This is a genomic window from Carboxylicivirga sediminis (genome assembly GCF_018156225.1).
GTDB lineage: Bacteria > Bacteroidota > Bacteroidia > Bacteroidales > Marinilabiliaceae > Carboxylicivirga > Carboxylicivirga sediminis.
Genome location: NZ_JAGTAR010000015.1, coordinates 1 through 115,343, shown reverse-complemented (window position 1 = coordinate 115,343; position 115,343 = coordinate 1). Strand labels below are relative to the sequence as shown.

Annotated in this window: 86 protein-coding genes and 3 tRNA genes (1 of these 89 running past the window's edge); 55 read left to right on the top strand and 34 right to left on the bottom strand. The window is 37.4% G+C overall.

Going from position 1 to position 115,343, the window contains the following annotated elements:
- The 4 genes from KDU71_RS11195 to KDU71_RS11180 all read right to left on the bottom strand — a co-directional run.
- A protein-coding gene (locus tag KDU71_RS11195) for a geranylgeranylglycerol-phosphate geranylgeranyltransferase (RefSeq protein WP_212190852.1) crosses the window boundary here: on the bottom strand, positions 1 to 388 show its 5' end (the start). It extends 554 nt beyond the left edge of the window; the window shows 388 of its 942 coding nt (coding positions 1–388); it begins with the start codon at positions 386 to 388; its stop codon lies beyond the left edge, outside the window.
- 15 nt (positions 389 to 403) lie between these two features.
- Entirely contained in the window at positions 404 to 919 is a 516-nt protein-coding gene (locus KDU71_RS11190) for a KdsC family phosphatase (protein WP_212190850.1), read from the bottom strand.
- 98 nt (positions 920 to 1,017) lie between these two features.
- Positions 1,018 to 1,470: a nuclear transport factor 2 family protein gene (locus KDU71_RS11185; protein WP_212190848.1), complete on the bottom strand. Its 453-nt coding sequence runs from the start codon at positions 1,468 to 1,470 to the stop codon at positions 1,018 to 1,020.
- A 14-nt stretch (positions 1,471 to 1,484) separates the two neighbouring features.
- Positions 1,485 to 2,720 carry a porin gene (locus tag KDU71_RS11180; RefSeq protein WP_212190846.1) on the bottom strand — a complete coding sequence of 412 codons (1,236 nt, stop codon included), beginning with the start codon at positions 2,718 to 2,720 and terminating at the stop codon, positions 1,485 to 1,487.
- A gap of 439 nt (positions 2,721 to 3,159) precedes the next feature.
- On the opposite strand from KDU71_RS11180, the gene KDU71_RS11175 reads away from it, so the two are divergent.
- The 3 genes from KDU71_RS11175 to KDU71_RS11165 all read left to right on the top strand — a co-directional run bounded on the left by KDU71_RS11175 (position 3,160) and on the right by KDU71_RS11165 (position 6,158).
- Positions 3,160 to 3,774 carry a YigZ family protein gene (locus tag KDU71_RS11175; RefSeq protein ID WP_212190843.1) on the top strand — a complete coding sequence of 205 codons (615 nt, stop codon included), beginning with the start codon at positions 3,160 to 3,162 and terminating at the stop codon, positions 3,772 to 3,774.
- Between the two features lie 14 nt (positions 3,775 to 3,788).
- Positions 3,789 to 4,724 (top strand): carbohydrate kinase family protein, encoded by a 936-nt coding sequence (locus KDU71_RS11170; RefSeq protein WP_212190842.1) that lies wholly within the window; start codon positions 3,789 to 3,791, stop codon positions 4,722 to 4,724.
- A gap of 78 nt (positions 4,725 to 4,802) precedes the next feature.
- Entirely contained in the window at positions 4,803 to 6,158 is a 1,356-nt protein-coding gene (locus KDU71_RS11165) for a 4Fe-4S dicluster domain-containing protein (protein ID WP_212190840.1), read from the top strand.
- Here the strand turns inward: KDU71_RS11165 and KDU71_RS11160 are convergent.
- Positions 6,151 to 6,702, bottom strand: coding sequence for a WcaF family extracellular polysaccharide biosynthesis acetyltransferase (locus KDU71_RS11160; protein ID WP_212190838.1), 552 nt, complete (start codon positions 6,700 to 6,702; stop codon positions 6,151 to 6,153). The genes KDU71_RS11165 and KDU71_RS11160 overlap by 8 nt on opposite strands.
- Positions 6,703 to 7,301: 599 nt before the next feature.
- Here KDU71_RS11160 and KDU71_RS11155 point away from each other — a divergent pair.
- Together KDU71_RS11155 and KDU71_RS11150 are read left to right on the top strand one after the other, a co-directional pair.
- Positions 7,302 to 7,904 carry a DUF6088 family protein gene (locus tag KDU71_RS11155; protein WP_212190836.1) on the top strand — a complete coding sequence of 201 codons (603 nt, stop codon included), beginning with the start codon at positions 7,302 to 7,304 and terminating at the stop codon, positions 7,902 to 7,904.
- Positions 7,901 to 8,917 carry a nucleotidyl transferase AbiEii/AbiGii toxin family protein gene (locus KDU71_RS11150; RefSeq protein ID WP_212190834.1) on the top strand — a complete coding sequence of 339 codons (1,017 nt, stop codon included), beginning with the start codon at positions 7,901 to 7,903 and terminating at the stop codon, positions 8,915 to 8,917. The genes KDU71_RS11155 and KDU71_RS11150 overlap by 4 nt, the downstream gene beginning before the upstream one ends.
- Positions 8,918 to 9,035: 118 nt before the next feature.
- Here KDU71_RS11150 and KDU71_RS23425 read toward each other — a convergent pair whose 3' ends face one another.
- Positions 9,036 to 9,272 (bottom strand): DUF4248 domain-containing protein, encoded by a 237-nt coding sequence (locus KDU71_RS23425; RefSeq protein ID WP_212190832.1) that lies wholly within the window; start codon positions 9,270 to 9,272, stop codon positions 9,036 to 9,038.
- Positions 9,273 to 10,430: 1,158 nt separating this feature from the next.
- Between KDU71_RS23425 and KDU71_RS11140 the strand changes: the two genes are divergently transcribed.
- The 3 genes from KDU71_RS11140 (at position 10,431) to KDU71_RS11130 (ending at position 13,302) form a co-directional block, all read left to right on the top strand.
- Complete coding sequence (locus tag KDU71_RS11140; RefSeq protein ID WP_138529957.1) at positions 10,431 to 10,712, top strand: helix-turn-helix domain-containing protein; 282 nt, start codon at positions 10,431 to 10,433, stop codon at positions 10,710 to 10,712.
- Positions 10,713 to 10,726: 14 nt separating this feature from the next.
- A complete protein-coding gene (locus KDU71_RS11135) occupies positions 10,727 to 12,082 on the top strand; it encodes a DUF3987 domain-containing protein (protein ID WP_212190830.1) in 1,356 nt (451 codons plus the stop codon).
- A gap of 227 nt (positions 12,083 to 12,309) precedes the next feature.
- Positions 12,310 to 13,302 (top strand): DUF6371 domain-containing protein, encoded by a 993-nt coding sequence (locus KDU71_RS11130; protein ID WP_212190829.1) that lies wholly within the window; start codon positions 12,310 to 12,312, stop codon positions 13,300 to 13,302.
- A gap of 74 nt (positions 13,303 to 13,376) precedes the next feature.
- Here KDU71_RS11130 and KDU71_RS11125 read toward each other — a convergent pair whose 3' ends face one another.
- Positions 13,377 to 17,444 (bottom strand): hybrid sensor histidine kinase/response regulator transcription factor, encoded by a 4,068-nt coding sequence (locus tag KDU71_RS11125; protein WP_212190827.1) that lies wholly within the window; start codon positions 17,442 to 17,444, stop codon positions 13,377 to 13,379.
- Between the two features lie 413 nt (positions 17,445 to 17,857).
- Here KDU71_RS11125 and KDU71_RS11120 point away from each other — a divergent pair, with 413 nt between their 5' ends.
- The 10 genes from KDU71_RS11120 (at position 17,858) to KDU71_RS11075 (ending at position 37,863) form a co-directional block, all read left to right on the top strand.
- Entirely contained in the window at positions 17,858 to 20,968 is a 3,111-nt protein-coding gene (locus KDU71_RS11120) for a SusC/RagA family TonB-linked outer membrane protein (protein ID WP_212190824.1), read from the top strand.
- 4 nt (positions 20,969 to 20,972) lie between these two features.
- Positions 20,973 to 22,475, top strand: coding sequence for a RagB/SusD family nutrient uptake outer membrane protein (locus KDU71_RS11115; protein ID WP_212190822.1), 1,503 nt, complete (start codon positions 20,973 to 20,975; stop codon positions 22,473 to 22,475).
- A gap of 1 nt (position 22,476) precedes the next feature.
- A complete protein-coding gene (locus tag KDU71_RS11110; RefSeq protein ID WP_212190820.1) occupies positions 22,477 to 24,894 on the top strand; it encodes a glycoside hydrolase family 2 protein in 2,418 nt (805 codons plus the stop codon).
- A 106-nt stretch (positions 24,895 to 25,000) separates the two neighbouring features.
- Positions 25,001 to 26,521, top strand: coding sequence for a sulfatase family protein (locus KDU71_RS11105; protein ID WP_212190818.1), 1,521 nt, complete (start codon positions 25,001 to 25,003; stop codon positions 26,519 to 26,521).
- Positions 26,514 to 27,935: an arylsulfatase gene (locus KDU71_RS11100; RefSeq protein ID WP_212190816.1), complete on the top strand. Its 1,422-nt coding sequence runs from the start codon at positions 26,514 to 26,516 to the stop codon at positions 27,933 to 27,935. Before KDU71_RS11105 ends, KDU71_RS11100 begins: the two co-directional genes overlap by 8 nt.
- Before the next feature lie 59 nt (positions 27,936 to 27,994).
- Positions 27,995 to 29,287: a LamG domain-containing protein gene (locus KDU71_RS11095; protein ID WP_212190814.1), complete on the top strand. Its 1,293-nt coding sequence runs from the start codon at positions 27,995 to 27,997 to the stop codon at positions 29,285 to 29,287.
- A gap of 160 nt (positions 29,288 to 29,447) precedes the next feature.
- A complete protein-coding gene (locus KDU71_RS11090) occupies positions 29,448 to 31,445 on the top strand; it encodes a hypothetical protein (protein ID WP_212190812.1) in 1,998 nt (665 codons plus the stop codon).
- A gap of 5 nt (positions 31,446 to 31,450) precedes the next feature.
- A complete protein-coding gene (locus KDU71_RS11085) occupies positions 31,451 to 33,052 on the top strand; it encodes a hypothetical protein (RefSeq protein ID WP_212190810.1) in 1,602 nt (533 codons plus the stop codon).
- Between the two features lie 194 nt (positions 33,053 to 33,246).
- On the top strand, positions 33,247 to 36,360 hold the full coding sequence (locus tag KDU71_RS11080; protein WP_212190808.1) for a T9SS type A sorting domain-containing protein: 3,114 nt from the start codon (positions 33,247 to 33,249) through the stop codon (positions 36,358 to 36,360).
- A gap of 69 nt (positions 36,361 to 36,429) precedes the next feature.
- A complete protein-coding gene (locus KDU71_RS11075) occupies positions 36,430 to 37,863 on the top strand; it encodes a sulfatase family protein (protein ID WP_212190799.1) in 1,434 nt (477 codons plus the stop codon).
- A 193-nt stretch (positions 37,864 to 38,056) separates the two neighbouring features.
- Here the strand turns inward: KDU71_RS11075 and KDU71_RS11070 are convergent, their stop codons facing one another.
- Positions 38,057 to 39,271: a site-specific integrase gene (locus KDU71_RS11070; RefSeq protein WP_212190797.1), complete on the bottom strand. Its 1,215-nt coding sequence runs from the start codon at positions 39,269 to 39,271 to the stop codon at positions 38,057 to 38,059.
- 417 nt (positions 39,272 to 39,688) lie between these two features.
- Here KDU71_RS11070 and KDU71_RS11065 point away from each other — a divergent pair, with 417 nt between their 5' ends.
- From KDU71_RS11065 to KDU71_RS10985, 17 genes are all read left to right on the top strand, one after another.
- A complete protein-coding gene (locus tag KDU71_RS11065; protein ID WP_212190795.1) occupies positions 39,689 to 40,966 on the top strand; it encodes a site-specific integrase in 1,278 nt (425 codons plus the stop codon).
- A gap of 11 nt (positions 40,967 to 40,977) precedes the next feature.
- Positions 40,978 to 41,886 (top strand): hypothetical protein, encoded by a 909-nt coding sequence (locus tag KDU71_RS11060; RefSeq protein WP_212190783.1) that lies wholly within the window; start codon positions 40,978 to 40,980, stop codon positions 41,884 to 41,886.
- A 203-nt stretch (positions 41,887 to 42,089) separates the two neighbouring features.
- The gene (locus tag KDU71_RS11055) at positions 42,090 to 42,377 is read left to right on the top strand and encodes a DUF3853 family protein (RefSeq protein ID WP_212190781.1); all 288 of its coding nucleotides are present in this window, start codon (positions 42,090 to 42,092) and stop codon (positions 42,375 to 42,377) included.
- 155 nt (positions 42,378 to 42,532) lie between these two features.
- Entirely contained in the window at positions 42,533 to 43,303 is a 771-nt protein-coding gene (locus KDU71_RS11050; RefSeq protein WP_212190779.1) for a helix-turn-helix domain-containing protein, read from the top strand.
- A 31-nt stretch (positions 43,304 to 43,334) separates the two neighbouring features.
- Positions 43,335 to 43,760, top strand: coding sequence for a hypothetical protein (locus tag KDU71_RS11045; protein ID WP_212190777.1), 426 nt, complete (start codon positions 43,335 to 43,337; stop codon positions 43,758 to 43,760).
- A gap of 307 nt (positions 43,761 to 44,067) precedes the next feature.
- Positions 44,068 to 44,388, top strand: coding sequence for a hypothetical protein (locus KDU71_RS11040; RefSeq protein WP_212190775.1), 321 nt, complete (start codon positions 44,068 to 44,070; stop codon positions 44,386 to 44,388).
- A 588-nt stretch (positions 44,389 to 44,976) separates the two neighbouring features.
- On the top strand, positions 44,977 to 47,691 hold the full coding sequence (locus KDU71_RS11035) for a LuxR C-terminal-related transcriptional regulator (protein WP_212190774.1): 2,715 nt from the start codon (positions 44,977 to 44,979) through the stop codon (positions 47,689 to 47,691).
- Positions 47,692 to 47,882: 191 nt separating this feature from the next.
- Positions 47,883 to 49,349: a metal-dependent hydrolase family protein gene (locus tag KDU71_RS11030; protein WP_212190772.1), complete on the top strand. Its 1,467-nt coding sequence runs from the start codon at positions 47,883 to 47,885 to the stop codon at positions 49,347 to 49,349.
- Between the two features lie 72 nt (positions 49,350 to 49,421).
- Entirely contained in the window at positions 49,422 to 50,303 is an 882-nt protein-coding gene (locus tag KDU71_RS11025) for a hypothetical protein (RefSeq protein WP_212190770.1), read from the top strand.
- A gap of 33 nt (positions 50,304 to 50,336) precedes the next feature.
- Positions 50,337 to 51,563 carry a DcaP family trimeric outer membrane transporter gene (locus KDU71_RS11020; protein ID WP_212190769.1) on the top strand — a complete coding sequence of 409 codons (1,227 nt, stop codon included), beginning with the start codon at positions 50,337 to 50,339 and terminating at the stop codon, positions 51,561 to 51,563.
- Between the two features lie 41 nt (positions 51,564 to 51,604).
- Positions 51,605 to 52,390, top strand: a complete 786-nt coding sequence (locus tag KDU71_RS11015; RefSeq protein WP_212190767.1) for a hypothetical protein — start codon at positions 51,605 to 51,607, stop codon at positions 52,388 to 52,390.
- Between the two features lie 163 nt (positions 52,391 to 52,553).
- On the top strand, positions 52,554 to 53,267 hold the full coding sequence (locus tag KDU71_RS11010; RefSeq protein WP_212190766.1) for an ABC transporter ATP-binding protein: 714 nt from the start codon (positions 52,554 to 52,556) through the stop codon (positions 53,265 to 53,267).
- Positions 53,267 to 54,553: an ABC transporter permease gene (locus KDU71_RS11005; RefSeq protein WP_212190764.1), complete on the top strand. Its 1,287-nt coding sequence runs from the start codon at positions 53,267 to 53,269 to the stop codon at positions 54,551 to 54,553. The genes KDU71_RS11010 and KDU71_RS11005 overlap by 1 nt, the downstream gene beginning before the upstream one ends.
- A gap of 7 nt (positions 54,554 to 54,560) precedes the next feature.
- Positions 54,561 to 55,205 carry a DUF3299 domain-containing protein gene (locus KDU71_RS11000; RefSeq protein WP_212190762.1) on the top strand — a complete coding sequence of 215 codons (645 nt, stop codon included), beginning with the start codon at positions 54,561 to 54,563 and terminating at the stop codon, positions 55,203 to 55,205.
- Between the two features lie 183 nt (positions 55,206 to 55,388).
- The gene (locus tag KDU71_RS10995; protein ID WP_212190760.1) at positions 55,389 to 55,835 is read left to right on the top strand and encodes a hypothetical protein; all 447 of its coding nucleotides are present in this window, start codon (positions 55,389 to 55,391) and stop codon (positions 55,833 to 55,835) included.
- A gap of 129 nt (positions 55,836 to 55,964) precedes the next feature.
- Entirely contained in the window at positions 55,965 to 56,144 is a 180-nt protein-coding gene (locus tag KDU71_RS10990; protein WP_212190759.1) for a hypothetical protein, read from the top strand.
- Positions 56,145 to 56,155: 11 nt separating this feature from the next.
- On the top strand, positions 56,156 to 57,226 hold the full coding sequence (locus tag KDU71_RS10985; RefSeq protein ID WP_212190758.1) for a PCMD domain-containing protein: 1,071 nt from the start codon (positions 56,156 to 56,158) through the stop codon (positions 57,224 to 57,226).
- 107 nt (positions 57,227 to 57,333) lie between these two features.
- Here KDU71_RS10985 and KDU71_RS10980 read toward each other — a convergent pair whose 3' ends face one another.
- From KDU71_RS10980 to KDU71_RS10950, 7 genes are all read right to left on the bottom strand, one after another.
- Complete coding sequence (locus KDU71_RS10980) at positions 57,334 to 58,098, bottom strand: IS5 family transposase (protein ID WP_317195165.1); 765 nt, start codon at positions 58,096 to 58,098, stop codon at positions 57,334 to 57,336.
- 489 nt (positions 58,099 to 58,587) lie between these two features.
- Positions 58,588 to 58,908: a PH domain-containing protein gene (locus tag KDU71_RS10975; RefSeq protein WP_212190757.1), complete on the bottom strand. Its 321-nt coding sequence runs from the start codon at positions 58,906 to 58,908 to the stop codon at positions 58,588 to 58,590.
- 111 nt (positions 58,909 to 59,019) lie between these two features.
- A complete protein-coding gene (locus KDU71_RS10970; RefSeq protein WP_212190756.1) occupies positions 59,020 to 66,525 on the bottom strand; it encodes a S8 family serine peptidase in 7,506 nt (2,501 codons plus the stop codon).
- 31 nt (positions 66,526 to 66,556) lie between these two features.
- Positions 66,557 to 67,993: an FISUMP domain-containing protein gene (locus KDU71_RS10965; RefSeq protein ID WP_212190755.1), complete on the bottom strand. Its 1,437-nt coding sequence runs from the start codon at positions 67,991 to 67,993 to the stop codon at positions 66,557 to 66,559.
- Between the two features lie 118 nt (positions 67,994 to 68,111).
- Positions 68,112 to 69,539, bottom strand: a complete 1,428-nt coding sequence (locus KDU71_RS10960) for a RagB/SusD family nutrient uptake outer membrane protein (RefSeq protein WP_212190754.1) — start codon at positions 69,537 to 69,539, stop codon at positions 68,112 to 68,114.
- A 17-nt stretch (positions 69,540 to 69,556) separates the two neighbouring features.
- A complete protein-coding gene (locus KDU71_RS10955; RefSeq protein ID WP_212190753.1) occupies positions 69,557 to 72,652 on the bottom strand; it encodes a SusC/RagA family TonB-linked outer membrane protein in 3,096 nt (1,031 codons plus the stop codon).
- Between the two features lie 129 nt (positions 72,653 to 72,781).
- On the bottom strand, positions 72,782 to 74,341 hold the full coding sequence (locus KDU71_RS10950; RefSeq protein WP_212190752.1) for a coiled-coil domain-containing protein: 1,560 nt from the start codon (positions 74,339 to 74,341) through the stop codon (positions 72,782 to 72,784).
- 85 nt (positions 74,342 to 74,426) lie between these two features.
- On the opposite strand from KDU71_RS10950, the gene KDU71_RS23205 reads away from it, so the two are divergent.
- A complete protein-coding gene (locus KDU71_RS23205; protein WP_262898260.1) occupies positions 74,427 to 74,555 on the top strand; it encodes a hypothetical protein in 129 nt (42 codons plus the stop codon).
- 167 nt (positions 74,556 to 74,722) lie between these two features.
- Here the strand turns inward: KDU71_RS23205 and KDU71_RS10945 are convergent, their stop codons facing one another.
- Entirely contained in the window at positions 74,723 to 75,862 is a 1,140-nt protein-coding gene (locus KDU71_RS10945) for a helix-turn-helix domain-containing protein (RefSeq protein WP_212190750.1), read from the bottom strand.
- Between the two features lie 585 nt (positions 75,863 to 76,447).
- Between KDU71_RS10945 and KDU71_RS10940 the strand changes: the two genes are divergently transcribed.
- Complete coding sequence (locus tag KDU71_RS10940; protein WP_212190748.1) at positions 76,448 to 76,738, top strand: hypothetical protein; 291 nt, start codon at positions 76,448 to 76,450, stop codon at positions 76,736 to 76,738.
- Between the two features lie 199 nt (positions 76,739 to 76,937).
- Here KDU71_RS10940 and KDU71_RS10935 read toward each other — a convergent pair.
- Positions 76,938 to 77,022 (bottom strand) — tRNA-Ser (locus tag KDU71_RS10935).
- A gap of 248 nt (positions 77,023 to 77,270) precedes the next feature.
- Between KDU71_RS10935 and KDU71_RS10930 the strand changes: the two genes are divergently transcribed.
- From KDU71_RS10930 to KDU71_RS10920, 3 genes are all read left to right on the top strand, one after another.
- On the top strand, positions 77,271 to 77,543 hold the full coding sequence (locus tag KDU71_RS10930) for an HU family DNA-binding protein (protein ID WP_212190746.1): 273 nt from the start codon (positions 77,271 to 77,273) through the stop codon (positions 77,541 to 77,543).
- Positions 77,544 to 77,625: 82 nt separating this feature from the next.
- On the top strand, positions 77,626 to 78,306 hold the full coding sequence (locus tag KDU71_RS10925) for a TrmH family RNA methyltransferase (protein ID WP_212190744.1): 681 nt from the start codon (positions 77,626 to 77,628) through the stop codon (positions 78,304 to 78,306).
- Between the two features lie 71 nt (positions 78,307 to 78,377).
- Complete coding sequence (locus tag KDU71_RS10920) at positions 78,378 to 79,091, top strand: LytR/AlgR family response regulator transcription factor (protein WP_212190742.1); 714 nt, start codon at positions 78,378 to 78,380, stop codon at positions 79,089 to 79,091.
- A gap of 52 nt (positions 79,092 to 79,143) precedes the next feature.
- On the opposite strand, the gene KDU71_RS10915 is transcribed toward KDU71_RS10920, so the two are convergent.
- A complete protein-coding gene (locus KDU71_RS10915) occupies positions 79,144 to 79,797 on the bottom strand; it encodes a DUF4956 domain-containing protein (protein WP_212190740.1) in 654 nt (217 codons plus the stop codon).
- A 203-nt stretch (positions 79,798 to 80,000) separates the two neighbouring features.
- Here KDU71_RS10915 and KDU71_RS10910 point away from each other — a divergent pair, with 203 nt between their 5' ends.
- Both KDU71_RS10910 and KDU71_RS10905 read left to right on the top strand, forming a co-directional pair.
- Positions 80,001 to 81,272, top strand: coding sequence for an MFS transporter (locus tag KDU71_RS10910; RefSeq protein WP_212190738.1), 1,272 nt, complete (start codon positions 80,001 to 80,003; stop codon positions 81,270 to 81,272).
- 11 nt (positions 81,273 to 81,283) lie between these two features.
- Positions 81,284 to 82,246: a glycoside hydrolase family 130 protein gene (locus tag KDU71_RS10905; protein WP_244828409.1), complete on the top strand. Its 963-nt coding sequence runs from the start codon at positions 81,284 to 81,286 to the stop codon at positions 82,244 to 82,246.
- Between the two features lie 74 nt (positions 82,247 to 82,320).
- Here KDU71_RS10905 and KDU71_RS10900 read toward each other — a convergent pair whose 3' ends face one another.
- From KDU71_RS10900 to KDU71_RS10845, 12 genes are all read right to left on the bottom strand, one after another.
- Positions 82,321 to 83,160 (bottom strand): helix-turn-helix domain-containing protein, encoded by an 840-nt coding sequence (locus tag KDU71_RS10900; protein ID WP_212190736.1) that lies wholly within the window; start codon positions 83,158 to 83,160, stop codon positions 82,321 to 82,323.
- A gap of 106 nt (positions 83,161 to 83,266) precedes the next feature.
- Positions 83,267 to 85,129, bottom strand: a complete 1,863-nt coding sequence (locus KDU71_RS10895) for a LamG domain-containing protein (protein WP_212190734.1) — start codon at positions 85,127 to 85,129, stop codon at positions 83,267 to 83,269.
- 15 nt (positions 85,130 to 85,144) lie between these two features.
- Complete coding sequence (locus KDU71_RS10890) at positions 85,145 to 86,713, bottom strand: SusD/RagB family nutrient-binding outer membrane lipoprotein (RefSeq protein ID WP_212190732.1); 1,569 nt, start codon at positions 86,711 to 86,713, stop codon at positions 85,145 to 85,147.
- 20 nt (positions 86,714 to 86,733) lie between these two features.
- Positions 86,734 to 90,126, bottom strand: a complete 3,393-nt coding sequence (locus tag KDU71_RS10885) for a SusC/RagA family TonB-linked outer membrane protein (RefSeq protein ID WP_212190730.1) — start codon at positions 90,124 to 90,126, stop codon at positions 86,734 to 86,736.
- 175 nt (positions 90,127 to 90,301) lie between these two features.
- A complete protein-coding gene (locus KDU71_RS10880) occupies positions 90,302 to 91,297 on the bottom strand; it encodes a FecR family protein (RefSeq protein ID WP_212190728.1) in 996 nt (331 codons plus the stop codon).
- A gap of 84 nt (positions 91,298 to 91,381) precedes the next feature.
- On the bottom strand, positions 91,382 to 91,936 hold the full coding sequence (locus KDU71_RS10875; protein WP_212190726.1) for an RNA polymerase sigma-70 factor: 555 nt from the start codon (positions 91,934 to 91,936) through the stop codon (positions 91,382 to 91,384).
- 154 nt (positions 91,937 to 92,090) lie between these two features.
- A complete protein-coding gene (locus KDU71_RS10870) occupies positions 92,091 to 93,533 on the bottom strand; it encodes a glycoside hydrolase family 47 protein (protein ID WP_212190724.1) in 1,443 nt (480 codons plus the stop codon).
- A 185-nt stretch (positions 93,534 to 93,718) separates the two neighbouring features.
- Positions 93,719 to 94,558 (bottom strand): AraC family transcriptional regulator, encoded by an 840-nt coding sequence (locus KDU71_RS10865; RefSeq protein WP_212190722.1) that lies wholly within the window; start codon positions 94,556 to 94,558, stop codon positions 93,719 to 93,721.
- Between the two features lie 249 nt (positions 94,559 to 94,807).
- Positions 94,808 to 96,826, bottom strand: a complete 2,019-nt coding sequence (locus KDU71_RS10860; RefSeq protein WP_244828400.1) for a glycoside hydrolase family 97 protein — start codon at positions 96,824 to 96,826, stop codon at positions 94,808 to 94,810.
- A gap of 279 nt (positions 96,827 to 97,105) precedes the next feature.
- Entirely contained in the window at positions 97,106 to 98,722 is a 1,617-nt protein-coding gene (locus tag KDU71_RS10855; protein WP_212190720.1) for a DUF6377 domain-containing protein, read from the bottom strand.
- A gap of 97 nt (positions 98,723 to 98,819) precedes the next feature.
- Positions 98,820 to 99,092: a cysteine-rich small domain-containing protein gene (locus tag KDU71_RS10850; protein ID WP_212190718.1), complete on the bottom strand. Its 273-nt coding sequence runs from the start codon at positions 99,090 to 99,092 to the stop codon at positions 98,820 to 98,822.
- Positions 99,093 to 99,226: 134 nt separating this feature from the next.
- On the bottom strand, positions 99,227 to 100,666 hold the full coding sequence (locus tag KDU71_RS10845; RefSeq protein ID WP_212190717.1) for a glycoside hydrolase family 16 protein: 1,440 nt from the start codon (positions 100,664 to 100,666) through the stop codon (positions 99,227 to 99,229).
- Positions 100,667 to 101,185: 519 nt separating this feature from the next.
- Here KDU71_RS10845 and KDU71_RS10840 point away from each other — a divergent pair.
- A complete protein-coding gene (locus tag KDU71_RS10840) occupies positions 101,186 to 101,965 on the top strand; it encodes a polyphosphate polymerase domain-containing protein (RefSeq protein WP_212190716.1) in 780 nt (259 codons plus the stop codon).
- Positions 101,966 to 101,979: 14 nt separating this feature from the next.
- On the top strand, positions 101,980 to 103,026 hold the full coding sequence (locus KDU71_RS10835) for a hypothetical protein (RefSeq protein WP_212190715.1): 1,047 nt from the start codon (positions 101,980 to 101,982) through the stop codon (positions 103,024 to 103,026).
- A gap of 10 nt (positions 103,027 to 103,036) precedes the next feature.
- On the opposite strand, the gene KDU71_RS10830 is transcribed toward KDU71_RS10835, so the two are convergent.
- Positions 103,037 to 104,155 carry a glycerate kinase gene (locus tag KDU71_RS10830; protein ID WP_212190714.1) on the bottom strand — a complete coding sequence of 373 codons (1,119 nt, stop codon included), beginning with the start codon at positions 104,153 to 104,155 and terminating at the stop codon, positions 103,037 to 103,039.
- A 233-nt stretch (positions 104,156 to 104,388) separates the two neighbouring features.
- Here KDU71_RS10830 and KDU71_RS10825 point away from each other — a divergent pair.
- Together KDU71_RS10825 and KDU71_RS10820 are read left to right on the top strand one after the other, a co-directional pair.
- Positions 104,389 to 104,461, top strand: a tRNA-Gly gene (locus KDU71_RS10825).
- Positions 104,462 to 104,834: 373 nt separating this feature from the next.
- Positions 104,835 to 104,917 (top strand) — tRNA-Leu (locus tag KDU71_RS10820).
- 54 nt (positions 104,918 to 104,971) lie between these two features.
- Here KDU71_RS10820 and KDU71_RS10815 read toward each other — a convergent pair.
- Positions 104,972 to 107,215: a nitric-oxide reductase large subunit gene (locus KDU71_RS10815; RefSeq protein ID WP_212190713.1), complete on the bottom strand. Its 2,244-nt coding sequence runs from the start codon at positions 107,213 to 107,215 to the stop codon at positions 104,972 to 104,974.
- 30 nt (positions 107,216 to 107,245) lie between these two features.
- Between KDU71_RS10815 and ric the strand changes: the two genes are divergently transcribed.
- Genes ric through KDU71_RS10770 form a run of 9 tightly spaced genes read left to right on the top strand, consistent with a single transcriptional unit; the run spans position 107,246 to position 114,185 of the window.
- A complete protein-coding gene (gene ric / locus KDU71_RS10810; RefSeq protein WP_244828390.1) occupies positions 107,246 to 108,049 on the top strand; it encodes an iron-sulfur cluster repair di-iron protein in 804 nt (267 codons plus the stop codon).
- 6 nt (positions 108,050 to 108,055) lie between these two features.
- Complete coding sequence (locus KDU71_RS10805; protein WP_212190712.1) at positions 108,056 to 108,496, top strand: RrF2 family transcriptional regulator; 441 nt, start codon at positions 108,056 to 108,058, stop codon at positions 108,494 to 108,496.
- Between the two features lie 3 nt (positions 108,497 to 108,499).
- Entirely contained in the window at positions 108,500 to 109,009 is a 510-nt protein-coding gene (locus tag KDU71_RS10800; protein WP_212190711.1) for a hemerythrin domain-containing protein, read from the top strand.
- Between the two features lie 19 nt (positions 109,010 to 109,028).
- On the top strand, positions 109,029 to 109,292 hold the full coding sequence (locus KDU71_RS10795; protein ID WP_212190703.1) for a DUF2024 family protein: 264 nt from the start codon (positions 109,029 to 109,031) through the stop codon (positions 109,290 to 109,292).
- Positions 109,293 to 109,294: 2 nt separating this feature from the next.
- Positions 109,295 to 110,839 (top strand): PepSY-associated TM helix domain-containing protein, encoded by a 1,545-nt coding sequence (locus tag KDU71_RS10790; protein ID WP_212190702.1) that lies wholly within the window; start codon positions 109,295 to 109,297, stop codon positions 110,837 to 110,839.
- 37 nt (positions 110,840 to 110,876) lie between these two features.
- Positions 110,877 to 111,215 carry a cupin domain-containing protein gene (locus tag KDU71_RS10785; protein WP_212190701.1) on the top strand — a complete coding sequence of 113 codons (339 nt, stop codon included), beginning with the start codon at positions 110,877 to 110,879 and terminating at the stop codon, positions 111,213 to 111,215.
- An 11-nt stretch (positions 111,216 to 111,226) separates the two neighbouring features.
- A complete protein-coding gene (locus KDU71_RS10780; RefSeq protein ID WP_212190700.1) occupies positions 111,227 to 112,471 on the top strand; it encodes a DUF438 domain-containing protein in 1,245 nt (414 codons plus the stop codon).
- Between the two features lies 1 nt (position 112,472).
- Positions 112,473 to 112,991: a DUF1858 domain-containing protein gene (locus tag KDU71_RS10775; RefSeq protein WP_212190699.1), complete on the top strand. Its 519-nt coding sequence runs from the start codon at positions 112,473 to 112,475 to the stop codon at positions 112,989 to 112,991.
- 3 nt (positions 112,992 to 112,994) lie between these two features.
- A complete protein-coding gene (locus KDU71_RS10770) occupies positions 112,995 to 114,185 on the top strand; it encodes a DUF438 domain-containing protein (protein WP_212190698.1) in 1,191 nt (396 codons plus the stop codon).
- Positions 114,186 to 114,429: 244 nt separating this feature from the next.
- On the opposite strand, the gene KDU71_RS10765 is transcribed toward KDU71_RS10770, so the two are convergent.
- Both KDU71_RS10765 and KDU71_RS10760 read right to left on the bottom strand, forming a co-directional pair.
- Positions 114,430 to 114,990, bottom strand: coding sequence for a glycoside hydrolase family 108 protein (locus KDU71_RS10765; RefSeq protein WP_212190697.1), 561 nt, complete (start codon positions 114,988 to 114,990; stop codon positions 114,430 to 114,432).
- Positions 114,987 to 115,343 (bottom strand): hypothetical protein (locus tag KDU71_RS10760; RefSeq protein ID WP_212190695.1); only part of this gene is annotated, 357 nt, incomplete at its 5' end. The genes KDU71_RS10760 and KDU71_RS10765, both read right to left, overlap by 4 nt.

Sequence of the window (115,343 nt, the reverse complement as noted above, 5' to 3'; positions counted from 1 at the left end):
ACCATAGTATGACCGGAGTACTGATAAACATGAGGGCATAAATTTCTTTGCGGGATACATAAGCTATAAACAAGCCTATTAGTATACCGCTAATGGTCAGCAGCACATGCAGAAAAAGGGCCATCCGGCGGGTGATATACTTACCCACCAGCACCTTACCAGGCTTATTAATTCGGTCAATACGAATGTCGAAATAATCATTAATGATATAGCCCGATGCTGCCAGCAGCAAAGTAGCCAGCACCACCAAAGCAAATCGAAAATGGGATAAAACCGGATGCAAGTCAAACTGTTCGAGAATAGGCTGAATTAATCCATAGCGCAATGCATATTGCATTCCGCCAATCATCAAAAGGTTTTTAAGGCGTATCAGTTTTAGTATATACATTGTCCGATTGCTAGGTTACCAAATATAATCCAAAGCCCACTTTCCGTGTGCCCTTAATACCTGCTCCATCACATCGCGCACGGCACCTTCCCCTCCTTTTTTATCTGATATATATTTGCATAATGACTTAATTTCTTCGACGGCATCTGATGGGCATACAGGCACACCCACGCGTTTCATCACCGGATAATCGGGTAAATCATCGCCCATATACATCACCTCATCGGCATTCACACCAGTTTCTTCCAGCCACTCTTCAAAACAGGGCAATTTCTTCGAAATTCCAAGGTAAATATGCTTCACTCCCAACCCCTCGTACCTTTTCTGCACTGCATGGGTATTACCTCCCGATATGATGGCCACCGGATATCCCAATTTTACAGTCAGCTGCAAGGCAAAACCATCCTTAATATTAGCTGTACGCATAGGCTCTCCCGAAGGATGCATGGGTATCATCTGGGACGACAAAACACCATCTACATCGAAGACAAACGCCTTCACTTTCATTAAATCTTCCTTGAAATTACTCATTCTGTTTTCACTTTTAGTGCGAAGATAAGAAAAAGGCCCTTCAAATTAATTATGAAGAGCCCTCGATCCGACTATATTACTTACAATTCTTACATGATTCAGGTATGATCAAGTATAATTTTCCACTGATCATCAATATATTTCCACACCAGCGAAAAGTTACCTTCGGCATCCCCCATCTGACGCTTAAGGTGGAAACTTCCGATAACTATAACACAATCATCGGCCAATTGTTTAAATCGTTTAAACGTATAGGTTAAAGTCCCACGGTGTGCGGCTGTTGGATAGCCTTTCTGGTATCTTTCCAAGGTATTTTGCCAGCCGTAAGTGATACTATTCAGTCCCATAAAACAAAGTGAATCTGATTGCCAATACACCTGCATATAGCGCTCAAAGTCACCATCATTCCATCCCTGACGCGAATCTTCCATCTGCTGCAAAATCGTCTGTTTGACTTCATCATCTACAGTACTATAGACATCTTGTTGCGGTTTGCTTCCACAAGCCAACAGACTTATGCTTACAAGCAATAGGAAAAATAACTGTTTCATAGATTTGTTTTAGTTTAAAAATTAACCTGTAACTGAATCCTGATTAGCTGACCAGCCTGACGATTAACCGGATTGGCCATGTCTTCGTAGCGACGATCAGAGATGGTGTACATAGCCACTGCCTCAAAGGCTTTAATTGGTTGCCACTCAACGCCAATCTCCAATTCTTTAACGGTATAGCTTCGGGCATCCAACTCAAACTTCTTACCTCCATCGTAATACATTCCCTTAACAAAGGGGAAAATCTCTTGCTTATTATGCTGAATGCGATACATAACCTGGGCATAACCACCATGCAACTTTTCTTTACCTACTGAGCCTATTTCATTGACAGCATCATAAGCAAACTCTGGTCCCACACCAAAATTATATTCGGCCTGAAAACCAAATGGCTGAGGGTAATAAACAATGGTACCTGCAATACGCTGGTCGGCAAACGTTTTGTCCATAGCTGATTCTGAGCTTAAACTACCGTCATCGTTTCTTACAACAACGCCATCTGTAACCGATGTCATTTTGTAGTTACCTGTATATCCCTGCACACCAAACTCCATATACTGTCCGGAGCTTAACTCAATTGGATAGGTAAATCGAGCAGCTATATGAGGGATTTTTTTCTCATCAGGAACCAAACTATTACCGCGTTGCCCATTATAAACCATGACGTAAGCCATCCCATAATCACCAGATCCTTTAAGCCCTTTGCTTTTAAGCGTTTTAAAACGTTCGCGTATTGCTTGCGGTGCATAATGAATACCGATTCCCATATCACGCTCATCTCTGACAGCGCTGTTGAGCGGATCATTTCGATCAAGTGCCAGCCTGTCCTGCGACGATTGCAGGTTTTCAAAACCAAAAGGAATTTTACTTTGTCCACCTCTCATTCTCCATTCTCCTGCCGGATCCAGAAAATAGTCGAAATAAGCATCGCGCAACTGGCCAAGGTTTTTACCATCTGAAGCAAAGTCGGCCTGAAAATAGAAATATAAACGAGGATGTACCTGCCCACTCACCTTTAAACGCATTCGGCGAATTGAGAATCCGTCATATCCACCATAAGTACGATCACCCTGAGGATTCTCCATATCAGGATTAGTCTTGTATAAATCATTGTAACGGAGCTGCATATACCCGTTAACTTTTAACTTATCATACCAATTTGATAAGCTGACCGGATTAGCATCCTTCTCTTGCGCACCGGCCACAAATCCCACCAAAAGCAGTGCAATTAAAATAGTTTTAGTTGTCATGTTTCTATAATCTCTGTTTAGCAAATGAGACTAATGAAATTTAGTCAATTAATAATTACACATAAATTTGGGGTTGCAAATGTATACATTCATAAATAATAGCTTTACCCACTTTTACGAAAGTACTAAAACTTAACAATTAATTAATGTTGCAAATCATCAATAACATTCACCCTTAAAAAGTTATCTGGCATCATTAATCATCCCCTATAAACCAGACCATTACAACAAGTAACTACACCCAATACATTAGCCTGGCTTTTACGTGATTAAGTCATCTTATGAATAAGACTTCAGAACAACTCACAACTACATGCTAATCATCAGACTAATACAGTTGGCATTTTGTTCCTATGGCATATTAGAATATAAAGTTTAAATCAACCACAGGAATTTATTAATTTCACTCACTCAAAATTTACAGAACGATTGCAAAGCAATGACATTACCCGATAAATATAAAACAATTGAAAACGCATCGGAAGGCATCTACAAAGAAAAAGGGAGTAAATTTATTACCTATGCCTATCCCGTATCTGATGAAGACGAAGTGAAAGAACACATTGCCGAGTTAAAGAAACAATATTACGATGCCCGCCACCACTGCTATGCCTGGCAATTAGGCGTTGACGGCAAGCACTTCAGGGCCAATGATGATGGTGAGCCATCGGGAACAGCAGGCAAGCCCATTCTGGGGCAAATCCGCTCTCATGATTTAACCAACATTCTGATTGTTGTTATCCGCTATTTTGGGGGTACAAAACTAGGCACCAGCGGACTAATTCGCGCTTATAAAGAAGGAAGTATTGATGCCATTAACAATGCCACTATTATTGAAAAAACAATCAATGACTATTACAGAATTAATTTCGATTACGGCGTAATGAATGATGTGATGAAGGTTATAAAGGATGAAAACCCGAATATTCATCAACAAGATTTTAACCTGCGTTGTGCCATTGAGTTGAGTTGTCGTCAGTCTGAAACTAAAGCATTAATTAATAAATTTGAAAAGATTGAATCTGTAAGCATCGACTTCATCAAAACCGTTTAAACCAAACTCCTACTATGAAAAAGTACGACATCATCGTTACCGGCGACTGCAATATAGACCTTATCTTCAACAACTTTAACAAACTTCCACACTTTGGAGAAGAAGTAATAGCCCATGATTTTGATATCGTTTTAGGAAGCTCGGCAGGTATAACCGCTGCACACCTTGCTGCACTGGGTGTTAATGTGGCGTATATCGGTTCCATTGGCGCCGATAGTTTTGGACAGCAGTTTAAGGAGTTGCTTGGTTCATATGGGGTTTGCACCAACTATATGATTGAAAAGAAAGCTTATAAAACAGGCTGCACGGTAGTAATGAGTAAGGATGAAGATCGGGCAAACCTAACTCATGCAGGTGCAATGGCACAACTATCACCTCAGGATATCCCCTTTAATCTGATAGCTTCAACGCCTTATTTTCACATGTCGAACCCGTATGTACTGCCACACTTCAGAGATGTATTGCCCCAGTTTTTTAAAGCTATAAAAAAGCATCAGGTACATACATCGTTAGACCCACAGTGGGATGTAGAAGAGAAGTGGGATACTGACCTCAGGCAGCTGCTTCCATATGTTGATGTTTTCTTACCTAATGAGACCGAGTTACAATTGCTGCTCAAAGGCAATAACACTGAGGTAAAATCATTACTGCAACAATGCACGACTCAGATTATCAGCACGTGTGGCAGCCATGGTGTTCAGCATATCGATTCACAGTCAAAGCGCTCCTACCCTGCTTATCAGAACGCTCATCCAATAGATTGCATTGGTGCAGGAGATGCTTTTACTGCAGGATTTTTATCTGGCATTATTGAGAATAAAAGCAGCGATAAAGCCATAGAAATGGGATGTAAAAGCGGCGCCCTGTCAACTACAGTTGCAGGAGGTAGCGTGCCTTATACGTCTCGTCAGGATTTTGAAAAGCTTTTCAGGCAGTTTATAAACCCTTAGCAGCAGGCTAACATTGATGCAAATCAGTTTTTTAATTGGCCATTAGATGTATTTTGCATGCTCATTTAAACATTGACCATGCCACACTTTAAACTATTTATGACACTTACGGGTGCAGCACTTGCCGCGCTAATGGTATTAATGTTCATTACCTCATTATTTGAAAAGCGCAACAACGCCGCTGTTAAAGCTGCCATTTTAATACTGGTTTGCGGAGCTATCACAATGCTTCCTTACCTCCTTGACGATACATATAAGGGATTGATTATTGCTTTTGATTCAATGGTTATCCTTGCCGGACTATACCTGTTTATCCCAAGCTCATTTTTTAAGACAGACAATGAACCTATTGCCTCAGGACAAATAGATGAAAGAACCATCATGTTCTCACGAAATGAACTAAAGCCCAACACTCAACATTACCAACAATACTACCAGATGCACCCCGAACACCTGGAAAATGATGAGCAATTCAGACAGCTGCCAGGTTTATTAAGCCCACAAGCAACATTTTACAACCCCCTTTCGTTTAGGGCAACCGACGCTCTCTTTCATATTGTTGATGGATTACACCAGTATGTTGAAGGCCAAGCCAAAGACACGTCCCACTCCGTTACCCCAGATAAATATGGTCAGTTTATAAAACAATGGGCCCGTAAGTCAGGGGCTGTATCAATTGGTTTCACCTCTTTAAAGGATTATCATTGGTACTCGGTTGGCGGACGAGGTGAACGCTATGGCAAAAAAATAGACAAACAACACCATACGGCCATCGCTTTCACTGTTGAGATGGATCACGAAATGGTAGCTGCTTCTCCCAGAAGTTCAATTATCATGGAATCGGCTAATCAATATCTGCAAGCAGGTATTATTGCCACGCAAATAGCCATGTTTATACGCAATTGCGGATTTAATGCACGTGCTCATATTGATGGTAACTACCAGGTGGTGGCCCCTTTGGTAGCACGCGATGCCAACCTGGGAGAAATTGGGCGGATGGGATTATTAATGACGCCTGAGCATGGCCCAAGAGTGCGTATAGGTGTGATTACAACAGATATGCCTTTACCTGTTGAAAACCGAAAGTACGATAGCAGTTATGAGGACTTCTGTAACAAATGCCTCAAGTGTGCCATAAATTGCCCGGCATCCGCTATATCGGATATCAACAAAGACATCATTAATGGTGTAGAACGATGGCAAATAAACTCAGAAAAATGCTTTAAATACTGGTGTAGTGCCGGCACCGATTGTGGTCGTTGCATGAGTACTTGTCCCTATTCGCACCCAAGCAATATCCTGCACAATATGGTTAGGTGGAGCATCCGACATTTTCCAAACTTTCGTTACTGGGCAGTACAGATGGATGACTTCTTTTATGGTCGCAAATCAACGCCTGCGAAATTACCTAAATGGTTGCAAACATCTAACTAATGATGCGCACCTTTACTTTTTCAGCCGGATTGCCTCTGTAGATAACATATGGCTCCATTGATGATGAAGCCACACTATTTACACTTAAAACGGAATGATTACCACAGGTAATGCCACCTGTTACCACACTTCTGGCGCCTAACCACACGCCATCTTCAATTAAAACCGGTGCCACCATTAAATCGAAGGCGGAACGTTTGTAATTATGGTTACCTATCAGAATCAAGGCTTCCTGAGATAAACAACAGTTTCTCCCGATAACAACCTTATCCAGATTATCAATCCACACACGCTCTCCTATCCAGGTGTTATCGCCAATCTCCAGCTTCCAGGGATATTTAATATTCACTCCAGGTTTAATTACGACCCCTTTTCCTAATTTGGCTCCAAACAAACGAAGCAATCGCACTTTTAAGCCTGATAATGGGTTACATGGATTAATAAAAAAAAGAGCATTAACCATAAACCAGATGGTTCTTTTCAAATAACCAGCTCCCTCATCAAACCAGTCATTATTGTATTTAGATAAGTCAGTACTTGTCATCAAATTGTATAATTGCAATGTTGAAAGTACAATCTTTATTATATGGTGGCAAATTTTAAAGGTACTGTTTTACGCAAGATAAATGCTGTTGATAGAACGGATAACAATATTCACCTAATAACCAGATTAGATAGTGTCTGATAATAAATAAACACAAAGCCCTGTAAGTTAATGCTTACAGGGCTTTACTTTGAACTACTTCCGCTTTCAGCGGAGAGAGAGGGAACTGAAAATTTACTTTAAGTACCCTATTCTCAATATTTTACGAATTCAATTTTTTAAGTCCTCTGTAAGTCCACCAAAAAAGGCCAAAAATTGCCCGTTTTAAATGCGTTTTATTGAACTCATTTCCCCCAAAAGTAGCAAAAAGGAATCGAACCTAAAAATGGATTTTTGTTAAGTATTTTGCGCAAAAAACTCGACATCTGAATGAGTGAAGATTTATCAAGAGTAAATATTGGCAAAATATACACTCGTTTTGTTTTGAGAAGTAAATATTACCCTCGTTACTATAGGTCTTAGAAAGTTTGATCTAAAATCCAATCAAAATGATTTTTGTCACAAATATTTACTAAATTTGTGACAAGATATTTATGTAAGTGATAGATACAGAAAGTAATATAAACAGATGTATTAGGTCAAAACCTAGAGGGGTGTTATTGTTTCCTGATGATTTTAACAAACTCGGAACACCTACTGCGATTCGTAAAGCATTACAACGACTTAGGGAGAAAGGACTTATAAAGCAAATAGCACAAGGGATTTATGTACGCCCAAAAATAAGTGAACTGATCGGCGAAGTAATGCCAACAGCCGAGGAGGTTGCTCAAGGTATAGCAAAGCGAGACAAAATAATGCTGGTTCCTACTGGTACATACGCACTAAATGCTTTAGGATTAAGTACACAAGTGCCTATGAACCTTGTTTTTCTTACAGATGGAGCTCCACGAACAATAAAAGTTGGCAAACGCACTATAAAACTTAAACGTACAACTCCCAAAAACCTTTTAGCCAAAGGAAAGATAAGTGCTTTGGTTATTCAAGCATTGCGTGAGCTTGGAAAGGATAAGTCCACTGAATCAGAAATACAAAAAATAGTGACCTTATTAAAAAAAGAAGATAAAAAGAAACTTATGCATGATATAGATTTAGCCCCTGTTTGGATTAAGAATATTATGCAACAAGCAATTGAGCAAGAATGACTGGTATAACGTTTTATAAAATTAAACCGGAAGAACGGAATTCAATATTTGAGGCAATAGGCAATAATATAGGCATTCCGGCATCGGCAGTAGAGAAAGATTGGTGGGTAGTACAAACCCTAGCTTTAATTCAGGAGTTGGAGGCAGCTCCACATATCGTGTTTAAAGGCGGTACTTCACTGAGTAAAGCATGGAGAATTATTGAACGTTTTTCGGAAGATATTGACCTTGCACTTGACAAAAGCTTTCTTGGCATTGAAGAATGCACCACCGTAAAACAGGTGAAAAAGTTAAGGTCTGCTACTCGAAAGTACATTTATGATAGCTTTATCCCTGAATTGCAGAATAAGTTTAACGAGGTTGGATTTACTGATATAAAAGTAGAATTATACGAAGAAGAAGGAGAAAACCTTGAGCCTGTTCAAATTTTAGTCAAATACGAAACATGTACCTCTTCCTCCTCTTACACAAAACCTGAAGTGAAAATTGAGATTGGAAGCCGTTCTTTGCGTGAACCGTTTACAAATTGTGTATTCTCATCGTTGGTTGGTGAACACTACAAGGGTAAACCATTTGCTGATGACCCAATAAGTGTAGGTTGCGTAAACCCTGAACGTACTTTTTTGGAAAAACTGTTCCTACTACACGAAGAATTTCAAAAGCCGGAGAATGAAATTAGGGTTGACCGATTGAGCAGGCATTTATATGATGTTGAAATGCTGATGCGAACAAAGTATGCTGAAATTGCATTAGCAAACAATGAGTTGTATAACGAAATAATAGAGCATAGAAAGGTTTATACCAAGATAAGCAATATTGATTACAGTGGGCATCAACCTAAATCATTGAATCCACTTCCACCTGATGCCGTTATTAATAGCTGGAGAAGGGACTACCAACGGATGCAGGAAGAAATGATTTATGGGACATCGTTATTATTTGACGAACTCATTGAACGTATTAAGTTACTAAAAGAAAGAATCAATAACTCCAAAGAAGAAAGAAACAAATAATTGACCAATTGCTTATATAGCAGGATTTTAAATTGTAGTTCAAGCCAAGAACTTGATCGAATTATCAATAAAGGGAACTGGTTTTCCTTTATTGAAGAAATTTTCTTTAAGATGGATCCTATAGCCCCTCAAACTCATCCTGATTAATACAAAAATGTTCCAGGATCACTTCCAGTTCTTTATGGGTAAAATAGTGAGCCCGTTTATTTCTGGTTAATGCATGAAGTTTCGAGTTTAATTTCGGCGATAGATTTATTTCCTTCCGCAGTAATTGCATGGCAGAAGTTACATTTGAACTTTGTGGGTATAATTTTTTAGCTAAATCTTGCTTTAGTATTGTTCGGGGTAATCTCATTGTATTGCGCTTAATATTATTCTACTTTATTTTGATGGTTGTAAAATTATATTATAAATTTTTGCGATAAGTGAGGGCAGAATCAAGTTTACTTGATTTATGCCGAGCGGAGCAAAAATCATGAAAGTAATCACAAAACTAGCGACTTACAGCTAGGCCAATTTCGGACACAGCTATGCCAATTGACGACAATTTGAATTTTTTATCGTTTCATGTGCGACAGCCCCTACCATCTCCAATAAAGTACTCAAAATACACTCTTAAAAACGAAGCACTTTTTTTAATGTAACACTGGAGTTGTTTTCATATTGGTGGTGATTTACATCAAGCACTATTGATAATGAGCAAAGCATACAAAAAGCAATCTCAATTTTTGAAAGCATTCAAAAAGCACACTGAATATTGTCTTCAAAATTATGCAAAGCACTCAAAAGCAAGCGCAATATACTCTAGATATGGTCTGTAAATACTCTGAAAATACTCTCAAGCATGAAAAAGCACTTAAAAGCTATCTGTATATTGGTGCATACAGTGCTTTTGAGCTTGTTTTGCATGGTTTTTCGTGTGTTTTACCATGATTTCCCTTAAGAAGTCCCTATAACAACTCAAATTCTTCCTGGCTTATACAATAATGTTCCAGAATAGCTTCCAACTCTTTGTGAGTGTAATAATGAGCTCGTTTATTTCTCGTCAACTTTCCCGAGCAATTGCATCGCTGCATTGATATTTGAACTCTGAGGGTATAGTTTAACGGCCAAATCTTGTTTTAATATCGTTCGTCTAAATGTCATTTTAGTGGTTGTTTATTGCATTATTTTGGTCAGTAATAAGGAAATAGAAAGCAATGACAAAAGGATTGAAGCATAAGGAAATAAATAGCAATAAAAGTCAAAACATTTGATTTTTAGATGGTATTAAAAAGCAGTAAATAGGAAAATGTCGAGAATTATTGCTTTGAAGTAATTTACTCTGTACTCAATAATATTTACTTGCGCTCAATTAAGAACCGATAAAACGATAAAATACGATACAAAACATTTTTTTACTTGCTATTACTCTCCTTTACTTTCCGTTACTATCTTTTACTGGAAAGTGACTTCACAGTATTGCTTAGGTTTGACGAAATAAAATTTAATAACACATTTAAATCGTATAAAAATGAGCAAGACAGTTGTAATTGTAGATGAGCATCTATTTAATAAGTTAATGGGTAAGATTGACCATATTAACGATAAGATTGATAGTATCAATGTGGCCAAGAATGATGGTTTTAAAGATCGTTGGTATGTTACAGAAGAAGTATGCAAATTATTAAATGTTAGCAGACGAACGTTACAGACTATGCGTGATAATAAAGTGATTGCCTACAAAAAGACTGGTCGTAAAATCTATTACAAAGCTTCGGAGATTGAAGCATACCTGGAGAGTATTAATGGGTAATTTTTTGTAAGCGTATGAAATCAATTGAAAACGATAAAACAGAATTGGGAAAGGCACACCTTACATATGGAAAACTATCATTAGAAGAAGCCAATGTCAGACTAAAGCAGGAAGGTGAGTCTGAATTTCCTTTAAGCATATTTCCAAGGTTTATCCAGAACACCATTCTTGAACTGTATGATAATGGAAATTACAATATAGATTATACCGCCGTTAGTATACTGACAGCATTGGCAGGGATAATAGGAAACTCATATCATCTGCGAAAACATATCGAGTGGATAGAAAACCCATCAATGTGGGTTGTGCTGGTTGGTAAGTCTGGACAGAATAAAAGTGCTCCATTAAAAACAGCTTTTAAAGCCGTTAAGAACCAACAAAAACAATTTGATAAAGAATACGAGGCAGCTGTAGCTAACTTTGATCCGGATGCAGGTGACAAAAAGCCGATAAAGCGAAAGCTCTATTCCACTGACCCAACATTCGAAGCCTTAATCAATATGCACAAGCAAAACCCCAATGGAATGATATTGATGCCTGATGAGTTTAAGAGCTTTATATTGAATTTGATTGGTTACAGCGGAACCTCAAAGCAAAGTCAGTTTTTATCCATTTGGGATGGTGCGCCTATTTCACTAGATCGTAAAGAAGTTGAAAGCTCTTCGTTGAGTATGCCTTGTGTTTCCATTATTGGAAGTATTCAGGATGATGTGATTGCATCCTTTAAGGCAAAGGATATCAAAGACGGGTTCTTTGAGCGAATTTTATTTGCCATTCCATTAAAAATGGAAAAGAAATATATCCAAAGAAAAAATCCAGATGATTATATGGTGGAGAAATTCCATACCAGAATGAAAGCTTTGATGGATAAAGTCTATGAGAACATGGGTACAATAGAGTTATCATTATCAGAAACGGCAGAGGTCTTATTTATTGATGAAGTCAATAAACATGTAAAGCCATCCAATAAGGATGCAACCATTTCTGGAATCCTGTCGAAGTTGGATAGGTATATATTACGGTTTGCCCTGATTCTTGAAGTCTCCAATAGCTTTTTTGAAGGGCAACCGATTAAGCATATTACCATGGACTCGATGAAGAAAGCCATTATGCTAAAGGATTACTTTTATGTCAATGCTTTAAAACTCAATAATATGGTTTTGAATGTGTATGAGGACAACTCCAAGGAGGGTAAAGTTCTACAAGTCATTAAAAAGATTGGGAAAAAGGAATTTACCAACAAAGAGTTTATTCAAATGGCAGACCATATGGGTATTGCTAAAGAATCATATGCCTACCAATTGCTCAGTAATACCAAGTTGGCACATAAGGTGCAAAAGGGAGTGTATGAAACAGAAATTTTAAACTAGAGAACTGTAGAGTTTGTGGAGTTGTGGAGTTTGATTGATTCACAGTACTTTATGTGTGGAGTTTGAGTGTAGTAAGTGTGGAGTATGGAGCAGCATAAATAGTTCAATAATTATTTTAGATTTGATAAGATTGTGGAGTGAGTGGAGTAGTATGGACTAGTAAGTGCTTGAAAAACAACAATCCTCCACTACTCCACAAACTCCACTAAAACAAAAAACTCTCCTTTATGCCAGATATTCGCTATTCATTGGAAAAATACAAAGGGCGCTCAACCAGGTATCATTGTCCGCAATGTCACCAACGGACTTTTACCCGGTATATTGATAATCACACCAACAAACATTTATCTGATTATACAGGTAGGTGTAACCGTGTGGAAAAATGCGGTTATCATTTCACGCCCAAAATGTACTTTGAGAAAAATGGATACGAACCGGATGATTATATTAAACCGACTCTTAAGCCAAAACCAATCATCAAACCTCCTTCATGTATTGACAAAGAGTTAATGTTATCTTCCCTTACGAACTATCACCAAAATAACTTTGCTATTGGCTTGAGTAAATACTTTCCTGAGCACTTGGTTTTAGAAGTATTACAGAAATATTACGTTGGTACAGCCAAAGGGAATAAAACCATATTTTGGCAAGTCAATCGATTGGGACAAGTGCGAACAGGTAAGGTAATGCAGTACAATTCAGCTACACTAAAACGAGTTGGTTATATCAATTGGGTGCACCATGTCACTAAGCAAAAGGACTTCAATCTAAAACAAGTATTCTTTGGCGCTCACCTACTTATTGATAAAACAAGACCCGTTGCCATTGCTGAAGGTGAAAAGAATGCCATATTCGGAGCATTGTATTATCCACAATACAATTGGGTTGCTGTTGGCTCTATTGAAATGCTGAATGTGCAAAAGCTAAATACGCTCAAAGGTTACCAGGTCACTTTATTTCCAGATAAAGGGAAAGCATTTGATAAGTGGAGCAAAATTTCAGAAAGTGCTTGCTTTGATGTTCATGTAAATACTGTTCTGGAAAATACAGCTTTAAATGAAGGTGATGATATCGCTGACTTGGTTATCTCTATCAAAAAGGAACAATATCTGGCAGGTCCAGAAGGTCTAATTGATAAGTTTAAAAGGAAAAATAAGTACCTGGGTTTATTGATGGATGAATTTGATTTGAAGCTGACTTCTCTATCAGGTCATGCTTAAAATAATTGTATCTATCTTTTCTTGAAAATGTATGACTATATTACAAATGGTAATAATTTTAATACAGAGAATAGCTATGACCTATTTTTTTTATATTCAGTGGGTGTACAATTATATTTCTCTTTAAAGCACTTGGTAAAGTAGGCTGGAGTAGCAAACCCGCAAGAGTATGCTATCTCAGAAATATTAGCGCCATTCTTGTCCAGATACTGTTTTGCGCGTTTAAGTCTCATTTCCTTAATTAATTCAATTGGTGTTTGATCGGTTAATGCTTTAATTTTCCTATAAAGTTGTTTGCTGCTGATTTTCAGTTCACTTGCTAGATTATCAACACTTAAGTCGAAATTAGCAATGTTTTCTTCAATTATAGCCAGTGTCGATCTCAGAAATTTCTCATCAAGTGACTCAATTTTAATTTCATTTGGCCCGATGATCAGGTTTTCTGAATACTTCTTTTTTAGTTTTTCTCTATTTACTATTAAATTATCTATTGTAACTTTTAAATGTGTGAAATCAAATGGTTTAGTTATGTATGCATCAGCACCCTCAGACAATCCTTGTATTTTCTGGTCTATCGAGGATTTTGCAGTCAGCATAATGAATGGTATGTGAGAATATAAAACATCCTCCTTAACCATCTGGCAAAATTCATTACCTCCCATAATTGGCATCATTAAGTCTGAAATTATTAATGAAACCTCCGTATCTTTTACTTTTTTCAGTGCTTCTTTACCATCAGCTGCCTCAATAAAATTGTAAAAAGGGTGTAAATGCTTGATGATATACTTCCTGATCTCATCATTATCTTCTGCGATAAGGATAGTGTTCTTTTCCTTTTGTCCTTCAACTGAATCACCATCATTAATATTTTGTGATGATGAATTATGAACTATATCAATTTCCGGATATTCATTTTTCTCAGTAGATGTGAATGCAAAATCAGTATTTGAATCAAAATGACTTTTCCCTTTTAATAATTTCACCTTGAAACAGGAGCCTTTTCCAGCTTCGCTTTCAACCGCAACACTGCCATGATGCAATTCTGCAATATCTTTCACTAAATTTAATCCAATGCCAGTCCCTGATTGGTTTCGGTTATGGTCATCCTGATAAAAACGTTCAAAGATATGCTTTTGGTTTTCTTTACTAATGCCCTTGCCGGAATCACTAACTGATACTATTATGTATTTTGCTTTTTCCTCAATAGATAGCTTAATACTACCGTGTCTTTGGGTGAATTTTAATGCATTCGAAAGAAGATTATTTAATAGCATTTCCATTTTTTGTTGGTCAAACCACAATTGAATTTTAGTTTCAGAAGTGATTAATCGTGTATCAAGTTCTTTATCCTTAAAGCTGAATTCAAAAGCCTTAAAGATACTTTGAGCAAAATCAACAAAATTATACTGATTAACTGCCAGTCTCATTTTTCCAGCATCTATCTTTCTAAATAGCATCAATTGATCAATGAGATTTTTTAATTTTATAGCATTCTTATGAGCTATATTTACAGATTCAATATATTCTTCTGGGTGGATAGGTTTAGTTCTTAGGATATTTTCAAGGGGAAGGAGAATCAGAGTTAAAGGGGTTTTAAACTCATGTGAAATATTCGTAAAGAATTGGAGTTTAATCTTATTAATTAATTTAATATGACTTTTTTCCTTGTCAGCTATAATTAGTTTAATACCCATATAGGTGAATGAGAATATTAATATGGCATATAGTACAAAAGCCCAAGGACTGGCATACCAATATGGTGCCACTTTAAATTTGATTATTTTCTCATCAGGCATCCAAATATCATCATTATTGGTAGCCTTAAGAATGAATGTGTAATTTCCTTTTCTAAGGTTCGAATATCGAGCGTAATTTTTATCACCAGTGGTATAATTCCATTCTGTATCAAATCCTTCTAGTTTATAACTGTAATTATTTTCATAGAGGCCGGAGAAGTGCATGGAAGCAAAGTTAATTACAATGTTTCTGTCAGATTCCTTAAGATGTATCAGGTCTTCAAAATGAATGGGTTTGCTAATTGTCTTCTGGTTATTTAAATCTTTACCAGGAAGAATCATCTCGTTATTTACTTCAATTGAACTAATTTGAATTGGTGCAATGAAATTATTGGAAGTAAATTGCTGAGGGTAAAATGATACTACCCCATTTATAGCTCCAAATAGTAGCTGTCCATTTTCAGTTAATAAAGACGAACGTTTGTTAAATACACCTATTGGCAAGGTCCGTTCGATTTCAAAACTTTGGTAGGTATCGTGAGAGTAGTTGGCAAATCTGTAAAGTTTTGTATAATCTGATAGCCATAATGATCCTTCCGGAGTTAATATCCCATTTATTACTTTGGAATTTGAGATGCCTGGTATAATAATTTCTCGGAAATGTCCCTTTTCAAATAAGCATATTCCTTTAGATGTGCAGAATAATAAACTCTTGTTAGGTAGTTTAATTATATCATAGCAAGTATTTGACAGGAGGTTGCCTTTAGTCGTTTTAACGGTATAAACCTCATATTCATTAGTATTTATATTAATCCTAAAAACTCCATTTCCATTGGTGCTGACCCATAAATAATTTTGATCTTCCAATAATGTTTGAATTTTATCTGATGGTATGGAGAATCCAGAATGATTACTATAATGGGCAACACTGTCTTCTTTTAATTCACCGTTAATGCTTCTTGAACGAAATATTCTATTGATACCATGACCACTTGTTCCAATCCAAATACTATTATCCTCAGTTTCAATTACTGTGTTGGTAAAGTTTGTAGACAATCCAAGTTTAGAGGTGTTTTCCGAGAAGATATCGAATGTATTCCTTTTTTCATTAATTTTGAATACCCCCTGAACTGTTGCAGCCCAAAGACTACCTTCCCTATCGATATGAAGATCATTGGTTTTTGAATCAGTAGGATAACTATTGAATTTCCCGGTCTTTTTATTTACAAAAGCTATTCCATTACCACTGCCAAACCAAATATTTTTATCTGACTCTGCGAAACATGCAATATCATAATCAGTAAAATCAAGATTGGTATTATTTATCCTATTGAAGCTAAATTGTGCTTTGTTGATGTCAAAAATATTTATCCCATTGTTAGTGCCAATCCACATTGTACCCGAGGCATCAATATATGTGCATTTTATCACATTATTAGATATGCTTCTGATATTATTAGGTTGATAAAAAAAGTGCTCAAATGTTCTTTCAAATGGAGAAAATAAATTAAAACCAAAATCTGTTCCTAAAGGAATTTTACCATTAATATAAGGCCCAATGGATTTAATGGTATTATTTGATGGCGATTTATACTTATCCTTGGTAACATAGAATGTTTGGAATTCCTTTGAAGATATGTCAATTTTGAATAAACCCTTATTGGTGCCGGCAAAAATATGATTAGGTAATATGCTATACGTTTTTAAATCTAATACGAGATCATTAGGTGCTTGATTATCCAACTTATTAGTTAATTTAAGTTTAGTAAACGATTCGGTTACCGGGGAGAATATATTTAAACCATCATACGTGCCTACCCAAATATTCCCTTTTGAGTCTTCTGCTATTGCACGAACAATATTATGGCTTAATGAGGTCTCTACATTAGGTTGATGGTAATAATTTTTGAATGATTGATCTCCCGGATTAAATACAGATAAGCCATTTTTCGTCCCAATCCAAACTTGGTCATTTTTATTAATAAACAAAGCTCTGACTTCGTTATTGCATAAAGAGTTGTTGTTATTTGGCTTATTTACATATGCTTTTGTTTTGTAAGTGTTTAAATCAATGAGCAACAGGCCATTATTGGTGGCTGCCCATAATGAATTATTTTTGTCGACAATAAGAGCTGATATAGCCGATTCAATACCTAAACCTATATTATTGGTATAAAACGGTTGTTCGAATGTGTATCCATCATACCGGAATAATCCGTTTGAAGTTCCAACCCACATAAATCCATCATGATCCTGGGCAAAAGAAAGAACACTATTAGTAGGCAATCCCTCCTTTAATCCTATATGCTCAAATCTAATATCTATAGAATTGGAATAAGTGAGTTGAAATGAAGTTAAAAATAACCAAAGAACCCATACTCCTTTTCTGGAATTTGTAATTTTCATTAAGGCTTAAATTTTAATATCTCTAAAAATAAGGGAAAATGTCGACTTAAAAATCGCAATGTCTTATTATTTATTTTAATTGTCTGATTTGTTGTATTGCAAAGTGACGTTGTATGTATTGCGCTGTTTATTAGGTAGTATTGAGCGAAGATTGCTTCTATTGTCTTAAAAATTGTTGAATTATGTCTTTTTGTTATATGCATTTATTTTGATAGACCTTACTATTGTATCATGAAATTAAAAGTACGTTTTCAGGTTATGACGCTTTCCTTATTTATTGCATCAATAATTATAGTATTACTATTAATTATTATTTAGTTGGTTTATTGAATCATCAAAAAAACCGAAGGTCTGGACGCCCCCGGTTTTAATTTTAAATATTGGAAAATATTCAGGTTAATTAATTCAAAAGTATGAAAAAAAAACATGTGATAAGGTGCTTATCGAGAATAGCAGCATCCGAATTGAATTTAAAAAGGAAGCTTATTTTTTTATTCCTGATATTGTTGTTAGGGGTTACCTCTACACAGAATAGTTATTCGCAAGATGCAGGTTCCAGGAAAAAGAAGACCATTAGTGGAAGCATAAAGGATGAAACAGGCGAGACTCTTCCGGGTGTAAATGTGTTAATAAAAGGAACAACAAATGGTACGATTTCCGATATGAATGGCAACTATATTATATCCGATGTGCCTGTTGGTTCCGTCTTGAAATTCTCATTTATAGGGATGGCTAACCAGGAGGTGGTAGTAGGTAGGGAATTGACCATTGACGTGCAGATGATGCCTGCTGCCATTGGCCTGGATGAAGTAGTAGCTGTTGGTTATGGTACTCAGAAAAAGAGGGATGTTACAGGAGCGGTTGCATCTGTATCAAGTGAAGATATACCTAAGGGATTAAATAAAGATGTGGGAAGCACTTTATCTGGAATGACTGCAGGTGTTAATGTTATACAATCAGGAGGTGCAGATCCAAATGCTTTGCCTAAGATCAGGATTCGAGGAAGTAATAGTATCAATTTATCAAGTGAACCTTTATACGTGGTAGATGGAATTCCCATTGACCCGGAGATGAACAATACGATAGACCCCTCGATAATTGAACGTATTGATATTTTAAAAGATGCAAGTGCTGCAGCAATTTATGGAATAAGGGGAGCTAATGGTGTAATACTAATTAAAACAAAAGATGCGGCAGAAACAGAAGGGCTTATTGCATATAATTCTAAGTTCGGTATTCAAAAATTAATCAGACCATTTGAGTATGCCCCGGCATCTGAGTTGGCAAAGATTGAAAATGAAGTTGCAGAAGCCGAAGGGAATGATCCTATTTATTCAGATGAGGAAATTGCAAATATGGGTGATGGCTATGATTATATAGATGAAACATTCCGTACGGCTTTTTATCAGGATCATAACCTTAATTTTATAAAAGGGAATAAAAAAAACCAGGTATTTGTTTCATTAGGCTATACTAATCAAGAAGGAATATTGAAAAATACTGATTTTGAAAGGTACACTTTTAGTGTTAAAACAAGTAGTCAATTATCTAAAAATTTTTCTATCAGTAATAATATAAAAACAGCTTTCATCGATGCTAATTATACTAATTACTCTCCTGGGTCTAGTAGTGAAAGTGTAATGTATAATATATTACAGGTTAATCCCTTAATTCCTTTTTATAACGAGGATGGTACATATGGTGAGCCTCCGGTTGGTGTAGCTGGTACAAATCCATTACCATATCTATATGATGTAGAAAAAAACAATAAAGTTTATAATGTTCTTTTAAGTACACAATTAAATTATAAACTGACAAAAAAAATAGATGTTAAGCTTACTGGTAGTTATATATATAATAATGATTTAAAGAATAGATTCTTCCCAAGCACTACTAAAGAAGGTGCAATAGACGCAAATGGATTGTCAGGGATGGCCAAAAAAAGTAGTGCAAGATCTTCAAAATTATTAGGCGACTTTTTAGTGACTTACAATAATAAATGGAACAAACACAAACTAGTAACCTTAGCTGGTGTATCAGCAGAAAAGAACAGAAAAGAGTTGTTTGACATAACAGCTAAAGGTTTTGCAACCGAAGACGTTTCGTTTAACAATCTCGGTATGGCTAGTTCATTTACCAATCCTGCTAGTTCTGTGATAAGTCCTTCAACATTAGGTTATTTAGCACGTGCAGAGTATAGCTTTGGACTAAAATATAACCTGACAGCTTCGATGCGTTATGATGGGGCAAGCGTTCTACCAAAGGATAATAGATGGGGTTTTTTCCCTTCTGCAGGTGCTTCTTGGTGGTTAAGTGAAGAAGGGTTTGTCGGAAACCTTAAAGATAAATTAGGTATTAAAATAAGACTGGGTTATGGGTTAACAGGTAATATTAATGGTATTGCCGAAGGAGCTTCTTTGGTAAAAATGGATGGAGTTTATACGAAATATACTTTTGATGGAAACAACCTAATTACCGGACTAGCACCTGGGAATATTGCGAACACAGACTTACAGTGGGAAAAGACAAAACAAAGCAATGTTGGGTTAGATTTAATATTAACCAATACGCCATGGTCTTTGAGTTTTGATTATTATAATAAGCAGACAACCAATCTAATTTTTAACATGCCCATAAATCAATATTATGGTCATAAAACGATTATAGTAAGTGATGGTGTCGTCTCAAACGAAGGGTTTGAAATAAATTTATCGGGGAAAATTAAATTAGCCAATCATTTGAGTCTCGAAATGAATGGTAACTTCAGTTATAACGATAATAAAGTAGATGTCTTGCCTAATGAAAATACGATGTTATTAACAGGCTATAATGTAGGTATTGGACAAGGTACGATTGATTATAACAGATGGATGGTTGGTCAACCAATTAGTACGTTCTATGGCTATAAAGCCGACCGAATTATTCAAGAAAATGATGAGCAAACATTGCAGCCTAATAGTGAACCCGGAGATTATCTATTCAAGGATCTTAATGAAGATGGAGTAATAGATGAACAAGACAAAACTATTTTAGGTCATGGACTTCCAAAATACAGAGCTGCTTTAAATTTAAATTTATCCTATAAAAGATGGTATTTAGGTGCCCAATTTACCGGTAGCTTTGATGTGGATAGGTTCAATGTGAATAGAGCAAAAAATGAATCTCGATTCTGGGATACTGCTTTAGACAGGTGGACCCCAATTAATACGGATACTCCAATTGCAAAAAGTGGCTCATGGAAAACAACTCAGTACGGTAGTTTTGCCAGCGACTATTTTGTTGAAGATGCTAGTTATGTACGATTACAAAATCTAACATTGGGTTATGACTTAAATTTAAATCGAAGTGAATTCTTAAAAAGTTGTAACATATCTGTAACAGCACAAAACTTATTTACTATAACCAATTACAGCGGGTTTGATCCGGAGAGTAGCACCGGCAATACGAATACTAACCTAGGACTGGATCAGAATGGATCTCCTCAGAGTCGTAATTATCTATTAACCCTTAATTTAAAATTTTAATAAGATGAAATTTATAAAAAAATATATAATTCTGTTCTTATCGCTTGCTACAATTACATCTGCTTGTGATGGATTTCTGGAGGAAGAGTTATTAAGTACTCCTGTAAGTAAAAAATTCACTACACAACAGGAACTAAACTCATCATTAACAGGTTTGTACTCTAGCCTGTTGGGCATGGAAAAAGGGGGCTATTATCAGCGATGGTATCTTTTTTTGCAAGAGGTGCCAACCGATATCTCTCAGGGAAGTGGTGTAACAAAAATATTTAACGAGTTTACCTACACACCAGAAGAATCTGTTTTTCAAGATATATATGGCGATATATACAATACCGTTAACAGGGCAAATGTTATGCTTGAGAAAATGCCTGAACCACTTAATGATGAATATTTCATTAAAGTAAAAGGGGAAATTAAATTTTTACGTGCATTGGCTTATTACGATTTAACTTCATTATTTGAAAGCGTGGTATTGATTACTAACTCGCATTATGACCCAGAAAAAAAATATGAATTATCAAGTTGGGAAGATATTAACAAATTTATTACTGATGAATTAAATGAGGCCATAAATCTATTAGATGTGGATGCGCCAGAGCAGCGACCAGGAGCTGTAACAAAAGGTGCGGCATTAGGCCTGTTATTAAAAACACACTTAAGAACCAAGCAATGGAATGAGGTGGTTAGTGTGGCTGAAAAAATAAGGCAATTAAATAAATATGACTTGTTGCCCGAGTACAATGACCTTTGGGATCCAACCAATCCATTAAATCATGAAGTTTTGTTCAATGTAATGATATCAGATGATGCTTTTGATAAAAATTTAGGTTCAGCAAATTCAGGATCGACTGATTTGGCAATTTTTCAATATGATTTTGCTTCAGATTATTTTGGATCAGGCAAGATATTCTCGATGGAACTAAAATTCTATTATTCATTTGATCAGGAGAATGATAAACGATGGCTTGATGTTATGCGCCATCAATGGATAAACAGAGATGGTGAAATAATTAAACCAGTGGCTGCAAATGGTAAACCTCAGCCAGGGTTTAAGGGGCCTGGACCGAAAGGAAAATCACTTCTATTCTTCCATAATAAATATCCACATGGAGATGCTGGCAAAGGCATTGATTTACGAAATGATATGTTTCAAAAAGTCAACTTACCCGTGCTACGATATGCTGATGTTTTACTAAGTGAGGCAGAGGCTCTAAATGAGATTAATGCAGGTGATACTGAATCTTTTGCTAAAGTCAATGCCATTCGTCAACGAGCTGGTCTTGAAGCTTTACCTTCTGATTTAACTCAAGATCAATTAAGAGAAGCCATATTGCAGGAAAGAGCATGGGAGTTCTTTAATGAAGGAAAGAGAAAAGAAGACTTAATCAGACACGATAAATTCGTCGAAAAAATAGAAAATAGTGGTGAAAAACCGATTGTTGTAGATGATACAAATCGATACTATCCTTTACCAAAAAATGAATTAGAATTAAATCCGGAGTTGTAAGATGAGAAGAATAATATTAATTTTTAGTCTGCTTACCCAGTTAGTTTGGCACGTAGCTATAGTTGCTCAAAATAGAGAGAACATTAATTTTAATAACGATTGGTTGTTCCGATTAGGGGATATAACTGACTTTGAAAAAACAAATTACGATGATACCTCCTGGAGGCAAATTGACATCCCTCATGATTGGTCTATTGAAGGTAATTATTCAGAAAAAAATCCTTCAGGCACACATGGTGCCTTTTTGCCAACAGGTATAGCTTGTTATCGAAAGCATTTCGAATATAGCCCCAAATGGGATTCAAAGAAAGTAACCGTAATATTTGACGCCATTTATTGTAACAGTACAATATATATAAATGGTCAAAAATTAGGTTTTCATCCCAATGGCTATTTACCTATTCGTTATACACTTAATCAATATTTGAAACCAGGAGAGAATGTTATTGCCGTAAAAGTAGATCATTCAAAAACGCCCAGCGGAAGATGGTACACAGGTAGTGGGATTTATAGAGCTGCAAGGTTGCAAATAACAGAACCTGTTCACCTTGATGAAACGAGTTTGTTCGTAACAACCAAAGATAACCGGGAAGTTACAGTAAAGTATGAGCTTACTGGAGTAAATGACAAAGAGGCCTCTGCTTATTCAATGATTGTGCGCATATACAATCAGGATAATAGAGAAGTTGCTAAAAAGCGTTTGACTCACAAGGAAATTACGAATGAAACTACCATAAAGCTTAAGAATCCAAATACCTGGAGTGCTCAAACACCTTATTTGTATACCTGCGAAATAGAATTACTAAAGGGTAAAGAAGCCATTGATTTACATCAAACCAAATTTGGTTTTCGACACATTGAAGTTAGTAGCACTAAGGGTTTGTGGATCAATGGTCAAAAGGAAATATTAAAAGGAGTTTGCCTACATCAGGATGGAGGTCCTGTTGGAACTGCAGTGCCACGTGACCTTTGGTTGTATCGACTAAAACTATTAAAGGAGATGGGGTGTAATGCTGTTCGTACTGCACACAATCCTTTTCAAACTGATTTTTACGAAATATGCGATAGTATTGGTTTGTATGTAGTTGATGAGATTTTTGATGGCTGGGAAACACCAAAAGCAGAATACGATTACGGTTTATATTTCGAAGAAAATTGGCAGAATGATCTGGAAACATTTATAAAACGTGACAGAAACCATCCGAGCATACTGTTTTGGAGTATTGGCAATGAAGTTAAAAAGGCAACTCCAGAAACAGAGAAAAAACTGTATGATTTCATTAAACAGTACGATACAACCCGATTGATCACTCAAGGGCGCAGTTATAATGGGAAATCTGTTGACATTATTGGTTTTAATGGTAGAGGTGAATATTTAAATGCTCTTGTTAAGTACCATGAAAAGTATCCTGAAAAAATTCTTTTAGGGACTGAGATGACACACAACTATCAAACCCGAGGTTTTTACAGAACCAAAACATTATACAGACTTCGTGACTTCCCAGCACCTTGGGAACTAGAACGCAAACAAAGTTTTGAGGATATTAAAAACAGGATTTATCACGTAGAAGATCTATCACCCACAGAAATATTCCCTGATGATAATTTAGTTTATCAGTCCAGCTACGACAATAGTATTGTGAGAATGGGTATCAGGGATTACTGGAAAGCCACAAAAGATTTGCCTTATTATATTGGAGGTTTTCGCTGGACTGGTATCGATTACCTGGGAGAATCGTTTCAATGGCCTGCACGAACAGCAAACTTCGGCGTGATTGATTTGGCAAACCTGCCAACAGATAGTTATTATCTCTATCAAAGTTTATGGTCTGACACTCCTATGGTTCATATTTTACCTCATTGGACCCACAAGGTAAAAGAAGGTACCGAAATACCTGTTGTAGCCTATACCAATTGCGCAGAGGCTGAATTGTTTCTAAATGGCAAGTCTTTGGGTAAGAAGAAGATGACTGACGATTTGCAAATTGTATGGAATGTGCCTTATCAACTCGGTGAATTAAAAGTAGTAGCCACAGATAGTAAAAAGCAAACAATAAGCAAAAAGGTTCAAACTGCCGGATTGCCCTATAGAATCAATCTACGTACTTCTCATAATGTGCTGTCTGAAAAGCATAATGATGCAATAATTGTGTTTGCTGAAGTTGTAGATGAAAACAATGTTCCGGTGCCCTATGCTGATAATTGGATAGAATTTAGCTCCACAGAGCACCTGGAGTTAATTGGTGTGGAAAATGGTGATGTACTGGATTTATCAAACAATAAAATAAAAGCTAGAAAAGCTTTCCATGGTCAATGTATAGCAATATATAAGCCAGTTAAAAAAGGCAACAACGTTAAAATTAAGGCAACTAGCCTGGGATTAATAGGGAAAGAAATTAACATTAATATACGGGAATAATAGAATGAAACGAAGATGAATGTTAATGGTGCTAAGCTATATGCTTTAGCATGATTAACATTCATTGAGCGTTGCATCTGACATACTAAAGATAAATTTTAAACAGATGAACAAGTATATTTTTAGCATTCTGATTGTGGTGCTGAGCTATCAGAGCGTATTATCAAAAGGGCAAAAACAAAGTAAAAGACCTAATATAATTTGGTTAATGGCTGAAGATATTGCCCCTGATTTGGCATGTTATGGTACTAAAGCTGTAAAAACACCAAATTTAGACGCATTAGCTGCAAAGGGAACACGCTTTACAAAGTGTTATACTACTAATTCAATTTGTAGCCCAAGCCGAAGTGCCATGATGATCGGTACACATCAGTTAGCCATTAATGCAGGTAATCATAGAAGTAATCGTGATATTCCTTTAGATAAAGATTTTAAGCCCTTTACATATTACTTACGGGAGGCAGGGTATACATGTATTCTGGGCCACAGTAAGGTAATGGATAAGGGAACAAAAATTGATTGTAACTTTAAACATACAGCCATTGGCCCTTGGGATGGGGTTGATAATTTTGGCCTGTTTGATAAGAAGTTTGAATTCTCTAAAGCGGATGAGCCTTTTTTCTCACAGATACAATTAAAAGTAACACATAGAGGTGATTGGTGGAATGATGTACGGAAGCAGTCGGAATATCCGGTCAACCTGAATGATGTTGAGTTACCACCTTATATTGCAGATACTCCGGAAACTCGACTTGATTATGCGAAGTATTTAGATATGATCGAATATGCTGATAATGAAGTTGGCATGCTAATTCAAGAGCTTAAAGAAAAAGGATTGTATGATAACACTATTATTATTTTCATTGGAGATAATGGTAGGTGCAATATACGTGGTAAAGGTTATTTATTTGATTCCGGCCTTCATATACCATTAATCATTTCAGGCAATAAGTTTTTTGACCAGAGTATTGTTAATGAAAATCTAGTTTGTGCTACAGACATTACCGCCACGATTCTTGATTTGGCAGGCATAGAAAAACCCAAAAATGTCAGCGGTAAATCATTATTACAAAATAATTTTAAAAGAACCTATGTGTTTGGGGCACGCGATACATGGGATGAAATACATGATCAGAGTAGGTGTTTAATAGGGAGAAACTATTATTATGTACGTCATGATAAGCCTGAAATACCTTTTGATGCTCATCAGGGGTATCTTGAATTTTACCGGCCTGCAGTTCATATAATGCGACAATTAAATGAACAGAATAAGTTAAATGCAGCCCAAAAATATTTCTTCGAAGAAGAAAAAATGGCAGAGGAATTTTACTCAATGAAAAATGATCCTTATCAGATAAATAACCTAATACATAAATCCGGTAGTCAGGATAAAATAGAAAAATACAAGTCAAAACTATTGGAGTTAGAAGAAAAGTTTGCACCTAAAGATGATGTTGTTCACCATACAACCCCACAATCTGTGAAAATATTAGAATGGTTAAAAAATGAACATCCTGAGGTAATTGAGCGGATGAAGGCAGGAGAAGAAGTTGGTTTGAGTTATTGGATGGAAGAATTTGATAAAGCTCATGGTATAACTAAAAAGAAAAAGAAGAAAAATGAATAAAACAGCCTTAATTATTTTAATCGGTATAATTTGTTCTAGTTGCCAGTCTTCCAGGAAAGGAAGTATTAACGCAAACAAAGGTCAAAAACCTAATATCATTTATATCCTGGCGGATGATTTAGGTTATGGAGATTTAGGTTACAACGGCCAAAAAAAGATTCATACACCCAACATTGATCAATTGGCTAACGAGGGAATGGTGTTTACTAATCACTATGCAGGAAGTGCTGTGTGCGGACCTTCAAGGGCCAGTTTAATGACAGGTCTACATACTGGGCATGGAATTATCCGTGAAAATCCAAGTTGGACTGCCAGTGGAAAACCTGCCACATTTGATGAAAACACAATAACCGTAGCGGATGAATTGAAAAAGGCAGGGTATATCACCGGGGTAATTGGTAAATGGGGATTGGCTGAACTGTGTGGTAAAGGTGTTCCCAACAAGCAGGGCTTTGATTATTTCTATGGTTTTAACCGTCATAGGACTGCTCATCACTATTATGCTGATAGTGTTTATGAAAATCAAACTCAGATTAGAATTGAAGGAAATAACGTGCTTGAAAAGAAAGGCAAGTATATTCATAACCTATTCACAGAAAAAGCAGTCGACTTTATTAATACTAATAAAGATGAGAAATTCTTTTTGTACCTGGCTTACACATTACCTCATTACGAATTAACGATACCCGATGAGTATAAATCTCAATATAAAGATTTGGATTGGCCATTACGAGAAATGAAACCAGGTCACTATTTACATGATAAAAACGGGCATGTAACTTATGCCTCGATGGTTTCAAAACTCGATAGCGATGTAGGATTGATTAATCAGCTTTTAAAAGACCTCGGAATAGGGGAGAATACTATTGTGATTTTCACAAGTGACAACGGGCACGAATATGACAATATTAAAGCTGAGTTCTTCAACAGTAATGGGGAATTCAAAGGAAAGAAGAGGGATTTGTATGAAGGTGGAATTCATTCACCATTTGTAATGAAATGGCCACAAAAAATAACGCCTGGCTCAGTCAATCATCACATTAGTGCTTTCTGGGATTTCTACCCTACTGCCTGTGAAATAGCCGGTGTTAGACCTTCTGGTAAGATAGATGGAATTTCATTCTTGCCCTCTGTTATTGGTGATAATGAAAATCAAAAGACACATGAGTATTTGTATTGGGAATTCAATGAGAAGAGAGGTCCTGTACAGGCTATTCGTCAAAATGAATGGAAAGCAGTAAGGTATAAAGGAAAAAATATGGAACTGTATAACCTGAATGAGGATTCAGGTGAAGAAAATAATCTAGCGGAAAAATATCCGGATAAGGTTAAGGAATTTGAAATCCTTATGAAAATAGGCAGGACAGAACACCCTGAGTTTCCATTAGAAAAAATGCATAACCGAAAAGATTGATAAATAATAATGAGGGGTTCTCCCCTCTATCTAAAATAAATAATTAAAATCCAAGCATTATGAAAAAGTTTTTACTTTTGGTTGTTGCTGCATTATTAACAAATATAATGAATGCGCAGGAAATAGATTATTCAATGACTTATAACATTCAGGGAAGCACAGATGTGTTTGATGTTACTGAGTTAAACGATAATGATTTAAATACATACAAAAGAATAGCAGGTGTAAACTCTACATTAACGATTAATACAGATATGAATACTGAGCTTACCAGTTATAGTTTAGTGGCAGCTAATGAAAGTGATGTATTGTTTCAGTCAGGAATGAGTGAGAACGCAACAGGAACCGAATCCATCTCTATTGGCTCTGGTATTAATGGAAACTCTGTTATTATTGGGGGGAATAAAAATACGCTTGTTGCTTCTTTAACTGGAAAGGCCTGTTATTTAAATGATTTAACCTTTGCTTCTTTAATAAAATTACCATCTGGCACTACAGGAGAGATTGATTTTTTGAGTATCGAAACATCGGCCAGTGAGCATGTAACTTTTGCGTATAATATTACAAACCAACAGTTAGTTTGTAACTACAAAGGTAGTGCGAAACAACAAGATGGGGTTAATATTCCCGCAGATACCAAACAGCAACTTGGCATAACCATTAACACAAGCAATATTAAAGTATTTATCGATCAAGTAGCTGTGGCATCCTGGACAATTGGAACAGGTATACCGGCTGATGAAATAGGGAAAGTATATTTAGGATATAATAGTCAGAACTCAACTTCTGGGTCACTTATAGAGTTTGACGAAGTGTATTTCTACAATTATTTCGAATCAAAACCATTGAAAAATCTGGCTAAGATCCATGATTATACTTTAGTATGGAATAAATTATCCGTGGCAGGAAGTGATTTTGAATTCGGACCTCAAAATTGGAGTTTATATGGCGTTAATGCTGACCTTACAGCTGTGTTAATTGATGAACAAACAAATCAATTTTTCACTAATGGAGAACAAAAAGATTTTGCTATTGCACCGGGTAAACAATTCAATCAATACCAACTTAAATTTAAAGGTTTTGCACTGAGTGAGTTTAAGGTTTTTGGAGATACGCCTACAGCAATTGGTGCGATATCCGAAGACGATATTACTATAAAACAGGATTACGATAGGATTACAATAAGTTGCAATGAACATTTCACATTTAAAGTTTATGACCTTACAGGAAACTTGGTAGAAGCGCAGTCTAAAAAAATACTATCTTCTACTGTTCAGTTAGCTAAGCATAAAGTGTATGTATTAAAAATTCAAGTAGGAAATCAGGTTGTTGGCCGGAAGGTTATTTTATAAAAGGGCTTGATAAAAGGTATTGCAAGTACTGATCTTCGATTCTATCATTGAGAATCGAAGATCAGTAAAGTTAATATTGTATTTCTCCGAACTCTCCCGATATTCAGATAGTTAGGAAAAAGGTACAGGCGACCTTACCATTTTTTTAAAAAATATAGGCATGAAAAAATATTTAGTTTCCATTCTTATCGCACTTGTAAAAGTATTCTCAGTTACAGGTCAGGAGGTGGAAGTGTATAGTGTTGATTTGCATCAGAATGCAAAAGAAATAGCTGATGGAGTTAATGGGTTAGGAATGCTTGATAGATGTAGTACAAGTGAGTTTGCTAAAAGCAGTCAATACACAGATGCTATAAAAAACTACGGAGCCGGCTCATTAAGATGGCCAAGTGCCGGACACGATAATTTGTTAATTACTCATTGGGACAATAATCATACAACCTATTACGGTAAAACGAACCCATACAGGACTAAAGCGGCAGGGAATATCTGGGATCAAAATTACGATATAAATAATAGTGCGCCGCGTAATGAGATGATTGATTTGGATGCCTTTGTGGATGTACTAAAAACAACAAATGCAAAGCCAATAATTTGTATGACATGGCGTTCGGGCGAATTGTATAGTTACGATGAAAACAATAATCGTTTGTTTTATCGTGATCCGGAGCCATATACATTACATGGTGAATTAATGACTCCCGAACAAGCAGCTAAATTATCAAGCAGGGAGATGCAGTTTTTGGAAAATCGACGATTTCTTAAAAGATATTTTGAACTGGGTGGCCCTGATTACCCTGTTATTCAGGTAGGAGGTGAAATTTTTATCGGATGGGACGATAATATATACCCATGGAAATTAGTAAATAAAAACAAAGGGGAGTGGCTTGCTGAAACAATACAAGCATACATAAATGATGCTGATAGTTTTGCTAAAGAATTAGGTAAGAATATTCAGTGGATGGTGCAGTTTAAGGAATGTGAAAAAGGTGGAACTAAAATTCCAACACCTGTAAAGTTTTTAAGAGGTGAACTGGATAAAATGTTAGATGCTTCCGGTGATGATGTTAGTTTCTTAGGTTGTTCAATGCACTATCGTCGCTCATGGAATCAGTGGTTGGATGAAAGCGATATGACATTTGGCTTTATTGCCGACCAAGGAATGGGTAATACAAAACAGATTTATAATTGGTTAACTTCATATTGTGAATCTAAAGGCTATCCCGGAATTCAATTGATACCTCATGCAAATGGGATTGATACTAGAGCAAAAGAAAGTAAGTTACCTGATTACACAACTTTTCAAATAGGATTGGTAAATACTCAATTTGTAATGGAATTAACAGAAGCCGGATTTCCGTATGCTTGTTTTTATGGAGGTATCAAGGGAAATTATGAAGGTAATATAGGATTAAAGGATAATCAAAGTATCTCCTATACTAAAAATGGAGAATATCGTTATAACCCAATACTCTATAGCACCGGATTAATAGGTGAAGGAATAAGACAAGTAAACGAGAAACCTTCAAAACTATTTGAATATCAATCGAAAAGTGGTAATACAGAAGCCAAAACTCAGGTATTTATTGTTGAGCCATCAGCTAAGATGGGCAGTTGTAACGCCGAAGTGCCAAAAATTATTTATGCCTATTTATTGAATAAAAAGGATGTAGAGCAAAAAGTGAAACTAAACTTCAACGAGGTAGTTGAGTTTGGCAATTATGCTAAAAGGTTTTCAGAAAATGAAATTACAGCTCTTGAATTGTCTGATTTTGGTAAAACAATTACAATAGGTGGTAATCAGAGGGAAATGGAATTCTCATTACAGCCACTAAGCCTTACAATGGTGCAAATCAATGTAAAAACAGGAAATTTCGACAATCGCATTGCACCTCGTTTTCAGTTCAGGAAGAGAAAAATTAAAACAGTTAATGTATTTAATGATTACGAAGAGGACTTGAATCAGAGTGTTACAAATCCTGAAAATTGTGACTTACGTTTTGAAAAAGTTACCGGACCATCTTTTGTTTCTATCGATGCAAAAGGGAAGTTGCGTATTGATAGTAACAATGCTCAAGAAGGAAGGTGTATTACACAAGTAACTGTTTCCGATGGCAAAAACACAGATACTTGTTATTTATATTTTAATTTAAAATAAATAGGATGGCAGCTGCGGTAGTGTTAATAATGCTGTGTGCATTGGGGGAGATATTTGGGGGAGATATTCCTAATAATAGCAATAATGAAAGTCGTCAGTCAATAAACTTTGAAGTATATCCCGATAGTGTTAAATGGAAAATCAGCGATTATCTGGTTGGCATGCACTCTGTTTATTGTAACGACGGCGATTCACTCTATGAGCGAAGCAATTTCACAAATTGGATGAGAATAGTTGATGTAGGTACTATGAGGTATCCTGGCGGTGGAGTTGTTAAGTATTGGGATTGGGAAAACCCCACAGGAGTTATGCAAGGCGACCCATTCAACCCTGATTGGGATAACTCCAAAAATACAGTATCGAAAGATTGGACCAGTCTGGATGAATATCTTGAAATGGTAAAAATTTCGGGAATAACACCTTTGCTTGGAGTAAACATCACGTCAGGTTACAAGTACGGTAAAATAGATGAGAGTATTGCACGCGCGGTAAGAATGGTTGAATATGTAAAAAGCAAAGGTTTTGGTGGTGCATTTTGGTATTTAGGAAATGAAGGCAAAAACGGAGGTTGGGAAAACGAAGCTCATCTATTTGTTCAACATGTTAAAGCAATGAAGAAGGTTGATCCTGATATCAAATGTATGTTTAACCATAATAACATGACAAAAAAGTACCTGAGGCAATACCTTAAGATTGCAGGGGATTATGCAGACATTGTCGAAACCCATGGAAAGTGGCCATACGGAGGTAATCCAAAGGAGTACGAGCCGGGAACATTTAATGAATGGCAGATTGAAAGACCTTTGCGGGATAGAAAAAATCACAATCGTGCATGGCGAACCGAAGCAGACTCATTAAGAAAATGGGCTAAAGAATTAGGTTACCCAGATTTAAAATTTGCGAACAACGAATATGGCACGGGTAAAAAATCGAATTTAATTGGTTTTGATCGATATACAACGAGTTTATTGATGATAGATATGTTGCAGGAGCACTTTATTGGTAACTGGTATATGACCTGCTATTGGTATTGGGTAAGCAACAGAAAAGATGATAAAGATGCCTTGATCGCTTTTAATCATAGTATGCGATACAATCCCATGAGATACGGTTTTGAATTGCTGGCTAAAGCCCAAGGAGGGAATATGTTACAAATGTTGGATGAAAACAACCCCTCAACTTATGGTTTTGCAGTGGAAAAAGATGGGGAGTATCTGCTCTATCTTATTAATAAATCAAATCATGAAAAGGTTGCTAATGTCTTTATTGATAAGGGTAGTAATTTGGAAATTGTGGAAAGCAAATCCCTGGTGAATACGCTTGATGAATTTGGTGAGCTTGTTTCAACAAATGTGGATTCAATACAAGAAAACCATATTCCCATAACCCTTCCCCCGCTATCATATTCACGTTTTATTTTTAAGGAATCTTCTGACATTACACCTTCTGCATCAGTCAAAGGATTATCTGAACTCAATATTAAGCTGTATCCCACTTCCACCACTGGGGCAGATGTATATCAATGGTTGCAGAGCCAAATATGTCGAAATCTACAAGCTCATGAGACAAAAACAATGCGTAATATAGGTTTATCAGAATCAGCTTAACGTATCTTGGATTACCTCAAGGAACCTATATCGTTAAACTTAACTGCAACGGTGGGAAGGTGTTCGTGAAACCTGTCAACAAAATCAAAAAAAAAGATGAAACGAGCATGCAAATTCAATTGTTTAAGTTGCATACAGGGAAATGATTGAAATTATTTGTGAGATACATATGGCCATTGTAAATAAATTTAAACATGAATAAACACATTTTTATCATATTAAGCATCTTTGGTTTGTTTTTTATAGCACAAGAAAGCGTTGCTGTGCCAGGAATAAAAAATAATAAAACGACCAATTCATCATATCACATTAAAGTACTTAACCTTAATGGGCTAAATGCTTATCGTCTGAAGGTTATCAACAAAGGTGATGTGGTGAAACAAAAAATCATTGGCTCAACATATAATTACGATGTGTTTGGAACCAATATGGCGGGAGAAAAATTGTGGCAAGATAAAACAGGAGGCTTTTGTTTCGATATCTGTACAGGAGACATTATTGGTGATGAATCTGAAGAGGTAATACTTGGCTGCGCCGATGATTCGGTCTATTGTTATAACAGCAAAGGGGATCGGCTATGGACAACCGGATTGCAAAGTGGACCTGTATTTTCTGTAGCTCACATAAAATCTGAAGGTGAGAATTACATATTAGCAGGCACTGTACTCAATTATGTTTTTGTTATAAACGCAGAAGGTACCATTATCTCGAAACATAAGTTTGATGGAGCAATTAGGGAGCTGTTGGTTTATGACTTTGACCGCAACGGTACAGAAGATGTGTACCTAAACAGGGCATATAGAGACAACGAGCAATATGGCAATATTTATGCTTTCCCTTCCTTTGCGCCTATCAGTTCCTTTTCAGAGGTCGAACTGGGATTAAATCGTAGTGATCATGGTCAAAATGCACTTCTGTATACAAAAGAGAATGGAGAAGCTCTTATTTTTGATGACAAAGGTTTTATTGATCCTTTGGATGGAATGAAACGTGTTACGTACAGTAATAGTGGATTTTCTATTGAAAAAGATGATTATGCCTCTGGTTACCGTGCAAAATACCTGAGTTCTGGCAACTACCTGCTTGGGAGTGATGAAAAACAGGTGGCTATGGTCTATGGTGATGATGTCTTTTTGTACTCATCTAGTGCTCAGCTTTTAGCCTATAGGAGAACTAATCAGCTGTCTTTTAATGATGTAACTACGGTATCTGAGAGTGGGCAGGACAAAATTCTTTTGGCTGGTGCTCCTAATGGCGATGACAACCTTTACTTGATAAGCCCTGATAATTCTTCCGAATGGCTTACAGAACTAGCTCAGAGGGACTGGAGTGGTCAGATGAAGAGTATTTCGGATGCTTATTCTAATATTCAAACCAATATTAACAATTGGGCTGGTGTTGCAGTTGATCTGCCTTCTGATAAGCCCATTATAATTCAGGTTAATGGTACTCAGGGAGATGGCCTTAATGATGTTACTATGGAAGATTGGATTAGCATCTGGAAGAATGAGTTAGCTTATTACAATCAAAAATTCCCATATCCCGATCGCATTAAGTTTGCTTTTAGAGTTCAACTATATGAAAATTGGACAGGTTACTTCCAATATCAAAATCCTGATGGTACTTGGGTTACTGAAGCAGAAAAAGGGTTATCGAAAGAAACACTTCTCACCTTTGCCAGAAGAATGGAGGAAGAAGGTATTCCGTTCTATTCCAAAGCGCACGGCATTCAGGTTTCGCTTGATACATATAAAGCCATGATGGATGTCGCACCCAATGCCTATCTGGGAGTCGGTATTGTCGAATATGGTTTTGCCTATAGTCCTTTTGAAGTGAACGAGAAGGGTAAGCAGGATTTTTTTATTCGTGACTTTATGTTACCATTAATGGACTATGCAAAGGAAAAGGGCAAAAATGTGTGGTTTCATAACAAGGGTGCTGTTTGGGCCGTTCGATCCCAAATGTCCTGGATGCAATCAGGAATCATTTCCGAGAAATACAAAGATGTTTTAATCATGAGCAATGAAGACAGCAACTCACGAACTCCTGACTTAAATACAGCGGGACGTGTAGGTGCATGGTATGCAGGATACGTTAACAATTGGGGGTATCGATGGGTGAGCGATATACCTGCCTATTCCCGCCTTTGGGACTGGAGCCGGGTCAATACAGGTCATCCGGCATCTCGTTCGTTGTTAACAGCGGTGTCTTTGGGTGCAAATTATTTAAATATATGCAGTCGCCAGTACAATCAGCAAAAAAGAGAGGAAATGCATTCGATGTCAACTGGTGTTGAGCAGTTTATTCACCTCTTAGGTAAAGGTATTATCGCACCTCCTCAAAGAGAAAACTTATTGAATATTTCGCCTGTTACCCTAACGCTCAAAGAAGAGTTAGTTCCAGAAGCTTATTGGACGAGTGGCGGACATGACTTTAATACTGGAAGTCAAACGCATAAAGGTTATATTCAGGCCGATGGCTTTGGTCTATTATCCAAAATGGGTGTTGAATGGGGTAGTGCCACAACTCCTAAAACAGACTGGGCAGCTTATACTTACGGACGTTACCAACAGACCCATAATCACATTCCAAACCTAGGGCATGGTTATGGCTACGCCCCTATAATCGGAAAACCAAACAATCGTTCTGATATTGATATTTCATACTTCACAACACAAATTGAATCCGACGGAGAAACGGCTTCAATAGATGACGAAGTTTTATCTCTAAGTCAAACGAAAGAACGAGTACTTGAAGCTATGAGCAAGGGAACTGAAGATATAGATATGTTCCCTGTGATTATTACCGGAGAAGTTTTTTCTTCAGTCAACAGAATTGCCGAAGACCACTACTTGCTTTACCTTGTAGATCCAAACCTCATGAGTCCGGGTGGTGATTGCCTAAGTAGTATTACGGCCAATAAAGAAGGTGAGTGGTCCGTGAAGGACAGGATCAGTAATGAAGAAATGGGGACACTTAACCCAACTATGAACGTAACTATTCCGGCAGGAGCTTTTAGAATACTGGAAATCAAAAGTGACACTAATTTATTAGCAAAATCAGAAGTATCTGAAAACAAAATTAGAATCTACCCTAATCCGGTAATTAATGAACTAAATGTATTTTTTCCTAGCGACATAGAAAGCTCTAAATTGGTTGTTTATAGCTTGAGTGGAGAAAAAGTTTCATGTCAAGAATTAGAAAATAAGAACACTTGCGTTGACTTCAGGTCTTGTCAGCCAGGTGCTTATCTGCTGCATTTCTCTTTGAAGAATAGTTTCGAAGTGCACAAAGTAATTAAATATTAGGCAGCTATCTAGTGTTAAATGATACATCGTTTTTAAGTAAAAAAATTTATTACACATTAACAATACATTATGAATATTATGAGAAAAGGCTATTACCTGCTTTTTGTAATTCTTGTTTTCGGCTTTCAGCATACTACTGTCAATGCCCAGTCGCCAAACGTAATCCTTATCGTTTCAGACGACCATGGCTATGCAGATATGAACTATTTGGGTGTCCATGATTTAAAAACACCGAATCTGGATCAATTGGCAGCAGAAAGCATGTCGTTTACAAATGCATATGTAACGAGTCCTATTTGTAGTCCTTCTCGCGTTGGCTTAATAACCGGGCAGTACCAGGCACGTAATGGTAATTATTTTTACGGCGGATCAGGAATTGCCGATGGCACTAAAACCATAGCTCAGGGATTTAAAGATTTAGGATATGTAACCGGTTATTTTGGGAAATTGCACTATGGTGAAGATGATAGTCCTGCTTCGTATAATTACCCTAATAATCACGGTTTTGATGAATGTGTCACAGCCGGCCATGGAGGTAGGGTGCACTACTTATACCATAATGATGAAGCGATGAAGCACCATGGGCTTCCAGCTGAACATTGGCTAAGGAACGGAAAGGAACTTACGGAAGATGGTTTTTCCACAGAACAAATATCAAGTTGGTCTCAGGAGTTTATTGAAAAGAATCAGAAGAAACCTTTTTTTCTTCAAATAGCTTTTAATGCAGTCCATAATTTTACCTTTCAATTACCTAAAAAGTATCTAAAAGAATGGAATCTTCCTTACTATCCTGATTTTGAAGAATTAGATGGTTCAATATCTCGAAATGTATGGTATGATCAATCCATTATTCCTAACCTACCTCATGGCAGAGATTATTACCATGCACAGCTGCATTATATGGATAGGGAAATTGGTGCCATTCGAAAGAAATTAGAGGAACTTGGATTGGATGATAATACTGTTATAGTTTATACCACAGACAATGGCGGTTCAAACTGTAGCGGAGGCGACAATACTCCCCTATATAGTACTAAATATTCTCTTTACGAGGGTGGAATTCGAGTGCCAATGTTGATCCATTGGGAAAATAAGATTGAAAAAAACACTACTAATGATATTATGGTTAGTACTTTGGATTTGATGCCAACATTATTGTCTGCTGCAGGTGCGACAGAAGAAGCTTATACAGAATCAGACGGTTTAAATCTTTTGCCTAATATTTTGCATGAGAAAGAAATTGAACGGAATACAATGGTTTGGGATGTTGAATTTGCATGGGCCGTTCGCAAAGGTGATTGGAAGCTAAAAGTAGTTCTGGATCAAAATATAGCTGATAAAATAGCAAAAAAGCAACATACTAATTTAGGTAAGGGTGTTGAGCTTTTCAATTTGGCAGAAGACATATCAGAGCAAAACAATGTAGCTGAATCATTCCCGGAGATAATCGAGGAACTTACAAAAATACATGAAGAATGGAAAAAGGAAGTAACTCAAAAATAAGTGATCATCATTAGCAGGCTGAAGTCGGAATTCATAAATATATTAGATAAGACATACTCTGACCAATTGAACTATCCGTAAACTATTTTTTTTTATTAAACGTCATTTAATTATTGAAGATCAGAAAAACTGGGAGTTAAATTGGGCTCTTTGTTGTTAATAATTATTTCAAACAAAGAGCCCGAAGAGATTCCTAATACAAATTCTTAATCTTCACCATATTTTTCTTTATCAAAGCTTCCGTTGTTCTGGCATAACGCTGAGTCATCTTTGTACTTGAATGGCCAAGTGTTTTTGATACAACTTCCAGAGGCATATTATTTTCCAAAGCAACCGTAGTTGCAAAAGTGTGCCTGGCTGTATGAGTTGATATTGGCTTATCAATACCACATATGATTCCTATTTCTTTCAAAAATGCATTCATTTTTTGGTTACTGAGAACGGGAAGAACTGTACCTTTTTCAATAAGTTCAGGCTCGTATTTATACTTAGTCAATAACTTTTTAGCAGCTTCAATCACAAAGATGGTACTCATTTGATCGGTTTTGGTGCGCTTTTTATGAATCCAGGTAATTCCGTTACTATCGGTTGTGATATGTTGTCTTTTTAATGACTTGGCATCAGAGAATGCTAACCCGGTAAAGCAGCAAAAAACAAACACATCGCGTACCTGTCTTAAACGTTCTATGCCTATTTCTTTATTGATAATTATATCCAATTCCTCTTTGGTAAGGTATACAGCATCAACAGGCTTAAGTTTGAATTTAATGGTAGCAAATGGATCTTTCTTCATCCAACCATTGGCCAATGCAATGCGAACAATCTTTTTGAAGTTCTTTAAATACTTAATAGCAGTGTTGTGGGCGCATTTGCGTTCGGTTTTTAGGTATAATTCATAACTGCATACAAACTGATGATTCAGGTCATCCAAAGCCATGTCTTCACGTTGATACTGCCAACGAATAAAGTCTTTGGTGTGCATATAACTGGTTTCGTAGCGTTGAACTGTATCAGGAGCGAAGTCTATGCCAATTAGCTTCCTGGCATTGTCATTATGTTCCTGGAATACTTTCAGGATAGTTCGCCTGTTTTCTTTTTTACCCACTAATTTTTCCTGAATAATTCGAGCAGTGACGGTTTGATTATCCAAGATCATAAAATCAATATAAGATAATATTTTTCGTTGATATTGATCGATGAATTCATTGAGTTCTAAAATTTCCGGGCTTCGACCTTTAGCTCTGTCCTTTTTGTCATCCCAATTATTAGGATTGACATGTTTTTTAAGTGAGAACTCTGTTCTTTCCTTATTAATAGTGATTCTAACAAAGATTGTTGCATCTCCTGTTTTGGTAAGTTTTGTTCTTTTGATGAAGAACAGGATTTTGACATTTTCAAGTCCACTCATAATGATAATTTTTAATGTTAAAATTATTTTTATGAGTTCATTTTGTAACGATTCAAAACCGAGTAATAGAGCGCAATACAGAGTGTTTTGCAACTGTCAATCGAGGACTTTTTTTGAGAAAATCAAGTCCTCGATAAGTCCGCTCAAAAACTGCGTTTTTTTGCATCTTTTTGCAAAATATTGCGCATAAAAAAAACCCTATAAGCGTTGACTTACAGGGTTTTACTTTAAATTGCTTTCGCAGTCAGCGGAGAGAGAGGCTCTCGAACCTAGAATTTTGATAGCATTAAGACTACCTCATATATCCCTTTAATAGTGGGTATTAATAAAATTTGGCATTTAATTAAATTTATCAAAATATACTTTGATATCTCAAATAATGCGTGTAAAATTGCGTGTAACATTTTTACACACAAAATGAGATATAAACTGTCATTAGAAAAGCGTAAAAAGGATGGCGAGATAATTATAGAGAACGTGCCAATCCGAATTGCAGTTAATCACAATGGGCAACGCATTACCTTGTCAACGGGTTATCGTATTGATGCGAAAGCATGGGATGAAAAAGGTCAGGTAGTGTTGCAGGGATACCATAATAAACAAAAGGAACCATACAATATTATCAACTCAAAGCTTGCATTACAGAAAAGCTTTCTCGATAACTTCTCTCTTAAACATCAGATTGAAAGATTAGAGATAGACCTTGAGAAGCTCAAGGTAGACTTTGCTGAAGAATTTTCTCGGAAGAAAAATGTTAAGCATCAGGAAGTCGAGCAAGAATTGAGCTTTTTTGAATTATATGACCTATTTGTCAAAGAGAGAGGCAAACAAAATGATTGGATGCAGCCCACCTATACGAAATTCAAATCTCTTAAGAAGCACTTAGTGAATTTCGACAAAAAGCTACATCTGGATAAGCTGGATGAAGAGAAATTGACCGACCTTGTTGAATATCTGCGTAAGGAAGGAAAAATGAAGAATACTACGATAAAAAAGCAACTTGGCTTTTTGAAGTGGTTTCTCAAGTGGGCAGTAGAAAAAAATCACACCAACAATAATGCCTATCAAGGCTTTAAACCGAAGTTAAAAACAGCTGATAAGCAGGTTATCTATTTAAGTTCTGCCGAACTGGATTTAGTGCGCAATTATAAGATTCCGGAATCTAAACAATACCTTGAACGAGTGAGAGATGTGTTCTTGTTTTGCTGTTATACATCATTGCGCTATTCTGATGTGTATAAACTACAAAAGCATGATATCAAGAAGGGTAAGATTGAGATAGTAACCCAGAAGACAACTGATAAGTTAAGTATTAAACTTAACTCAAAAGCGATAGAGTTGATTGATAAATACAAGGAATTTCATTTTAAGGATGAGAAGGCCCTGCCCGTTATTTCCAATCAGCGTATGAATGATTACCTAAAGGAGCTTTGTGAATTAGCGCAAATCAATGAGCCAGTAACTGCTATTGATTTTGTTGGGAATAGAAGGATTGAGAACACCTATCCAAAGTACAGTTTGGTAGGTACTCATACCGGTCGACGAACATTTATTTGTAATGCTCTATTGAATGGGATGCCAGCCCATGCTGTTATGAAAATCACAGGTCACTCCGATTATAAGGCGATGCAGCCATATATTGATATTGTTAGCAAGGATGTTGACAATATGGTAGATAAGTATATTAACTTTTAAATTAATTCATAATGTATAATGCAATAAATGAAATAAATAAGAGCATTGAAATTCTTCTTTTAATAATCGATATGATGAAAGAAGAGATTAAATCTGACAATTTCGAGGAGCTTTCTAGACGGATTGAAAATGAAGAATTTATTTATGATATCGATGATTGTGACCCAACTGCGATACTTTCAGCCTTAGAGACAATCTTTTTTTCTCTCCAATCTAAGGGAGGCAGAGAGGTGGTTGAAGATATTTATATTAAAAGAATTGAGACAGACTTAATCTATGTGTTAGTTCATCTTATAAGATGCTCAAGACGGGTAGATGCTAAAGTTTCGGATAATCCTGATAATGATATATATATAATAATCAAAGAGTATATCGATGATTTTTTTTGTGTTGTGGAAGAAATATCTGACAATGTTCAATATTTCTACAGGTCTATTTTAGGAGTTGATATTGAACTTAATCCATTTGAAAGTTTAAAGGCAGAAAAAGTAACATTTAAAGATGTATGTGGTGTTATTGGATACACCGAAAATAGAATAACACAAATGTTAAATGACAGTGAATGCAAGTTCATTGAAGCTTTTGATAATTATTGCAGGGAAAATAAAATAATGGATGTATCCAGGAGGCAATTAAAGGAATTGGCAGTCTATAAATACTTGAGCGGAAGAAGCTCGAAGAAGATTGCTTTTAATGGAACGCATACTGATATCTTTCGTGTTGCGAACATATTTAAGTTAGATGTGGCAAAAGCAAATACAGTTTTTGATAATGGAAAAGGAAAAATGACTAATAATCACAATCCAAAGAACAATGTCAATACGCCTCTTGATGAATTCTTTAAAACGCAGTATAATTTGCATTTTAAAGACAAAGCAAGTGATCTTTTATCATTTGAGTATTGTTTACCAATAAAGTGACCCCACAAAAGAAATGATAGTCATATATCTCATAATGTGATTGATATGAGGTGATTTTTCTGAAAAACCCCAACTGACCCCACGTAAACCCAATCTTGCGTGGGTTTTTTTATGCTTTGTTCGATTATAGTTTCGTAGCATCAAATTTGATTAATTAAAGTATGCTAGTGTACTAATTATTAATTCAATAAAAATTAGTAAAGATGTATAATGACGAAACTCCAATTGTAATGCTTACAGTTGGGGAATTAAAGGCACTGATTGGACAAAGAGCCGAAGTGGAATTAAAACAGGAGAGTTTTATAAATAATGAAGAGAAAAGTTATGTCTATGGCTTGTCTGGTATTAGGAGATTATTCAATGTCTCGCACGCCACTGCACAACGATATAAAGACACCATTCTTAAGGATGCCGTAATGCAGAATGGGCGAAAAATAATTGTAGACAAGAATAAGGCTATTGAGTTGTTTAATCAATGTAGAGGGAGGTAATATGGATGTTAACAACCTAAATCAGTTCTTTGAATGGAAGCATAACTCAGGCATTGAACAAGCTGATAGCAAGCTCGCAAATATTAGTTACTCCATTTATGAGTTCAGTAGAGCCGCCACTATCCAAAATATACCAATCATTTTTTAGCTAATACATGTCAGTTATAAATAATTCTAACGGATGGGTGAGCGTGCATAGAACCCTTACTTCTTCTTCATTGTGGCTTTCTGAAAAATTCACCAGAGGTCAGGCCTGGGTTGATATGATATTACTGACAAATCACTCTGCGGGCTATATACGAGTCAGAGGCATTAGAGTACCATTGGCAAGAGGACAACTTGGCTGGTCTCAGAAAACACTTGCAGAAAGGTGGGGATGGTCAAGGGATAAGGTTAAACGATTCTTAAATGAGTTAGAAAGCGATGGCATGATAAGTCAACAAAATAGCAAGCTAACTAGCATTCTAACAATTGTTAACTACGACCATTATCAAAACAACCAACATCAAACGGGCAACAGACCAACATCAAACCAACATCAAACCGACACTAACAATAAGGTTAATAAGGAGAATAAGGTTAATAATGAAAATGGAGAGTTTACCCCTCCCTCACTTGAAACCATTATTTCTTTCTTTTTAGAAAATGTAAGTTCAAAGGTAGAAGCTGAAAAATTCACGAACCATTATACAGGGAATGGTTGGATGATGGGAAGTAGTAAAATGCAGAATTGGAAATCGGCTGCAAAAAACTGGATAATTTGTTCACCTTCTTTCAATCAAACAAAAGCGACAAGCCATGAAACAAATAAAAACAGAAGTCAAAAATCAGCTAATAGAACTGAAGAACCAAAGCTTACCCGCACAGAACAAGCAAAACAAAACCTCCTTGCCAGCGTCGCGGCAATGGATGATAGACTATTATAAGCAGAGATTCCCAACTGTCACAAGCTTCTTTATGGCGGCCAACTATACTCGCATAATTGAGCATAAAGGCCACTTACCACAAGAAGAGTTAATTTATTCTTCTGCCATTAGATTATGCGAAATTGACAAGATTTACGGGAAAGGAGTGGCAAAAAATTTTGTAATTGCATATCTGATTAACTTTTGCGATTTACTAAACATTAAGGAAGATGCAAAGTTAAATGAAATACAACTTAGTACATGCGCTTTGAATATTCTAATGCGATGCAATGGTATAACAATTTCAGAGCTAGCTGATATGATTAGAAAATTTAGCTCTGGTAGATATGGACAATTCTATGGCCAAATGGATATTATGACTATAGGTGAGTGGACAATGGTCTATATGAAAGATAGAGGTGACATAATTTTAAATAATGACCAGCTTACTCGCTTTATTTTAGAAAGAGATAAATAACATATTTAGAATTAACAACAAAGCTGGCATCTTCTCCGCTTTGTAAAAAACAGCACTATATGAAGTAAAATTGCCTATTACGCACATCAGAGTTCGAAGCCAAACGCTCAGATGTACAATAATACCCAGAAAAATGACTGGCAAAAGTCAATTATCAAATTCGAAAGAATAAGGACAATTTCACAGCTTCACCAAATTATTGACTGAATAATTCAACGAATAATCTCATAGATAAGTGTATTGGAAATGTGTAAATTACCATAAAGGGAACCATCTCTATTGAAGATATTCTTGATATTATCAAGAAATGCGAACATCATTTGGATCAACTTTTCGCGACAAAAGCGCTATAAATGCTCAAAACCAGCACAATATTGAGGAAATAGCACGAGACGAAATAAGAATCGCTGAACTGCGCCTTATAGAAGAAATTAACGCCAATTTATACTGTAAACGGAGGAAAGATTTTCTAGAAGTCAGCAAATACCTATTAACTGGCAGTACCAAGAATGAAGCCAATATTAATGAAGTAAACTTTCTGAAGATTTTGAACATCGGCCTAAGGCAATTGGTGTCAGAGTTAAATTTTGAAAAACGCATGCCTAAAAAAGTCTGGCTAGTAATGTAATTTTCATAAATAAGGCTCTGACAACAACCGGATTGCACGAAGATTGAAAGGTCTAGTATATTATCGGACAATAGTTCATCCTATATTTTGCATGAGTTGCAAAATTAATAGAATATTTTGGCATGAGGCATGTCAGGGGAGTACCATATCATACCATGACTCAAGGCAAGATTGAGTGGTATCACAGGATGATGAAGAATACAATTAAACAAAACAACTATTTCTGCCTGGATGATTTACGTAACAGCTTAGCATTTAACAATTACTACCATAATTAGTATTGACATGAAGCGTTAGATAGCTAACACCATCTGACAATTATTTAGACAATACAGAACAACGCCTACATTAACGAATGCAAATTAAAAATCAAACTTCAAGAAAGGATAAGGAGCATAAGAAAGCTGAATCCTAGTAGCAAATAAAAACTCTTAAAGTTTACAACAGCTCATCATTATTTACCTGATTTAGCTGTTTGGAGAATAAAAAGTATCTCTTAATTTTAAGCATAAATTTGTCAAAAATTTTGACTTAAAACATAAGACCACACTACCATTATACACAATTGCCACAGAACCTAACAAAATTATGATTCAAAATACAAAATTTCACAGGCCAAAGATTAACAACGATATAATTACCAGAAACCGATTATCTTCAATCATTGAGAACAATGTTAATAAAACAGCAACACTTGTAATAGCACCTACCGGATACGGAAAAAGCATTTTGGTAAGCCAGTGGTTAGAGTCTTCCTCAAAATACTATTGTTGGCTCTCTATTGATGATGACCTCAATGCAGCAGATAGTTTTTTCCGGCACTTATTGTATGGTTTATCCAAAAAATTACCCGGCATTTTCAATAGATATGTATCTGCTAATATCAATTCGGACCTACCTCCCGAAAAAGTAATAGCAGACTATATAACTAATGAATTCTGTAATGTAAATGAGGAATTCATTTTAGTATTTGATGATTACCATTTAATTTCCGACCCTCAAATAAATAGGTTTGTCGAGACCTTGATACACAGTCCAAGTCCTAAAGTACATTTGGTTTTAATATCACGAAAAAAACCTGACATTAATATTAGCAAGCAACTTTCATTTGGTGAATTAAAAGAAATTGGTGTAACGGACCTAATAATAAATAACGAAGAATTAGAAGTATTATCACAATCAACTCATTACAGAAGCATTAAGCCAGATGTTGCTCAAACAATATTAAACTACACCGAAGGATGGGTTATAGGTGTGAAGATGGCTTTGTTGTATTGTTCAAATCAGAATAATTCTGACACGCTTGAATATAAATTTGAGTTAAATAAATCTCACTTTAAAGAATACCTGCTACAGGAAACAATTGCTGTATTATCAAAACCTGTGCAAAAACTGATGTTGGTTTCTGCTATTTCCACTTCCTTTAGTTTAGAATTTCTTAAAGCAATCTTAATCAATGAAAAAACGAATTATAAACCCAATGATTTAAAAACACACTTCCTACAATTAGTTACTTCCTCACAGTTTATTATTTCCTTAGATGAAGATGGTAATTGGTATAGATATCATCATTACTATTTCGATTTTCTGTCCGAATTATTAAAGAAAACAAAAACCAAGGTTGAGATACAAGGCATGCATAAAAAAGCTGGATTGTTTTATGAGCAAAATCAAAATATTGATAAAGCCATCCAGCATGGCATTGAAGCCAATGATGTTAAGTATGTAGTTGGTCTATTTAAAAAATATAAGCATTCATTGTTGAATAAAGACCAGTTTACAAGATTGCAAAAATGGTTGACCCTTGTCCCTGAACAATGGCAGCAAAATGAACCTGAAATACTGGCAACCAGAATCTTTTTCCACGATAGTAATGCCGATTATGTAGCTATGCAGAAGGATAGTGAATTATTTAGCCAATGTACTCCGTATAAAAAAACCTTAACAGGTGATAAAGCCAGATGGTGGGCTGAGGTGAAAGTAGCTCATGCTTCACTAATGTATCTGACCGAACAAATTGATGAATGTATAGCTCTGAGTCAAGATGCGTTAAACAAATTACCTTCTGAAGCAAGTTATGTGAGAGATGTTGCTTTTTTCCTTAAACTGCTGGCACTCCAGACTAAAAACCAACAGAGCATAGCTGAATCTGAATGTAAGAACGTGCTTAATGCAATTCCTTTTTCAGATAATGATAAGCGGATGCGTTTATTCGCCTTAAAAGCCATGTTAAATGCTTTTAATGGAGACATTGATGGAACTAGAGGTTTCGCAAAAAAGTGCATCGCTTTGTCGAAAAACAGTAATCTTTACGTATCAAAAATATATGCTCATTACTTTTACCAAACAGCTTCATACCTAAAGAATGATTTATCTGAAGCAAATATATCTGGCATTGATCTTAATAAATACATTTACATGGGCCGCCCAATCTGGGGGCTTAATTTTCTAATTACGAAAGGATTTGTTCTTAATGCACTTGGAAAACGTTCAGAACTAAAAACAGTAATGAACCAATTAAACGAATTTGCAAGTAACTATCCACAAACGCCCATATTATCAATTGTTAAGGCATTTGAAACAGATGTATGCCTTATTAATAATGATATTAAAATGGCTAGAAAATTAAGTGCAGAAGCCGACTTTAACCCCTTCCCCCCTTATTGTTTCGCATTCTTTCCTCAACTGACACAAATAAAGTTATGGCTGTATTTACGAACAAATAGCAAACTGCAAAAAGCTAAAAAAGAATTAGACCAATTGATTGACTTCGGAATCAGAACAAACCGTATTAACCTTTTGCTTGCAGCCAAACCATTACAGGCACTCTTATTTTTCCTTATTGGTGATCATCATAAATGCATGGCTGCCTTTATTGAAGCCCTTAATTTTTCTTATGAAAAGGGAGTGGTTCGCAATTTTCTGGATGTTGGTACTCAAATGCAAACCCTGATTGAAAATTACATTTACCACGGGTTTACGCACCCTTATTTTGAAGTTGTTCATAATGCCTTTTTGCAAGAAAATATTGACAAGCGATTTGCTGAGAAAAGCATAGCTAAAGACTCTTTTATTAACCCGCAGTCTGGGAAAGTAAAAATCACCATGAATGAAGTAAATTTGTTGAAAATGCTTCACAATAATTTTCAAAATAAGGAAATTGCACAGGAAATAGGCATCACCACCGATTCTGTTAAGAAATCTTTATACAGGATGTATAAAAAACTAGGTGTAAATAATCGCTCAGATGCTATTTACAAAGCAATTGAGGTCGGACTTTTTAAAGTTGATAATACTAAGTAGCGTAATCAACTTAAAATACGCAATTATGTCTACTTTTTGTCCACTCAACTTTTATAGATAAATGGATAAATATGTTGTAAATTTGAATTTAACAACTAACAGAAGCCTTATTACGACTCTCTTTTAAGAGTTTAAGCAAAAATGTTCTGTATTTTAAATTTATGTCAAACTTTGATCAAACATTAATTTCTATGAAAGTAAAAGTTGTAACTCTGAGATTATCAGTGCTTATGCTTGTAGTAATGAGTTTCAGTGCTCATGCTCAAGATGAATCGGTCACGTTAATTACCAATGTCAATATATTTGATGGTGTCAACGAAAAACTGCTGGAAGGCTATGACGTTCTAGTAGTCAAGAATCTGATTAAAAAGATTGATAAGAATATTAAAATTGCCGATGCCTACGAAATTGACGTAAAAACAGGTGGGTTAAAAGCTATGCCTGGTGCCTATGCCAATGATTTTTCAGACCGTGGCGAAAAAACCGTAATGGTGTACGAGCCTGAAAAAAACACAAAGAAAAAGGTAAAGGTAACCAAAATTGATGGTGAAGGCCGTACGCTTATACCGGGCCTAATAGATGCACACTGGCATACTACTTATGCTTATACACCAGCAACAATTCTTTTGGCAAACCGGGGTGATATGGCGGAAGTGGCTATCATTAGTATGAAAGGTGCAGAAGAAACCCTTTTGCGAGGGTTTACAACCGTACGAGACATGGGAGGAAATCCTTTTGCTATAAAAAAACTAATTGATGCAGGTGAATTTCCAGGTCATCGAATCCTACCATCAGGCCCTTTTATGAGTCCAACTGCCGGGCATGCTGATTTTTACAGTAAGCTCGATTCTCCTCGAGATAAAAATATCATGAGTTATTGGGAGCGCAACATGATGGGGATGACCTCAGACGGCGTGGCAGAAGTACAACTAAGAACCAGAGATATTCTTAGATATGGAGCTACGCAGATTAAGATTTGCACAGGTGGTGGTGTGTCTTCTGTTTATGACCCACTGGATGTAAGTGAATATTCTATTGCTGAGGTAAAAGCAGCAGTTGAAGAAGCAACTAACTATAATACTTATGTGGCATCTCACGTGATGACTGACAGAGGAGTACGCGCTTCTGTTGAAGCAGGTGTTATGTGTATTGAACATGGCTTTTTTGCGTCAGATGAAACCCTTAAGTTAATGAAGGAAAAAGGTGCCTGGCTGAGCCCTCAGGCCATGAAAGAAGAGGATATGGTTTGGGCAAATCCAATTAGTGCAGCCAAGTATAAGCAAGTTACTGATGCTGTGGCAGATTTATACCCAAGAGCAAAAAAGTTTGGGGTAAATATTGCCTTTGGTACCGATCAGTTATTAGATGCTTCGAAGGCTTATCAGCAGAGTCTGTATTTAGTTCGTTTGGGAGAATGGTTTACTCCTTACGAAGTATTAAAAATTGCCACATCAGAAAATGCGCGACTTCTGGAAATGAGTGGCCCTCGTCATCCCTACCAGGAAGGTTCGCTTGGAGTTGTAAAGGAAGGTGCTTATGCCGACTTAATCCTTGTTGATGGTAATCCGCTAAAGAACCTCGAGTTGGTTGGAGATCCAGAAAAAAACTTTGTAGTAATTATAAAAGACGGCAAGGTGTATAAAAATACCACCAAATAATTTTGACATATTATTAATGAATGGGTGTGATGTACTTTACGCCCATTTTTTTACCTAATTATATAAATCAAAATGAAAAAGACACTTTTATTTTCAATTATATTTTCTCTTAGCATAATAGGTTTTGCCCAGGAGGAAGAAAGTGCTTCTGATTTAGCAAAGAAATTAGCGAACCCCAATGCTACATTGGGCCAAATGCTGTTTCCAATTGACTATATCCATTATAGTGGAGATATACCCGATGCCAATAATCAAAATGCCTTTCTTCTGAACTTTCAGCCTTCTTTGCCCATACCAGTGTCTGAAGGCCTTAATCTATACGTAAGACCACTCATACCAATCTATTTATCCCAGCCGGTTATCGGATCCAGTGATTTTGAATCGAAAGGTGGATTGGGCAATATAAGTGCGGATATTGCTATTGGTAAAACATGGCCATCGAAGTGGATAACCTTGGCTGGTGTATTTGGAGGGTTTCCTACAGCAACCAATAAAGCATTGAGATCAAGTCAAGTGACTCTAGGTCCTGAGTTTATGGTAGCTAAATTAACAAGTTTTGGTGCACTTGGGATTATCATAAGTCATGCCTGGGGAGTGGGTGACCCGAGTGATCCTGACGCTACATCCACTACAGTAACACCTGATGATTTTTGGATTGCGGCCAGTGGTTCGGCTAATGCCAGTGTTACAGCAGGGCAATATTTTTACACTATAAACCTGAAGAATGGATGGCAGATAAATGCCACACCGACTTATTCCTACAATCATAATGGCACAGATGGAAATAAATTTACTTTTCCAATTGCTACTGGTGCACAAAAAGTGCTTAAAGCCGGTAAAATGCCTATTCGTTTAGGTTTACAGTACTGGTACTACGTTGCTCGCCCAGATGCATTTGGACCTCAACATCAGATTAGATTTACTGTTGCACCCGTAGTTCCTCTGCCTTGGTAACAGTTAGGTGAAAATTATAATAAAGCTCATATAATGAAGTACAATCGTATTTTATTTTCCTCATTAATAGTTGTGCTAACTACAATAAGTGCCTCACTCAATGTGTTGGCACAAAATCCCTATTCGCAACTTAGAGGAAGCGAAGAGGATAGTTTGATGACCAAGAATTTTCCAGGTGCCTGGAATTTACCTGGCACCGATTTATATATGAAAATAGGTGGGTACTTCAGGATTGATGCCATCTATGATTTTAATGGTGCAGGCTCACGCAATCAGCTATTGATTGGACAAATACCGGTAGAAGGAACCCCAGAAGCTGATGCAGGTCCGTTTTTTAATATGCACGTTCGTGAAACACGTTTTAATTTAGACATCAGACGCACCACTGGCTTAGGTCGCTCTCTTAAATTCTTTATTGAATTCGATTTTTTTGATGAATCATTAAAGTCGGGACAACCTCGCTTGCGACATGCCTTTGTTAAATATGGTAACCTTGTTATTGGCCAGACATGGACCAACCTCTCTGATTTGCGAGTTTTCCCATTTATTATGGATTTTTCTGCTGGAGATGCCTTATTTGGAGGAAGATCTGTTCAAATACGTTGGGAACAAAATTTTAAAGAGCATTGGCAGTATGGTGTGTCACTGGAGATGCCTGAGATTGATGGCATATACAACCCAAATGAACAAGCAGGGGAGATTATGCCGGTTTTGCCGGTGTTCTCGGCCCGACTGAGTAATAACAGAGATAATGGCATGCTAATGTTTGGCGCCCAGGTGGAACAATTACGTTGGTATGGCAGAAAGCAGGGGCCCACCGCCACCGCCTTATCCTGGGGTGCGGTCTTTAATGGCCGTCAAACAATAACTCAAAGATTCTATGCCACCTGGCACGCCTCCTATAATCGTGGAATGGCTAGTCAGATATTAATATTTACGGGTTCAGAACAAGGAGCTGTACTCACTCCATCAGGAGATTTACATTTGGATGAGGCAATTACCCTAGCAGTAGGTGGTGGCTATCAGTTATCAAAGTCTTTTTCTGCTAACTTTGCGCTTGCCCAGTTTAACAGAGGCCGCCTAGATTTTCGTCCGGATGATACTTTGAAGAAAGGCTTAATGGGGCATGCCAATATTATGTGGACAATTGATGCAAGTGCCATGACAGGTATTGAATATGCATGGGGTAACAGAAATAACATTGATAATGCAAAAGGAAATGCTTCACGAATTCAAGCCATGATAAAGTATGCGTTCTAAAATATATCAGTAGACTAAGAATAATTATTATAGTGCAACCTATGTTATCTAACCGTTCCAAACAGCTGGTAATCATATTATTTATCACTATTGTATTATTACCAATAACCGGAAATGAAGTTTTGTCTCAACAATTTAACTCTGATAATTATCTGACCATGCCCCATGGGACCGGTACCTTTGTTTTATCAACTGGAGAACGCAACTCTGCCATGTATGCTACTTTTAGCTTACTCCCTAAGTTTGAGTTAAATTTCTCATCAGCACTTTTTTGGGAAGATAAAAAAGCAAATTCACCACAACATTTCAGTACCAATATTTTTGGTAAATACATGTTTTGGGTTAATGATGCTAATACAGGTGGTGCGGCAATGTTCTTGGGTGTGGGTCGAGCTCCGGGTTATTATAATCAAAGTGGTTATTCAGCCTTTCATAAGAACTATTGGACAGCTATTCCAATTACATTCCCTTTATTTAATAATGCTATTTCGTGGGATATTATGCCGGGTGCATTGGTTGATTTTGATTATGGGAGTAATAAAAAGAAAGCTTGGGGATTCACCTGGTCAACAAGAGTGGCTATTTATAAGATCATTCCTCGGACAGGTATAGTTGCTGAAGTTTATGGAATAGAAGGAGAAATTAGTTCAAAGACTGAATATAAGGTGGGATTACGATGGGAACCGAATGATTATATTATCCCTGCCATTTCCTATGGTTCTTGTTTTGATGGTAGTTCCGCCTCGGGTTTTGAATTTGGCATCATTATTTTTACACCGCCTTTTTTAAAAAAGGAATTCATAAAAAACAATGACATACAATATTAGTTTTGGAGCACTAGATACAACCAATGAGAATCGCCTCACAACAGAGATTGTATGTGTAATGTTACAAGTAGTTGATTACCCAACGTAAAATTTTATTGCGCGAAGGAGATGTGAGACCGCTGTTTTAATGTTGTTGTATGTACTAATAAAATCGAAAGCCTTTATGGTAGAAATAAAAGACCTTTCATATAAATGGAAAGATGGTGATAAAGAGTTACTAAATATTGACTACTTGCATATAACCAGAGGTGAACGAGTTTTTCTTAAAGGCTCCAGTGGCAGTGGAAAAAGCACCTTACTCAATTTGCTTTCAGGCATGATTGTTCCTAAAAATGGCACTATTAAAGTTCTTGATCAGACTATTAATGCTTTAAAGCCTTCTCATAGGGATGTGTTTAGAGCCAATCACATGGGTTATATATTTCAAACCTTTAACCTGGTTCCCTATTTATCGGTATTAGACAATGTTATGTTACCCATACAGTTCTCAAACGAAAGGCTTCAACGGATTAAGAACACCGGCATAGAGCCTGAAGAAGAGGCAAAAAGGCTTTTACAGGTTGTTGGACTTGAGGGGTCAGATCTTTTAAATAAATCCGCTACTGAGTTAAGTGTTGGACAACAACAAAGGGTGGCGGCCTGTCGGGCGTTATTAGGCAGTCCCGAATTAATTATTGCAGATGAACCTACGTCCTCACTTGATGAAGATGCCCAGGAAGCTTTTATCAACTTACTGTTGAAAGAATGTACAAGAAAGCAAACAACTTTATTATTTGTGAGTCATGATATACGGTTTACCAAATATTTTACGAAGGTTATTGAACTAAAGAATGGTAGTATTAAAGAGCTACTAACAACTAATATTGGAGGTCAGTAATGAGTGTGCTTATTAAATTAGCTTTTAAAAGTATAAGGTATCGTAAAGCCACTTTAATTTTAAGCTTAATATCTGTGTCATTAAGCGTGGTATTATTATTAGGTGTTGAACGGTTACGCTCTACTATTGAAGAGAGTTTTACCAGTTCTATTTCAGGTACAGATTTGATTGTAGGTGCGCGTTCGGGTAATGTTCCTCTTTTGTTATCGAGTATTTTCCACATAGGCTATCCCAGCCAAAATGTAAGCTGGGAGACATATGAATATTTTTCAACCCGACAAGATGTAAAATGGTCAATTCCGATCTCTATTGGCGATTCTCATAAAGGGTTTTCAGTAGTTGGAACAACTGAACAGTTTTTTGAACATTATGAATATGGTGGGAAATTAAATCTACAGGTTAATAGGGGGGAAGCATGTGTACATGGATATGAATGTGTTCTTGGAGCTAAAGCTGCCAAAGATCTGGGGTATACAGTTGGGGATAATATGGTGGTCACCCATGGGATGGGACATGACGAATTTGTTAGGCATGAGGATGAGCCATTTAAAGTAGCAGGTATTCTTGAGACAACAGGAACACCCGTTGACCAAAGTATATTTGTGTCTATATATACTTTGGATGCCATCCATTCACATTTTTATAGTAATAGCCATGATGTATTTAATGATTTGGATAGAATGCACAATCACGCAGGGCATGCTCATCATCATGAAACACAATTGCAAAATCCGAAAGCATTAAGTAGCTTTTTATTGGGTGTTAAGTCTAAATCTAGTCTATTATCATTGCAAAGAACTATAAACGAATATACTAATGAGCCACTGACAGCCATAATGCCAGTAATAACTCTATTGGAGCTTTGGGAAATCGTGAAACCAATTGAACAAACATTAATAATTATATCAATCTTGGTTCTTATTATAGCCATGGCTGGCGTTTTTACCACCATTATGATCAGCTTAAGTGACAGAATTCGTGAAATATCCATTCTCCGTTCGGCAGGGGCAAAATCGCAACATATTTTCGGTTTAATATTATTGGAGTCATTTGGCATTATTTGTTTGGGTATTATTACTGGTATTTCTCTTTTATATGCCGGTTTGTATCTATTTAAACCAATTTTAACAAAGCAGCTGGGAGTTTTGATTTCTATAGGTTGGTTTAGTTTAAATGAGATATTTTTACTGATGCTATTACTCCTGCTGGGAGGTATCATAGGTTTAATTCCGGCATATAAGTCTTATAAAAACTCTATGGCCGTTAGTTTAGTCGTTAAAAAATAAATTTAATATGAGACAACTAATTTTACTTTTGTTATTTGTAGTTAATATATTGACAAGCGCTCAAAATGCAAAAGATATTTCTTGGACTGATTTGATTTCACATATAGAGTTTAGTGATCCCTTTAAGCTTTTAAGCTATGATCAGCTTTATAATTTAAGTCAGGTAGCTAAACTCAGAGCATTGGAGAATAACTCTGAAAAACGATTAAGTTCGCAAGAAATGGCTGTAAAAGATAGTTTGGTAGCGTTATTAACAAGCGAACAGGTAAATGTTGATAGCCTATTAGCCATTCGATACAAGATAGCTGAACTGAGAAAAAAGCAGGCTGAAGAGGTGAATAACGCTTTAAACTTGAAGAGTATCAAGATCTCTGGCTACTTATTACCCTTGAATTATGTCAATAATAAGGTAACAGAGTTTTTATTAGTTCCATGGGTTGGGGCATGCATCCATACCCCACCTCCGCCTAAGAATCAATTAATATTTCTGACAGCAAAAGAAGGACTTGAAGTTAATTCTCGTTTTATTGCCGTAACTGTGGAGGGTGTTCTTAAAATAGAAAGTAAAACATCTGAGCTGTATCTAGTTGACGGAACAGATAACATCTCATCAGGATATAGTATTATGAATGGCAAAATAACAGTGCTCTAGTCTCTAATTATAGAAGACTTTTCTGTGAAAAGATTGTTTTGTTTCAAATGGCTTTTTCCCAGACTTTAAAGGTTAATCGATTATTCTCATGAAATCTCAAAGATTTTTATTACAATTAACTAGATAAAGTTTTACAGATACACGATTTCAGAAATGAAAGGTTTAATAACTTATAATTAAGAAATGAATCTGAAGATTTTTTTAATTATCCTTTCTACTCTATTCTATTTAGTTTGTTGGTCGCAATCTGACAGTACATATTCTCCTTATGAACTTATGTCTAGCTATTACAATAAAGATTTTAGACCATTTAAAAAGAAGAACATATATCTTGGCTTTGCTTTTTCCATAGAAGATAAGAAAATGCAAAATACAGATTATCTCATTCAGAAAATAATAGATGGGGAACGTTTAAACTATAACATTCTTCTTAAGGGAGGTTATTATGCAGGTGAATATGGGATGGTCGGAGTTAATATTAACTATTATCAGAATAAGTTTGTAGGAGCTATTTTCAGAGAGCCAGATACTTTGCAATCAAATTCTTTTACAAGAGGTTTTGCAATAACTCCAAATTTTCGCTCTTCAGTCCCATTGACAGCTAATGAACGCTTAAGTTTTTTTACGTAGATCGGATTCACATTTGATGCCGGTAACACATTAACGCGAAATACTAAAAATCTGGATGAAGTTGAAAAGAGTTTTATCAAAGAACATAATTTCAGGATTGGATTAAGTCCCGGAATTACCTTTTTCGCGATGGAAAACTTCGCATTTGAGGTACAATTAAATGTTTTAGGATATGAGCTGCAAGCGACGGAGAAGATAGTGAACGGAGAAAATGAATCAAGAGTAATTAGGCAAAATGTGGACTTCGATATTGATATTTTATCACTGGAACTAGGATTAGCTTATTATTTTGGTGCAAACAGAAGATAATACATTTAAGAATGAGATCTTTATATTTAATACTATTTACACTAACTTTGACTTGCTGTGTAAGAGAGGATTACTTTGGTCTTTCTCCCTATGGAAACATAAAACATATCGTTGTAAGTAATCAATCCGGTAACGCTAAAATATCTACTGATAGCTTATTGGTTACGATTGAGATCCCGGGAGGAGTTGAGTTGTCTAATATAACTATCCAATCTTTTGAGATTTCATCATTTGCAAGTTCCGACAAAACTGTAGGCAATATTTTAAACCTCTATGAAGAAGCACAAATTAATGTAACTTCAGAAGATGGAACTATTTACGGATGGAAAATCAGGGCTTTTGTTGCTTCTACAACTCCACAACTTGATAATGGCAATTTAAATCTGTGGTATAAAACTGCATCACAATATTATGAACCAGGTTTGGATGCAAAAAGTACGATTTGGGGGACCGGAAATCGGGGGGCTCAGATTCTCAACAAACTAGCAACTATTCCTAACGATTTAGGAAATGATAATATGGCGGCAAAAATGATTACTTTAGATAATGGTACTCTTGCCGGAACATTTGGTGCGCCTATTTCGGCTGGATCACTTTTTACTGGTGTATTTAATCCGGATAAGATTGATCCTGCCAATCCACAAGCAGCTATTGAATTTGGCACACCCTTTACAGGTCGTCCTGATAAACTGCGCTTTACCTTTTCTTATAATCCGGGTGAAGAAAACAAATACAAAAAAGGAAACATTCTTGATTATGGAGATGCCTGTGATATATACGCTTTACTTGAAATTCGTCAGGGAGGTAAAATTCAGCGGTTAGCTACAGCATGGTTTCGCAGTGATGAAATGCACGACGATTTTTCACCACTGGAAATTCCATTTGTGTATGGAGATTTAGATAATAGTTACCCGGGATTCATGATGCCAGTTGAGCATGGATTTGTCAGCCAAGATTCAGCAACATTTGTGTTACCAACACATATAACCTTTGTAGCCTCTTCCAGTTTTGATGGAGCAAATTTTGCAGGAGCAAAAGGTAGTGAGCTAATTATTGATGATATTGAAATGGTGTATGAATAATAATTGAATGTTTCCAATAGAACATGCATTAATCGCCATTAAAATACTCCTATAACTAAACATTCTTTCAACTTATAAGTGATAACGTTTTTTAATTTTGAAGTTGTTTAAAGTTGTCTAAGAATAATAATGCAAAAGGCTATGATGTTTAGGGCTTTCCAATGGGAACTTTTGGTTTCAAAACGTACAAGAATTGCCTTGAAAGCATCTAGCCAAGCATTAGTTCTTTCTACGACAAAACGTTGTTTATAAAGAGCTTCATCCAAGAATGAAACGTCATTCTTACCGTTACGTTTATTGTTATCAATATTGTCAAAGATATCATGCTTGAAAAGACAATTTCTAAATGATACTGTATCAAAACCAGCATCCGCATTTAGGAAAAGTCCATCGACACTTATATTTGATGCTTTTAATGATGTAACCATGCTATCAAAATTTTGTGTGAGATTAAAAGCATCATTATGGTTACCGGATATTGGCTCACTACAAGCAATTGGTATACCCTTACTATCGGAAAGAATAAGCATATTACTTGTCTTGCACTTTTTTCTTCCCTGGTAAGCCACTGCTTCACCGCCTCGTTTGGCAGGTGTATGTGTTCCATCTAGTTGAACTGATGACATATCGAGTGATGATTTATATTTTTTGAGTAGTCTTTGCCATAGCTTCTCCCAGCTACCATCTTTACACCATTTGCGGTAGTGGGCATAAATGCTATTCCAACTGTACTTTACTCTAAAGAATTGCTTTATCGGTATCTCACGCCACTGACAGCCTGTTTTAAGGCGAAATATGATCGCTTTGACAACTTGGTGAAGTTTAACTTTAGTATTGTCCCATGAGTTGCCAAAAGCTAAATATGGGCTTATGTTTTTTTTATTATTTGAGTACTTAACACCTGATGAATATTTATTAAATATACCATTTAATCATCAGAATATCAATTAATTAAATCATTTAATCTGTTCTACTTTAGGACTTTAAACAACTTCTTTGTATAGATATAAACTGAACCAAAGAATCATTGATAGAATAAGAATTAATAAGCGGCTTTCCAGTTGGTATAACAGCGGTTCATTTTTGGTTCTTATAACTATTTTGGTAGTAATACCGGCAGAAGCCTCAATTAAGATCAAACTTTCTAATTAAAACAAAAGCTTGCCCCACTGTCGTACCAATTAGTATTGTAACGCGCAATTTACCAATGATATATATGTTTGTATTTAAACTATTTTTTTCTAATCTTATTAAGTTGATAAATGGAAATTGTAATTATTTGGACTCTGAGAAATAGGTTTAATTTCTTAAAATATTAGGCTTTTAATCTCGTGTTGGTTATATGGTACATTAGTTAATCATTATCCTGATTGCTTTTGAAGCAATATTAACTTAATCCAATCATCAGGATATTTTACCCGAACTTTATATATGGAATCGTTATAACACAGACGAAATCCATTGCTCATAAAACCAAGGACTTTACTTATAGATAGGTAATCTATATTATTTAGCATGAAATTTTTAACCACCTCTCTATCTTCATTTATAAAAATTAGTCGGTGGCTTGTCAAAACTAGCCTACCTTTTTTTAAATGCTCGTAAATAACCATTTGAGCTTCGGTTTCAATCACATTTTTTTCATAAAGAAAAGCTCTTTTTTCATCTTCTATTTTTTTCATATTTCTTTTAGTTAATTTAATTAGAGTCTTAGTCCGTCCTTCTATCTTTAAAAAGCCGGAAAGGCAGGTCAATGACCTTCCCGGCTTTCATCCTATTTACTTATCCTAACCCTATCTAATGATAAGTTTCTTTACTCCTACCTGCTCTCCGTCAATAATTAAGCGCCAATTATATATACCGCTTGATAAACCATTTAATGAAACACTTTTTAAATGTTTACCTGCAAGTAAATTATCCATCTGAATGATTTTCAACTTTTGTCCAACTGCATTAAATAATTCAACTACTGCATTAGTATCTTCCTTGGTACTAATGGCTAACTGACATTGACCATTCGTTACCGGATTTGGATAAATACTGAATTGAAATGTTTCATTCGGATTATCCTTCCAAATACCGTCAGGTGACGTATCTAATGCATCCGGGTCATCAATAACCTGTACATACACTGCATAAATGACAAAACCATCTTCTTTACCATCATCAGCAGCAAAAACCAGCATACCTGTTCCAGCACTTAAGGGGTTTAAGTTGATATAGACTGAACCAAATGACATGTCAACAATATCAGGTGTATAGTTGCCAGCTAAAAACTCGATATCATCTCCATCCGGGTCTGTAAATACATCGCTAGGATCTATTGCCACAGCCCTTGGATCAGCCAGATTCAAAGTAATCACAGCATAATCCTCATTAAATATTGGTGCCCGGTTTTTATTTGCCACCTTAATCACAATAGTGTCATTGGCTATACTGCCTGATGCATCGGTAACCTGTACCGGATATGAATAAGTACCTTCATCATCATAACCGGTTTTGATTTCAACCGATACAGTTGTATTGCCAGTTACCTTATATTTTACTTGAGGTCCCTGATAAGCATTTTCCAAATCAAAACTCATGGTCTCTCCTTCCGGATCAACATACAGGTAGTTGAGAAGCAGTTCTTCGGTCTCAACAACACTTAAAGTATCTTTGTAAATATTTGGATAGTATTTAAACTCAGGAGCACCATTAACGCTTAAAGACACATTAAACTCACTCTTCGAATTATCTACATCATTACATAAAGCTATAATTTTCCCGGTGTGTTCACCATGTCCAGCTTTTGATGCCAATATTGTTGCGTTAACCTGCACCGATTCGTTGGCTTGTAGCTCACCACAATAATTATCCAGTTCAATCCACGAGTCCTCACCAGCAGCTGTTAGTGGTCTAATCTTCCATACCATATCTTCATAGTGCGCCCACCAGTAATAATCATCTCCTTCATTATGATTTCCTGAAAAACTATTCGATTTTAAATTTTCATCATTCGTATTTTCAAATCCCATATATTTATGGGATTTAGTCTGATATACAGTAACGAAAAACTTTTCTCCTTCAGGAATAGTTATCGGTTGTGATAATGGGAAAAACACCCAACCTTCATCCACTATTTGATCCACTACAAAGAATTCTTCGTAGAGTTGCTCACCATCCTGAGGTAACTCACCGCCCATGGATATTTCAACTCGTACATATTCATTAAGATTTAACAAAGAAGTAAAAGCCTTTACATGTGTTAAGAAAAACCCGCCCTCAGGGGCAGTAAAACGGTTTGAGAACCCCTTATTGTTACCTTCTATCAAAGGTATCAGGCTGCCATCAGCTTTTTCTTTCTTCTCTAATGTTAACGAATCAACCGTTATGGGATATTCCAACGTATAATTACTTTCACCATCGATAACCACAGGAAATTCCGTTTCTCCTCCACTTGGGGCAACAGCTGGTGCAAAATCGTAATGGAGCGTTGTTTCTCCATGGTTGGTAACAGTAAACTGATATTCTGCAGTCTCTTTATTATTCAACCTATACGATTGATTTGTAGCATTCCATGCAAATACCGGAGATTCTACAATGGTGGCAGTTACTGGTGTTACTAAACTCTCAAAATCACCTTCCCAGCTAATAGAGCCATTTACATCGTTAAATTCATTAACCGGGATTTCCACATTAACTATATATTGATCCCATGGTGCAATAACAATATCAGAGAATAATTCACCACTACTGCTTTTGACAATTTTCACGCCATTTTCATCATATAGTATGAGGTTGTCCAGTTGCAGGTGCACAACCTTATCTATATTCAGCACATCATAACCTGTGTTAACCAGCTTAATTTTACGAGTTAGGGCAAGTCCTGGTCTAAACACCGTTTCACCCCAGTCCATCGAGGTTGGAATATCCAATTCAGGTTGGCCGCTTACGGTCAATTGAACCGGTATTTTATGTAAGGCCTGCTTAGAGCTATTGGTATACAATTCAACTGTATCGCGATAAACTCCAGAACGATAGACCCTTTCGGCAGTTAAGGCCAAAGTCAGATCGGCTTGCTCATTACTCTCAAGGGTTCCTTTAAGTGGCGGCACAAACGTTATCGAGCACTCATTGGAAAGCTTGGACCATCGTAAGATCCATGAGCGCGTTGTCTCAACAGTTTCCTCTTCATCCGGACTCTCTAAACCATATTGAAGACCTCCGGTAAAAGGATCTACACTTTTATAATGGAAATGAATAGTCCCATCCTTCATAATCTCCAGCTGGAATGTTAAAATACCATTACCCCCTTCTTCAGGGGTAAACTCATCCCATTGCAGCAGTACGCGTGAGTCCTCCATTTTGAGCATAACACCCTTACCTTCATCAGGTAACAAAGGTGACCAGAATGGTGCAATCATACCACTCAGTCCATCATCTTTATGGAACTCAAAATCGAAATAATCCACCTCAGGTTCTACAACTGTGACATAGCCATTTTTAGATACCCAAATAATATTATAATACTCTCCGAAAAATGGAAATTCAAATGGTAACTCAATTTCCTGTTGTTTATCTTGCTCAATCAGCAGCATTTCAGAGTCATTGCTAATGTCTTCCCACTTATGGTATGGGGTATTCTCATTACTTATGTGCCACCAATACCCATAACTTGAGCCCAAGTTATTATCGCCTTCTCCACGTTTAGGTTCCATACCATCAATATAGGATAGCCAATTACCTTTAAAGGTATAATCGAGTGGTACTCCTTTATCATGGTTCATCAGGCTAATTGGAAGCGTAGTTACGTCACCAGCATTAATATTAACCACAACCTCTTCAGAAATTGTAATGTCATAAGATGGATCCTCAACGCCATTCCCTGTAATAACGACCGTTTTTTGTGTTCCGTCACTCAAACTAATATGTGCCTTACTCTCAATTTCACCAACAGCATCCGGATTGTAAGTTACATTTAAGGGATGATTGGCCAGGCCATTGATGCTAATTGGGAAGGTACTATTAGACGTGAACACAGCGTGATCGAAAGTGACATTATCAACTGACACATCAGATGAACCAATGTTCTCAACTAAAATAAATGCCTGCGTTTCCATTCCCAATTTCACGGTCTCAAAATCAATAGTATCCGTAGTAACTACTTCAGGTGTACCTGTTACATTAATGGTAAATGGCCAGTATTCTGCTTTGTTAGCCGTATTAGTTTGTACTAAAACGTTATCCGAATAGCTTCCAGCCACTAAGCTCATTGCCTCAGGGTCAATCGTCACTTCAACCGACCTTGCATCACCGGCACTTATTACTCCATGTGCTGAAGAGGTAGAAACAATCATGCTTAGGCCGGTCACTGGCTCAAAGCGAATTACTTTTCCATCATACACCACATTCCCAGTATCATCATACTCCTTGTAAATGAGCAGATCTTCTCCGGTTAATCCCTGAACACCAATTTTATATCGCCACTCTGCATCTAAATCACTTACATTCTGATATCTGAAGTCAATGGTACCATTTCGGTAAAGCACCACTTGGTAAGAAATTTCTCCGTGATTTTCATCAGGAGTATCTCCAGGCTTTCTTATTATAGCATTCACGGTATACATGCTTCTATCACCAAAAGTGTGGTGATAAACCTGTTCAGCCACCAAATAGTGATCCTCAATTTTTATAGGTAATAACCACCCTTTTGCATGGCCATAAAATTCCGCATCTGGATCGTTAGAGAAAATACCATCTCTGTAGAAAAATAATTCCCCTCTGGCATTCATATACACATCTTCCATCCTTTCGGTATAAAACGGGAAACGAAAGCCCAGATTGAATTTTTTAAACGCTACCTGCTCATTATTATAAAGCTTTGCAAAACCGATAATATCGTCCCAGGCATTATCTTCAGGGCCATTGACGTCGGTTGAAGTAAGTATCTGATAATCTAATTTATTTGCCAACAAACCTTTACTTAATTTCAGTGGGTCATAATGGCTCAAATCATACTCGAGTGCAGTAGAGAGACCGTCATTACTCAGCTGAAGGACAAGTGTTGCAGTCTCGCCATAAACCACATCAACACTATTATCTGCACTTATACTCAATACAGGAGCTTCAACCACTGAAAATTCACATGGCAGATTTATCTCTCCAACATTGGTAACCAGCTTAACCCCTGTTTTTATTACGCCGGTTGAGCCAGGCGTATAACTAAACGGCACACTCGAATCGAAATCGGGCGTAATAATAACTGTATCTTCAAAAGCCTTGGTAATGCCTGCTGTAGTTGAGATAACATCATATACCTTTAAATCGGCTAAACCCTCATTGTGCAGGTCGAATATCAGCCTATTTTCTTCGTTCACATAAGCTTTAAACTGGTGTATCTTATCGGTATTAATCTTTGGTAATTGACCAGTCACATCGACCTTCACTTCAATATTCACCATTGGCTTATGAATATCATTCGTAATAATACCCAGGGATGCCAAATGCTTCCCTTCGGTCAGGTGCGTGGCATCAATAATAACATCTGCACTAACGGTAGTTCCCTGCGGAATCTCACCTGAGCCAGGAGAGAGGAACACATAGGAACCATCATCACCGGTGCTAAGAACAGATAACATTGGAATAATAGGACGCCTCAAGTAATATAAACCATCCTGAAAGCTTACACCATTGTCTTTAGAAAAGACAAAGTACCCATATTCCATTGACCCAAACTGGACAGGCAATGGATATTCCATTTCTTTTGGGAAATGCAAAACCACCCAGAATATCTCACCATCCTCAAATCGCTGCGGTTGGTATATGGGTATACGATAATACTTCAATACATTGGTGGTATCAGGATAGTATTCCTGCATATAAATTCTTTCAGAGCCCTTTACGTCTTTTGAACCTTTTCGCAATTCAATAACTATTGGCTTATCCTTTACTTCAGGCCACAATGCAACTTCAAGATGTGTAACGTTTAAGGAATAATCATAGGGAATATCAAATCGTGTTGCCGCAATCAATCCGGCATTCGAATTTCCAGAACCTACTAAACTAGCAGGTGGATTAGAATTTTGATAGCTTAATCCTGCAACCCATTCTGTATTATCATCCTTCCAATGGGTTAAGTCGGTTTGCCCCGATACCCCGGCTTTAAGAGATGGCAGATCTTTTGAATAAGGGCGTGTTGTTTCGTACAACTCAGGATTTAATTCTGCAGTCTGCACTTTCGCATCAATGGAGGAAGCAAGCGTTGATAAAATTTGCGCCTCCGGTTTCCAATAGTATTTTTCATTGCGTACTGTAGAGCTGTAATACACTATTCCATCACCTATATTGGATAAATCAATCTGCACTTTTTTAACGGACTCTTGCGAGACATCAACTGCCACATCAACACTTCTTGTTGATTCCATAAAATGGGGCAAATTAGAGGTCTTTACTTTTAATATATTTGAGATATCAGATATATTATCGAATTGGTCAGCTGATTTAATAGCAAACCAATAATCTGTTAACTTCTGAAATCCGGAAATATCAATATTAAATGTTTCGCCAGCCTTTAATTCATTTTCCAGCAAGAAAATAGAATGGTTATCAAAGTTTTGTTCGGTAATTTCACTCGCTCCTATGCACAGATAGTAGTATCGAGGTTCTCCATTGTCCTCATCAACAGGTACGGTCCACTCGATCCTTATTTCATTGTGAAAAATATCAGAAGCTCTTAAGTCTGTAATTGCATTGGGTGGTATGCGATTATCATCGGCCAATGCACTGGCGGCGTTTAGTGCTCCTGTACCATATTTATTGTTATGCTGAAAAATGAATCGTTTTGTTGAGTTTAGCAGAATTGTTTTTAATTCCTCAGCTGTAAATTCCTCACCTCCAAACTTAGCGATGGCCAGTGCAGCCACACCAGACACGTGCGGACATGCCATGGACGTACCATCCATGTATCCGTACTTATTATCAACAATGGTACTTAAAACACCACCTTCTTCACCAAAATCAGGTTGGTAACCACCTGGAGCACCTATCGATGCCCAGTCTCCGTAATTGGAATATGCTGCGGCCACACCATTTGGTCCCAAAGAGGTAACAGCAATAGTTTCTTCAAAAGCAGCAGGATACCTTAATGTTTCAACACCTTCATTTCCGGCAGCAAAAACAACGATACCACCTTTCATAGGACTTCCATCATATTGTCCGGCTTCGGCAACAAAATATCTGATAGCATCATGCACCTCAGGTTCGTAATAACCTTCACCATTATAACCCCATGAATTTTGTGAGATGACAGCGCCATTATCGGCACCATAAACGATAGCTTGTGCAAAATTAGCTCCGCCCGAAGCCCTTTCATCAAATACCTGACAAGACATTAGTTTCACGCCATTACCTGAGCCATCACCACCTGCTACTCCAGCTACTCCAATTCCATTGTTGGATACAGCCCCCACTGTTCCGGCAACATGAGTACCATGATCTCCGGGGACAATATCAGAAGCATCCATCCTGAAATTGTATCCATAATAGTCATTGATATAGCCATTCTGATCGTTGTCCACACCTTCTTCACCATTAATCTCGGCTTCATTTCGCCAGATATTGGCCTGGAGGTCTTCGTGATACACATCTACTCCCTGATCGACTATGGCAACAATGATATCTGAATTACCTGATGTTTGTTGCCAGGCCTCAAATAAATCTATATCATATCCATCTTCTACAATGCTTCCATCACTCTCGTAATGCCATTGCTTAGGCAATAAGGGATCGTCAAAAAATGGTGTATAGCTTGATGAAACAGAAGCTGAGGTATTGGCCCGTTTTGAAGCTTTACTAACTACTTCAATCATATAGGGTATGGCTTTTTTATCTGAATCTATCCTTATTTTCCGATAGACCGGCTTTACAATTTCAATCTCCTCCAAGCCTTTATATTGATCTACCACAGTAAGTGGATCAACACTTTCATCAAAGGCCAATTCAATCCACAGATGCAAACCATGTTCACGGTGCTTCATTTCGTTTTTTAGTGAAAATGGAAATACACGCCTTATCTGGGTAATACCAACCTGATTGCTAATATTATCAAGGCTTGTAATACCTGTCACTCCTCCTTTTAATGCACTTGTAGCCGACTTTAAAGATGAGTTGACACTGATCAACTGCTCTTTTTTCAGCTTTATCCGAATTCTACCTTTCTCAATGTCCTCAATATTGATGTCTGAAGTTTGTCCTAGTAATGATTTAGGAACCAACATCAGGACAATCAGGAGAAGGTATATTAGTTTATAATTCTTCATATTTTTCATTTTCTAATCAAGGTACCACTTACTAATCTTGAATATCACGAACATACCTTACCGACACTTTAAAGAAGTCAACAGGTAAACTTCCCATACCAGGTGTATCGGAACTTGATGTGACCTCAAACACAGTTCCCCGGCCATTGTAATCATAGTATTCATTTAGCCAATATAATCCTGACATATCTTGCCCAATAAAAGCATTTCTAAAGGCAGGATCTGATGGACTTGCTATGTTATAATATCCTGCAAAACCAAGATCTAAGCCCGTATCACCACCTTCTTTAATTCTTTCATCGGCGTACAATGCACCACCTAAGGCAACCAGCATGTTATTAAATTCTTCTGAACTCGGGAGACGCCATCCTTCAGGCGCGTAGTTATAAGCTGTATGCCAATCGTACAATCGGCCGTAGTACTTTCTATCTTCTTCGGTTTCTAATGCATAACCATCTTCAATAATACTTCTGGCATCTTGTCCATAGTACCATGAACCATAACCTGGTTCAGCTGCATAGTTATAGTTTTCAGCCATCCATTCAAGTCCGTTCACTTCAGTAAAGCGGTAAGTCTGTCCATCACGCTCATCGGTCCACATGCCCCACTTACCTCTGAAGCGTAAATCCACTGTATCCACCGATTGGATGCCATCCAGTTCAACTGTCCATGCAAGTGTATAAACGGTATCGACCACCCCTTCGAATAATGAGTTGTCGATTGCAGGTGTATGTACTATACCATTCTGGCCACCGATAACTTCCCATTTACCAGTTGCTCCGGCAGGCAGAAAGCCTTCAAGTGTAAAGAATTTTGGTACGCCCTTTGCGGTTTTAATATCCAGGTTATCCAATCCGGCAAAGGCTTTTAATTCATCCGTGGTAAAGACCATATCTTTTGACACACTTTTAGAACCATAACTAAGCGTCCACCTTACGGTATAATCATGATGTTTAACGCCAATAAATTCAGCTTCACCCTCCATGTCATTTATGATTCGTGCATCTGTTCCACTTATTATACTCCACACTCCGGTGGCACCAAAGCGTGGAGCTTCTGCTTCCAGATAAACGGATATATTATTGTAAACAGTATCACTTACTGTATTTAAGATAACAGGATTAAGCGGCTTGAATGATACATTGATGGTAGCTGCCTCATACTGTCCTCGTTCGCTCAATTCCCATCCTATCAGGTAACGCTCTCCCGGTTCACCATAAAAATTGGTTTTTGGATCATTTTCATCATCAAAATGACCATTTTCCCCCATGTAAATTCTCCAACTACCTTCCTGTCCTTCAGGGGCCGGAACAGCATTTAGCCCTACAACATATCCTTCATTTTCAACATTAAGAATGTCGCCCCCCGCATCTGGATTGAGAATCACCGGTTCCTGGTCTTTATTGCATCCAATATGGAGTAATGCAATTGACAACAGTAACAAAGTTCCTATAATCGTTTGTTTCATCTCTTTTAATTTTTCTTTTTGTCGACAAGCTAAGCCTTGAACGGGAGCCTTCTAAAACCAGCTTGATACGTTAGGTAACGCATCAAGCCAAAGGTCCCCTTAAAAGCCTGCCCTTGCACTAATAACCAATATTTTGGTCTTCATTAGTAAGTGCCGTGTTATTGTCAATTTCCGATTGAGGAATAGGGTATGTCATCCTGTAATAGTCCTTATCACCTGCCTCGAAATCGAATCTCACCCAATGATCGCCTGCTCGTACGAACGGGCTCTGTCTTCTCTTAATATCGTTCCACCTGAAGCCTTCGCCAAACAGCTCTTTTCTTCTTTCTATTAAAATTTCGTCAACAAGTGCTTGCCCTACAGCCGAACTTTTTTGAACACCCGGTATGGCGCGGCTCCGAATAACGTGTAAAGCATCCTGAGCTGCGCTATTGTTGCCCAATTCGGCCTCACACTCAGCTTCTATTAAGTGCATTTCGGAAGCTCTTATGCTGATACGCTCGGCATTACCAACTTGCTGATTATGTAAGAACTTAACAATCAGATATCTTTCACTATCAACTTGTGGTTCCATTACAAAATAATAGTTACGTGCATCGTTGTTTGAGAATTGCTCTACAAACCTATTATTCGCCCGCATAGAACTGTATCCGTATACCGGGTAATAAAACGAAGGAATAGATAAATACACGTTATTATCGTCAGCTGTGTAAGCCACTGTAAAAATCGTTTCTGAATTACGGTAATAAAAACCATTACTTAATTCACCAATTGCCATCAGCTTGACATCCTGGTGTGCCAGCACAGCCATATCCCTGGCTTTTTCCCACTCCTGCATATTCAAATACACTCTGGCAAGCGTTGCTTGTGCTGCACGTTTATCAAAGAAGCCCTTGTCTAGAATATCGTTTTTGTATTCAAGCAAGTTGATGGCAGACAGCAGGTCTTCCTCCATTTGTGTATAAACAGCAGATAATGGTGCCCTGCCAATATCCGGATCATCATGCTTAAGCGGTTCTATCGCCAATAAGATAGATGGAGCTTCAGAATCCGCAGCATAGGCTGGTGCAAACATCTGCGCCAGTTTCAGCATCACAAACGCTCTAATAACTTTTGCTTCACCCTCAATCCGGTTTTTTTGTTCCTGAGTAGCATCAGGTATTTGTTGCGCATATTTAATAACCATATTGGCATCAAAAATAACCTTATAACCAGCCCACCAAGGACTTTCTGAGAACGTATAGTTAGGCAATGTATTCATTTGATAAGGAGCTACAAACCAGTTATAGTTGTTCTCAGGACTAATCATCACGTCCTCTCCTGTCAAATCACTTATAATGGGTACAAACAATCCTTCGAAAGCATAACTACTCAACTGGTCGTACACGCCAACAAGAGCTGCCTGTGCCGTTTCATATGATTTAAAAACATCCTTATCACCAATTGATGTTTCAGGTTGTGGGTTTAAAAAGTCGTCATTACAAGACACAAATAATGTTTGAGCCAGTAATATTAATCCGATATATATATATGTTGAAATTCTCATCACTTATAATTTGAATATTACAAATCAATTTTAAGTCCCACTGTGACTACTTTTACTCCCGGAATAGCATTTCCTAATCGACCATTTAAGGCTGCTTCGGGATCAAAACCTTTAAACTTAGTGAGTGTAAATAAATTTTCACCTGATACAAAAGCCCTAAGACCTTGCAAATGGAATCGCTCTGTCCACGCTTGCGGTAAGGTGTATCCGAGCGTAATATTTTTCAGGCGTAGGTAGGAGGCATCTTCCAAAAATCGTGTTGACATTTGATTACCCTCATCCTGAGAATAAGCTACATAGCGCGGAACATTGGTATATCGGTTATTGGGTGTCCATGCATCAAGTGCATCAGCCGCCAGGTTAATACCAGGTTGTGAACCGTCATGCATATTTGTTGCATAGTCATCGTTATAAATCTGATTGCCCAGGCTGTAGTAGAAATAAAAGCTGAAATCAAAATTTTTGTAACTGAAGTTATTGGTCAGACCGCCGTAAAAATCAGGCAATGCTGTTCCTTTTCTTACACGCTCAGCATCTGAGTAACTGCTTGTTACCTGACGTCCACTTCCGTGTGGATCCAGATAAGCAGATTCAGGAATTACATTACCGGCCTTGTCGTCAGAATCAGCATTCACAAACCACATGGGTTGTCCTGTATCAGGATTAACCCCGGCCCACTCCTGTAAATAGAACTGATGCAAACTAGCCCCGGGCTCCAATAGTTTTGATCCTGACAGGATACGATCGTTTACAAGGTTGAGTATCTCATTCTTATTGCTTGTAATGTTGAAGCTTACAGCATATTTGAAGTTGCTTGTGCGGATAGCATCATAATCAAGTGTTGCTTCAAGACCTTTGTTAACCATGGCACCCAAATTGGTTATGATACCAGAGAAACCTTTTGAGGCCGATAAAGGCTTGCCAAACAAGAGTCCATCTGAATCTCTCTGGTAATACTCCATATTGACATCCAGACGATTAAAAAGCCTTGACTCAAATCCAATGTTAAAAGAAGCAATGGATTCCCACGCAATATCATTGTTTTCCGGCTGCACAAAAGCTATCCCCGGGAACCCACCGTAATTGGCACCACTACCATATAATCCCAATGATGCATAATTACCAATTGAACTGTTACCTGAGGTACCATAGCTACCTCTCAGTTTTAAATTATTTAACCACGCAATATCCTGCATCCAGCTTTCTTCTGATAGTCTCCAGCTGGCACCAACAGAATAGAAAAGACCCCACTTGTTGTCTTCGCCAAAACGCGTACTGGCATCACCTCTTAAACTAGCACTAAAGTAATAGCGACCACCATAATTATATTTAGCTTGTCCCAGATAAGACAGTAACTTCCACTCTGACGGACCACTGCTGGGCTGTTCTGGTTTAGCACCCCAGCTCAAATCAGGAAATCCAGGAATAGGAAACTTGGTAGCTTCTGCTGAAAGAAAGGTGGATTTACCGGTTGTTAATTCCTGACCGGTCAGCACTTCAAAATTAGAGTCTGCTCCGCTTTTGGTCCAATTAAATATGTTAGAAACGCTCAATATCATATTATCGGAACGCGACATGCTGCTTCGTCCTTCAACACCTGCGCCATCGCCATGATAAGGATTTAAGTAATTTAACCCTTTACTATTGGCGTAGTCAACACCACCGGTTGAACGAAAAGATAAAGAAGGTAATAGATTGACGTTGATATAAGCATTTAAGATACCTCTGACATCATTATAACGATATATATCTAACTCTGATAACCCTACAGGGTTAAAGTCCCTGATGGCTTTGTTATCCCAGTTATAAGTTCCATCGTTATTATATACAGGAGAAGCTGCATTAATTACTTCAGCTGAACGAACCGGATTGGCAAAGCCGCTACCTCCCGGAGGAGCATTGGTTTCCGAATAGGTCAGATTATTGCTTATTCCGGTTGAAATATAGCTATTGACCTTATGATTGACATTAATTTTACTTGTATATCTGGTGAAATCAGAACTTAAAGTTGTTCCGCTATCATTGTAGTAACCTAATGAGAAGAATATATTTGTATTCTCAGTTCCCCCGGCTACGTTCAGGTTATAATTTTGGATGACGCCCGTTTTATAAACTTCATCTCTCCAATCGGTATCAGTTAGTACTTTGGTTCCGGGAATCACTTGGCCATTGTCATCCAATGGATTATCAACACCAAAAGGATTAAATCCAACGGTTTCTTTCACTGAACCATGTGCATAATCAATGGCATCCTGGCGGTTAAAAGGATCGCCATTCTCATGCTCGCCATAAAGCAGTCCCCAGTTGTAAAGTCCCATCCACGATTGTTCATATATCTGTGAAGAATTCATCAACTTATACCCGTCTGAGATGCGTGACGAAATACCAACCTGGCTATTAAATGATATTCTGGTTTGTCCGGCTTTCCCTTTTTTTGTAGTGATAATAATCACACCATTGGCAGCCCTGGAGCCGTATAAAGATGCAGCTGCGGCATCTTTCAATACAGTTAAATTTTCAATGTCGTTTGGGTTAATATCATTTAATCCGCCTGCCATTGGCACACCGTCAATAACGTAGAGTGGTGTGCTACTGGCATTTAGTGAACCAATACCACGTATCACCACTGTGGCCTGTGCTCCTGGCTGACCTGAACTGCTGGTTACCTGTAACCCGGCCGTAGTTCCCTGAAGCGATTTTTCAAATGAGGTAACAGGTCTGTTTTCCATCATCTCTTTATCAACCACCTGAGCAGCTCCCGTATAGGCTTCTTTGGTAGTAGTACCATATGCCACTACCATTACATCTTCCAGCTTCTGACTATCGTCGCTTAAGATAACATCAATGCGAGTTCGTCCATTCACCTCTTCTTTTACAGTATTCATTCCAATAAAGGAATATACCAGTGTTACATCTCTGGATGGTATTTGAAGCGAGTAGTAACCATCTAAATTTGTAACAGTGCCTATTTGCGTACCATCTACCACAACATTTACGCCGGGTAGCCCTATCCCAGTTTTGTCCACTACAGTTCCCTCAAGCGTTAGCTCTTGGGCAAACATTGGACTGATCAATAACAAGTGTAATACTATTACACTAATTAGTTTATTCATTACAATAGGTTTACAGTTATTCACACTTCAACAAGAAATGTGATACGATTCAAAATTTAGTTGTTCAATTAGTTTGGGATAGGATTAGGTAATTGCACCCCAGATTAGGGGTGCAATCATTAGCTTTAATTAATTACAGCCATCAATCAGACGGTTATTAATTATATCTGCAGCAGGATCAGTTAACTCCATCCAACCTTCATAGAATTTCACCTCCACAGCAGTTCCAAAATCACCTGCAGCAATTTTATTTAAAACAGGCTGCATCGAGCACAAATCAACATCGGTATCTAAAGGCACATAGATGTGGCAGTATTTTCCCCATGCAGACCAAAAATTATCAAATACATTAAATGCATCAAATTCAAACACATCAGGTACTTTTAATGTGATGCCTTTACAATCAACTAAACTTGAGAAGCCATTTACCTTATTGGGTGTTATTGTTGTTTCACCAGTTACTTCATCAAACTTCGAATTCCCTTCTAGTGTAAGGTTCAATATGTTAGCATTACTTAAAGCATTAAAGCCATTAAACCAATCGGTTCTAACATTGATGTCAATTGAATGACGTGTATTATCAAACAATAAATTATTAAATACAGATACCTGAGAATACGAATCACCGTAAATACCAATTGAATTACCTTGAACAGATGTAACTGCATTAAACGACTCGATGACTGGAACATAATTGTAACTAATCATCACATTTCCAACAATAGTGGTTAATCCGGCAAAAGCTGCAAACTCGGTATCCGTTGCACCCCATACTCCATTACTTTCCATGGTCAAATTACCTTTAATCTCAGTAATTTTATCCATGTCATAGGCTTCTAAAGCACCGTTCCCACTCATATACAAATCTCCACCAATAACAGTTGAATTAACCACCACATTGGTAATACCAGTATACATAAGTTGAAGAGTACCATTGATCTGACCTAGTGTCAAAGTACCCTTTAAGCCACTACTAATGTATACATCGTCATTGAAGTTTACATTTCCTAAGTTCAGGTCTGCAAGCATCATATTACTAACGATACTCGCATATGCATTGACAAGTATTAAAGCATTTACATTTAAAGATGTTAAACCTTCATTTTCTGATACCCATAATTCATCACCAATACTTGCAAGGGCTGGCAAGTTAATAGAAGCATTCTCTTCGTTAACACCTTCAACCATCAGGCTTCCACTAACCGTTTGTAGATTAATCAATTCAACTGCAGTACCTCCAAAAATTGACAAGTTACCACCAACTAATTTCAAAGCTCCTAATGCATCAATGTGAGCCTGGCTTGTAGCAATGATTTTACCTGTTACAATTGTAGCTCCCTGAGCCATAAATGCAGCAAAATCTTCATCGGTAATTAAATTACCGTAATACACGGCATCTTTGTTATTTGCTACTTCTTCTTCTAATAATGTTAAGTTATTCAACAGGGCATCATACTGTGAAGCCAAATCTGAATCACCTGCTTCCATGGCTTCCTGTAGAGTAGTGATAGTTGCCTGTAATTTTGCAATTTCAGCCAATAAAGCTTCTTGCTGTGTTTTTTCCAGTTCAGCTACTTTATCATCTAAATCGTTAATTTGATCTTGTAAACTGTCAATGTCATCACCGACACAGCTTCCCATAATGGCCACTAGTACCATCATTAAAAAAGGCAATAGTTTTCTTTTCATCGCTTAATTTTTTTAAAAATTTTGAATATTACTTAACACCTGATCACATTCAAGTGGTTCACAAGTTTAAGCGACTATAAATTGAATGAAGAACCATAGCAATTTGTATGGTGCCAATGACGGTATCGGGCGGGTACGCATTGGTACAACTCACACCTATACGCCTATTAATATGAGATTTAAGCTAACAACCATTGAAACACCTATTTTCTAGACCCTTTAGGGAAACAGGGTACTTATAAGGTGCAAAAGAAAGTTAAAAAGCACTCATACGGGCATAGATTGCCCCCGTTTTTTTTAATGAAATGAACAATTACTACCTGTTTCTAAAAAGTTTTTACCAAAAGATAGTTAAAACGATTACTTATGAATTAACACCCATTACAAGTTATGAGCCTGGATATACTCGGTAGGCGTTTTACCAATTTGTTTCTTAAAAATTCGATTAAAGGTTGTTTTTGAATTAAAGCCAGCTTGCTCGGCAAGATGTTGTAGGGTATGTTGTCGGTGATAACCTGAATTAATTAGTTCAATGGCCGTTCTCATCCGGTATTCATTAACTATATCAAAAAAAGTTTTCTGGAATTCGACATTAAAAACTTCGGATATTCGTTTATAAGAAAGGCCTGTTGAGTTGACAAGGTCTTGCATTTTAAGATCCGATTTGAGGTATGGCTTATCTTCTTCGAAATAATTTAATATTAACTCTTTGTCATTACGATTGGTATTCTCTTCCTTAAAGGCTTGCTGTACAGGTTTATTGGTAATATATTTTAAAATATCTTCTTCCTCAGCGAAGAATTCTGGTCGTTTAATTGTAAATACACCAAGAAAGATTGTTAAGATGGTAAGTCCCAAATAGAACACAGCGAAAAGATCGATTTTAATATTAACCTGTAAAACCTCCATAATAATACCAGATGTGCCGCATAACCACAATAAGATATTCAAGCTTATGAATAGTTTTAGCCATTTCAATGATCCTAACTGATATCTTGTCAACCGAACTCTTCTAAAGTACTGAAAATGGTGTAATTTACGCAATGATAATATAGAATAGAATATTCCTTGCACAACTATTAAAAGGTTAAAAAATAACTGCAATGAGATATACCACTGTGGAAATGAACGTTCCAAAATCATCTGCACTTTGCTTTCGGAACTTTGTATAAAAAAAGGTATAAAAACCACAACATATAACAATCCAGGAATTAAGTGTACCAGGTTCTTCTTCCACGTTCGAGTATCATCATACAAATAGGTTCTTAAATAAATATACATCAAAGGGTAAAATAATAATGCAAACACATCTAATGAAGCATACAGGTGAGGATAACGCGAAAAAAAATCTGGTGATTGAATCATAAAACCAAATACAGTCAAGGCCCATGAGAAAGCTAATAGTCCCAATACTTTATTGGCAAAAAAACGTGTTGGATAAAAATATAGGTAGAATGATAATAATGCTGATAAAACAGCACCCAATAATAAAACTACATTAAATAAATTCCCAATTTCCATACGCAGCCTGATATTTTATACGATAAGACTTATCTACCAAAAAAATAAGAATACAGCCTTTGAGTGGTTTTAACACATTCAAATTTAATACCAAAATCAGATTATATAAAATTACTATGACACTAATGTATCACATTCTACCTTTTTAAGGTATTATATCGTATTAATATAGTCTATTCTGATTATTAAATTCTTTTTTCAAGACTATAATTTAAGGGTATTATTAATTTTAGGCTACAATAATATCAAGATTTAAAAAAATAACCATTCATTTTATTATTTCACAGAAACAATAAATCGCTATAAGTGGAAATGCCTATAAATTTTATCTTGAAGAGAAAATGAAACCTAGTTTTATCAATCCCTTTTCATGAAGAAGCTAAGACAGAGCGGTAATTAAATGGACTGAAGTAAAAAATAACAGCAGTTAAGCAAGAAAAAGCAAACGATAAGCACGATTAAACTCAAAAAAGCACAGTTTTACTGGATAAAGCAAATTATGAGCTTAAGAAAGCTAAGAAAAGCTCGAAAAACCATTTCCCTTTATTAATTAGGGCACGAGTTTCTTTTATATTTAATGTATGAATGGCATATAAAAAGTGGCTAACAACCCATACATGCTCTTATGCAATTATTAAATTTGAAAGATATAAATCAAATACAATGGTAAAGGAACTAAAATGTGTTATTTGTAAAAAGACAGTAAAAGAGATGTCAGGAGTTATTTCTGATGAGCCAGAGAATCTGGCTTGGGATGGCGGTGCTGTTTTCAGAGATACAGTAGGATATGGCAGTAGGTTCGACATGAAAGAACTAATAATATGCTTGTGTGACGAGTGTATTGAGAAAAATCTAGGATTCTTGACCTTCGGCTAATATCGTTATTCTACCCTTTGGGTTGACATCTGCAGCTTTGCTGTAACCAAGAAACGAATATATAATAGATGTATTTTAAGCTGTATCGTGATTGCCACAGATTATGAAGGGAATGAAATAAAAAACGCATCACCTGAAAAGGTGATGCGTGTAACATTACGTGTAAATTTTGTAATTGCCTGAAATTCAGACTGAACTGCGGAGAGAGAGGGATTCGAACCCCCGGTACCTCGCGGTACAACGGTTTTCAAGACCGCCGCATTCGACCACTCTGCCATCTCTCCAGTAAATTCATTGTGCATTTCCTTAAATGCGGGTGCAAATATATACAATAATCAGCATGAAACAACCTATAAAGCCTGAAAAATTCAGATTTTTTTTAAAAAAATAACGACTGAAGATAATAGTCTTTTTAAAGCCTGACTTTTATTAGACTTTTTTTGCTCAACATTTGGTAAACACTGGAAATACTATATATTTGTAGAGGAAAGTTTAAGAATTAAATTAGATAACCCTAAAATTAAGGAGTATTATGAACAAGGCTCAATTAATTGATGCAATTGCTGGCGAAGCAGAATTAACAAAAGCTGATGCAAAAAAAGCTTTAGACGCATTTATTAAAGTAACTGGCGATGCATTAAAAGAAGGTGGTCGTGTTGCTTTAGTAGGTTTTGGTTCTTTTGGTGTTTCTGAAAGAAGCGCTCGTACTGGTAGAAATCCACAAACTGGTAAAGAAATCGAAATTCCTGCTAAGAAAGTTGTTAAATTTAAGGCTGGTAGCGAATTAAGTGACGCTATCAACTAAGAGAAAACAACCGTAAAATATTAAGAGAGTGCTTTTGCACTCTCTTTTTTTTATCACAATCTTTGGCAAAATTTTGAAACAGATGATTGATAAGCTGCTAAACTTTTTGGAAGATTTCACACTTGAAGAAAGGAAACAACAATTATGGGATATTGCCAATCAACGAACACGCTATACCACAGTTGTTTTAGAAAACATATACCAGACACAAAATGCCAGTGCAGTTCTGCGATCGTGCGATTGTTTTGGCATTCAAGATGTTCATATTATTGAAAACGAAAATACCTTCAATGTCAACCCCCAGGTTGTTATGGGTGCAACCAAATGGCTCAACCTGCATCGTTATAACGAAAGACCAAACAACACTCTTACGGCATTAAAAAAACTAAAAGGCGATGGTTATCGTATTGTAGCCACCAGTCCTCACGAGAATGATGTCAACCTTAATGATCTTGACTTATCGAAAGGAAAGATAGCATTTGTATTTGGTAATGAGCGCGAAGGTATTTCTGACATCGTTAAAGAAGAAGCTGACGAGTTTATGAAAATACCCATGTATGGCTTCTCTGAAAGTTTAAACATATCAGTTTGTGCAGCTATTACGTTACAGCATGTTACTACTGAGCTAAAACAAAGCAATATAAATTGGCACCTCCCTGATGATGAACTTAAACGCCTGTATTTTGAATGGCTGAAAAAATCTATTAAAAAAAGCGATTTGCTGGTAGACGAATTCAACCAAAGAAACAATACTGACTTTTAAGTGTTAAAATTTTAAGTGGGATACAACTGATAATGACGATATTTTTTTATTTTTGAAGAAAATCTGATTCTATGAATTGCATTATTATTGATGATGACAAACTCTCAACAAAGATTATTCAGGAATTTGTTGAGAAAACAGATGATTTGAATCTGGCGGGGAAATTTGATAGTGCAGTGAGTGCCATTAACTATCTCTCTAAGCAAGGAATTGAGCCTATCGACCTCATCTTCTTAGATATAGAAATGCCTGAAATGAGTGGTATTGACTTCTTAAAATCATTGGATGAACTTCCACAGGTTATTGTTTATTCCTCTCAAGAAAAATATGCAATCGACTCATACGAGTATAACGTTACAGATTATCTGCTAAAACCAGTGCAGTACGGACGTTTTATCAAAGCCGTTAAAAGAGCGCGCGAACGTTTTGAGGAGAAAGAAAGTGTTACAAGAGAAACCAACGAAATATTTGTAAAGAACAACAGTTCACTGGTGCGTGTTAAGTATGACGACATCCTCTGGATAGAAGCACTTGAAAATTACGTTGTTTTAAACACCTTCAAAGACAAGTTTACCATTCACTTTACTATGAAGGCCATTTCGGAAAAGATGCCACCAGACCGCTATGTAAGAGTACATCGCTCTTTCATTGTTAACCTCAATAAGATTAAAGTCATTGAGGATAACTCAGTAATAATTAATTACGAGGGTGGATCAAAAATTATCCCAATCGGTAAATCTTATAAGGATAAGCTGATGGATGACATCAACTTGATTACCAGATAAAAAATAAAAACCGTCATTCGACGGTTTTTTTATGTCTTCGCATGCCTAAATGCTAATCATCGTCATCATTGCTGTCATAAGTGGTCACATTACTCATCTCTGAGTTATAATAGTAAATAATAATCTCGGCTGTATCTCTTAAAAAGTTAATACGGCCAACTTCTGCTCTATGTATATCCAACCCGGTACGTTCTCTTAAATCATCTATCATCTCATCATAGCGCTCTGGAGTAATTAGCTCAATCTTTTCGTAAATAATTAACTTGCTCGATTCATGCTTTAACAACCAAACACGCTCTAAGCCAAAAGTAACAGCCACAACCAAAAAGTTAGTAGCAAATAATTCCATCAAGCTCACTTTATCTCCACTCAAGGCATTTATAACCGAAATTCCTATCGTAATAAACAGGTAGGTCATTTCCTTTATCGGTATTTGCGTTGTTCGGTAGCGTATGATGCCAAAAATGGCAAACAATCCTAAAGCAAAACCCAGCTGAAGGTTCACATTATCTAGCAGGATACATAACAGAAAAACAATAGTGCTTATCAGCAAAAAAGTAAACAGGTAATCTTTACGACGTGCATTCTGGTAGTAAAGGAACCTGACAAGGATAAGCGTTACTATGAAGTTGAATGCAAAACGCACTAATAATTGCAATAAACCATCCGGATTAATAAAGTCGGCTTCAAAAAAGCTAACACCCATAAACATTTGTTTGATTAGTTAAACATACTTACTGCAATATCGGCAAAGTCAGTAACAATACCATCGATTTTTTATAATAATATTGAGTGGCGCATCCGCTGCAGTGGTGCAACATTATTTTTTTTGAATAAAAACAGCACACCCTAGTAAGGGCAAAGCCACGTGAACACGTCATTCAGTTATAGACTTAAAACAAACTATTAATGAATAAGAGTAAAACAACACCTCCTGCCCTATGGATTCCTTCGGTGTATTTTGCCATGGGATTACCTTTTGTGGCAATTGCGCAGGCTTCTGCACTCATGTACAAAAACCTTGGCATTAGTGATACACAAATTGCTTTCTGGACTTCACTTATAATGCTCCCCTGGACACTTAAGCCTCTCTGGAGTGCTTTTTTGGAGATGTTTAAATCCAAAAAGTTTTTTGTAGTTAGCACACAGCTCATCACTGGCATCACATTCATTATGGTGGCACTGTCATTACCTCTCAATGATTTTTTCAGATATTCCATAGCCTTATTGGCCGTGGTAGCCATCAGTGGAGCTACACATGACATTGCCACAGATGGTGTTTATCTGAACGTTTTATCATCAAAGCTACAGGCAAAATATATTGGCTGGCAAGGTGCTGCCTATAATATTGCTAAAATTGTGAGTGGTGGCGCATTTGTATATGTGGCTGGTGAACTGGAAAAGAGCATGGGGATTGTAAAAGCCTGGATGGTAGTAATGGGTATTTATGGTATCGTTATGATATTACTGAGCATCTATCATATGCGCATGCTACCTGGAGGTGGAGCTACAACCGCTCCGGTTAAATCAGCCAGGGAAGGTTTTAAGGCCTTATGGGACGTTATTAAAACCTTCTTTCAGAAAAAGTATATCATCTGGCATATTACCTTTATCATCCTTTACCGCTTTGCCGAAGGGTTTGCAATTAAAATAGCACCACTATTTTTTAAGGCAGCAAAGGCGGAAGGAGGCTTAGGATTAAGTACCTCTGAGATTGGTCTTATCTACGGAACAATGGGTGCAGCAGCCTTTGTGATTGGCTCTCTGCTGGGAGGCTATTACATTTCAGCAAAAGGGCTTAAAAAGAGCTTATTTTCACTCGCCCTGATCTTCAATTTGCCATTTGCCGTTTACGCATTGCTTGCCAGTTGGCAACCCGAGAGCTTAACAATTATATCAGCAGCGGTAATTGTTGAGTATTTTGGATATGGCTTTGGTTTTGTAGGCCTCATGCTGTTTATGATGCAACAAATTGCCCCCGGCAAATACAAAATGGCCCATTATGCTTTTGCTTCTGGCATTATGAACCTTGGCTTTATGATACCATCCATGCTAAGTGGTTGGTTTAGCGACACCTTAGGCTATAAGGTATTTTTTATATGGGTACTAATAGCCACCATACCTTCGCTATTGGCTGCACGCTTTGTACCTTTTGTACACTCCGAAAATGAAACTAATTAAAATAGCATATCATGACTAACAGAATTCCATGGGAAGAGCGTCCTGACGGCTGCAAGGACGTAATGTGGCGTTACTCCGAAAACCCAATCATCGGACGCTACCACATACCAACATCAAACAGTATTTTTAATAGCGCTGTTGTGCCATTTGGCGATGGCTTTGCAGGAGTATTCCGCTGCGACAACAAAGCTGTTCAGATGAATATCTTTGCCGGTTTTAGTAAAGACGGTATCAACTGGGACATTAACCATGAACCTATTCAAATGCAGGCCGGTAATACGCAAATGATTGACTCGGACTACAAATATGATCCGCGTGTTACCTTCATTGATGATCGTTACTGGATTACCTGGTGCAACGGCTACCATGGCCCAACCATTGGCATCGCCTACACATTTGATTTTAAGGAATTTTTCCAATGCGAGAATGCCTTTTTACCTTTTAATCGTAACGGCGTATTATTTCCTGAAAAGATAAATGGTAAATATTGCATGCTAAGCCGCCCGAGTGACAATGGCCACACCCCATTTGGCGATATTTACCTCAGTTATAGTCCTGATATGAAATACTGGGGCGAACACCGCTGCGTGATGAAAGTAACGCCCTTTGAGGACAGTGCCTGGCAGTGCACTAAAATTGGAGCAGGCGCTGTACCTATCAAGACAAAAGACGGATGGCTGATTTTTTACCATGGCGTTATTAACACCTGTAATGGTTTCCGATACTCGATGGGAGCTGCGCTACTAGATCTGGAGCAACCGGATAAAGTATTGTACCGCAGTCAGCCATACTTGCTGGCGCCTGCCGAAATATACGAACTGGCCGGTGATGTGCCTAATGTGGTATTTCCTTGCGCAGCACTTAACGACGATGAGAAAGTTGTTGTCTATTATGGGGCTGCTGATACTGTGGTTGGTGTAGCTTTTGGGTATATTGATGAAATCATTCAATTCATAAAAGATAACTCTTTGTAAAAAAAATAAATAAAGGATGAGCTATAAACCAGCTCATCCTTCATTTATACCGGAAGCAATATAATACACCACTATCACTCAACAACAAATGAATGCCCTATCCCTCCTCTTCGAAAATCACTTGGTGTAGTTCCATATCGTATTTTAAACTTCTTTGACAGGTACTTGGGATCCTTAAAACCCACCTTATAAGCCACCTCAGAAACATTGAACATACCATCTTTTAATAGTCGGGCCGCTTCTTCAAGTCGAATATCTCTCACAAACTCACTTGTTGTTTTCCCTGCTAACTGTTTGATTTTCACATAGAGCATTGTACGACTTACATTCATCAGGCTAACAAACTGCTCAATATTGAATGCTGTATCAGAATAATTATCAAGTACAACATTACGTGCTCTGCTGATGAAAAGTTGATCTAATGAACCATTTCCATTGCCTGATTCAATAGTGGCACTTTTTTGATACAAATGTTTCAGTCGTTTACGTTCTTTAATTAATGCATGTGCACTGGCCAACAATACACGTACATCAATTGACCACTTAAAAACCCGATCGACGCCGGCATTTAACCAAGCGATATGCTTTAAGTCAGAAAATTGTTTTAGCAATCCTATAATAGGAATATGCGCTGTTCTTACATCTGATTTAAGCTGTTTGATGGTACTGATATCCTTTAAATGAAGCTTATCGGATGCAATAACAATAAAATCAGCTCCTGCTTTATATACTAAATCAGGTGAGAACTTTTGCAGTGCAAGGCTTGTAACGTTTGAATACTGCCCGAACGCCAGACCAATTGACGTTTGCTCAAGGTCATACAATAATAATGCGCGTTCCCAAGCTACTTGTCTGTCAGCATCCTTGTATTTGTAATAGGGGGATAAAACTGTTGATGTATAGATTTGTTGCATAAATCTTACGCATTGTGGTCATCTTTTCAAAGAGATTTGACCAGGATTAAAAAAAAGCCGTGACCCAATTATCACGGCTTTCACTCAGTTTTAGATTAGGTTAACACTATTTATTCCAAGAAATACCTCGCATCTCACCTTTATAGTTACCTGTAACATCCTCGAACTTAACCCCTGCTACCTTATCGAGCGGGAAGTATGCATTCAGTCCGGGTTCAGTGCCAGTGATCTCAGCATCCAGGTCAGCAGCATCGCGAGCGACATCCCACAAACGGAAGTCCTTGATATAACCATCCATCTTCCCCCAGCCATTGCCGAGCCACATTTCGCCCCAACCGGAAACATTAGGAGCACCTATATCTTCAAACACAGCTTCCTCCACTCCATCAACAAAAATTTTGGTTGTACGAGCGGTATTATCATGTACTAAAGCTACATGCTGCCATTCGCCGGTCTTCATTACCAATGGATTGGTTTTCGGACCCTGCCAGCCATTACCCGCATTAGTAAAGTTCCAAAGACCACCCGATGCCAAAACATTTTCTTCAGTTAACTCCTGATAGCCATATACCCACACGCCATACTCACCATTATTAAAGAACTCACCTGTTCCATATCCAAAGAGAGAGCGCACCTTAACATCAAACTCAACAGTATAATCACCTTGCGGCGTGTAATTTGGTGTAATACGCAAACCTACAGCATCTTTATCCTCACGATCAACGAATATACCTACCGCATCGGCTACCAGCATTTTATTAATAGTAACAATTTTAGATGTTAGCTGAGATGCTTTACCATCAATCTCATCCTGCCGGTTGGCATTTTCTTTAGCTGTATTACCTTCTGCAATTAACTCATCAATGTAGGCAATTGTTCCAACAGGATAGTCTCCATCATTTGTTCCTTCAGTTACATCCGCTTTAAAAGCCTCCAACTCGGCAATAGCCTCGTTTAAAGGAGTATAATCAAGTGTAATTTCCGGAGGAGTTCCATCCAGCTGCCACTGAATATCACCAATTAATTTGGCGGTGTAGTTGCCTGATACATCCGTGAAACTATCACCCAGGTCAGTGACAAGCGGAAAGTACATTTCCAGACCAGCCTCATCACCTTTCATATCGGCATCTTTATTATCTGCGATTTGCTGTGCTGTACGCACACCTTTCCAAACCTTTAAATCGCGCACCATCGTGTTACAAACTCTGTCAGTCCACATTGGGCTGTTGCCTATCACAAATGGCTTATCAGCTGCCAACAGGTGAGTATTGTTATTAACTGCCTTTTCAATCCCGTTTACATAAAGCACCTGGGTTGATCCGTCATTGGTCATGGCCACATGCATCCATTCGCCGGCTTTTAAAGTACCGGCACCTGCCTGGCCGCCTGTATCTACCCAATTGTTGTTACCCACTACAATCTGTACATTACCATCACTGAAATAGCGCACGCCAAATCCACTGTCGGGACCACTCTGCTCACACGAAAATAAGTTATTCGAATAACCTCTTGTATTCAGATCAATGATGTAACATTCAATTTCAATGGTCCAGGCTTCATCCAATACAGGTTTTATATTATCCGAAATCTGGATATACGTATCGGGTGTTTGTTTAATCCAAGGAATAGCCAATGCTACCGTATTGGTTTTAAACTTATTGATGTAGATCTGCAACTTATTAGTGGCATCAACTATATCATCCTGACTATCTGAATTGTTTATTTTCCACTTACACCAATCAACACATTCCTGCAATTCTTTGATAGCGCCAGGCTTGAAATCACCTGGACTACCACCTTCTTCAGAATTGGCAATCAGGCTTTCGGCTTCTACAATTAATGCATCCAGGGCATTAGTATCCCAGGGGCCACTTGTTTCATCATCTTCGCACGAAACAAAGCCTACCATCATAAATGCAGCAAATACTGCTGATAATATTGTGAATCTGTAATTATATAATTTCTTCATCTTAATTCGGATTTATTAGAAGTTAGAATTCATTAAGCCATCCACCTTCGCTTTTGTATCAGCTGTATCCCACCATACCTTAATATCCATTCTGTCATCGTCTTCAGAACGCATACCTTCCGGCATGTTTTCTTCATTCTGACGATGCTCATTATCCGGGTAGCGAACCCGCTTCACCCAAGTACCGGATGCTACTGTAGAGCTACCACTAACACCTTCAAAAGGCAACGTGATATCCGGGTAATCGGTACGGCGAAAATCAGCCCAGCCTTCAACTCCGTTGGGAAAGTTGGCCAGCCATTTTTGTGTGATAATACGCTTCAGACGGCCTTCATTAGAACCGGGTAAAGCTGGCAGACCATCAATATAAGCTTCGGCATCAGCACCTTCTACTCCTACATAATCCATAGATGCCTGTACTCCTTCTTTGTACAGTTGCTCATAATCACCCGATGCCCAGCCACGCAAGGCTGCTTCCGCCAATAAAAATTTCACTTCTGCATAAAACATCACCGGGCAGTACATCTTATCAGAGCCATTGCCTACAAAATCTTCGTATCCACCTTCAAGGTTAATGGTAGCATAGGCCTCTTTAGCATTTGCCGGCACCAGATTGTAACCATTTTCTATCCCTTGATACCTATCCTCTCCAACTTCTTCTTTTGTTTTAGGAACTGCCTTATCATTTTCAATACGTTGGTAGGCAAACCATATTGGTGTCCGCGGATCTTCATCAACAGTTGATTCAGAATACAGGTAATCGGACATGGTTTTTGACATACGGATATTATTCCAGGCCCAGGCCATTTGATGAAGGTAATCGTACCAGCCTTCGCTCCACATTGGCACACGGGCTACATCGCCATTATCAACCAGTAGTCCGCCAGGTCCGGCAATGGCTGCTTTAGCCTCCACCTCAGCACGGGAAGGATCAACATTGGCAATTCGCATAGCCAAACGCAGGCGCAGGGAGTTAGCAAAGCGCTTCCATTTCTCCACATCACCTTTATAAATCAAATCGTACTCCGACCCATAACTATACTGTTCTGTATCACCTGTAATGGCTTTCACAGCTACATCCAGGCGCTTAAATAAATCATCATAAATTTCGCTTTGTGCTGTATAAGGCACTGGATCGCCTTTACTGGCATCGAAATATGGAATATCTCCATAGGTATCTGTCATACGCGACCACCAGTAGCACATCCATATATCATTAATAGCCAGCGCATCAACATAAAACTCATTATCCCCAAACTGGTCAATAATAGCTTGTGAACTGCGCAAATGACGAGTATACATTTCACTCCACTGGTTACCAATCCACCCGTCGACATACTCATAACGCGGTGAACCGAAGCTAGACACTGTATTAGCCCAATACTGACTATATAAATCAGGATACAGGTTAACATTTCGCTGATAATTGGCAAACACTTCCTGCTGCATCTTATTAAAGAAGAACTTTGGTTCGACGGTGGTTGTTGCATCCGAAGGCACATTCATATCGCCAAAGTCATCGGAACAGCCTGAAGCTGTAATCAGAAGCAATAAAGCGAATAATGCTGTATATATATTTTTCATGTCTTTCATGTTTTAGCTGATTAAAATCCTAAATTAATCGAGAAACCATAGGTTCTGGTTGAAGGAACAGGAGCAAAATCAAAGGCCTGAGCCGCATACGCCGAACTGTAAGCACTGGCATCGGGCACGGTACCTGGTGTATCTTTATATAAGTACCAAAGGTTACGACCAACTAATGCAATACGCATCGATTGAATAGGATTATTGGATGAGATTCGCTGCAGGAGTGTTTTAGGTACATTATATCCCACTACAATCTCCTTTAATTTCATGTGCGATGCGTCATACATAAACTCCTCATCTACTTTAGCTACCTGGCGCCAGTACTCTTCGGCACTTACCATTACATTATTGGCACCTCCTTCAGCTGTCACGCCATCAACAAAAAAGGCCATTCGATTATTTACATCGGTACGCTTGGCAGTACCTGCTGAAGTAGCGCCGCGCTCTGAACTTGATAAAATATCACCACCTTGTTGAACTGAGAATAATGCCGACATATAAACGCCTTTATAATCAGCTGTCAGATTTATAGAACCAGTCCAATCAGCCTGAATATTACCTATCACATGGTCGCTTCCTTGTGCTAATGTTGGTAAACCTTTATCGTCTACAATGACTTGTCCCTGTTCGTTGCGGGCATATACCGAACCTCTGATGTCGCCAAGCTTCCCACCTTCAACGGCCCATACATTGCTACCAAAATCATACTCTTTTAAATCTTCGTGCAGTGCTTCCAATACGCCTTCGTTCTTGGAGAAGTTGAAATCAAGACCTAATTTGAAATCTCGGGTTTTAACAGGTACGGTTGACAGCATAAACTCAATACCTTTGTTGCTAATCTCACCGGCATTTATGTACTTTGTCTTATAACCAGAGCTTTGAACCACCTCAATATTTACAATCTGGTTTTTAGTCAATTCATTGTAATAGGTAAAATCTAAGCCCAATCGATTATTAAAAAAACGTAAATCAACACCTGCTTCCCATGAGGTAGAAATTTCGGGCTTTAAATCCTCAATAACAGCATCTTCAGGGACAACACCCGTTGTTAAACCATAGTTCCAGCTTTCTAATTTATACAGCTGACTGGTATTGTAAGGATCGGTAGCCTTACCAACCTGTGCCCACGATGCACGTGCTTTGGCAAATGAGATAAATGATGGCATTTCAACCATATCTGAGATAATACCACTTAGGCTTAAAGATGGATAGAAGTAAGAATTATCGTAATCAGCATCAGCAGATGTTAAGGTTGATGACCAGTCGTTACGCCCTGTAAAATCAAAAAATAGTTTGTTGCGATAAGCAATCTGGCCAAATCCGTAGATTGAACGCACTTCTGACTCAGTAATAGATTCGGTTGCATTGATATTTGAACCGGCTCCCAGGAAATAATCACCTTCTGAAGCCAAACGGCCCGAAGTACCGCGCAAACGCTTATCAACACGCGACATATTGTTAGCACCAAAATTAAGACCTACTGCCCAGTCATCATTAAAGGTTTTGTTGTATGAGAGTAAAAACTCATAATTCTCTTCCTTAAAGTTACTCTGTTCAGTGTTATAGTTAGGGCGCGAAGGATCAACATTATCTGCGTAAAGGTATCCTTCAACCGCATTAAACTGATAGAAATCCAAGCCATATTTGAACTTTGCTTTCAGGTTTTTATGCAACTTGATATTTGCGGCAATGTATCCAAATGTTCGGTTTTTACTATCGCTGTTATCGGTTTGTGCCTGCAGGAAGTATGGATTACGGTTGTTGGCATTAACGGTAGTGTAAAGCTTTTCAACATGCTCACCTGATACAATATTGTAACCTGGTTTCAGGTCGCGATTGCGAATATTCATCGGCATTCCGTTGAAATAAGAGATGTAGCTATAGTTACCAATCTCAGGACGCTGATCACCTTCAGTCACAAAGTAAGACAGCTTAGTATCAATATTCAACCAGGAATTTATGTTATAGTCTCCTCTAAAGTCAAAGGTTGTTTTTTCAACCTTATGATCTTCATAAATGCCATTCATAATGTCTTTACCCAATGATACACGGAAGGTACCATCATCATTACCACCTGTAAAAGCCAGATTGTGCTTGTGGCTCAATCCTGTTCTGGTGAAATCTTTCAAACGATCCTTTTGAGCTGTAAACGGCAGCATCTCACCTGTCCATGATTCCAGTTCCTGACCATTCATTTCAGGCCCCCATGACCACTCACTATCCTTGTAATAAACACCATCTGTTCCCTGACCATAGCGTTCCTGTAAATCGAGCATGTAAGCTGCCTCGGAGAAAGTAACACCGCCAGAGTAGTTTATACCTAAACCCTTACGTTTGGTTCCTTTCTTTGTTGTTACAACAATTACCCCATTACCGCCTCGTTCGCCATAAAGAGCTGCTGCATTAGGACCTTTCAGAATAGATACTGACTCAATATCTTCGGGGTTGAGGTCGAAAGCACCTCCTGCACGGGATGTACCTCCCCAGATACCTCCATCACGTTCATTACCATTGTCAAATGGCACGCCATCAACTACCCAAAGCGGTGCATTATTATCAGTTAATGAACTGGCTCCACGAATATCAATACGTGAAGTTCCGCCAATACCACCTCCCGACTGATTAATCTGAACACCCGCAACCTTACCTTGCAATGAACTAATCAGATCAGCATCGCCAGCCTGCGTTAGCGCTTCAGATTTTACATCCTGAACAGCATAACCCAGTGCTTTCTTTTCGCGCTTAATACCCAGAGCGGTTACCACAACCTCATCGATATCAAGTACTTCAGACACCAATGTTACATTAATAGTATTGCGACCGGCCACATTCATTTCCTGCTCATTAAAACCAATGAATGAGAAAACAACAACGGCTTCTTCTGAGCTCACTGTCAGCTTATAACTACCATCAACACTTGTAATAGTACCATTTGTTACATTATCTTTCTCAAAAACATTGACACCAGGTAACGGTTCTCCTGTATCATCAGTAACAATACCACTAATTGTTACCTGCTGTTGCATATTTGACATTTGTCCTTCCTGGTAACGCTTAGTGATAATGATATCCTGATCGATAATATGGTATTTGTACTCGTCCAGGTTGAGTACCTTATCTAGTACTTCTTCAATACCTCTATTCTGCATCTGAATATCCACCCGACGGTTTTCGTCTACATCTTCTTTACTGTAAAATACATTGAAGTTGGATTGCTTTTCAATTTCATCGAAGACTCTGGATAATGTCGATTGCTTAAGATTGATTGATACTTTAGCGTTTTGTGCAAAGGAAGCTGCACTCACTTGTATCATTCCCACGATCATCAATAAAACACATAGTTTCATAACAAGTGCTAGTTTCTTGAGCTGGTTCCTGGGGATACCAACTACGGTTTTGTTTTTTTTCATAAATTTGTAATGCTTAATTATACTGTTATAATTAGTTATAGCCGGTTTGCAGACCGGTTGTACCTTACATCGGGAGTAGTTGCAGCTATTCCCGTTTTTCTTTGGCTAAGTCAGTTTGATTTCAACCAGAGTTTTATCTCCAGTCTTTTCTTTCATAGTTCAAATTTGTTTTTAGCTATTTCTGTTTAAGTGTGATTAATTCATTATTAATTTCATAATCGAGATTGGTGATAATACTAAAACGTTGCAGCGTTTTAAGTACCGATTGCTCCTTTTGTATAACGCAGCGGTAGCGCTTATTCCGAAGTACTTCATCCTGAATAACAATATTGACACCATACAAATCAGATAGTGTGGCGGCTATTTCTTCGAGTGTAGCGTCCTTAAATTCATAGCGACCGGTGGTCCAATCGGTCACCTCATTCATATGCGCAACCGCCTGAATTTTAGCATTACCTTCTTTATTAAGAAAGAACTGCTGACCGGGCTCTAAACGGGCAACCTCCTGATGTGCGGTATTGAGTATGCCTACTGAGCCTTCCCTGAGCGTTACTTCACACTGCTTTAATTGGCTATTAGACTTCATATTAAACTCGGTGCCATAAACTTTTACCGTATGCTGATAGCCCTCTACCAGAAAGGCGTTCTTTTTATCATGTGCTACATTAAAAAATGCTTCTCCTTCGATACTTGCCAATCGGCTATTTGAAGCAGCATTGTAACTATAAACCAGTTCTGATGCAGCATTTAACATCACTTTGGTGCCATCTGGCAAATCAAAGCTGGCCGGGCTGTTTGCCGGTGCTACAATCTTAAACTCACCGGCCAGTAAACGATTCTTCTCCTCAATAGAGGTATTAAAAAGAAGTGTAGACACAACCAGCCCAACTAACATGACAGAAAGTGATGAATACACAAAGTTTTTTACCTTATTGGACTTTCGGAGCAAGTGATTAATGACGCCAGTTTTGGTCAGCTCCCGCGATAAGGCGATATCGTTTTTTGAAAAAATCAATTGCTGTGCTTTGAATAGTTCTACCTGTTTCTGGTAAAACACTCTATTTTTATCACTCTGCCTAATCCAGTTATCAAGAACTATCTGCTCTGCATCGCTAATCTCCTGACTTAACTGCCTAAGAATTAATAGTTCTATTTTTTCCGATTCAATCATAACATGCTTGTTTCTACAGTAAGGACGAAAAAAAAGAGTGCCACCCTGACACTCTTATATATTTTTTTGAAGAAAATTAATCTATTAGAAAAGGACACTTGGCAGATACTCTGACAAAGAAGCTTTTAGCTGCTTTAAGGAACGAGAAATTTGTGTTTCCACAGTTTTCTCCGATAAAGCCAGCTTTTCTGCTATCTGACGATAACTCAAGCCTTCATCTCTACTCATTAGAAAAATCTGTCGTCGCTTTTCCGGCAATTGATTGATGGCGTCACTTATGTGCTTCTCCAACTCCTCCTCGAGCAAAGGGTTATTAAATGGAATGGCTGCATCATTAGCTTCAGGAGCATCAGTTTCATTCTTCTGTTTCACTTTATTTTTCCGCTGCACATCAATGCAAATATTGAAGACTGATTTAAACAGGTAACTCTTAACCGAACCATTAATAGTGTCCAGTTTGCCTTTCGCCCACAGGTTGATAAAGAGTTCCTGAACTGCTTCTTCAGCATCCCACCTATTACCTAACAGCTTGGTTGCAAACAATATGCACCTTGGATAATAAAGGTTAAAAATGTCATCAAAGGTAAAGTCATTGATGGCTCTGGTCATTGTTCCGGATTCTTTTGGATTCTGCCTCAAAAATATAAATTTAAGACAAATCACCATACCTAATAAGATATCATGGACTATAAATAGAACATTTAACCCCTTTAAAAGTGGTTGGTAGGTTTGTAAAAAAAAGCCTTTAAAGGTCATAACGATAACTTCAAAGGCTTTAAAATAACTAGGAACTTTAGTTTAATCCTAATCGCTTTTTTGCTTCAGCTTGATTAAAGGACACCTTTTTAAAAGGATGCGCCTCGGTATTGAATATATACTCATCCAAATTAAACTGCTTATCGTGTATCGTAAAAGTCAGATACAGATACTTCATCGTTTCAGCAAAAAAGAAGGTAGGCATGTAGTCCTTTTTCTTCATTGTACGCACATCCTCAACTGAAGAGAAAGCGATATCTGTTTTACAGTATTTCTTAATATCGGCCCAATACTGCTCAACCATCTGATAGTATTTTTCTTTTCCTGTATAATGATACAGGTAATAAGCCGATTCAATGATTTCTGGATTTAGATCGTAAACCGGGTAGGTAGGAACAGCTGCATCAAAATCATATATCATCGGCTCCAATCCATAACGATTCCAGAGCCAGTTCCAAGTGTCCTGATTTTTTTCGGCTCTTTCCAGATCATTATCAAGCGCAAGCACAGCAGGCCAAAAAGCATCGTATAATGTAACAATTCCGCCTTCAATAATTTCGGCATTATCAGCATAAATAGGATTGGTCTTTTTTAAACCGGTATGCATATCAACACGTTTGTACCAGAATGAGGTATCACTTTTTTCAACCAGGTAGGTGTTAACCGCATTCACACTCTGCCGCCAGATTGGCTCCAGCTCTTCATCGCCAAATAACAGATAGGCTTTTAGCAGGTACTCATAATACGAATCAATACCGGCACAAATATGGCTACTTGTACTCAGCCACTCACCTGTTTCCACATTGATATTTTCACCAACCAGCTTTTTATCCGATACGCGCTCCCAAACCGCCAGATTGGCCTTTTTGGCTACCTGGTAATACACCGGGTTGTTGGTATAATAGCTCAATATGCCCATCTCAAACATGTATGAAGCAGCCTCGGCTACATTTATTTTTTGCCCCTTTGCTTCACCGGTTTTCAGATTGAACCAATAATATGGCATACCTGTTGGCGAATCAAATGCTTTTAACATGCGCTGTCCAAAATCTTCTGTTTTAGCCAGTATATCAGGGTCTCCATTGTATTCATACATCGCCAGCAGACCACCGAGTATCCGTATATTCACCTCAAATGTCTTCACGTACAAATCTTTGTCCCAACTTATGCTGTCCACTACATAACGCTCTACTTCTTTGGCAGAATCATCCAGACCCATCACCTTCATAGTACTGTATGCATCAATTGGCGAAATATGGAGTGACTCCTCATACCAATCCTGATAGCTGCCTGAAATTGGCAACAACACATCGTGCCCCCAGGCATATTTTTTATACCCCTCCCAGCTTCGTTTAAATTCTGATACTACTTCATCCGCCAGTACATTTCTTGTTTGTTTATCGTCTATATTTTTGGCTGAATGATTACATGATTCAACAAACAGCGCAATCACCAAAAGACACATATACCACTTACTCATAACACCTTATCATTTGCATTTATTATTATTTCTATCGCAACAATATTACAGCACAAAGCTATTATCATCCGTCAGGATTATAAAATTAATTTATTGATGCCAAAAAACTAATTATTGCCCTGTGGCGATATTTTCGCTTTTACCTTCCTTATTCGTGTTAATCAGCAGCAATACCAATTACCTAATCAGAATATTTTATGGTTTCTCTTACGATAGTCCAGAGGAGTTATGCTGTAATGCTTTTTAAATAGCCTGTAGAAATAGCTGACCGACTCGAAACCACAATCAAAACAAATAGATTTAATAGATGAGTTAGTCATAATCAACTGCTGACATACATATTGCAATCTCACTTTTATTACTGTTTCTGTCAGGGTCTGCTCCAGATGCTCTTGCAGCACCCTGTTAACGTGTGCCACGGTGCGCCCCGTAAGAGCCACAAAAGCCTGCACACCTCCTCTTAATGTTTCTGGCGAATTAAAATTATCGAGCGCAAAGGCTAACCAGTGGGGTACATGCGAACTATTAACACTGATTGTTTTGAGCACCTTAAAAATATGAATCATTATAAAATCGAGGTGCAGATGATTACGTTCATAGGTCCATAGCCGATCTGTCAGGGCAGATATTTCATTCAACTGTTCCAGACTTAATTGTATGCTAAAGGGTAATTTTGATGTGGCCCAAAAGTACGATGTGGCATTTGGAAAATAGCGCTGCTTATAACCATCCAGACTATCTGTTAAGAATGCAATATTGGTTACAACAAGCTGCTCCTGCTGCTTATCAAGGCGAAAGGTATGTTTATCATCTGGGCGAATCAAGCATAAGGTGCCCTTTTTAACAGGCACCTCTTCCCCATTAATAAGGTGGATGCCCTGGCCCTCTTTTACCCAAAACACTTCGGCATAATTGTGCTGATGCAGCTGTAAGGTATGTAATGAGTTGATAGTTGTTCGCGCTATATGAAACGCTTCGTTCTCATCTGATAAAAATGATTGCAGTGTGAATCGGTTTGTGGGCATGTATTATTCTTTTACACTTTCAACAAATCGTTTTGCAAATATAACTGCATTATTAATGAGATGCCTGCTTTATTCTGAATTACATATACATGACATCAATTCTATAACACATTTCAATTCCTCACATCCTCTAAGTAATCTTTTTTTTAAAAAGAAAGCAGGCAAATACGCTCTTAACCTTCCTCTTCAAAGCGATAAAGTAGAGTAAATACAAAAATCAACACAATTCTGTATTTACTCTACTTCTAATTACTTTTTAACGAATCGGATTGCCTGTCCGCCACCTGCAGCCAGTTTCAGCCTTAAAACAGTTTCTGATGACACTTCTTCCTCAACAATCGAATAGCCCTGAGGATTGGTTTTCCAATCGCCGTCATCTGCATCTTTATAAATTTGTGCTGTATAATTCAATCCCGGCGTCAGAAAATCCAATTTGACATCAAGCGCTCTGGCTTCCTCATTGGTAGCGCTTCCCAGGTACCACTCCTCCCCGCTTCTACGGGCAATAGTAATGTATTGTCCTACTTCACCGTTCAACACGCCCGACTCATCACTATCTGCATTGAAATCAGCAATAAACTGAAATGCCGGATGCCCTTCGTAGTTTTTGGGCAAATCGCTGGCCATCTGCAGAGGGCTATACAATATCACGAAGTTGGCTAATTGTTTTGCAAGCGTTGTATGTGTGCGTGTCATACCTATATCTTCTGTATTCCACTTCACGCGCTCACCGGCATTTGCAAACAGCAAATCAAAAGTACCGGGTGTATAATCAGTAGGACCACCGAGCCCTCTTGTGAATGGGATGATAACTGTGTGCGATGGCGGATTCCCTTCACTCCAGGCATTCCATTCCATGCCTCTCACTCCTTCACGAGTCATCATGTTTGGCCAGGTGCGTCGAATCCCCGTTGGCTTAATAGGCTCGTGCACATCAAGCATAATCTGGTATTTGGCAGCTAACTCAACCACTTTACGGTAATGGCGTACCATAAACTGGCCATGATGATGCTCTCCACGCGGGTAAATTCCTCCAGCATAACCTGTCTTGACTGCATGCATCCCCAGATCGTGACACATCTTAAAGGCCGCCTCCATGTATTTCTCATATGATTCGATATCTCCACCTGTTTCGTGATGGCCGATAAGCATGACACCTTTCTCACGCGCATAAGCTGCTACCTTATTGAGATCAAAATCAGTGGCCGGCGTAATGTGATCAAAGGCATCCTTAGCCCCCCAGCTTTCCCATCCATCATTCCAGCCTTCGATAACAAGCCCCTCAATATTGTTGGATGCAGCAAAATCAATGTGCTTGATGGCATTTTCGGTCGTTGCACCATGTCGCGGTCCCGGATACCAGGTTTCTGTTCCCAAGTGCATTCCCCACCAAATCCCAATGTACTTCATCGGCTTAATCCACGATGTATCTTCAATACGACTGGGTTCATTCAGGTTGAGTATCATATTACTCTGCACCAAACCGGCAGCAGTGGGGCTAATCTGGATAGTGCGCCAGGGCGTTTTCATAGGAGCTGATCCGCGCACCTTATCTCCATTGGCCCAGGGAACCAGTTCAGCTTCGTAAACACCTTTTACCTTCTGCTTAAGTGTCATTCCGGCATAATCAGTTAAGGCAGCTTCGTGTATGCTTATATGAATGTTTTGTTCGCCTTTCATGGTAACAGGAGTTGCCACCCACGATGCCTCCTCCATGGATGTTTGCTGATATAATTTCTCGTAGGTATTGTAGTCAGCCCAAATCCACCATGTATCCGGATTGCCTTTGACATCAAACTGTGTCAGCTCATCCATGATCACAAAATCACCCAGGTTTTTTTGCTCCGGGAATTCGTATCGGAATGCGACACCATCATTATAGGCTCTGAAATATATATTCATCAGACGTTCCTGACCTACAACTTCTTGCAGTTGAACTTCTAGTTCACGATATTGGTCTTCTACTTTCTTATTCTCGCCCCAAGGTTGCTCCCAAGTCGAATTATACTCATTCACCTCTGTTTTCAAGACCTTAAAGCCATCTTTAAGAGCAGGAATTTCTTTAAAAGTAAATCCTAATTGCGAAGGATAAATAATTGTGTCCTGCTTAAATAAAACATGATAAAAAGGCTTTCCATCATTCAAATCAAAACCAATGCTTAATTGATTATCGGGAGATGAAACCATTTTATACTGATCAGCTGAACTACAACTCACCAGTCCTAAAACAAATATAAGAACCGCTGAAATTTTCAAGATTGTCTTCATTGCTTGTTATGTATTTTTGTGATTAAACCACTTGATTTATGTTCAATCAAGCTATTGTATTTTGGTAACGCTAAAGTACAAGGGGCACAAAACTAAAACAAGAAGCATATACAAAGTACAGATAAATGTACAGATATAACAAACTACTACACATTGATATTCTGCATATTACACTAAATAAAGTACAGATCCGATACAGGGTATAATACTACCTGACTGGCAGCACTACTAGACCATTTACATGTTTACGGAAATATGGATGCACTGAAAGCACAGCTATTAAAAGGAAGGAATAGACATTACGTATTGCTCAAACTCATCCGGTTCCATTTTAGCCCTGGACTTTACCCTGTTCCGATATGTATAAACTGTGTTTCTGGAAACCCCCAAAATAGATGACACCCGTTCGGCACTATCAATTCCCAATCGTGACAGTGCAAATACTCGTAATTCAGCACTAAGAGTAACAGGTGTAGTGACTTCTATCTGCATAGATGGCTCCAATACCTCATTTACTTTGTCAACAAATGAAGGAAATAAGCTAATAAACAGGGCATCAAACCGTTCAAACAGTTGCTCTTTATCATCGTCAGGGCCACTTTTAGTCAGGTAATCGGTAATCGTATCGTATTTCTTCTGCAGCAACAAGCTTCTGATCTTTGCCTGCATCTTCTCCATCTCATGAAAATACACCGAACTCAGCTCAAAGTAGTTGGTAAGTGATTCTTCCTTAATCTTATTCGATTCAATTAACTGCTCATTCTGGGTGGCCAATAAGCTGTTTTGCTCATTTATTATATCACGTCCCCTTTTGACTTCTCTATGTCGGCGTACCAGTCGTATCCATAAATAGATGATCACCACCAGGCTAACACATACGACCATTAGTATAGACGCCAGAGCTGCTAAACGCATTTGCTGTATTTCTTTCATTTGCAGCTCTATAATGGGTACAATATGTGTTATTTCGGCTTTACGCTGGCGGGCACCGTAAAACTCAGCATCCTGAATGGCTCTTATCAAAAATTGGTGAGCCAGCCTAATTTCGCCATTCTCCAGTAATACTTGAGCCATCAAGCGTCCCGAAGTAGTTTCGTATGTTGACGAGCGAATATCTGACTCAATACTATTCAGCAGGTAGCGAACCTGCCCTTCCAAATCCCCGAGATGATAGCAGGCCCAGGCCATACAGGAATATATCTTTGCTTTTTCGTGCTCTGATACACTTGGTTGTTCTACAAATAGTCTGCAATGGTCAAGAGCATCTTCTGCCATATCCAGGTCTATCAACTTTAGTGCTCTCACCAACTGATAGTCAACATGGTTTTCATTAGCTACCTGCAAAAGTGAATCGGCGTAGACATGATTTAACTGCCTGTACTCCGGGTGATAGGCCGGCACATCATTATAGGCTATCAGATCGCCATAAAGCCTTGTCTTCAGACTATAATAATGCACTTTAGACTGTTCTGATGATAATTCTCCTACTTGAGTAATAACATCAATAGCCTCGCTAAATAAACCAGCACAAAGCAAAACATCAGTTTTAAACAATAAGGCCTCCACCCGCTTATCTGACAACTTCATCCGGTTAGCCAGCTGCTCCATCTGCAGAGCTATATTAAATGCCTCCTGGCTCTTGAAAGAATAAAGCTCAATAAATAACTGCTTATTTAGTTCATAGCGTTTAGTATCATTTAATACATTTCCCTGCTTCTGCAATTGGTTTTTCAGTTCATTAATACGCTGCACCTTCACCTCATCAAACTTTTTCCGCTCGCTGTACTTGTGTTCCGTTGCTTTTATGGCCTTTAATAAAGATGACGACAGCTCACTGGCCAGCAAGCTGGTGTTCAAAAGAAATCCTAGTAACAGAAAAAAAATACAATGCTTCATATTAGTGAATAATGAGTGTTGCTGCAAAGAATAATTCTACTTGCTATTATATCTCTCCGGATATATGTAATCATTATGCAAGGTTCAACACATGGTGTTATTCTTGCTCACTTCCAATTTTTATCACCTCTCCCATTTTACTCATAACATGTTCATAGGCACCCTTTGTATGAGGCAATAAGCATCCGCTGCAATCTTTAACCCCATTTGTATATTTGTAGTGACCTCCGCAATTACCTTTAAGCATATATAGGGGGCAAAAACAAAACAGGCAGTTAAATTCCTCCTCATTTTTAACTTTATGACAAGGAAAGTATTCGCATTTCTTATTTTGGCAGAATTTATAATTTTCCGTTTTTGGTTTATTCATCACAGATACACTTGTATTAAACTCAGAGCAAAACTAATTTAAAAATAACTCAATACCATCTCACCTGCTTTATTATAAAAAAAGGGAATTATGCTGCGAGCACAATCCCCTTTTTTACAAGTTGATAGACTATATTAGTTTTTCTGCTGATAGCATCGTACCCATTCAATATACATGTTAGCCGAGGCATCAAGTTTCTCAACATCATCAGTAATATGCGAGCTAAATACCAGGTACATTTGCGCATCAGGGATGTTATTTGTTTGTTCATTGACTTTCACACCGTTAATAAACCAGCTTAACTTGTCCTTTGTCCACTCAATAGAATACACAAAATAGTCGCTGTCAAATTTAGCTCCCTTAACAGTTTTAGACTGCAATTCCGGCCCCTTACCATTTATCAGTTGCAAGCCAGCCAAATGGCTTTTAGCATTTTTATCTTCAAACCTAAATACGTCGATCTGAGGTGCCATCTTTTCACCTACCAGCCAAAATGCATGACGAACCGGGTGCACGTGATCAACTTTCACCTTAGCTTCAATTTTACCAAACTGCTGACGATGACTTTGTCCGGTACTAATAAGTCCTGCTGTAAAATCGAAAGCTTTAGGCATAAATCCTCGCTTAGAATCCCATACCAATCCATCTGCATGCTCATTGCGCGTACTCAATTGCACACCTTTACCACTTATACTTATGTTATTGTCTGTAAAAAACTGCTTTTCGTTTTCGAGCACATACGTTTTATTGAGCAACGCTTTGCCCCAATAGTAACCGGTAATCCACTTCTCGCGATTCAGTGAAGTTGATGAGAAATCATCTTCAAATAGTAGTTGCCACTTTTTAATCTCACTAAAGGAGTTATCCTTCTCCACTTTTTTATACCATATATAGTCTGGTGATTTTACCAGCTTATTATACTCCTGAATTAAGCTGTACTCCTCAGATTTCTGAAACTTCTTTTTATCTTCCATCCAGTTTTTGAAAGCAATAAATTTTTCAGAAGTAACTTCCTGCTCCAGTTCCTGGTAAGTTTTTAATCGCTCTGAATTGTGAATATTCAGGTAGTTTTTATAAAGTGAGGAATTAACTTGCTTATTAAACAATCTTATTTCCTTGTCTTTAGTTAATGCCTTACAACGCTTAAACTTCTGGTAAGCTTCTGACTTCTTAAAACCTTTTTGCTGCCTGGCACTCTGAAATTCACTGCTTCGCACGTACTCATTCAATTCAGCCAGCTCTTTCCTTTTTGAGGATACTTCAATTTGCTTAACACGTTCAGGCATACCCGAAGCCACATATTTGAAGTATTTCTTAAACTCTGCAGATTTCTTTTGAGTTGTGTATTTCTGTAACTGCCTGAATTCAGCAGTATCTTTAAACTTCTCATTCTTCAACTTATCCACCTTCTTGGTAAAATCAGCCGAGTTAATCAATATCTCAAGTTCATTGATACGCTTCAATTCATCACTCTTGGCATATTGATTAAAGCGCTCATAATCTGCCTTATTCTTTTTTTGCTCAGCCTCGTACTTAGCTGTATTTGGATATTTACTTGATGAAAATAGTGCCATTATTTTTTACGTTTTGGGCGTTCAGAAGTAATAATACGACAATTGCCAAATAAAGTTTAGCGTTTGGAGCATTTTTTTATGCAAAAAACACGGGTGTTCGCATGTGTTCGTCCGTTTGTTCGATTACGAACGTTTTCAAAAAACCCCTTTTTTACATTATATTCTATCCATCAATAACTTAACAACTACGGATCGGTTATTGATTTAATGAGTATGTGTGCAGCTAATAACGATTGGCAAAATACTTACAGATTGTTACCAAACATTCACACGGAATTTAGTATTTCATGATTATTAACATTTTTTAGTGACATTTTAATCAATTTGTAAGTTTACACATCTATCTGATTTATTGTCTTTTGCAAATCTCTGACACATTTTGATTTTTAAATTAGTGTTAATTTTTCTAAGCTTTCAATAAATATGATTTCAGTCATATATCGTGAAAATGAAAAATGAGTCTTTTGCAGCGAAATTTAAGAATTGATTGTTGAGTTTAGAGTACAAAAAATATCAACCATGAGCGATTTATTACAGTTAGTTAGCTTTTTCGATACGACTTCTCTTGAAGAGATGAGCCGGGCTAAGCTATTGAACAGGGTCGACACAAAATATATTGTGACTCCGGCTGTATTAGTCAAGGCATTATCTAAACATATTGACGACTACGAAGTATTGGCCGTTAATAATAAGGTCAACCTCGCATATAATACCATTTACTTTGACACTGACGATTTGGCCATGTACAAAGAGCATCATAATGGTAAAAATCATCGCTACAAAGTGAGATACCGACAATACGAAGAAACTGGTGATAAATTCATAGAGGTTAAAGAGAAGATCAAGAATAGAACAGCTAAACAACGCTTAAGAATAGATAGATTCACCTATCCGATAGCAAAAGGTTTAGAATGCCTGGTGAATGATTGTACGCCTTACGATCCCAAACAACTGGAACCTAAGTTAACTACCAAATTCAACCGCATCACCCTGGTTAATAAAAAAGCCTGTGAACGCATCACAATTGATTTAGATATTAACTTCAGTAATGAAGGATCAGAGACTTACTCACTGGGTAATTGTGCTATAATAGAAATCAAGCGCGACAAAGAAGATGTTTACTCGGCTTTTGCACGAACTTTAAAAAACCAAGGAGTACTTCCATTATCAATCAGCAAATATTGTCTGGGTACAATTGCACTGAATAACAAAGTTAAATATAACCGCTTCAAGCCGCGTCTTAGAAAAGTGGAAAGATTAATTGCACAGGAGGATCGTCAATTAGCAATGGTTGTATAATTAAAGGGGTAGCCATGAAGATTGCATTCTTTATATTATGCCTGTTTATTACCTGCAGCAATAGTGCCACCAATGAATTGGATGCATTGGTAAAGGAGCGAATAAAGGAAAGTGCTAATCGCTTTTTCGAGAGTAACGATGTACTGCAAATTAGCGTTAAGGCGGACTTTAAAGCTATAAGAGCCGATCGCGACAGAAGCACTAATGAATATCACACGGCGTCTATTGAATACACCGATGGTGATGACACACTCAACGTACCTGTCAAAATTAAGACCAGAGGTAACTTTCGTTTAAAAGAAGAAAACTGTGATTTTCCCCCGTTACGTTTTAAGTTTAAAACGCGCGATGCAATAAACACTGCATTTGAAGGTCAGGATAAGCTCAAACTGGTGACGCACTGCAGGGATACCAGCCAGACAATGCAGGAAACGATGCTACGGGAGTTCCTTGTTTACAGGCTATATAATAACATTAGTGAAAGAAGCCTGCGGGTTCGATTGGTTAAGGTTAAGTACATTGACATCAATTATGGTGAAGAGCTTAATAAATATGGGTTCTTTATTGAGTCAATTGAACAAATGGCAGAGCGACTTGGCCTTGAAGAAATTGAAATGGCTAACCTAACACAAGAGCAACTCATTGAAGATAATATATTACAGGTAGCCCTATTTAACTACATGATTGGCAATACAGATTGGTCCATCCCTAAATTACACAATGTTGCGCTGTTAAGAGACGAACGTCATGCACCACCCATTGCTGTACCCTACGATTTTGATATGTCAGAATTTGTTGATGCCTGCTACATGAAAGTATACATGGGCCGTGAACTGATTGAAAGTCGCTACAAAGGGAAAAAGGTTTCGATAGATGCCTTAGAAAAAGCCATTGCTCATTACCAGGCTAAAAAGAATGACCTGGTAACTACAGTTCTGGAGTTTGAACCACTAGATTTGAAATCCAGACAAGAGTGCATCAAGCTTATAGATTCTTTCTATCACGTTCTGGCTGATCGCCAGGCCTACAGAAAAGCATTTATTGCTGAAGCTGTTAAGTAAGTTCTATTGTTCAGGGACAAAGGTGGGTTCTCACAAAATCTTCTGTTATTTTTTTTAAGTATAGCTCTGCATTGGCAATAGCCTCTTTCTGATTTGGTGATAACTGCATCAGTTCACCAACATAATCAAAATAGGTTGTTGCATCTTGAAGCCTATTGCTTCCACAAAACACAGCCAGCTTTTGAGCAACCTGAGCATTAAGTATCCCTTTCACCACTTTACCTGCTAAAGTCTGCACATCAAGACTTCCTTCACCTGTTATTATCCAGTCTGCATTTTGAATCTTAGCCTGAAAATTCGCTTCCTTCATCACAAGCCTTATCCCAGAGGACAAGCGGGCATTTAAGAAAGCAATGCATCCTCCTCCTAATCCACCAGCGGCTCCTGATCCCGGTATATTATGCAAAGAAATGTGATACAAACGATTAATGACAGCATCAAAATTCCTTAAGCCATCATCGAGTTGCTTTATCATACTATCTGAAGCTCCTTTTTGTTTGCTATAAACAAAGGCAGCACCATCTGAGCCATAGACCGGATTATCAACATCGCAAGCTACCTCAAAACAAACATTCTTCAGATTCGGCAAAACCTCTGACGGATCAATATACCTTAATTTAAGTAGATCGGCACCAATACCTGCCAGCTCCTTCCCTTCACCATCTAAAAGTTTATAGCCCAAAGCCCTTGCCATACCCATACCAGCATCGTTGGTTGAACTGCCACCTATCCCAATGAATATGTGCTTGGCACCTCTTTCGATTGCATCTTTTATCAACTCTCCTGTGCCATATGTGCTTGTATGCATCGGATTTAATTCATCATGACTTAATAAACGAATACCCGATGCTGACGACATTTCTATATAGGCCGTTTTTGTATCAGATGACAATAAATAATTGGCATTAACAGGTCTGAACAGCGGATCATTGACCTGTAGCTCTACCCTGTCACCACCAATATAGTATCGAAGTACGTCAATTGTTCCATCACCACCATCTGCCAAGGGACATTTCTCAATGATGACATCAGGGCAAATAGCTAGAATAGTTTGCTCAACAATGGCGCAGAACTCCATTGCCGATAAGGAACCTTTAAATTTGTCAGGTGCAATAACAATCTTCTTCATCGTTTAAAACAGAAAGCAATTTCCAACTATAAGTAATCCAAATTTACAATTAATATACTCCCTAGCTACATTAAAAATAAATCTGAACGTAGGACGAAAAACATTTAGGCATCTAACAGACTTAAACTGTAGCTGTTGCCTGAAAAGACAAGTGATTTGGCCAATCTCTAATGGAAAAATATAGCCCAAACCTGTGAAATCAATAGTAAATTTTATATTTTTGCCCAGCATTTGCGAAAATAGCTCAGTTGGTAGAGCACGACCTTGCCAAGGTCGGGGTCGCGGGTTCGAGTCCCGTTTTTCGCTCAACTATTTCACAACTGGCCCAAGTGGTGAAATTGGTAGACACGCAAGGTTGAGGGGCATTTACTAAACTTTAGCTTCAATGGACTACTAAAGCTGATTAATAAAGAGTTATATAAGAACGTAGCTCAAATGTAGAAAATATTTCGGAAACAATTCGGAAACAATCTACAGATTTGTAATTTTGAATAAAATACCAGCCCAGATGGTGAAATTGGTAGACACGCTGGCTTGAGGGGCATTTACGAAAATTTAGTGTCAAAAAGCTGCAATAGCTGATTAATACTAGGTTTTAAAAGAACTTGAAACAAAAATACAGAATTTATTCGGAAACAATTCGGAAACATTCTGTAAAAAGATAATTTTACTGTCACCAGCCCAGGTGCTGAAATTGGTAGACAGGCGCGGTTGAGGGCCGCGTGTACTACGTACGTGCGGGTTCGAGTCCCGCCCTGGGCACACAAAAACTCCCGACTGATTTCAATCGGGAGTTTTATTTTTTATCCCGATATATTACTTCTTAATCGACCATCCACCCTTTAGACCAAATATGAAATATCCAAGGTATAATGCTCCGACTGCAAAAATAGTATCACCAATAGCTCGTAACCAACGTAAGGTTTCCATTGCAGGCGTTCCTAAAAACTCTGCTGAACGAGCATACCATAATCCATGTTTTACACTAGCTACAGTTTGAGCTAAACCAACAGGTAATACACTAATTAAAACCATTAGTAATAAACCAATATTTAACGACCAAAATGCAATCTTAATCGGTTTTTCTTTCCATTCAACCTTTAGATTCATATCCCTTAGCACAAATAGCATTAATCCCATTCCCAGCATTCCATAAACACCAAACATTGCAGTATGTCCGTGTACAGGAGTCGTATTCAGTCCTTGCATATAATAGAGGGCGATTGGTGGGTTTATTAAGAATCCAAAAATTCCAGCACCCAGTAAGTTCCAAAAAGCAACAGCAATAAAAAAGTAAATTGGCCATTTGTATGCATTTACCCATTCGCTGATACGGCTTAGCTTTAAATTGTGATAGGCTTCAAATCCCATAAAAACAAGCGGAGCTACTTCTAATGCACTAAATGTTGCACCAAGAGCTAATACTCCGGTTGGTGTTCCGGAAAAGTATAGGTGATGGAATGTTCCGATAATACCACCTGAGAGAAAGATGATGGTTGAGAAAAGTACACTTGTTGTTGCAACACTAGCTTTTAATAGTTGCATACGAACAAATAAAAAGGCTATGGCTACTGTAGCGAATACTTCAAAGAAGCCTTCAACCCAAAGATGAACGACCCACCATCGCCAAAATTCAGCAATAGAAAGGTGGGTTTGTTGTCCCCACATTAAGCCAGCACCATAAAAGGATGCAATTGCAATGGATGCAATTAAGAACATTAAAAGTAAATGGCGGTTTTCATTACGCTGTTTTAATGCTGGTAGCAACGCTCTTCCCATTAAGAATAACCAAATAAATAAACCAAGGAAAAGGAAAATTTGCCAGAAACGACCTAAATCTACGTATTCATAGCCCTGGTGTCCAAACCAAAAGTTTTCTGCTAAGCCTAATTTTTGCATAACACCCATCCATTGACCAGCCAATGAACCAACTACTATTACAAGTAAAGCTCCGAATAGTATATCAACACCCAATTTTTGAAATTTAGGTTCTTTACCTGAAACAGCAGGAGCAATAAATAAGCCTGTTGCCAACCATGACGTAGCTATCCAAAAAATAGCTAATTGTATATGCCATGTTCTTGATATGGAGTAAGGAAGAAAGTCTGCCAAAGGAATTCCGTAAAAACCATTTCCTTCAACTCCATAGTGAGCTGTAATAACCCCCATTAGTATTTGAACCAGAATAAGAGCTGTAACCACCCAAAAATATTTCAGGGTTGCCTTCATTGATGGAGTTTGCTGCACCCCCGATAATGGATTAACAGGTGGTATTTCAACATCTTCATCATCGTCTTTTCTGCGTGTAGCATAATACCAAGCTAATAAGCCAATGCCCACTAATAAAACAATTACACTAAAACCTGTCCAAAGATGTAAAGAAGGAGCTGGTTCGTTAGCTACCAATTTTTCTGGTGGCCAATTGTTCGTGTAGGTAATATCCTTTCCGGGACGTTCTGTTACTGTTGCCCATGTAGCCCAGAAGAAAAAGTTATTCATTTTAGCCATTCTGTCTGCATCTTTAATGCTGTTTGCAGGCAGAGCGTACGCTTCACGTAAATCAGCCTGAGCAGACCCATCCATAAATAAACCTTTATAATGGTTGCCTACAAATTCGATGGCATCGGTACGAATTTCTGATATGTGTAATGTCTTTGTTTCTTTATTGTAGGTATTGGTTCTCATTTCTTTTTGCAACCTTTTTTCTAGCATCGCTTGCTTTTCTTCGTCAAGCTTATCATAGTCAGTTGCAAATTCTGCCTGTGCTAATCGGTCGAGAATATAAACTGCCTCTCGATGTAACCAATCAGCAGTCCAGTCTGGTGCCTGATATGCGCCATGTCCCCAAATGGTTCCTACTTCTTGTCCACCAATCGACTGCCAAATATTTTGACCATCCTTAATGTCTTGACTTGTAAAAAGCACCTCACCATTACCATTAACAATTTTTTCAGGTATAGGTGGGGCTTCTCTATATATCTCCCTGCCATAATAACCTAAAACACTAAAGGAAATAACCATAACCAGGATAAATCCAATCCAAAGATTTTTTGTTTTCATAGTCTATGCGATTTTAAAATTTAAAAACAAATGTATAACATTTTTATAAAAGGACATTCATATCCTTTTATAAATTATTACTATCTTTGTAGCAAACAAAAAATAAAAGCGATGGAAATAACTAAGAATACAACAGTTGGAGATATAGTGAAGGCTAATTTTAAAACAGCTCAAATATTTGATAAGAATAGTATAGACTTTTGTTGCGGTGGTGGAATAAGCCTCGATGAAGCCTGTCAGAAATCAAAAGTTAACATTCAGAAACTAATGCCGGAATTAGAAACTCTGGTAAAAATAAATGACCCTGATTCAAAGTATATTGATGGCTTGGAATTAAATGAATTATGCGACTATATTGAGAAAAGACATCATACTTATGTGAGTGAGAATATACCATTCCTACAGCAAAAGCTACAAAAATTATGCGATGTACATGGAGGCAACCACCCCGAATTATTTGAAATTAGAGAGCTTTTTAACGGTGCTGCTGAAAATTTAACTGAGCACATGAAGAAGGAAGAGTTAATTCTGTTTCCATACATAAAAAAGATGGTAAATTTTAAAGCGGAACAAGGTGATGCTAAAAATGAGTTTGGCGATGTTATAACAACTATTGAACTGATGCATGAGGAGCATGAAACGGAAGGAGAACGTTTTGAAAAAATATCTTCGCTTACCTCTGGTTACACTTGTCCTGCTGATGGTTGTGGAACGTATCAGGTAACCTATCAAACCTTAAAAGATTTTGAGAATGACCTACATCGACATATTCACTTAGAAAATAATATTCTGTTTAAGAAAGCTTTACTTTTGGAAAGTGAACTAATAAAATAAACGGATATGTTATCTAAAAGTACCGAATATGCCATAAGGGCATTAGTATTTGTTCAATTACGTAATTGGGAACAAAAAAGACCTGGTGTAGGAGAAATCGCTAAAGAAATTGAAGCTCCGGAAGCTTATACAGCTAAAATTCTCCAAACACTGACGAAGAATAAACTAATGGATTCCATGAAAGGACGAGGCGGAGGTTTCTTTTTTAACGACAACCAATCCAACTTAACGCTTTACGATGTAATTCATGTGGTGGAAGGTGATGCTTGTTTTCACAAGTGCGGTTTTGGATTAAAACAATGTAATAATGACAACCCTTGTCCCCTGCATGATAAATATAAAGTGGTTCGTGATGGTTTTTTTGATATAGTAAAAACAGAAACGATTAAGTCGTTATCGGAGAAAATAAAACAAGGAGATGCAGTATTAAATAGATTAAATACTTAAGATATGAAAAACATAACTCAAATATTATCAGATGAGCATCAAACAATTTTAAAGGTTATTGATGCTGTACTTAAAGAATGTACTGAGCTTGAAAGCGGAAAAACGTTAAATATTGACTTCTTTAAGAAAACAATAGATTTTATAAAAAACTATGCAGATAAATTTCATCATGCCAAAGAAGAAGACATTCTTTTTAAAGCCATGCTTGAAAATATCGAAAATCTACATTGCAACCCAATACCCGTTATGTTGCACGAACATGACGAAGGTCGTGAATTTGTGAAAGGTATGGAACAAGGTATTTTGGAAAACAACACAGAAAAGATTATTGAAAATGCTCGTGGATACGGAGCACTTTTACAAAACCATATTTACAAAGAAGATAACGTGCTTTATCCTATGGCAGAAGAAGCATTAACCGATGACCAGAAGGATGCTGTAAATAAGAGATATATGGAAATTGAAATAGAGTTAAAAGAAACAATGAATATTGAAACATTGAAGTTTGTTTAAGCGAAAAAGGTTGAATGAAATGAGAGTAGCAGTTTGGGACACATACGTTAAGAAAACCGATGGAAGTAAAATGCATTTTGACATACTTGTACAGGAGTCAATTAAGGATTCAGAAATAATATACAATTATGGACAAGAATATCTAAAAGGTAAAAATGTAATATCTGAGATACTTACTGCAAAAGAATGTGAGTTTTGCCATATTGAGGAGGCATCGCAGATAATCATAAACGATATTGAGCGAAAAGGTTATCATATTGTTGAATTGAAGAATTGCGATTAAGGATGGTAAAATCACAAGGTAGATTTGCAAGAATTTACAAAAAACTTCATAAATGGCCAGGTTTAATTATTTCCTTCTTGCTACTATATTACAGTATTACTGGCATCTTTATGAATCACCGGGAGTTCTTCTCTAAAATTGATGTTTCACGCAATAATTTACCAAAAGAATTTCGTTATCATAATTGGAATAACGGTGCGGTAAAAAGCAATCTCAATATAAATGCAGATAGCATTCTAATATTTGGAAATATTGGTGTATGGCTTACCGATTCAACTTTTACAGGTTATAGTTCCTTCAATAATGGATTCCCAAAAGGAAGTGATAATAGAAAGATATTTGACCTGCACCAATCCAGTGACGGGAATTTATATTGTGCTACTCAATTCGGACTATTTTCTTTTGATAGAGCCAGAAGTCAATGGAGTAAATTTGACCTAGATGTTGACATTAAACGCTTTGTTGCTATTGAAAGCATTGAAGATACACTCTATGTTTTAAATCGCTCCTATCTCTTTAAAGGAAAGTCAAAAGGTATCAACTCCGTATTTCAAAAAATTGAATTGAAACAACCTCATGATTACAACAATGAAGTCTCACTTTTTGAAACCATGTGGCAAATACATTCAGGTGAAATATTTGGAATTCCCGGAAAACTATTTGTGGATTTTTTAGGTGTGATAACCTTATTTCTATCGCTTACCGGGATTATATACTTTTTCTTTCCAAGATGGATAAAGATAAGAAAGAATAAGTCGAAAACAGTTGCATCAATTGTCAAGACTAACCGATGGTCATTAAAATGGCACAATAAAACTGGTGCATGGTTATTTGTGTGTCTAATAGTTTTGTTCTTTACAGGAATGTTTTTGCGTCCTCCGTTACTCATTGCTATTGCGTATTCAAAAGTAAATCCAATAAAATTCTCCCATCTCGACCAACCCAATCCTTGGTACGATAAATTAAGAGATTTAAAATATGATGAAAACCGAAACGAATTCTTATTAGGAACATCGGAAGGAATCTACTCCATGGATAAAGATAAGCTTGCTCCCGAAGCTTTTAGGATTCAGCCTCCTGTTAGTGTAATGGGAATAAACGTACTAGAAAACTTCAATGATGGAGCTTACATTATAGGTTCGTTTAGCGGTTTGTTCTTATGGCATCCTGCTCATTCTGAAATTTATAATTTGGCAAAAGGTAAAATGTACGTTGGTAACTCTACAGGCAGGCCGATTGGTGATTTTAAAGTTACTGGCTTGATTACAGATTTGAAGGGTATACAATATATGATTGATTACGATAAGGGTGCAGTTCCTTTGTATCATCATAAATTGTTTCCTGAAATGCCAAATAATGTTCTTGAAGAATCAAAGATGTCCCTTTGGAATCTATCGCTTGAAATACACACAGGTCGATTTTTTAGATTTATGCTTGGTAACTTCTATATTCTTCTGGTTCCACTTTCAGGATTGGTAAGTGTTATGGTTGTATTGAGTGGCTATTTACTTTGGAGAAAGAGATTTAGGAAACCTAAAACTCGTTAAAATGTTGTACCTTTTATAAAAATAAAAACATATTAAAATGATTTCAAGAAATTATAAAACAGAACCTAAAAAGGAAAACCCACACAAAGTGGATGTTCGACAAATGTACAATGCCGAATCAGCTCAGCAGATGCATATTACCCTGCAACCTGGCGAAACCTTAAAACCACACAAAACTCCTGTTGATGTTACCTTTTATGTGTTGGAAGGAACACCAACGGTGCATGTGGGTGAAGAATCAAAAGTATTTGAAAAAGATACTTTGATTGAAAGTCCTGCGAACATTGTACATCATATAAGTAATGAGGGCGACAAGCAAGCTAGAATATTAGTTACCAAAGCTCCGAGACCAACAACCCAAGCCAAACTATTATAATACAAATTGATATGAGCGAATTAATAAATAACTCAAAATATAGAAAGGATAAGTTAAAGGAACTTATTCTGAAACTCCACGAAGGAGAATCTGCTGACGAAGTACGTAAAGAGTTAATCGAATCATTAAAAAATATTCCATACGGCGAGGTAGTTGAAGTAGAGCAAGAACTCATACAGGAAGGCTTGCCCGAATCAGAAGTTTTGAAGCTTTGTGATATTCATGGCTCAGTACTTGAAGGTAATGTTGATTTAAGTGGGGCAAAAGACATTCCCGAAGGGCATCCGGTTGATGTTTTTAAAAAAGAAAATATTGAATTAAAGAAAGTTGCTGAAAAAGCAAAAGGCTTGCTACAAGCCCTTAGTCAAGTTGGAAAAGATGAGTATGAAAAATACATATTCGCACTACAAGGGTTTTTTAATGAGTTAATGGATGTTGATAAACACTATCAGCGAAAAGAGTACTTGGTGTTTCCGTATTTAGAGAAAAATGAAATTACTGGCCCACCAAAGGTTATGTGGGGAAAGCACGATGAGATTAGAGAACAATTAAAAGGCTGTATTGAAATTCTTAAAACTCCGGAACTAACAGCCGAAGATTTAGAAGAATCACTTGAACTCATATTCTACCCTGCCATACAAGGCTTGGTTGATATGGTGCAAAAAGAAGAAGAAATTCTTTTTCCAATGGCAATGGATTTACTTACCGTGGAAGATTGGTGGAACATTGACAAGCAAACGCTTGAATTTGGATTTACACTATATGACCCACAAATAGAATGGAAACCGGAAGGAATGTCAGAAGATGTTGGAGAAACTACTGTATCCGGAGATGGTAATATACAACTTCCATCGGGTAGTTTTACAGCCAAAGAAATAATGGCAATACTAAATACCATTCCAGCCGATATGACTTTTGTAGATAAGGATGATAAGGTAAAGTATTTTACTCAGGGAAAAGAACGGATTTTTGCTCGAAGTCGCTCTATCATTAACAGAGATGTACGCTTGTGCCATCCTCCTGGAAGCACACACATTGTCGAGAAAATTGTTGAAGATTTTAAGTCAGGTAAAGCTTCTCACGCTCCTTTCTGGATTCAGATGAAGGGCAAGTTTGTTAAGATAGAGTACTTCGCCTTACGTGATGAGAATGGAGAGTATCTTGGCACATTGGAATACTCCCAAGACCTTACTGAGAATAGAGCACTAGAAGGAGAGCAACGTATTTTGTCTTATGGTGAATCAAAAGAAAAATAACATGGAAAAATTGATAATAACTCCCAAAACAAAAATATTTGATTTGCTTGAGGCGTATCCGCAATTGGAAGATGTTTTAATAGCTGCTGCACCCCCATTTAAAAAACTAAGAAATCCGGTATTGCGGAAAACGGTAGCAAAAATTACCAGCTTATCACAAGCTGCTACCATTGGAGGTTTAAAAGTAGAGGAACTGATAAATAAACTACGTAATGAAGTAGGACAAAAAACAAGTGATTCTATTGAGGTTGAACATGGGAATTATATAACCGAAAAGCCCAATTGGTTTAATGAAAGTGAAGTAGTCGAAACAATTGATATTCGTGATATGCTAAATGCCGGAGAGCAACCTGTACACGAGGTTCTTTCGGCTGTGAAAAAACTTGACAATAGTAAAATACTAAAAGTAATAGCACCATTTATTCCTGCTCCCTTAATTGATAAATCGTTGAGTTTAGATTACAAGCATTGGCTTGATAAAAAAGGAGAAGAAGAATATTGGGTGTTTTTTAAGGTTTAGAGTATGTCAGAATTTACAAAAACAAAGGCAAAAAGGATTCTTAAACTAAAAGAGGTTTCTAAGCTAATTTTAAAGACTGGAAATGCCAAGTCATTTATTGATGCCAACAAGGAATTTATTCCAACAGTTATACCAACCGATTTTATTGAACTTTTTGATGAGATAATCAAAGAAGGCTATAAGATGGATGACATAAAAGTATTAACCAATAAAGTGCTTAATATCTTTTATGAACCGATTCGAGATTATAAACGTATCGAGCCTGAACCAGATTCATTTTTGGGTGTGCTGGAACAAAATAATCACGAAATGGAATTGGTTCTAAATAAAATCCGTCCTGAATTTAAAGCCTTTGTAAAAGACATAAGCAATAAAGAAATAGGTGCAGAGTTGGCTGAATATTTTAAACAACTTGAAATATTTGTGAAGCATTATACCATTAAGGAAAATGTATTATTCCCAATTATTGAGAAAACCTGGGACGATTACCGTTGTCTTCAAATAATGTGGTCGTTTCAAGATGATATAAGAAGGAATTTAAAGACCGTTATAGCACAGCTAACCCATGAAGAGCTTAATATAAAGCAATTCAATAAATGTGTTGGTGATATTTTCTTTAATATGCTGGCAATTAAGTTCCGGGAAGAAAGAATTCTTTTTCCTTACATATTAGAGACCATTACCGAAAGCCAATTAGAAACGATGAACAGGGAAGGGTTTGAACTAGGCTATCCATATATTCAACCTACGCTTACAAAAGTGAATAAATCAGTATCAGGTATTGATGGCAACTTAATTAACCTTGGAACAGGTAGCGTAAGTATTGAGCAAATTAAACTTATTTTTAATCACTTGCCTGTGGATATAACCTTTGTGGATGAGAACGATAAGGTATGCTTTTTTTCAACCCCACCTAAACGTATTTTTCCACGTACCACAGCAATTATTGGACGAGAAGTGAGTAATTGTCACCCACCAGAAAGTGTACATGTGGTTGAGCAAATTGTAGAATCGTTCAGAAATGGCAAAAAAGACCAGGCAGATTTTTGGATTAAAATGCGAGGCGAATTTATTTTGATTCAATATTTCGCTGTTCGTGATGAAAGCCAAAACTACAAAGGTGTAATTGAAGTCTCTCAGGAGGTTTCGGAAATTAGGGCTTTAGAGGGAGAAAAGAGACTATTGGATTGGTAGTCTCTTCTATCTGAAATCAATCTCCTTTCTTATGCTTGTGTGGTTTTAGTGATGGCGTATTACCCGGAGTTTCCTTATTATCTCGTTGTCTTCTGTCAGGTTTCCCTGTTGATTTTGCTGTTCGTTTTGGACCAGGTTTAATTCCCATGATTTTTAGCTTTTGTTAGAATTATATTTTACTCACAAGTTCATAATAATTAGTCAAATATCAAAATACCATAAACTTTCGGGAGGTTTGTAAAATCTAATCCTTAAATTTTATCGCTCCAATCCGTTTCAACCAACCTTCTAAAAACAAATGATTCTTACCTTTCTTGGCAATCTTATGGTAGTAGCGGATTCTTGCTTTCTTGATTTCCCAAAACAAATCTTTAGGCTCGTGCATATTGATAGCTGCTAGGGTATTAAAGCCTATAATACCATCCATTTTTAAGTCGGCATCAAAGAATTGGTTTAATACACGCTGAACACCTCTAGCACCCCATACTCCGCTATTAACGCACCAATCAAAGATTATTTCTTGTATTGAGCCATTGGATATTTCATCAATTTTAAATCTTTTGTAAAAGGTCTGCTGATAAAAATCCTTTACAAGTTTTGTCAATTGAGGAACATCAATCTTAAAGTTCCAAGGTATTTCACCATAGGTTTCTTTGTAGGCATCAATATATTGCCATCCTTCCCAATCGGGATGCAAATTCCGGGCAACACCCATGTAGGTTTCGCCACCTCGGTCGCCTTCTACGTTGGCATAATAGCCTTCATGTTTGATTACGCCATCAAACAACTCATCGAATGTTTTCATTGTTTACGTCTGTTTTTAAGTTTGACATCATTAACTCCTGATATTGCACCACCAAAAAGAAAGTCAATAATGGTGCTTAGTTTGGTGGATATTCCACCGTTGATACTGCTTACAAATGCTATTTGCCAATCATCAAGCTGAATGGTATCAAAGATGAAGTAGTTCAGCATTACGAAAGTCAAACCACACCATGCAAGCAAGAAGAAGATTGCAAAGGCTTTTTGAAGCCAACTGTCTTTCTGATACATCTCCCTGGCTGAACTCCTATCGGCAACTGCCATCTTAAAAAGTTCCATTTTCCCCTGGAGCTTTTCTTCTTGTGTGGTGAATATTTCATCAATCAGCTTAGTACC

Bases quoted from the DNA above. Each gene is read 5' to 3' on its own strand.
- KDU71_RS11190 (WP_212190850.1), bottom strand. From the start codon at position 919: ATGAGTAATTTCAAGGAAGATTTAATGAAAGTGAAGGCGTTTGTCTTC.
- KDU71_RS11185 (WP_212190848.1), bottom strand. From the start codon at position 1,470: ATGAAACAGTTATTTTTCCTATTGCTTGTAAGCATAAGTCTGTTGGCT.
- KDU71_RS11180 (WP_212190846.1), bottom strand. From the start codon at position 2,720: ATGACAACTAAAACTATTTTAATTGCACTGCTTTTGGTGGGATTTGTG.
- KDU71_RS11175 (WP_212190843.1), top strand. From the start codon at position 3,160: ATGACATTACCCGATAAATATAAAACAATTGAAAACGCATCGGAAGGC.
- KDU71_RS11170 (WP_212190842.1), top strand. From the start codon at position 3,789: ATGAAAAAGTACGACATCATCGTTACCGGCGACTGCAATATAGACCTT.
- KDU71_RS11165 (WP_212190840.1), top strand. From the start codon at position 4,803: ATGCCACACTTTAAACTATTTATGACACTTACGGGTGCAGCACTTGCC.
- KDU71_RS11160 (WP_212190838.1), bottom strand. From the start codon at position 6,702: ATGACAAGTACTGACTTATCTAAATACAATAATGACTGGTTTGATGAG.
- KDU71_RS11150 (WP_212190834.1), top strand. From the start codon at position 7,901: ATGACTGGTATAACGTTTTATAAAATTAAACCGGAAGAACGGAATTCA.
- KDU71_RS23425 (WP_212190832.1), bottom strand. From the start codon at position 9,272: ATGAGATTACCCCGAACAATACTAAAGCAAGATTTAGCTAAAAAATTA.
- KDU71_RS11140 (WP_138529957.1), top strand. From the start codon at position 10,431: ATGAGCAAGACAGTTGTAATTGTAGATGAGCATCTATTTAATAAGTTA.
- KDU71_RS11135 (WP_212190830.1), top strand. From the start codon at position 10,727: ATGAAATCAATTGAAAACGATAAAACAGAATTGGGAAAGGCACACCTT.
- KDU71_RS11130 (WP_212190829.1), top strand. From the start codon at position 12,310: ATGCCAGATATTCGCTATTCATTGGAAAAATACAAAGGGCGCTCAACC.
- KDU71_RS11125 (WP_212190827.1), bottom strand. From the start codon at position 17,444: ATGAAAATTACAAATTCCAGAAAAGGAGTATGGGTTCTTTGGTTATTT.
- KDU71_RS11120 (WP_212190824.1), top strand. From the start codon at position 17,858: ATGAAAAAAAAACATGTGATAAGGTGCTTATCGAGAATAGCAGCATCC.
- KDU71_RS11115 (WP_212190822.1), top strand. From the start codon at position 20,973: ATGAAATTTATAAAAAAATATATAATTCTGTTCTTATCGCTTGCTACA.
- KDU71_RS11110 (WP_212190820.1), top strand. From the start codon at position 22,477: ATGAGAAGAATAATATTAATTTTTAGTCTGCTTACCCAGTTAGTTTGG.
- KDU71_RS11105 (WP_212190818.1), top strand. From the start codon at position 25,001: ATGAACAAGTATATTTTTAGCATTCTGATTGTGGTGCTGAGCTATCAG.
- KDU71_RS11100 (WP_212190816.1), top strand. From the start codon at position 26,514: ATGAATAAAACAGCCTTAATTATTTTAATCGGTATAATTTGTTCTAGT.
- KDU71_RS11095 (WP_212190814.1), top strand. From the start codon at position 27,995: ATGAAAAAGTTTTTACTTTTGGTTGTTGCTGCATTATTAACAAATATA.
- KDU71_RS11090 (WP_212190812.1), top strand. From the start codon at position 29,448: ATGAAAAAATATTTAGTTTCCATTCTTATCGCACTTGTAAAAGTATTC.
- KDU71_RS11085 (WP_212190810.1), top strand. From the start codon at position 31,451: ATGGCAGCTGCGGTAGTGTTAATAATGCTGTGTGCATTGGGGGAGATA.
- KDU71_RS11080 (WP_212190808.1), top strand. From the start codon at position 33,247: ATGAATAAACACATTTTTATCATATTAAGCATCTTTGGTTTGTTTTTT.
- KDU71_RS11075 (WP_212190799.1), top strand. From the start codon at position 36,430: ATGAATATTATGAGAAAAGGCTATTACCTGCTTTTTGTAATTCTTGTT.
- KDU71_RS11070 (WP_212190797.1), bottom strand. From the start codon at position 39,271: ATGAGTGGACTTGAAAATGTCAAAATCCTGTTCTTCATCAAAAGAACA.
- KDU71_RS11065 (WP_212190795.1), top strand. From the start codon at position 39,689: ATGAGATATAAACTGTCATTAGAAAAGCGTAAAAAGGATGGCGAGATA.
- KDU71_RS11060 (WP_212190783.1), top strand. From the start codon at position 40,978: ATGTATAATGCAATAAATGAAATAAATAAGAGCATTGAAATTCTTCTT.
- KDU71_RS11055 (WP_212190781.1), top strand. From the start codon at position 42,090: ATGTATAATGACGAAACTCCAATTGTAATGCTTACAGTTGGGGAATTA.
- KDU71_RS11050 (WP_212190779.1), top strand. From the start codon at position 42,533: ATGTCAGTTATAAATAATTCTAACGGATGGGTGAGCGTGCATAGAACC.
- KDU71_RS11045 (WP_212190777.1), top strand. From the start codon at position 43,335: ATGGCGGCCAACTATACTCGCATAATTGAGCATAAAGGCCACTTACCA.
- KDU71_RS11040 (WP_212190775.1), top strand. From the start codon at position 44,068: ATGCGAACATCATTTGGATCAACTTTTCGCGACAAAAGCGCTATAAAT.
- KDU71_RS11035 (WP_212190774.1), top strand. From the start codon at position 44,977: ATGATTCAAAATACAAAATTTCACAGGCCAAAGATTAACAACGATATA.
- KDU71_RS11030 (WP_212190772.1), top strand. From the start codon at position 47,883: ATGAAAGTAAAAGTTGTAACTCTGAGATTATCAGTGCTTATGCTTGTA.
- KDU71_RS11025 (WP_212190770.1), top strand. From the start codon at position 49,422: ATGAAAAAGACACTTTTATTTTCAATTATATTTTCTCTTAGCATAATA.
- KDU71_RS11020 (WP_212190769.1), top strand. From the start codon at position 50,337: ATGAAGTACAATCGTATTTTATTTTCCTCATTAATAGTTGTGCTAACT.
- KDU71_RS11015 (WP_212190767.1), top strand. From the start codon at position 51,605: ATGTTATCTAACCGTTCCAAACAGCTGGTAATCATATTATTTATCACT.
- KDU71_RS11010 (WP_212190766.1), top strand. From the start codon at position 52,554: ATGGTAGAAATAAAAGACCTTTCATATAAATGGAAAGATGGTGATAAA.
- KDU71_RS11005 (WP_212190764.1), top strand. From the start codon at position 53,267: ATGAGTGTGCTTATTAAATTAGCTTTTAAAAGTATAAGGTATCGTAAA.
- KDU71_RS11000 (WP_212190762.1), top strand. From the start codon at position 54,561: ATGAGACAACTAATTTTACTTTTGTTATTTGTAGTTAATATATTGACA.
- KDU71_RS10995 (WP_212190760.1), top strand. From the start codon at position 55,389: ATGAATCTGAAGATTTTTTTAATTATCCTTTCTACTCTATTCTATTTA.
- KDU71_RS10990 (WP_212190759.1), top strand. From the start codon at position 55,965: ATGGAAAACTTCGCATTTGAGGTACAATTAAATGTTTTAGGATATGAG.
- KDU71_RS10985 (WP_212190758.1), top strand. From the start codon at position 56,156: ATGAGATCTTTATATTTAATACTATTTACACTAACTTTGACTTGCTGT.
- KDU71_RS10975 (WP_212190757.1), bottom strand. From the start codon at position 58,908: ATGAAAAAAATAGAAGATGAAAAAAGAGCTTTTCTTTATGAAAAAAAT.
- KDU71_RS10970 (WP_212190756.1), bottom strand. From the start codon at position 66,525: ATGAAGAATTATAAACTAATATACCTTCTCCTGATTGTCCTGATGTTG.
- KDU71_RS10965 (WP_212190755.1), bottom strand. From the start codon at position 67,993: ATGAAACAAACGATTATAGGAACTTTGTTACTGTTGTCAATTGCATTA.
- KDU71_RS10960 (WP_212190754.1), bottom strand. From the start codon at position 69,539: ATGAGAATTTCAACATATATATATATCGGATTAATATTACTGGCTCAA.
- KDU71_RS10955 (WP_212190753.1), bottom strand. From the start codon at position 72,652: ATGAATAAACTAATTAGTGTAATAGTATTACACTTGTTATTGATCAGT.
- KDU71_RS10950 (WP_212190752.1), bottom strand. From the start codon at position 74,341: ATGAAAAGAAAACTATTGCCTTTTTTAATGATGGTACTAGTGGCCATT.
- KDU71_RS23205 (WP_262898260.1), top strand. From the start codon at position 74,427: ATGAAGAACCATAGCAATTTGTATGGTGCCAATGACGGTATCGGGCGG.
- KDU71_RS10945 (WP_212190750.1), bottom strand. From the start codon at position 75,862: ATGGAAATTGGGAATTTATTTAATGTAGTTTTATTATTGGGTGCTGTT.
- KDU71_RS10940 (WP_212190748.1), top strand. From the start codon at position 76,448: ATGGCATATAAAAAGTGGCTAACAACCCATACATGCTCTTATGCAATT.
- KDU71_RS10930 (WP_212190746.1), top strand. From the start codon at position 77,271: ATGAACAAGGCTCAATTAATTGATGCAATTGCTGGCGAAGCAGAATTA.
- KDU71_RS10925 (WP_212190744.1), top strand. From the start codon at position 77,626: ATGATTGATAAGCTGCTAAACTTTTTGGAAGATTTCACACTTGAAGAA.
- KDU71_RS10920 (WP_212190742.1), top strand. From the start codon at position 78,378: ATGAATTGCATTATTATTGATGATGACAAACTCTCAACAAAGATTATT.
- KDU71_RS10915 (WP_212190740.1), bottom strand. From the start codon at position 79,797: ATGGGTGTTAGCTTTTTTGAAGCCGACTTTATTAATCCGGATGGTTTA.
- KDU71_RS10910 (WP_212190738.1), top strand. From the start codon at position 80,001: ATGAATAAGAGTAAAACAACACCTCCTGCCCTATGGATTCCTTCGGTG.
- KDU71_RS10905 (WP_244828409.1), top strand. From the start codon at position 81,284: ATGACTAACAGAATTCCATGGGAAGAGCGTCCTGACGGCTGCAAGGAC.
- KDU71_RS10900 (WP_212190736.1), bottom strand. From the start codon at position 83,160: ATGCAACAAATCTATACATCAACAGTTTTATCCCCCTATTACAAATAC.
- KDU71_RS10895 (WP_212190734.1), bottom strand. From the start codon at position 85,129: ATGAAGAAATTATATAATTACAGATTCACAATATTATCAGCAGTATTT.
- KDU71_RS10890 (WP_212190732.1), bottom strand. From the start codon at position 86,713: ATGAAAAATATATATACAGCATTATTCGCTTTATTGCTTCTGATTACA.
- KDU71_RS10885 (WP_212190730.1), bottom strand. From the start codon at position 90,126: ATGAAAAAAAACAAAACCGTAGTTGGTATCCCCAGGAACCAGCTCAAG.
- KDU71_RS10880 (WP_212190728.1), bottom strand. From the start codon at position 91,297: ATGATTGAATCGGAAAAAATAGAACTATTAATTCTTAGGCAGTTAAGT.
- KDU71_RS10870 (WP_212190724.1), bottom strand. From the start codon at position 93,533: ATGAGTAAGTGGTATATGTGTCTTTTGGTGATTGCGCTGTTTGTTGAA.
- KDU71_RS10865 (WP_212190722.1), bottom strand. From the start codon at position 94,558: ATGCCCACAAACCGATTCACACTGCAATCATTTTTATCAGATGAGAAC.
- KDU71_RS10860 (WP_244828400.1), bottom strand. From the start codon at position 96,826: ATGAAGACAATCTTGAAAATTTCAGCGGTTCTTATATTTGTTTTAGGA.
- KDU71_RS10855 (WP_212190720.1), bottom strand. From the start codon at position 98,722: ATGAAGCATTGTATTTTTTTTCTGTTACTAGGATTTCTTTTGAACACC.
- KDU71_RS10850 (WP_212190718.1), bottom strand. From the start codon at position 99,092: ATGAATAAACCAAAAACGGAAAATTATAAATTCTGCCAAAATAAGAAA.
- KDU71_RS10845 (WP_212190717.1), bottom strand. From the start codon at position 100,666: ATGGCACTATTTTCATCAAGTAAATATCCAAATACAGCTAAGTACGAG.
- KDU71_RS10840 (WP_212190716.1), top strand. From the start codon at position 101,186: ATGAGCGATTTATTACAGTTAGTTAGCTTTTTCGATACGACTTCTCTT.
- KDU71_RS10835 (WP_212190715.1), top strand. From the start codon at position 101,980: ATGAAGATTGCATTCTTTATATTATGCCTGTTTATTACCTGCAGCAAT.
- KDU71_RS10830 (WP_212190714.1), bottom strand. From the start codon at position 104,155: ATGAAGAAGATTGTTATTGCACCTGACAAATTTAAAGGTTCCTTATCG.
- KDU71_RS10815 (WP_212190713.1), bottom strand. From the start codon at position 107,215: ATGAAAACAAAAAATCTTTGGATTGGATTTATCCTGGTTATGGTTATT.
- ric (WP_244828390.1), top strand. From the start codon at position 107,246: ATGTATAACATTTTTATAAAAGGACATTCATATCCTTTTATAAATTAT.
- KDU71_RS10805 (WP_212190712.1), top strand. From the start codon at position 108,056: ATGTTATCTAAAAGTACCGAATATGCCATAAGGGCATTAGTATTTGTT.
- KDU71_RS10800 (WP_212190711.1), top strand. From the start codon at position 108,500: ATGAAAAACATAACTCAAATATTATCAGATGAGCATCAAACAATTTTA.
- KDU71_RS10795 (WP_212190703.1), top strand. From the start codon at position 109,029: ATGAGAGTAGCAGTTTGGGACACATACGTTAAGAAAACCGATGGAAGT.
- KDU71_RS10790 (WP_212190702.1), top strand. From the start codon at position 109,295: ATGGTAAAATCACAAGGTAGATTTGCAAGAATTTACAAAAAACTTCAT.
- KDU71_RS10785 (WP_212190701.1), top strand. From the start codon at position 110,877: ATGATTTCAAGAAATTATAAAACAGAACCTAAAAAGGAAAACCCACAC.
- KDU71_RS10780 (WP_212190700.1), top strand. From the start codon at position 111,227: ATGAGCGAATTAATAAATAACTCAAAATATAGAAAGGATAAGTTAAAG.
- KDU71_RS10775 (WP_212190699.1), top strand. From the start codon at position 112,473: ATGGAAAAATTGATAATAACTCCCAAAACAAAAATATTTGATTTGCTT.
- KDU71_RS10770 (WP_212190698.1), top strand. From the start codon at position 112,995: ATGTCAGAATTTACAAAAACAAAGGCAAAAAGGATTCTTAAACTAAAA.
- KDU71_RS10765 (WP_212190697.1), bottom strand. From the start codon at position 114,990: ATGAAAACATTCGATGAGTTGTTTGATGGCGTAATCAAACATGAAGGC.